Origin of the sequence: Paenibacillus apiarius (genome assembly GCF_017052585.1) — a bacterium.
Lineage (GTDB): Bacteria > Bacillota > Bacilli > Paenibacillales > Paenibacillaceae > Paenibacillus_B > Paenibacillus_B apiarius.
Map to the genome: position 1 here is coordinate 346028 of NZ_JAFFHZ010000001.1, position 115343 is coordinate 461370.

Below are 115343 nucleotides of genomic sequence, written 5' to 3' on the forward strand. Positions count from 1 at the left end.
ATCTTGAGCTTCTGCCGGCTCCCCCCAATAATTCGAGGTCGGATACACTTTCACCCCGGCACCGGCGGCGGCTTCCAGCAGCTCTGCTTCCGTCATGCCGTTCTGGACCTGTATAAGCAGATGGAGACCGGAATCATGACCGATGATGCGCACCCGGTCTCCCATTGCGCGCTTCAAGGCTGCCAATAACGCTGCATGCTTCTTCTGATACACTTTGCGTATTTTCCGCAAATGCTTTTCCCAATGCCCTTCCTCCATAAAACGTTCCAGCGTCAATTGATGAAGCTTGGATGCGGTCTGTTCGTAAACTGCGAAATCAGCCTTGTACCGTTCCAGCAGCGCCGGGGGGAGCACCATATAGCTTAAACGGATGGAGGGCAGCAGCGATTTGGAGAACGTGCCCATATATACGACCCGTCCCGTCGAATCAAGACCTTGCAGAGCGGGAATCGGCTTCGTATGATATCTGAATTCGCCGTCATAGTCGTCTTCGATAATGAGTCCGTCCAGCTCCTCCGCCCACTGCAGCAGCTGTATTCGCTTCGCGACAGGCATCACCATGCCGGAAGGAAATTGATGGGACGGCGTAATGTATACCGCATCCGCCCCGCTCTCCTTCAGCCGGCGCACATTCATGCCGTCTTGCTCCAGCGGGACGGAGACGACGTTCAACCGATGATTGCGAAAGATCATCCGCGCCCCGTTATAACCGGGATTCTCCATGGCAATGGACCGCCGCTCGCCTCCGATCATCTGGCTGAGCAGCATAAGCAGCTGTTGGATGCCCGCCCCGATGACGATCTGCTGCGCTTGGCAGGACACTCCCCGCGAATGGCGCAAATATTGCGCAATCTGCCGGCGCAGCCCAATTTCCCCTTGGCGTTCTCCATATTGAAGCGCTTCAACAGGCGTCAGGCGGAATACGTCGTTCGACAGCTTCCGCCACAGTGACAGCGGAAAGCCTCCGCAATCAATGTTGCCGTGCCGGAAATCGATATCGCAGACGGGTGCTGCCTCGGCCTCTGCATCTCGACTATTAGGGACATGCCAGATTCTGGCGCCTGCCATCTCGCCCATGTCGTTCTCAATCTCGCACACGAACAGGCCGATGCGGGAACGGCTGGCCACATAACCTTCCGCATGCAATTGTTGATATGCGGCATCCACCGTGTTGCGGCTGAGATGCAGGCTGTCCGCCAATTGGCGTATCGACGGCAGCCTCGTTCCAGCCGGGATGCCGCCGCTCATAATTTGCCGCTTCATATAGTGATAGATTTGCATATATTTCGGTTCGTCAGCCTGCTCGTCAATGTAAGGCGTAATCTCCAGCATCCTCCCTCCAATCTGTCCCCATACAAATCTACTAATCTGGCACTTATCAACAGGACAGAGTTTTACTATGATTATACCAGACTTTTCAACTCTGTACCGTAAAGAAAGGAACAACTATGGCAAGCATTTGGATTAGTTATGTTTTGCTCGGAATTTCGCTATCCGCACCAGTCGGTCCCGTTAACGTGGCGCAAATCAAGGCTGGCCTGAGCAATGGGTTCTGGAACGCATGGTTCGTCGGCATCGGCGCGATGTGCGCCGACCTCGTGTTCATGCTGCTCATCTACTTTGGCGCCGCCGCTTATTTGACGACGCCGCTGGCGAAGCTGCTTATTTGGATATTGGGCTTTGCCGTTCTCATGCTGCTCGGGTACGAAAGCATTCGCGACGCCCGCAAAGGGATAGATATTAGCGGCGGCGCATCGCGTAAAGAGCATGTCGGGAAATCATTCTTGACAGGCTTTCTCATTGCGATTTCCAATCCGCTCAACATCGTGTTCTGGATCGGGATCTACGGTTCTGTCATTACGAAGACACTGGAGACGATGGGGAGCGGTCAGGCTTTATTGTATAGCGGCGCGATTTTTGCCGGAGTGTGCGTGTGGGACCTCTTAGTATCCACCGTCGTGCATGTGAGCCGCAAGGCCGTCACCCCCCGCTTAATGAGGGGAATATCCATCATTGCCGGCGTGTCGCTCTTTGGATTCGGACTATATTTCGGTTACTGCGCCATCGAGCAATTGATCTCGCTGGTGCGGATGTAACGTGCAAGAAGAGGGGGAACGAACTGCAATTGTGTAGTTAAAATCGAAGGTTTTCCCATTATTTATGAGATTACCTGAATGAGAACTGCACTTTTGCAGTCCATAGCCTTGAATGACGAGGGATAGAGCCAAGCAAATGTATAATTGCAGTTGGCTCGTGTGTTATCCGGGTATTTTTTCCAGCTTAAAGTTCTAGGATTTTTACAAAAGAGAGGGAGTTATCCATGCATTTTATTTTCGATATTGACGGAACGATTTCATTCAAAGGGCAGCCCGTGTCGGAGACTATCCTCGACTGTCTTCATAAGCTCCAATGTTCCGGCCATGTTGTCGGCTTCGCATCCGCTAGACCGTGCCGGGACATGCTGCCGGTGCTCGATAACCGCTTCAACCGCAATCTGCTGATCGGAGCCAACGGCGCGATGACTCATTTTGGCGGAGAGCCTGTGGCTGTGAACCCGATTCCAGAACCGCTCGCCCGGGACATTATCGCAATTATGGATTCGTACCATGCATCCTACTTAATCGACGATGAGTGGAATTATGCTTATAACTGTGCAGACGATCATCCGTTTCTGATGAATGTCGATGCCTTGCGGCTCGCCCGCCGCGCGGAATTGGCCGAACTGAAGCACGTAGTGAAGCTGCTCGTCCTGTCCTGCGATCATTTTGATGAGTTGGCCAAGGCGATAGAGAGTTTGAACGTGACGATACACTATCATTCCTCGGAAGGGATTCTCGATATTACGAACCAGGGCGTCAATAAAATGGCCGCTCTCCGTTCATACGGCATCGCTCCCAAGGAGTTCACCTGCTTCGGCAACGATATGAACGATATCCCGATGTTTCAGGAAGCCGCTACCGCTGTCGCGATCGGGAGCTTCTCCGGCTTGACTCCTTTCGCAACGCATCGTATCGAGACGAACGAGCCGGATACCGAACGCCGGATTGTCGCGATGCTGAAGGAATTGGCCTCGGCAAGCAAAGAAGCGCCGTTGTCACGTTAAAAGGCAATAGTTCCGTCCTGCGGTTTCGACCGTGCGACGGAACTCTTTTCTATTCGGGCATCTTCCCGTGGCTGCAGTTATTGAGACATGCTGTCCGCAAGCCGCTCCAAGTCGAGCATCATATCGCCGATCCAAGCTTCCGAACCGGAAATGACATGCCGGCCGTACTCCAGTATCCACCTTATCGTATGAATGAACCAGCACACGCCGCCGACGCGAACGAGCCAATCCAATGTCAGCGCGGCATTTCCACAGAGGCCGCTCGCTTCCGCATATGCTTGCAGCATCCGCTCTCTTGATGCGCCGTATGCCGCGGCTTCTTCACTCAAACCGTACAGATCGCCCACATGAGGACTCAAATAAGAGTTCGTCCAGTCAATGACTCTTACCCCTTGCTGCTGTTCAACCACGATGATATTTTTCGGAAAATAGTCGTTATGCACGAGTGTGACCGGATACTCCGAATATAATCGTTCCAGATGCGCGGGGAACAGGGTGGCAAGCCGATTCAGCACCTGCCGCTGCGATTCGGTAAAAAACGGGTGGATCATCACAAAAGCAAGGTCGCCCAGAAACATGTCTTTCCCTTTGTAGTATCGCTGAAATACATCTTCCGCCAGCGCCCCATCCTTCAGAAATGAAGATGCGGTGCGGTGAATGACAGCCAACTGGCGGGCCGCTTGCAGAAAAGCGTCTGCCGAAGGCTTGGATTCCAACGTATCCGCGCCCGCGTCCTCCATCATCATGTAACAGCCAGTCTCGTCTTCGTACGACGCATAAATGCAAGGCCGCTCGATGTGAAGCGGAGCCAGCACGTCGTTATACAAATCAGGTTCTCCCTTCATTTTGCCGCCGGACCACTTCGCGATAACTGTCGCTCCGGACAATAACGTCACGCGGTACACGCCGGACAAAGACCATTGCCGCAACAGCTCCCAATGCTGTGCTTGTTCCACGAGCGGAAAGTGCCCGGCTCTTTCAAGCCATCTGTCGGGAATATGCAATGTCAATCCAATCACTCCTTCCTTTCGGTAGATTGATTATGAAACAAAGGAGCGAAAAAATATAGACTTATATTTTTATTATTGATAGACTGTTGGTAGAGTTCTAGATATGGAAATGAGCAGCAGCCGCTACCGGCTGCTCAGCCTGTTGAGTTATGGAATTCCGGTTGCTTGTATGGCTGACGCACCTTCCGGGATTCGGATGGACTGCGGGCAGAAGGCGACCCAGATTGCCATCGGCACTTTGCTTGGAACCGGCTTGAATATTCGCCGCAGTCCGCTTAATGGGCGCAACTTCGAGCACTTTTCGGAGGATCCGCTTATTTCTGGAGGGTTTGCCGCTGCATGTACATACCCGCGGTATTATGAGAGGTGGCTCTAATGATACGCTGAAGCATTTTGCTAGCAATAATCAGGAGAAATATCGCAGCAAAGTAAATGCCGTCGTGTCTGAACGCGCACTTCGGGAGATTTATTTGAAAGGCTTTGAAATCGCGGTGAAACAGGGCGGCGCGAATTCTATAATGACTTAGATTTGATTTAAAGATTTAAGTGCTGGCATATTTGCCGGCACTTTTTCATTCGTAACGCAGACCATTTGAAATATCGTCTAAACCGTCCCAGTCCAAAACGAAGAAGCTGTTGGAGGAACTGCAAAAACTTCCGGTCAAATCAGTATCGAAGCGGGGAGTATATTGTTTTTGGCAATGATGAAAATGATAAATCCATGTTCACATATGCTCATCGATCGGTTTGTGTCGGAGGCCATTCCGAGCTATCTCGGTTGGCGATAGATCGGGTGGTTAGTGATGATCAGCGGGGCGCACATAAAATATTAGAGTTGCTGAATGAATGAAGGTGATGATTCGGTCTAAAATGGCATTTTTTCACTCTCGGCGTGGGAACGCCAGGGGGTATTCTTTTCGAGGATTCATCATTGACCATGGAAAGTGATTATATGATGAATAATTTGGTGAAAGTGAAATCGAAACGCCTTTTAACCGATGAAACTATTATGAGAAATAATAGAAAAAAGAGAGGGAACCAGATTGAAAAACGATGACAGGCAATCGGCTTACCGTCGGGGATCCGGGAGGCAGAACAACGAGATTAACAAGGAAATTTTTGATGGAGGTCGACAATGAAACGATTGATTTCAGCGTTGCTATGCCTTATGTTAATCCTCACGGCTCATTCAGGTTCGGTGCAAGCCAAGGGGGATAACGTAAGTGCCGTTAGCGAACAGCACTACACACGAATCGGCGAGGATTACGACATTCTTGATCAGAATATACTTCTGTCAAAAAAAGATGGGACGGTATGGTTTTGGGACTTCTTCGGTGTTTCTCTTCATGCTTCCGATCCATTCTACAAAGCTAATCTGATGCAAATTCCACGCTTGCGGGATGTGAAACAGTTCTCGTTCAAGGGCAAGGTGGGGGAAAGTAGATTTATGACGAACTACGCTGCGCTAAAAAACGACGGAACCGTATGGTATTGGGATTCTAGGAGCGACAACGATCTTATACGTAGTTCTTCTACTCCGAAGCGTATCAAAGATTTGAAATACATAACTTCACTTGTCGCCGATTTTACCAGCAAGACTCAAAGGACCTTGTTTGTCGTAAAATCAGACGGTACGCTTTGGTGTTGGATGGGTCAAATGGGCAAATCTTCGTACACGAGACAAGTTTTGTTGCTTCATGATGTCGCGCTAATAAAATCTGCGAACGGTCGCTTATACGCGGTTAAGTATGACGGGACGGTATGGAAATGGGAGACAAACGTGTTCTTGCCGCAAACCAAATCTAAAAGCACAGCTCCAAAGCAGATCAAAGGGCTTGTAGATATCGTCAACATAGAGGTGGGCGGTGCTACAAACTATGCTTATAAGAAAGATGGCACGGTCTGGTCGTGGAAAACTTATGATCCTGAAAGTACTCCGATCCAATTACATAAAGCAACAGGCGCTCGAGGTATTGTTCAATTTAGCTCACAGCTGAAAGATTCGAATATCGATACTACTTATGCTTTGCGAACGGACGATAAGCTCTGGACAATAGACAACGATAAAGTGTTCCCCGGGCTTACGGATATCACTTCCGTACACCACAAGGACAAGGGCAGCTATATGGAAAACTATGTACTGAAAAAGGATCAGACCTTGTGGGCATGGAAAGATAATGTTTCTGCCTTGCCGAAGCTTGTTGTGTTCACGAAAGAAACGGATTTTGGCAATCGTTCAGGGATCGTAAACAAACCAACAGGCGATCATTCTGGGACCGTTAACAAACCAACAGGTGATCGTCCTGAGACCAAAACTAAACCTGAGTTGATACGGATGACTTCACCGGAAGTCAGCCTTTATCCGTTTATCACGATGCTGCAGCCTGGCGGACAACAGTCCATTGCCGCAAACAATGTGCTTCCCGGAACTAAAATAACGTATACCATTGACGATCCGAGCATAGGAACTGTAACGAATGTGAATGGCATACCGGTCATATCGGCGAATAAATCCGGACAAACCATTGTACGGGCCACGACAACCAGAACCGGTTTCCCAGATGAGACGACTTACTTATTGTTGTATGTCGTGGACGGCAGCATGGTGCCCGATACGTATTTCACTGCCGTCCGGTCTATTCCTGACGCTGACAAGCAGAATTCGGTTATCGTGGAAGGTCTGACGCAAGCAGGAGAGCTTGTGATCACAGCCGCAAGCAGCGAAAAGCCGACTCCTGTCAACGGTCAGATCGTCTTAACGCCCGAATTGATTGACCGCTTAGCAGGCAATGCGTCAAAGGCGAAGTCAGCGGTACAGCAGGCGCTGTCAGAAAATAAGATTGTTCCAGCGAGAGAGCTGATCGTGAATGCGGAAATATTGTCTTTGCCTGCACAGAATGAATATAGATACAAGCTGGATAAGAATGGCTTAGTCGGCCGGAAGGATATTGACTATATAACCGTTTATGCAGGGGATGCGAAACTCGTATTCAATGTTGCGACCGCAGAGCGCCTGTTCCATTCGCAACCGGTTATCGTCATTCATCTGGTGAAAGAGAATAACGGCGGATATCGCATACAATTTTTAGATGAACAAGGGCAGGAGCTTTCAGGTGTATCAAGCAACATCCAGCTCATTTTGCCTGCGAATTATGCAGACGCAGCACATAGCAGTATGTTCTATGTTAATGGGAAAACAAAGCAGCCGATCGGCGGGAAGTTCAATCCACAGCAAAACGGCATGGAAGCGGAAATCAACCGTTCCGGAACGTATTTCGTGGACAAAAATTCCAAATCGTTCCCTGATATTGACGATCGAGATCCGGAGTTAAAGCAAGCGGTACAATTTCTAGGCTCCAAAGGCATCGTTACCGGAAAAGACACAGGCAATTTTGAGCCCGATTCCCTGCTCACCCGTGCAGAGTTCACGGCCATGCTTGTCAGAGCGTTTAACGCTTTGGATGAAACGGCGAAGGAAAGCTTTTCGGACGTGCATCCGCCGCAATGGCATCATCCATTTATCGCTTCTTCCGAAAAAAATCATATCGTCGAAGGTTATCCTGACGGCACATTTAAGCCGGATCGTACGATATCCCGGGAAGAAATGACCGCCATCGGCGCAAGATTCCTGCATGAGAGGAAGCATTATTATTACCCTTCGAATCCGGAGGATTACCTAAACCAATTCGTAGACAAAGAAACGATATCCAAGTGGGCCAAGCCAACGATGTCCTTGGCGGTGAAGCAGCGCTTGATCGATGTTCCCGCTGATAAGCGGATTAAAGCCCGCGAGGCTGTTACGCGCGGGGAAGCTGCCCGAATGCTGTACCGGCTTTATTTACAGCTTTGACCCTACAGGCCCGAAAAACAGTTTGCAGCGATCGCTTCCCGGTAACCGCTGGAGGAGCGATCGCCAAGTTTCTCTTCAACCTAACCCTCAGTTAGATTACGAGTTGGTTTACCTTGAACATATGGTGCCTGAAGATCATCTACTTCGCCATATCGCTAAACATATGGACTTCTCTTTTATCTCGGAGAAAGTTCGCCCTTTTTACAGCGAAATGCATGGTCGTCCAACTGTTGACCCTGTCATGCTCTTCAAAGCTGAACGAAACGTGTACACGATTCAAGAATATACAAAAAGTGAATACACGGCATGTCTAGAGAGGATAGTAAGGAATGGGCTAGGCTGAATCGACTCAGCCCTACCGGCTGCTTTTTTTGTTGGATGTCACCTTGAGGAGCAATGAATGCGCGGCAGGGCCAGCACATCTCCCGGCACGTAAAAAGACACATTCCCCCAAAAGGACGAATGTGTCTCGTGGTGCCTCTCTAATTAAGCCGTTCTCTGCAGACTGGCTCGGAAGGGGTCTTATAAAGAATTCTCCGGTTGTTCCGGGGTACGGTTATTCACCAAATAATGGATGATTTCCGATTCGCGGGCTTCGTTCCACTGCTTCACCATCTTATTCACCAAGAATAGATCCACGATAACCCAGATGGTCAATGCAACAAAAGAAACAAGCGTTAACGCCAAAAATACATTCGACACCGGATCGTCCATTTCCCCGCCTGCCGTCATGACGCCAAACAAAGCATAAAATACGATCAGCGCAACAAAGAGCGCCAATTGAACGAAAGCGGAGCCGAAGCGGCGCAGATAGAATCGGTGCACCCCAAGATGCCCGCCAATGAGCATCAGGTAGGCGAGCGCCAACGATTTCTCCTGGTGACGCATCTCTGATTGGAGAATAGCGAGCTCCTTCAGACTTAATTGCCGCTTCGCGGAAGCAAAATCATGAAATGCCTCGTTCCTCATTAATAGTTGAACCCTTTGTTATTCAGAATTTGTTGCATCAGCATGCCTTCCGTGTACTGATTCTTCTCGCGCACCCATGTGTGAAGCAGAAAGGCGTCTACAATCCACCAGATGAAAGTCACAATCAATCCAATTGCCGTTAGCGACAGAATAAGCTGAGCCACAGCTGAGCCCGTCTTCTTCATATAGAAGCGATGTCCGCCGAATAATCCGAGAAAGTACCACAGGATATAAGCCACAAGCATGCTCTTGCCCTGATTTTTCATTTCCGATTCGAGCAGCATAAGCTCTCTCGCATCGAGCTGGTTCTTCATCCCTATCGTGTTGTACAATATGATGCACTCCTTTTACAATGTTGGTGAAGTCAGTATAGCAAGCTTCGAAGCACCAACACCATGATATATTTGGAAAAAGACGTATCTATTTCAAAAAAAGATGCGCCGTTAGCGACTCTTTTTCACTTATTTATAGTCAGGCCATTCAATAGTTCGATTTTACTTCCCGTACCATTCCAACGTCATCTCCCCACAGCCCGGGCTGCGTACAGCCAACTCTCTTCTTTTCTCGCTTTGACGAGCATGGACTCACCTTCAAAGCTAATGACACGATTCTCTTTGACTACGATATGAAAATGATTCCGGATGTTTTGATCTGCGGCAAGCATCGTTACTGCCTATCCCTGTAAAGAGGCGCTCGTTCAGTCGGTGACCAAGCAAGTCTAAGAGTCTGCTTCATTCGCCGCATTACGCCCGGTAAGCCGCCATTGAAGACTGGCAACGCAAAGAGAGCGCGCAACCTTCATCGGCCGCACGCTCTCTCTTTTATCCCCGTCATCCCTCTGCAGCCTGTCGCCCCGCCATGGACGAACAGCCGCCTTCTTCTTCGGCCCGCTCCGCCTTGCGCAAATATTTTTGCCCCTTCCAACGAAACAAGGCAAGCAATCCGCGCACATACTCATCTGCAATCATACAGATATAAATGCCGGCCAATCCCCATCCCCATCCGATGCCAATCACGTACGACAGCGCCGTGGCGATGAGCCACATCGAGAAGAGCGATGCGAGCATCGTGAACCGGGTGTCCCCGACCGCATTAAGCGAGTTGTTGATCGCCATGTTCAACATCTTGCCAGGCTGCAGCAGCAGATTGAACCCGAGCAGCGAGACGCCGAGCGCAATGATTTCCGTGTCGGTCGTAAACAAGCCGAGCAGCCATCTGCCAAAAGCAAAGATCATGAACGCATTCACCACGACCAGCGCGAGCCCAATGACGAGCGCCCGGTACGCCGCCTTGTACGCTTCGCGCGTGCGCCCTGCACCGTACAAATGGGCGATCTGTATCTGCACCGCGAGCGCGATGGAATTGCCGAGCAAAAAACAGTACGACTCCAACGTATTCATATAGGTCCGTGCAGCCAACTCCTTCGCTCCAAGCAGAGCGATAAACGCAAAGATGACGAGCTGGGAGAACACCCAGCAGGACATGTTCACGCCCAGCGGCCATCCGATGCGAAGAATCTCCTTGAACAGCTTGCCGTCGAACGTGAGCATATCACGCATGCGGATGTTTGGCTCGAACGAGCGCACAAACAGATACAATAGCAGCGCGGTAGCGAGCAGACGGCTCACGAGCGTCGAGATCGCCACCCCGGTCAAGCCCCATTGCGGAAATCCGAATTCGCCAAAAATGAACCCGTAGTTCATAAATACGTGCACGACATTCATGCCGATCGCCGTATACATTGGACCTTTTGTGTTGCCGGTGTTGCGGATAACCGTGCTGAGGGTGGACATGAGCGCCGTCAACACCATTCCCCCGCCTACAATCGAAATATATACTTCCGCAAGCGGCAGCAAGTTATCAGGCAGCTGCAGCACGGATGCAATAGCACGCGGCTGCGCATACAATAACAGACTGAGCAGAATGCCAATGAGCGCACTCGCCGTCACAGCCATAATGGCAATTGTGCGGGCATCATTCTCTTGACGGGATCCCAGCTTCTGCGCAATGAGAATGCCGGCCCCGCTGGCTACCGTCATGAACAGCGTCGTCAGCGCCATGAACAATTGGTTGGAAAATCCTACGACTGCCACCGCGTCGTCCGAAATGCGGCTGACCATTAGAGTATCCGCCGCTCCGAGTAAAAACTGCAAAAACAATTCCACAAAAATAGGCCACGCCAGCAGCCCCAATGTGAACTTATTCCGTTCGTTATTCACAAAACAAACCTCCTGCTTTCCCCTGGTGTCACATCGCTGAAATTACGTCTCTAAGCAGATAGAACGATATTATTTTAGATGGTATACTTTATGCGATATATCAGGAATCCAACCTAAACAGCCTGCACTTTTTGCAATCGAGCCGGAATTACTCTTCGTATCGATCCAGTTGATCTGTCAATTATGATTCCTGCTTCGTGCATCGCTCTGCGTAGCTTCAATTGCAGGCAATCGTGTATCCACTTGATTTTTCATATACGTTTACTTCGACAGAACCCTCACCGCTTCCTGCTCCAGATGCCGATAGAGGTGACTTCTTCAGGAGTTAACAGCAATTAAGGATAGACAGGATCGTGGTAGACTTTTTCATGCAGTCGCCACCTTTCGGTTAAGTCTGTATGGGTACAACATTTTGCCGGGTTAGAGATTCTTTTTCTACCATTTAGTGGTTATTCAACAAACGTGCTGTTGTAAAATAGGAAGGCTCTGTTCGATAAGTGTTGATTTTTCATCAAATTCAAAAAGACCAGCCAATATCTACTGACTGGTCTAATATGGTAAATAAAGATTTAACGGAATAACACTTCTGTAAATATAATAATCATCCAAGTTTATCGCTAACTTTTTTCTTTACTGGCATCCAAATTTCGCTATATACATTTTCCGATGTACCATTGTGCTTTGTAAAAGAAATTCCAGGTATATCTGCTACTTCATAATGTGAAGAAGGTAACCATTCAGAATAAATTTTTGCGGTAGTTTCTTGAAGCGTAGCAGGAAATGGTCCTTGATTAGGGAAAATTGCCCATAAACTTTCTTCAATAGAAATTTGCTCTAAATCATCGAATGGATTTTCTTTTGTAGTTGCAAAACCAATCATATGAGTTAAGTAGCCTTTTTCTTCCAAGAAACCATCATCAAAATCATAAGACACATTCAAGACTTGATGAGGATATAAATCAGCTAATTGATGCATTTCATTTCTTTGTTGTTCGGTAATTGACTGGGCTAGTTCTAAGATAGCATTATTTTCACCTTCGAATTGAATTGGCACTCTTTTCGATACACCTACTATATTAAACTTCTCTTTTTTTTCAATTTTGAATTCCATGGATATTCCTCCTCTTATATCTATAAAGAATGAAAATTTGGGAAATGATTTTTGAATTTTGTTTTTAGTTACTTCTGAAGGTAAAAAACCACTCCATCCACGAAAGGCTCTTGAAAATCCTTCTATAGATTGATAGCCATATTTATAGGCAATATCTGTCACTTTTGCTCCGTTTATTAATTCAACATTCGCAACTGATAATCTCCTATTTTTGATATACTCATTCAATGACATTCCAGCCATATACGAAAACATTCTTTTAAAATGATAATCAGATAGTCCTACAATTTTTGATATATCTTTTCCAGAGATTTCTTCCGTTAAATGTGTTTCGATGTAATCCATTAAATTATTGAATTCTTGTAACATTCATTTCCCTCCTTTACAAATACATATTATCGTTAAAATTTATTACTCACTCGATATTTTTTATACGGAATTTATCGGAACTGGGGTCTTCCATTATTATTATAGTCACTTAAACAATCATTTCATAACATTCTTTATTAGTCATCTATGACGTTCACGCAAGCTCATACCATCAATCAAGCATGATAAAAAGTCAATCCATTTTTCAGATTTTCGACAATGATAGAGAGGCGTATCAGCAGTTTCCGAAAATGTTTTATCACAGCATTTGCATTTATAAAGTTGACGATCCTGTGCAGTTTTACCAAAGCGAACAATTTCATCCATTCCACAGTAAATGCATTTATAGAACGTGAGTTCTCATTTTTCAAATATCAACACATATCACTAACAGAGTCAATAGGAATAGCAAAAAAGCAAAGTAGAAAACTGTGACCATGAATTATCATTCTGGCTGTAGCTTCTAGTTTGCTTGAATATATCTGTATAATTGGGTAGAGTTGAAAGCGTTTTTTATCGAAATCTCATTAGAGTGTCCACGAAGGAGATCATTTATTTATTAGCTCTTGTTTCAATTTTCTTTAGAGTGGTAACCAATATGGATTCATCTGTGATTTTTTCCTCTATCTGAGATATGATGCGAAGGTTTGGATCAATCCATATTTTCACTTTATTATCCATAGTAGTTAATGCGATCGAATTAATTTTTCCTAATATAGAGTTTTTTATGTCTTCATTCCCTTTATTAATGTAACTATTAATTTTTCCGTCCAATGTATTGCAAAAAATATACTTATCATTTAAGTTCATAATAAGAAATGGAATTTGAAAGTAAGATCCTGAACTTAACATATAATTATTAGGATAAGCAATTTGTACGTTGGAAGTATTATTTTTACCATCTAGAGTATGTTCAGTAGATTTTGTGTCAATAACAATTGAATTATCTGAAATTCTTGTACTAACTTCTCTTTCATACCGTTCTTTGTTATCTATATATTCTGTTTCAGATAAATCCACTAATGAATATTCAGAGTTTAACTTATATTTTTTTATGTTAAGCAAGTCTTTTCCCAACCCCACTAAAAATTCCTTTTTCAAAAATCTTTTCTCATCGAGTATATAGTAATCACCTTCCTGATGTATTGATATTTCTTGGGTCCCAATTAATTCAGAAGTTGGTTTATTCCTAATCTCGTAATACAAAATTGATGAATCAATTTTATCAGTTAAAATTATCTTTTCTGAGTTATCATTGGTTATGTCTGAATTATCCTTGGTTGAATTTTGACAAGCGCTGAGAAGAATGATAACTAATAAAAGAAACATATATTTTATCCATTTCATCATTAGGGTGCCTCACATTCAACAGATAGTTCAAAGAGGAGGGGGTGCTCCTCGTCTTAAGGGTTTAAATTACATTTCTCATTTTTTTGAGTAGAGCTTTAAATCAATGCCAGTAGCTGTATGACCAATTCCATTGCCACCAAAATTGTAAACCTGGTTCATCTCCATTTTTAACAAACCAAGCTGTTGCGCCTTCTTGTGCTACATTTGCAGGGTGAACTACAGGATCCCCAGTCCAAGTCTCACTGTAAATATTGGTACTTGGTTCCGCTACAAGCAGTCCTTCATCCAATTGAAATGATCCACCAATCGAACCTACACTCCCCCCTTCAATCGAGGGGTTGATGGCCCAATTGAAGGAACTTGTTGATTTTTGCTTTGTAGTCCCTTTTGGAGACCAGTCATTTAGGCTGATAGAACCACCTTCGGAGGAATAGTATGATGTCCACTTCAGCTGCGATATTCCTGAAGATCTACTATCTTTCGTAATTCCTGACGCCGTAGAAACTTGTTCTAGAACATACAACTTATGTTTTCCCGCATCCTTTGCTTTGTACAAACGCACGACACCATAAAAATTAGAGTAATCATCTCCTTCTTGTGTTGGGGAGGAATTCAGGAGAGTGTAGTCAGAACTTGCATAAGTAGATGAATTCAAAAAGTAGCTAATGTTATCATTTAAAGAAAGGTTCCCGTACGACTTAATTAACTCCTGATTTTTGACCGGGTCAGTAGTTAAGTAAAACCGTTGGGTCGAATATTTGCTTTCATTTACATTCGAAGAACTTTGATCAGAAGCGGCAGTACAAACAGAAGCGGCCATCGCTGATAAGAGCAACAACAAAACAAGGAATGCGGACCATTTTTTAAACACTTTTAACGCCTCCTTTAGTATATAATAGGATATGCATCTATTATAAGGTTAAGACAATTGGATACATTTGTAAAGTTTTATGATGTAAATTTACAATAGGATCTCTGAACTTGATTCTCGAAAGCAACTCCATCTAAAAAGCTCAAATCTTTGGTAAACGACTTCGCGATGAGCCTATCGCTAGGAAAGCGAAAGTTCCCAGCAGCCGGCGCAGCTACCGCCAGCGTTTTTTCCCCCTCTGATGATGGCAGGCTAAAGGAACTTCGCCGGGCGCGCCGAACTCCCGCCGCATGCAACAAAAACGTCATATATGATCTCTGCCTTGCGTTCCGTTATAATAGACAGTGCAGACAATAGAAACGGCAGTGCCATCCTTTGTATACATAAGGTTAGTGCGTTTCTGCAATCCGTTCTGCGCAAATTACTGCAATGGAGGCGAGAGCATGTTAGTCGTTACAAACACAATCCGAATCAAAGCCGGATTCGGGAAGCAGGTGGCTGAACGCTTCGCGAACGCGAAAGGCGTACAGCAAATGCCTGGCTTCGTCCGCATGGAGGCCTGGCTTGGCGAAGGCAAAGAAGGCGAAGAAGAGCTGAAAGTGTGCACGCTCTGGGAGAACGAAGAAGCATTTCACAATTGGACATCCAGCGAGACATTCCGCGCTTCGCACCGTGGAGCCGGAGACAGCAAAGAATACATGCTGGGCGCCTCGCTGAATAAATATGAACTGGTCGTCAGTCACAATACACCGCAAGGAGCTGTATCGGAATGAATTTGAACAGTAAAGTCGCCCTTATCACCGGAGCAGGCAAAGGAATCGGCAAAGCCCTGGCGATCGCCTTGGCAAAAGAAGGAACGCATCTCGGACTCATCGCCCGGACGATGTCCGATCTGGAAGCGCTCAAAGCTTCGTTATCGAAGGAATATGGCGTGAAGGTCAGCGTCGCGGCAGCGGATATTTCCGTGCAGGCGGAAGCGGACAAGGCGGTTGCCGCCATCCGGGACGAACTCGGCACAATCGACATTTTGGTGAATAACGCCGGCATCGCCAAGTTCGGCACCGTCCTTGAGATGGATCCTGCCGAATGGGAACGCATCATTCAGATCAATCTGATGGGCACCTACTACGTAACCCGCGCTGTGCTGCCGACCATGATCGGGCAGAATTCCGGCAGCATCATCAATGTCGCCTCTACCGCTGGCGAACGCGGGTTTGCAACGGGTTCCGCGTATAATGCATCCAAGTTCGCCGTCATGGGCCTGACCGAGGCATTGATGCAGGAAGTGCGCAAGCACAATATCCGTGTCACCGCGTTGACGCCGAGCACCGTCAATACGGATCTGGCCGTGAACGCCGGCCTGAAGATTGGCGATGAGGACCGTATGATGCAGCCAGAGGATGTGGCCGATCTGGCGCTTGCTACCTTGAAGCTGCCTGAGCGCATCTTCATTAAGACGGCGGGCATTTGGACCACGAATCCGCAATAGGCACTATCCACTCACATACCGCTTGAGTAACAGGGGAGCTTATCCCCTGTTTTTTCTTTTTTCTGGACTCATCTTGTCCGACCTCTTCTCAATTCATCCTGCTTCTGCAGTATCATCCCGCTTCTCCTGGGTTACCCCTTAATCTTCCATAAAAAAACGAAAAATGTGGAAAAATTTTCAGTATCACTTATTTACTAACTCGTAACACCGTGCTATAGTGTTACAGATCGTGAAGTTCGTGATACCACTAACAGCTTGGGAGAGGATGTAATGCTTCGATTTGTATTGTCACGAATGGGCGAAGCTGCAGTCGTCCTGCTGCTCGCCAGCGTAATCGTCTTCGTCTTTATCCGCCTCCTGCCCGGCGATCCGGCCATGGCTCTATACGGGGATAACATCCAGAAGATGACCCCTGCCGATCAGTTGCGAATCCGTGAAAATCTTGGATTGGACGAACCGCTTCACGTTCAGTACGCCAAATGGCTGGAAGGCGTGATGCATGGCGAACTCGGCCGCTCCTATCTGAATGGGGAGCCCGTCAGCGCCATCCTTTATCATGCAGCCGGCCCCACCGTGCAACTTATGCTGACAGGGACGCTCCTTACTCTGCTCGTCTCATTGCTGCTGGGAACATACACCGGACTTCGGCATGCTTCCAAAAGCGACGCTATTGTAACCGTCTTCAGTTACCTGCTGATGTCCATGCCCGCATTTTATCAAGCTTTGCTATTCATGCTGGTCTTTTCCTTGTGCCTGGGTTGGTTCCCCATCGCCGGAATGGGAAATCCGCATGGAGGAATCGGCGAGTGGCTGCGCCACATTACGCTTCCTGCACTCGTCCTGTCCTTCTCGCATATCGGGTATTACATACGGCTCCTGCGGAATCATGTTCTCGTGACAAAGGATAAAGACTTCGTGCACGCTCTGGAAGCCCGAGGCGTTCCTCGCCTGCGCATTGTAACCCGCCACATCGTGCCGAATTCGGCACTGCCTTTTCTGTCGTACATCGGAATGTCTTTATCGATGACGATGGCGGGTTCCGTCGTCATCGAAACGCTGTTTTCTTGGCCGGGCCTTGGCATGCTGTCCTTAAAATCTGCGCTGTCGCGCGATTATCCGGTGCTCATCGCCACGATTCTGCTCGGCACGTTCGTCGTCATTATCGGCAGCTTGCTCATCGATCTGCTCTGCGCCTGGTTCAATCCGCGGATCAAGCGGCAGCTCGTGAAGGAGGGAACCGCTTCATGAAGCTGACGAAATGGCTTGCTGCCGTCGCTTGCGTCTATCTGGCTCTCCTGCTTGTGTTCTCGTTCGCCGCACCGTTCATAACCGGACACGACCCGGTTGATGTCGATCTGGGCTCCATCCTGCAGCCGCCCCAGCCGGGGCATCTGATGGGAACGGACGAGATGGGACGCGACATTGTTAGCCGCTTGTTATACGGTGCAAGAGTATCCCTCTCGGTCGGATTCGCTTCCATGCTCGTATCGCTCGTCGCGGGCGTCGTCTATGGCACCGTAAGCGGGTACTGCGGCGGCTGGATCGACCGAATTATGATGCGGCTTCTGGATACGCTGCTCAGTACTCCGAGCCTGCTTATCATGATTGGAGCACAAGCTATCCTCTCCCCCGGTCTGCTGACAGTCGTTCTCGTCATCGGCCTGACCGGATGGATGCCGCTTGCCCGTCTCATCCGCACCGAGATGTTCGAACGCAAGGAGGAAGTGTTCATTCAAGCATCCATCGTCGCCGGCGCATCGCCTTACCGGTTGTTCGTCCGCCACTTGGCTCCGCATTCCTTGCCTACGATTCTGGTCATGTCGGCGAGCGGCATCGGCCATGCCATTTTGTCCGAATCGACGCTCAGCTTCCTTGGCCTCGGCATCCCTCCGCACGAAGCTTCGTGGGGGAATATGCTCGTCGGCGCGCAGAATCATCTGCTGACGGGCGCCTGGTGGGCAGTCGCCTTCCCTGGAGCGGGCATCGTGTTGACGGTGCTGGCCATCACCTTCCTCGGGGATTGGCTCCAGAGCCGCTATGGCAGCCCGCAATTCAGAAATAAACGGAAAGGGGAAAAGGAACATGTCTGCTGAGATCGACCTGTTGCGCGTGAATGAACTATCCCTTTCCTGTGGCGGCGTCTTAAGGAGGGACGTGTTGAAACAGTTGTCCTTCGCCCTTTCACGAGGAAAGGTGACGGCACTCATCGGCGAGAGCGGATCGGGTAAAAGCATGACTGCCCAAGCCCTGCTAGGATTGCTGCCCCCGGAGGCGCATGTAAGATCGGGCGCGATCCTGTTCGAAGGGGAAGACATACGGATGTGGCCGGAGCGCCGGCTGCAATTGTACCGTGGAGGCCAGGTCGGCATCGTCTTTCAAGATACGTTCGGAACCTTCGATCCGCTGTACCGGGTTGGCAGCCATTTTCAAGAGCTGTATGCGGTACATGCGAGGCTGTCGAAGTCCGAAGCGAAGGAGCGGGCGCTCCAGCTGCTCGGGGAAATGCAATTTCCGGACCCGGACCGCGTCTATCGGGCCTATCCGCACGAATTGTCCGGCGGTATGCGGCAGCGCGTCCAGCTCGCGCTGGCGATCGCCCCGAATCCGCAGCTGCTTATCGCGGACGAGCCCACGACCGCCTTGGATATGTCCGTGCAGGCTGACATCCTGCGGTTGATTACGCGCTGGAACCGCCGTACAGGGGCCAGTGTCCTCTTTATAACGCATGATCTGGGCGTTGTCGACGAAATAGCGGATGAAGTCCTTGTCATGCAGCAAGGCGAGATTGTCGAGTCAGGATCGAAGCAGGACATCATGACGAACCCCGCTCATCCGCATACGGCAAATCTGATCGCCGACTACGCTTCGTTATCGGCGCCGAATCAAGCAATTGTCGCCGATGGCGCCGTTAGCATCGTCGAAGTGCGGGATGTCAGCAAAGCGTTTCGTGTTCACCGCGGCTGGGGCAGAGCTGGCAGCAAGGTGCGCGCCGTGCGCAATGCTTCGTTCCGTATCGGCGATGCGGAATTGGTGGGACTCATCGGAGAGAGCGGCAGCGGCAAGAGCACCTTGTCGCGGCTGCTGCTTCGGCTCGACGACCCCGACAGCGGCTCCATCTGCTGGAGCGGCATAACGGACCCGCGGCGTTCCGTGCAATGGGTTCATCAAGACCCGCTTGCCTCCTTCGATCCGCGCTGGACCGTCGGTCGAATCGTCGGGGAAGCATTGGACTATGCATGCAAGCTCACCAAAGCCGAATCTAGCGCTCGCGTCAAGGCTGCTCTCGACAGCGTCGGGCTCAGCGGGGAACTCGCGGACATCTATCCGCGCCAATTGTCTGGAGGCATGAGGCAGAGGGTTGCCTTGGCCCGCGCATCGATCGTGCAGCCGCGCCTGCTTGTTCTGGACGAGCCGTTTGCCAGCTTGGACATGACCCAGCAGCGGCAGATGCTGTCGTTGCTCCGGCACATGAATGAAACGCAAGGCACGGCCATGCTCTTCATCACCCATGATGTGCGCGCCGCTATGACGCTCTGTCACCGCATCATGGTTATGCATCAAGGGGAGCTCGTCGAACAGCTTCCGGCGGCTTCGCTTCCGCATTCCGGCCATCCTTATACAAAGCGGCTGCTTGCGGCGATCCCCGGCTTCTCCCAGAAAGCGAATGAATGAAACAAACTTTAAAGGAGGAATTAACCTATGAAGAAATCATTCAAGTTGTCGCTTGCGATGCTGTGCATCGCGAGTCTGCTTGCCATGTTGGGCTGCTCTTCGTCCCAAGCAGACCATCAAACCGAATCCGTTCCGGCTGCCCAGTCGGCATCGCCAAAAGTGATCGTATTCGGCACAGAAAGCGAAGTGGAAAAAATCAATCCCGTGCTGAACGGGGATCAAGATGTCGACACCCTGTTGTTCCGCGGTTTAACGAAGCCGACGTCCGATAATGAGGTGGCTCCCGACATTGCGGAGGAGTGGACAATCTCTGCCGATCAGCGGGAGTATACATTTTTATTGCGGGATGATGTCGTGTGGGAGGATGGGGAACCGCTTACGGCCGAAGATGTCAAGTTTACACTTGACACGCTGCTCAATCCGGCAACCAATTCCCCAATTCTAAGCGATTTCAACGAAATTGACCGGGTCGAGGCACTCGATCCGCATAAGGTGAAAATCACGCTGAAGGATCCCTTTCCGCCGCTCCTGAACAAGCTGAAGCTCGGTCTGCTGCCGAAGCATCTATTGGAAGGGCAAGATATCAACACGGCCGCCTTCAATCGCAAGCCTGTCGGCAACGGTCCGTTCAGATTGAAGGAATGGAAGCCAGATCGAACGATCGTTCTCACCCGCAACGACAAGTTCCACGGAACAAAGCCGCAGATCGACGAGATGCTGATCCGGCCCGTAACAGACCCGAATACGAGGCTGATGCAGTTAAAGACAGGCGAGATCGATCTGGCCTACATGGAGCTCAACCAAGAAGGCAGCGTAAAAGACAGCGATCCGTTCACCGCTTTGCAGATGGCGACGGTTGATTATCGCGGCATGCTGTACAATTTCCGCAACCCGCTATTCCAGGAACCTGAGGTCCGATTGGTGATGAGCGCTGCCATCGATCGCGAGGCGCTGGTGCAAGGCATTCTGTTCGGCAAAGGCCAACCTGCTTACGGCCCGCTGCAGAAATCTTGGGCGAACGATCCGGCTCCTGAAGAGGCCGAACATCATCCCGAGGCAGCGAAAGCGCTGCTGGAGAAGGCTGGCTGGCGGCCTGGCGAAGACGGCGTGCTCATGAAGGACGGCGTACGGTTCGAGTTCGACTTGGTCGCACCGGCAACGGATACGGTCCGTGTAGCGCTGGCTAATGCCATTCGCACCCAGTTGAAACCGCTCGGCATCTCCGTCAACCCGAAACCGCTGGATTGGAGCGCGATTCAGTTCGACAAGGCCGACGCGTTCATGATCGCATGGGGCAGCGAATTCGATCCGGACGACCATACGTATCGCGTCTTCCACAGCAGTCAGATTGAGAACGGCTTGTACAATTACGGCGCATACCGCAATGACAAGGTCGATAAGTGGTTGACGGAAGCGCGGATCGAACCGGATCGCGACAAGCGCAAAGAACGGTACGCGGAATTTCAGCGCGAGCTGCGGAAGGATCCTGCCTTCAACTTTCTGGTCTACGTCGATGCCCTGTACGGCGTCAGTAAAAAAATAAACGGAGTCGGCCATCGTCCGTTAGGGCATCACGGCGCCGGCGTGTTATGGAATATTGAAGAGTGGACTGTGAATTAATCGGGATCATCATGTAATCTGCATCAAGCGTATCAGCTTATGGATACAGACGCCTCTATTGTTATAGCGAATTCCGCTTTTGCCGTATTTATGGTAGAGTTATTATAAAAAGTTGTTTTACGAGGTGCTTCATGAACGATTCCAATTTAAAACGGTTTGGCGTTTCCATGGATGGAAAGCTGCTTGACAAATTCGATGAGACGATTAAAGGAAAAGGGTATGAAAATCGATCCGAAGCGGTCCGTGATTTGGTCCGTGACGCTCTCGTCAAGGAATCCCTTGCAGATGACGACAAGGTGGTGGCCGGCAGCATCTTGCTGTTCTATAATCACCATCACCGGAATCTCCTTGATGAGCTAGCCCGCCTTCAGCATGAGATGCATGATCTCATCCTGGCGACGACCCATTTCCACTTGGATCCGAGTAATTGTCTCGAGCTCATCGTTGTCAAAGGGAAAGCCAAAGACCTAAAAGTTCTCAGCGATCAGATCATCAGTCTGAAAGGTGTCAAATACGGCAAATTCACAGTGGCTCCCATTGACGAACCTCATTCATGATAGATAGATATCTATATCCGGCAAGCCCCCTGATTCAGGGGTAAATAACTGGCAGTGATATACGACATAATAGTATAGGAACTGCCGAATAGTAATTCGTCAGTTCTTTTTTATTTATTGCATTGCTTCAAGCAATGCACGCTCCAACTGCAATTGCAGTCCGCACGCCTCTGCCTTCCCAGAAAAAAACCTCCCTTGCGCGAAACTGAACCCGTCAGGCGCGATAAGGGAGGTATTCATGAATATGCTTTCGATATTCCTTATTTGGATGAAAAAGAATAGGATGAAAACTTCATATGATTGCGCAAAGCGTCCCATATATCGATGGTTTCCGAGCCAATGGACCAATAAGCGTAGCCTGCTATGTTCCTCTGTTCAGCCAAGCCGTATTTCAAGGAAAGTGAACGGCTGTCCTCCGTCCAGATGCGATGATGCGCGCCTTGTTCCATATAATTTACAATATACTGCCCCGTCTTGGCATCCCACGCCGGCTTCGCCTTGTTCGCGCGCAGAATGTTTCCTTGCTCTGACAACGTCAAATCCTGCGATGCTGCGCCGCTCTGCTTCAAAGTCCAATCGCGTGAGTACAATGGCAAGCCCACGATTAGTTTGTGGGACGGAACGACGGTAATGATCTTGTCAATCGCACGCTGCAGCCAAGGCAGCGAAGAGACTGAGCCAGCCACCGGATCACCATTCCAATGCTCGTCATAACCCATCAGCACGATGCAATCGGCTGTGGCCCCCAAAGCTGCATAATCGAAGGCAGCCGTCCAGTCTGTTCCCAAATCCGGCGACACATCGATCGACAACACGGCTCGCACACGATGCAGCTCCGCCGCCAGCTTCGATACAAACGCCGTGAACGCTTCCCGATCCTGCGGATAGATATTCTCGAAGTCAAGGTTCAACCCGTCAAGTTCGTATTCGCTGACGTAGGCCGCCAGCTTCCCGATAACGGCATCCCGCTTCTTTGAATCGGTGAGCACGGAATGGGTCAGATCGGCGTTGAAGCGATTGCCAACCATGGCCCATATCTGCTTGCCATGTTTTTTCGCCCAAGCGATAAGCTCGCGATCGGTATGATCCGCTACCGTCTGTGTCTTATCGATATAATACCATCTTGGAGAAAGCGTGTTGACTGTGGACTTCTCTATATGTTCAATGTATTGCTGCCTTGTCAACTCATACTGCCAACCCATCTCGATACGCTGTGGCGGATTGGCCTGCAGCACTGCCGACCAGCCCGGACGCTCCAGCGCTTTTGCCAAGACAACCGCGGTCTCCTGTCGTGTTAGCGGATCGTTCGGCCGGAAATTCCCGGCATCTCCATTCATTAGGCCAAGCTGCTGCATCGAGCCTACATATGGAACAGCCCAAGCCGCAATGCGGTTCGCATCCTGGAAGGCGGGTTCCACCTGAGCTCCAGCCTGGGTTTGTTTGAACGCCCGCACGAGGACAGCGGCCGCTTCTTGGCGGGTAATCGGCTGCTGCGGATCGAACGTGCGCGCTCCCATTCCATCTATGGCCTGCAGCAGAAGGGCCGCCTGCACCGCTCCGTAATACCATGCGCTTCGAGGAACATCGTCGAATGCGGGAATGTCGCTCGCCACCGGCTTGATATTCAGCACGCGGTTCACCATGGCCGTAAATTCCGCGCGTGTCACCGGTTTACCCGGCTCGAAGGTGCGCGGCCCCGTGCCGTTTACGATATGTCTTTCATACAAATCTACAATTTGCTTCTGCCCATAGCTGTTGCCGATATCGTCGAACGGCAACGGCGTGCGGCCAGACTCCCCCCATACCAGGCTAGCGGTGAAGAAGAGCGCCGTTGATACAAGCAGAATAAGTATTTTACTGAAATATTTCAATGAATCGGCCTCGCTTTGCTAGAAATGATAGATATCATCCATCCTAGCAAATAAAAGGAAGGGCGTGGGCTATAAAATATTGGAAAACCTTCTGTCCAGCTTTATGAAGTTAGCAGTTGACGGCGAAGCAGCGACATTTGCTGGTCCATCTGGAAAGACGATTTGGCCAAGTCTATCAATTGCTTTCTCGCATCCTCGGGCACGTCCCCGCCTTCATATTTATAATTAAGCTTATGTTCCGTCGCCGCCCAGAAATCCATGGACGAGGTCCGTAATTGTATCTCGGCAGGCACCCACAAGTTGCCGCTCGACAGAATCACTTTGGTCTGCACGACCATATGCAAGCTCTTGTAGCCGCTTGCCTTCGGGTGTTCGATGTAGTCCTTCACTTTCAGCACCCGGATATCGTCCCGCCGCTCGATATGCTCCTTCATCATATAGACGTCATCAAGGAACGTCGTCACGATCCGCAGGCCCGCTATGTCTTGTATTTGCTCCTGGACCGCACCCTGGGTGAAGGGAATGTTTTTTCTTTCTATTTTTTTCAACAGCGATAACGGCTCTTTAATCCGCCCTTTTATATGCTCTATCGGTGAATATCCGTGTTTCGTTTTCCAATCCAAATCGATGATTTGAAAGTCGCTTCTCAATTCGTTCAGCGCCATCTGGTATTGGCGGAAGAAGCCGCCCCAGCTCTTCTGCAGCGTCTCCAGCACCTCTACCCTGTTAATTATGTTAATCATTTGATTCGCGTGGTCTATCATGTTGTAGCACCCTCCGTCATGTTCCAATGTAAACATTTGCGATAGTTCTAGATTAACCGGATCGAATAGCAATATCAAATAACAGGACAACACGCCTTGCCTTCATGTATCTGGCACCGGTACAGTCTGTGCGCGTGCGCGAATATCAGCGGTTGCATGCGGATACGACGTTTCCAACAGAATGACTTGCTCCACCAGTTCCGTCAAGTCGCGCACGGCCATCGCTTTTGTATATTCCTCGTCGTCATCGAGCTGACAAGCGATCTCCAGCAATCCGGTCTTCAGTTGGCTGTACCGTATGAGGTGATGTATGTCCATCTCGCCTTCCCTCCTTTGCATAATTTACGATTTTATGCTGCTTTGTGCTTCGAATTGTGGTATTCTGGAATAGCAATAAACATATTCGATGATGTACAAGGATTGTGTGTGATGTATTTCGCAATCCAGGAATAGCATTCGTTGCAATTAATATAGCGTAATGGCATCTGATTTGCAAGCCGAGAATTGCAATTCTGATATGTGTTTTCTTACTTTTTTCGAGGGGGTTCTGTTATGAGAATCGGAACACTGCTGCGGGAATTGCGCGGCAAGCGGTCGCTTAGAGAAATCGAGCGAGTCTCTGGCGTTAGCCACACTTATTTAAGCAGTCTTGAAAAAGGTTACGATCCGCGTACGGGAAAGGAGCGGAAGCCTACACCCGACACGTTGAAGAAGCTGGCGCAGGTATACGACATTTCGTATGAGCAGCTGATGCTTAGCGCCGGATATATGGACATGGAGAACAGCACTTCCCGAGCGTTGATGGATGCGCCGGACGACGCTTCCGCTGCAGACAACGAATCTGATATGAATTATAGCTCGCACGCCCGGAAAAACCCGCGCCAACGAACGGTCAAGGAGACGCGGCCTTGCTACGAGCTTGCCGACGTTCTGCAAGGAGAAATTCCCGTGCATTACCGCGGGCATCTGTTGAATGAAGAGGATTGCCGGCGCACGCTCGCCATGCTGGATGTGCTCTTTTCGGAAGCGAGGCCTACGAAGCCAGACGAGGGTAATCAAGATGACTAGCAGCGGCAGCCATAAAGCTGAACGTGCCCAGCCGGGTCACGGACAGACTCTTTTGCCGACGATGATGAGATCACGCTCTATCCCGTCAATCTCGGCGATATTCGGCAAATGAGCCCATCTGTCAAAGCCGAAGCGCTCAAACATGTACAGACTCGGTTCATTATGTCCAAATATAAATCCGAGCAAGGTTTTGATCTGCAGCGAGGGACAGGCCTCAATGCCTTTTTGGAGCATGTATTTGCCAAGTCCTTTCCCTCTATGTTGTTCGTGAATGTAGATGCTTACTTCCGCTGTCGCATCATATGCGGGCCTTCCATAAAACGACTGAAAGCTCAGCCAACCGCATAGGTCCCCTTCATGCTCCACGCACCAGAGCGGCCTTGTATCAGGCGAATGCTCATGGAACCATGCTTCTTTGCTCGCCACGGTAACCGGGCTGGTATCCGCGGTTACGTTGCGGCTTGGCACGGTAGAATTGTATATATCGACAATGGCCGGCAAATCGCCGATTGTTGCATTTCTTATCGTAATGTTGTCTATCATTTCGAGGTTCACGTCCTTCTGGCAACAAGATTGGGAAAGCGGTGAATCGCCGCCGATTTTAAAATTGTATACCAATCTGTGTCCAAAAGGAAATCATTTTATGTGCCTTCCCTATTGGAGAATGCATGCTTATTAAACAAAGGCGGTGAGCAAAGGGATTAGCTCATCGCCTTAATGTCTTGCCGCTTGCGATGCTTGGTGCAAATGCGAATGATAATATCGCCGGAATCATTCTCTCAGCGAATGACATGGGGCCTTATATTGCTTGGAGGACAGCCATACATGGTATATTATTGCAAAGTATTCCTTTTAGGCGCCGAGAAGAAAAAAATAATGATCCAAGAGAGTGTTCATCAACCCATGCAGAATACGCCGAAACGAGAGCGAAGATACCTGTAAATCCCCCCCCCGATTTATAATCTCTTCTACGATCGGGGCAACGACTGATCCCATCAACATGGTCAGAAAAAAGCCAACGGATTCTGCTGATCCTGCTTTGGAAGATGGTCCAGTCCATAAAAATGAAAACGTAATCCATAAAACGATAAACGATAATAAATTTGAAAATAACATCCATGGAATGAATTGTATCCAATCCTTGCGCGTTGGTCTGCGAAATCCAAACGAATTCCAAGAAAGGTTGTGCCTGCGAATAATAGCCAGCCAAACAACCAAGATTGGAATGGCATGGACAATTACTCCTGCAGTACAAGTTGCGAATGCAGGACTAAATCCTAGATGTTCGAAATGATCCTCAACAGCCCCCGTTATTGTATCCGTCAGCATTATTTTCCATATAATCAAAATAAGCAGCAAATCGATTATACTCCAGGGCACCTTGTCCTGTTTAATGGAGTGATGATGATTCGCAGGATTGTCGCTCAACAAAATTCTCCTTTCATTTCTCCGCATTCGCGTCACCGATAATTTTCCTCCTGCCAATATGAAAAACCCGGGATGAACATTTACAATTGTATAAGATGACGTAACGTCACTATCAACGAACAAATTGTAATCAAAGGGACGGAGCGAAACGGGGCAGATAAGAGTTTTCTGCGGGTGCCTGATTGTAGAGAGGGGGAGTTCTGCGGCAGCACCAAAATACAAAAGCGTGCAGACCCGATGTCGGCTGCACGCTTTGTTCATTTATATTTCTTCCAGTCCATTTTACTGTTGTTCAGCAAGTATTCGAAATTGTTGTCAAGCTGCTTCTGTTCGGCACGGCGGACTGCCTCCGCCTGCTTCCGCTCGTCTTCCTTGCGCTTTGCTTCTTCCGCCTTCAATTCAGTCGCCTGCGCCTTCAGCTTGTCTAAGATGTCGGAGCTGAGCAAATCCTTCAACGTGGCCGGTTTACCCGTCGAAGCCGGTGCAGGAGCAGCGGGTTGTCTCTTTTTCTTCCCCATTGAACTCACCTCGATTTTCCCTTCATTATAGCATACTGTTCATCCATGCGATTCATTTCGGCTTGTTTTTCATGCGACTGTAGATGGTAGCGACAATCGGCCCCGATATATTATGCCATACGCTGAAAATAGCGCTTGGAACGGCAGATAATGGCGAAAAATGAGCGCTGGCTATGGCTGCGCCCAAGCCGGAGTTCTGCATGCCCACTTCAATGGAGACCGCTTTGCGGCTGGCCATATCGAGCCCCAACATCTTGCCGAACAGGTATCCGAGCAACAGGCCAAGGCCGTTGTGCAAAATGACGACGGCAAAGATGATTAATCCCGTCTCCGCAATCTTTTGCTGGCTGCCCGCCACAACCGCCGCTACAATCGCGACGATGGCTATGGTTGATATCAAGGGGAGCGCCTTGACTCCCACCTCCGCCGGCTTGCGTAAAAATGTTTTGAATATGAAGCCCAATAGGATTGGGATAATGACAATTTGCAAAATCGACCATAGCAGTGACGTTGCATTAATCGGCACCCACTGGCTGGCGAATAAAAGAATGAGGCCAGGGGTAACAATAGGCGCCAACAATGTCGTAATGGAGGTGACCGTTACAGAGAGCGGCACGTCCCCCTTTGCCAAATATGTCATGACGTTGGACGAGGTTCCTCCCGGGCAGCAGCCAACCAAGATAACCCCTACTGCGATTTCAGGCGGCAGTTGCAGGCCTTTCGCCAGAACAAATGCGAGCAGCGGCATAATGATGAACTGCCCGATGACGCCGATGGCAACATCTTTCGGCCTGCGAAATACTTCTTTGAAATCAGCGGGAGACACGGTTAAGCCCATGCCGAACATAATGATGCCCAGCAACGGGGTTATGTACGCGCCCAACCATTTGAATGAATCCGGTAAATAGAATGCGAGACATGCAAATAATATAACCCAAATAGCAAACGTTTTCCCTACAAATTGACTGACTCTCTCCAATCGTTCCATCTCCTGAATTTTGTTTTAAATTTTATTATAAGAGATGAAAAAAAATATTTCCAGAAAGAATTGATTTTCTGCCCGGTCATTATGCTTAGCCGTGCATCTCCTCGTCTGCACGGCTTATTTTTGATTTGCATGAAAGCTCCCTTATTGAGGTACATAGTCGAAGGAATAGAATATGTATATGTAAGACGTGATGAAGATATGGGACGGAGTGATTCAATGGCAACCATAAGCTTATGCATGATAGTCCGAAATGAAGAGGATACGCTTGAACGCTGCCTCCCCTCTGTTGCCAATTTGGCAGATGAAATCATCATTGTTGACACCGGTTCGACCGATTTACAACTCGAATTTACGATTTTGAATGGATCGAAGATTTTGCAGCGGCCCGCAATTACACCTTCAGTCTAGCGACGATGGATTACATTCTATGGCTGGATGCAGACGATATTTTTAGGGAACGGGACCGCCAGAAGCTGTCTGCTTTCAAACGCACGCTTGAGCCGACGGTCGACTCCGTCACGATGGAATATCATCTGGATTTTGACGAGTACGGAAACGTGACTGCCCGCAACCGGCGCAATCGGCTCGTCAAGCGGACCAACGGGTTTCGATGGGTAGGCAAAGTTCATGAATACCTTGAAGTCTGGGGCAGCATCATAAACAGCGATATCGCCGTTACCCATGTCAGCGTCCGGAACGACAGTGATCGGAACATACGAATATATGAAACCGCATTGGCACGCGGGGAAGCGCTATCGCCACGGGACTTGTACTATTACGCCAATGAGTTGAAGGACAATGGGAGATACCTAGAGGCCATCGATTATTATGAAAAGTTTATGTCAACGGGGCAAGGCTGGATCGAAGATGTCCTCTCCTCTTGCGGAAAAATGGCGGACTGCTACCATGCGCTGGAGGACACCGAACGGGAACTTGAATGCGCCCTTCGTTCTTTTCGATACGCTGCGCCGCTCGCTGAATTTTGCTGTCGTCTCGGATATTATTTTTTGCAGAGAAATGATATAGACGCCTCGATTTTTTGGTACAATGTCGCCGCAAATTTGGAACAGCCTAAGGAAAACCTGGGCTTTGCGAATGTTGCCTGCTCGACATGGTTCCCCCATTTGCAGCTGTGCGTCATCTCATCATGAATGCCGCCAGTGTTCTTGCCAGAACAAAAAAAATCCTAATGCTACGGAAGCAGGCAGGATGCCCATTTCCAATAACAGAAGGATTCATTAGACAGGATGCTTTTTTAATCGAATATATCTCCAAGCCGGTCTAGGACGCTTTTCTTTTTTTGTGCTTATAGTGCGGCGGATATCCGGCATTCGGGTTATGATGGGGATAATCTGACTTCTGCGGACGCCGGTCGTCTTCATCATACCACTCCTTGTACACTTTACGCTCTTCCCTTACGTCGGACATGAGCTTCTCCAGCTCGCCTCTATCCAGCCATACTCCCTTGCAATCCGGGCATACATCAATCACTACGCCCTCTTTTTCAACTTCACGCATACGGACATTGTTGCAAATCGGACAATTCATCGAACATCCCTCCATTTATCGTTAAGAATGAAAAAAGACCTCTGCCAAGCAATCGGCAAAGGTCTGTTATCATCCATATAGAATCCTTCACCTAAGGCTGGCAAAGGTCTTGCTTACAACGGAATACGTTGCCAATAAAGCCGGGGCATGCACCCGAATTGACGACTTTACTGTAGTAGCTACTCCCCTTCTACACAGAAGCGCTATTCAATTAATCACATTATAGAGTTGCTTAGTCTGAATGTCAATCACAGATATGTAAACTACTTCCGTATTCTCTTAATATAAGCGATGCTGTTTCCATTATTTATTCAAAATTTGTTCTTATTTCATAGCCCTATATAGTCATGCTTTGAGGTAAATAGTCAGATAAAATGACTCCATGCAACCGATCAATTACATAATAAGGAGGAAATGCATTGAAACAACTCTTTCGTTCCATTCTTATCATTGCCGTACTTATTTTCACATTAGGGGGAAGCGGATGGAGTAAGACGGCACTTGCCTCCGCTCATGCCATTGGAGGGGAAAGCTCTGTGCAACATGTAGGAATTTTATTGTTTAACGACGTGGAAGTTCTCGATTTCGCAGGACCCTTTGAAGTATTTGCCGTTACGGGCCAGACGCTCACTACTGCATCCAGTCCTTTTCTAGTAAAAACGGTGTCGGAAGACGGCAAGCTCGTTACCGCACGCAACGGGTTGAAGTTACAGCCCGATTACAGTTATGCTGACGCGCCTCAATTTGATATCTTGATCATTCCGGGAGGACCGGGCAGCCGAACTGAAATGTATAACAAAGCTACGATTAAGTGGGTGCAGGAACGCATGGATAAGGTGGACATCATGGCCTCCGTATGCACCGGCGCGTTAATATTGGCGGAAGCCGGCCTGCTGGACGGCAAGACGGTTACAACCCATTGGAACTCCTATGATCGCTTGGAAAGCGACTATCTGAGCCTCACAGTGAAGCGAAACGTAAAATTCGTCGATGAAGGCAAAATTGTCACATCAGGAGGAATTTCCGCCGGCATCAATATGTCATTCCATCTCGTAAAACGGCTGCTTGGGAAAGAGGTTGCTGCAAATACGGCTAAAATGATGGAATATGATATCGATCTTGATCAAATCTGATCAATGAAAAATAACGCCCCTGACAAATACTCTGTTCAGGGGCGTTATAACGCTTTTAAGCGAGTGGTAATTGGCGCTGCGCAACCGTCAAATAACGCGGAACGTTGCCGTGGCAAGCGAACCGAGTTGTCCATCCGGGCCGAACACCTGCCCGGTGCACGTAATCGTTCGGCGCGTTTCGTGCGCAATGTCAGCCGTGACGCGAAGCTCGCCTGCATGCAGCGGCGCGACAAAATGGACGTTCAAGTTCGATGTCACCGTATTCTGGCCGGGACGCGCCAGCATCGTGACCAGTCCCATCGCGTTGTCCAATAGAGAAGACACTACGCCGCCGTGCACGATGCCGATCGAGTTCAAATGGTGAAGCCCGGCGTCAAGCTTCAGGACAACCCGCTCGGACGACGCCGACACCATCTCACAGCCTAGATATTCCCAGAATGTACCCCGTGCCTGTTCAAAGAGCTTATCAAATTGCGAGCTCCCGACGGATAAAGGTACCGCCGCTTGCTTATTCATACAGGTCTCACCTCCGCTCCACTCCTTCGTTCGTTTTCATTGCATTGGCCGCAGCTTCTATCGCTTCAACAGCATTTCTTCTTCTTCGAGAAGCTTCCGGCGCAGCACCTTGCCTGCAATCGTCTTCGGCAGTTCGGTGCGGAATTCATACTGACGGGGCACTTTATAGGAAGCGAGACGCTCCCGGCACCAAAGATTGAGCTCCTCCTCGGATGGCGAGCAGTCCGGTCGCGAAATGATATATGCCTTAACTGTCTCGCCGCGATACGGATCGGGCACGCCAACCACAACAGCTTCCTGCACCTGCGGATGCTCGAACAGCACTTCCTCCACTTCACGCGGATAGATGTTGAAGCCGCCTGCGATAATCAAGTCTTTTTTCCGATCCATGATGGCGAAAAAACCATCCTCGTCCATCCGGGCCATATCGCCGGTATACAGCCAGCCGTCTTTGAGCGCCTTCATCGTCACCTCCGGCTTGCCCCAATACCCCTTCATCACTTGCGGACCGCGGACGGCAAGTTCGCCGACCTCACCCAGAGGCAGATCCTCTCCGGTAGAAGGATCGACTATTTTCGCTTCCGTATCCGGAAAAGGAATCCCGATCGATCCGTTTTTACGCGCCCCCCATAACAGGTTCGCATGCGTAATCGGCGAAGCCTCCGTCAATCCATATCCTTCGATAAGCACGCAGCCCGTCAACGCCTCGAACCTCTCCTGCACCTCAAGCGGCAGCGATGCCGCGCCGCTAAGGCACATGCGGATGGAGGACAGATCGTATTCATGAATGTCGGGATGATTGATAAGCGCGATGTACATGGTCGGCGCTCCCGGGAACACGGTTGGCCGCAGCCGGTGAATCAAGCGCAGCACCTCGCCCGGTTCGAACTTCGGAACAAGCACGTTCATCCCCCGGCATAACGTGCACAGGTTCATCAATATCGTCATGCCGAACACGTGGAAAAAGGGAAGCGCTCCCAAAAATATTTCTTCGCCCCGCTTCATCTTGTAGAACCATGTCCCGGCTTGCATCGTATTGGCGACCAGATTCCCGTGGGTCAACATAACCCCTTTGGAGGTGCTCGTCGTGCCGCCTGTATACTGAAGCAGGGCCAAATCGTTCTCCGCGTCGACCTCGACGCAGGAGAAACGAGGCGGGACACTCTTCAGCAGCGCGTTGAAGGCATGGACATCGTCTCCGTACGCCACTTCGGCTGTATGCCCGCTCCGCCTCGCCTTAATCGGATACAGCACATTTTTAGGAAACGGCAAGTAGTCCTTGATGGAAGTTACGATGATGTGGCGCAGCTTCGTGCGTGCCTGTACGGCACGCACGCGCGGGAATAAAGCGTCAAGAGTGACAATGGCCATGGCGCCGGAGTCGGCCAGTTGAAGCTCTAGCTCACGCTCCTTGTACAGCGGATTCGTGAGCACGGCGACACAACCGGCCATCAGCGTGCCGTAATAGGCAATGACGGTCTGGGGACAGTTGGGCAGCATAATCGCCACCCGTTCCTTCCGGGTGATTCCAAGGCGCGCAAGCGCATTGGCGAAGCGGCAGCTCTCCTCATGCAGCCGCTCGTAGCGCAGCTGCTTCCCCATGAATTCGAGCGCGGGACGCTGCGGACAATCCCGCGCCGCATTGATAAGAAATTGGGCGACATTATGTCGCGGGTAGTCATACGTCGGGTCGATTTCCTGCGGGTAATGACGGAGCCATGGCTTCTCCAATGGCATACCAAACCATCCCTTTCTCGCGGAATTCCCGCGTATTACGAGACCGCGTATTTTTCCGACTGGATGACACGTGCCGCGATTTCACGCTTCATGCTGACAGAGTCTATCGGTGAGTTTTTAGCCAGCTTTTTCAGAATGGACAACTGCGTGCGCAGCATGTCGCCCGACTCCATAGCCGCCAGCGATTCCTTGGCGATTCGTTCGATGTCGGCAAACGCTTCATGCACATAGACGGTCGTCATCTGCACGGCCAGCTTCGCCTTCGCCTCGCCGCCCTTGGCTATCAGCTTGCGCGTGCGCAGCAGGACGCTCTCCATCGCATATACCGCAATCATCAGATCGGCGAGGTTGCTGAGTATTTCCTGCTGTTTTTCCAATGCAGGGCCGTACTTCTGCGCCGCCAAGCCGCCGATCATGAGAAATACTTTTTTCGCCATGGATACCAGGTGTCCCTCTTGCTCCAACACGCCGCCCGAATCCGGAACGGATACGATCGACATCAGATCGGATTGCAGCGCCTGCGCCTTTTGCATGAGCGGAAGCTCGCCTTTGGCCGCTTTCTTGAGCAGCGTGCCCGGTATGAGCAGGCGGTTGATTTCGTTCGTGCCCTCGAAGATGCGATTGATCCGGGAATCACGGTAGATGCGCTCGATTTTGTATTCTTGGGTAAAGCCGTAGCCGCCGTGAATTTGCACGCCTTCGTCGGCAACGAAGTCGAGCGCCTCGGAAGCAAACACTTTGTTGATGGAGCACTCGAGCGCATATTCGGCAATGCCCTTGGCCGACAGCTGGCCTGAGTCCGGCTGCTGATGATCGATGTCCTTGAGCGCGGCGTCAACCAAGCCGGACGTGCGGTACACCATGCACTCCGTCACATACGTGCGGATGTTCATCTCCGCAAGCTTCTTGCCGATGAGCGGGAAGGATGTGAGCGCCTTGCCGAACTGTGTGCGCTCATTCGCGTATTTCGCGCTCAGCTCGATCGCTTCCTTCGCTGCGCCAAGGCAGCCCGCACCCAACTTGAAGCGCCCTATGTTCAAGATGTTGAACGCAATGACGTGGCCGCGGCCAATCTCGCCAAGCAGGTTCTCCACCGGCACTTTGACGTCTTCGAAAAAGAGCGGACAGGTAGAAGATCCTTTAATGCCCATCTTCTTCTCTTCCGGACCGATCGTGAACCCTTCCATCCCTCTTTCCACGATAAAGGCGGTGAAATCTTTGCCGTCAACCTTCGCGTACACGATGAAAATATCGGCGAAGCCCGCATTCGTAATGAAAATTTTAGAGCCGTTCAACACATAATGGCTGCCATCCTCCGATAGCTTTGCCGTCGTCTTCGCGCCCAGAGCGTCCGATCCCGATGACGGTTCCGTAAGGCAATAAGCGGCGATTTTCGCACCTGTCGCCAAGTCTGGCAAGTATTTGCTCTTCTGCTCTGGCGTGCCGAAGAACACGATCGGCAGCGTCCCGATACCGACATGCGCGCCAATCGACAGTGCGAAGCCGGACGCCTTCGTAAGTGTCTCGCCGATAAGCGTCGAGCTCACCTTGTCGAGCCCGAGGCCGCCGTACTCCTCCGGAATGTCGGCGCCGAGCAAGCCGAGCTCCCCGGCTTTGCGCATCAGCTTTACCGTCAGCTCATAGTCCAATTTCTCCAATGCTTCGTCGTTAGGCAGCACTTCTCCTTCTACATAATCGCGGGTCGTTTCCACCATCATGCGCTGCTCTTCGCTGAAATCCTCCGGCGTAACAATCGCTTCCGGTTCCACATCCTCAATCACAAAGCTGCCGCCTTTGATCTTCGTTTCCAACATGGCCATCTTCCTTTCCAAAATGATTGATTAGGCAAACACTTCAAACACGCCGGCGGCTCCCATTCCCCCGCCGATGCACATCGAGACGACGCCGTAGCCGCCGCCACGGCGGCGCAGTTCATGCACGAGCGTCGCCGTCAGCTTCGAACCCGTGCAGCCGAGCGGGTGGCCGAGCGCAATCGCGCCCCCGTTCACATTCACTTTGCTCTCATCCAGCTCCAACTGGCGGATGATGTGAATGCATTGCGAGGCGAACGCTTCATTCACCTCGAACAGGTCCACTTGCTCCTGCGTAATGCCGGCCATGCGCAGCGCCTTCGGGATCGCTTCAACAGGGCCTACGCCCATGATCTCTGGCTCGACGCCGGCGAGCGCGAAGCTGCGGAATGCGGCCAGCGGCTGCAGGCCGAGCGCTTGCGCCCGTTCGGCGCTCATCAGCACGCAAGCCGCCGCGCCATCGCTCATCTGCGAGCTGTTCCCCGCCGTTACGCTGCCTCTCGCGGCGAACGCCGGCTTCAGCCGGGCAAGAGCTTCCGGCGTCGTATCCGGCCGGACGCCTTCGTCCATGTCGAACATGATGTCCTTCTCCCATGGACGGCCGTCGGCGCCTACGCCTTTTTGGGACGTATTCACAGGCACGATCTCGTCGCGGAACTTCCCATCCGCGATGGCAGCCGCCGCCTTGCGGTGGCTGTCCGCCGCGAAGCGGTCCTGATCCTCGCGGCTGATGCCGAACCGTGTCGCTACATTCTCCGCGGTATATCCCATGCCCATATACACCTCCGGCATCTCGGACACAAGCTTCGGATGCGGCGACAACTTGAATCCGGTCATTGGAACCGCGCTCATGCTCTCTATGCCCCCGGCCACGATCGTCTCGGCGGAGCCGGCCCTGATTCGTTCCGCAGCGAACGCTATCGACTGCAGGCCTGACGAACAGAAACGGTTAATCGTCACCGCAGGCACAGCCTCCGGATAGCCGGCATACAGCGATACGATGCGCGCCATATTCAACCCCTGTTCGCCTTCCGGCATCGCACAGCCGATAATGACATCCTCGATCTCCGACTTGCTCAAGCCCGGCGCGCGCCGAACCGCCTCATCCAGCACGATGCGGCCCAGATCCTCGGCGCGCGTGTGCGCGAGGCTTCCCTTCTTTGCCTTGCCAACTGGCGTACGCGCCATAGATACAATGACTGCCTCTTTCATTGCAATCTCACCTCATTCATAGTTTGGAAGGTCGTTAGTTACGCAGCGGCTTGCCTTTGGCCAGCATATGCTGCATGCGCGCCTGCGTCTTCGGCTCGCCGCACAGGCTCAAAAATGCTTCCCGCTCCAAATCGAGCATGTACTGCTCGGTCACAAGGCTGTTCGCCGGCACATTGCCGCCCGCGAGCACATGCGCGAGCTTGTTCGCGATAAGCCGGTCATGATCCGAAATGTACCCGCCGAGATGCATCGTATAGGCTCCCAGCTCCAGCACGGCCTTGCCCGGCTCTCCGATGACGCGGATGCGCTCCTCTTCCTGCGGCTCGTATCCCGCGCGGTCCATTGCCAGCACGGCCATCTTCGCTTCATGTATACGGCGGTCCTGATTAATGACGACGGAATCGCCCGGTCCCATGTACCCTAGCCGCTTCGTATCATAGCCGCTCGTCGACACCTTCGCCAATGCGACCGTCTCGAAATACCCGCTCACGAACGGCTGCAAATCAGCGTCCGTATGGCCCGCCATCCGGCTTGAGCGCAAGGCCAATTCCTTGCAGCCTCCGCCTCCCGGAATTAGGCCGACACCCGTCTCCACCAATCCGAAATACGTTTCCGCCGAGAAAATGATCTTGTCGGCAGGCAAGCACGCTTCCACCCCGCCGCCGAGCGTCATTTGATGCGGCGCCGCCACGACCGGTTTTTCCAGCCTCTTGAGCGTCAGCATGGTGCTCTGGAACTGGCGGATAATGAGGTCTATCTCATCCCATTCCTCTTCCTGCGCCTCCATCAACAGCAGCATCACGTTCGCGCCGACGCAGAAGTGGCGTCCTTCGTTCGCCACGACGAGTCCGCGGTAATTGCGGCGCACCTCGTCGACGCTCTTCTGTATCATCGTCAGTATGTCGGCACCGATGGCGTTGTTCGGCGAATGGAATTCAAGACATGCGACACCGTCGCCGATATCAATTAAGCTGGCGCCCGGATTGGACAGCACGACTTGATTCTGTTGCTTGAGCCCTCGCAGCGAAATATGCTCGGCCGGTATCTCAAGCTCGCTCCAGTCCCCATTGCGGACATAGAAGCTTCTATTGTCCCGCTGCTCATAAAATCCGGTATGGCCGGCGTCTATCCAGGCACGCACCCACTCCGGCAGCGTATCGCCCTCGGCCTCCATGCGTGTGGCGGTCGATGCCAAGCCAATCGCATCCCATATCTCGAACGGACCGAGATCCCAGTTGAAGCCCCACTTCATGGCGTTGTCGATATCGGCTATCGTGTCCGCGATCTCGCCCAGCTTGTGCGCCGCATAGAGCAGCACTGGCTTGAGCGTGTTCCAAGCCAGCTCGGAATACCGGTCCTTCGTCCCGAGAAGCGCCCTGATTTTATTGGCTGCGCCCTTCGCGGTCTTGGCCGCTTCGAGCGAAGCCGAAGAGACTTTGCGCGACGGCGCGTACTCCATCGTGTCGAAGCGGAGCGCATGTATTTCCTTGCCCGCCTCCGTCTTCACCTTCTTATAGAAGCCTTGACCCTGCTTCTCGCCGATCCAGCCAAGCTCCACCATCCGGTTCAGGACATCGGGAGCGCTAAACACGTCCTTCTCTGCCGTGGCAGCCGTCTGGCCATGCACGTTGGCCGCAACGTGGACGAACGTGTCGAGTCCGACGAGGTCAAGCGTGCGGAACGTGGCGCTCTTCGGCCGTCCCAAGGCCGGTCCGGTCACCGCATCGACTTCTTCGATCGTGTATCCCATTTCAAGCATGTTGCGCAGCGTAACGAGCAATCCGTAGGTGCCAATGCGGTTGGCTATGAAATTGGGCGTATCCTTGGCCACAACAACGCCTTTACCGAGGCGGCGCTCGCAGAATTCGTGCATGTACGACACAATTTCCGGATCGGTCGTTGCTCCCGGTATGATTTCAAGCAGCTTCATGTAACGCGGCGGATTGAAAAAATGAGTGCCCAAAAAATGACGCTTGAACTCTTCTCCGCATGAAGCAACCATGTCATTGATGGAAATGCCGGACGTGTTCGACGATACGATGGTGCCCGGCTTCCATACCCCCTCGATGCGCCCGAACAGCTCCTGCTTGACGTCAAGCCTTTCGACGACGACTTCAATAATCCAATCCACGTCGGCCAGCTTCGGAAGATCGTCCTCCAGATTGCCCGGCGTAATTCGTTCGGCAAATGCTTCGCTGTATAAAGGTGCCGGTTTTGTCTTTTTCAAACGTGTGATTGCATTAACGGCAAGACGGTTGCGCACGGCCGGGTGTTCAAGCGTAAGCCCCTTCTGCGCTTCTGCTTCCGTAAGCTGAGCCGGCACGAGGTCAAGCAAGAGACACCGAATGCCGGCGCCTGCCAAGTGGGCGGCGATCGCCGCTCCCATTACGCCGGAGCCGATAACGGCGGCGCGTTGAATCGGTTGGATCATATGCAGATTCCCTCCCAGATTGAAATGTTCTGTTTCAACATGATGAGATAAATGAATCTTTGTTGTTGACTTCTACTTGATGTCGTTGCTCTGGAATCGAGCGCTGTTGTTTGTGTGACGGGTCATTGATGATTGATTATATGGGTAGGTCGTTGATGGATTGTTGAGCTTAACCATTGCGGTTAATGATTCGTCGTGGTTGTTCATTCGATGTAGTCAATGATGTCAATGTGTTTTTTGCCTGCAAGACGGGTTGCGATTATACCGTGACGGGCTGCTTGTCGTCCGACCTTACCGGGCCAAAGACAGCCAATTCCAAAATTTCGGCGATATCTCGCGTCTGTACCGTTTCTTCCGCTTCCAGCAGCTTGGTGCCGTCTTCCATCATGGTGAGACAATACGGACAGGCCGATGAGATGACTGTCGGCTTCACAGCGAGCGCCTGTTCGGTGCGGGCCAGATTGACGCGCTTGCCGGCCGTTTCCTCCATCCACATCATGCCGCCGCCCGCTCCGCAGCACATGCCGTTCTCGCGGGTGCGCTCCATCTCCAGCAGGGTCACGCCCCGGATCGCCCGCAAAATGTTGCGCGGCTGATCGTAGACGCCGTTATATCGCCCCAGGTAGCACGAGTCGTGATACGTAATGCGCTCCTCCACTTCATGGCGCGGCATGAGACGCCCCGTGCCCAGCAACTCGTCGAGTAGCTCGCTGTGATGAAGCACCTCGGCTTCAAGGCCGAATTCCGGGTATTCATTTTTCAGCGTATTATAGGTGTGCGGGCAGGCGGTTACAATCTTGCGCACGTTGTACTTCTGGAACATGGCGATGTTCTCCTCGCACAGCTGCTGGAACAAAAACTCGTTGCCCAAGCGCCGCGGGGTGTCACCCGAGTTTTTTTCCTCGTTGCCAAGAATAGCGAAGTTCACGCCGGCTTCGTTCATGAGACGCACGAGCGAACGCGTCACCTTGCGGCTGCGATTGTCGTAAGAGCCCATTGAACCGACGAACAGCAAGATGTCGAATTCCGGGTTCTCCTTCACCGTCGGCACGTGCAGCACGCCTTCAGGATCGACTTCGCGCACCCACTTGGCGCGGTCGCTGCGGCTGATGCCCCACGGATTGCCTTGGCGTTCGATGTTCTGCAGCGCCCTCTGCCCGTCATGCGGCATGCTGCCTTGCGTCAGCACGAGATACCGGCGCATGTCGACGATCTTATCGACATGCTCATTGCCGACAGGGCACTGATCCTCGCAATTGCGGCAAGTCGTGCAAGCCCATATTTCGGCCTCGGACATGACGTCTCCGATAAGCTCCAGCTCGCCCGGCGCGCGGTCCGCCGCCGTCTGCCATGATGCGGCTTGCGCCCGCATCGTCGGTCCGATGTCGGTCATCCCATCCCCTTGCCATGCGCCGAGCTCCTGACCGTCGGTCTGCATGCCGTGCGTGTTGACAGCCGAGAAGGCGAATGACGGCATCCAAGGCGAACGCGAGGTGACAGCCGCTCCTTTTTCCGTCAAGTGATCCCGCAGTTTGACGATCATGTGCATCGGCGACAGCCATTTACCCGTTCCGGCAGCCGGGCAGACGTTCGTGCAGCGCCCGCATTCGACGCAGGCGTACAGATCAAGCAGCTGCTTCTGGGTGAAGTCCTCCACCTTGCCGGCGCCGAACGATTCCGCTTCTTCGTTTTCGAGATCGAGCTTGCGGAGACGTCCGGTCGGTTCGGTGCGCCGGAGCAGCAGATTGACCGGTGCCGACAGCAGATGAAAATGCTTGCTCTGCGGCACATAGACGAGAAACGCGAGCAGGATAAGCAGATGCGCCCACCAGAATGTGATATACAGCGCCTCCGCCGCATTCTGGGACATGCCGGAAAATAGCATTGCTATCAGGGACGCTATGGGCGCGTATAGAGACTGTCCCGCCCCTTCGACCAGGCGATGGAACGCCATAGTCAGCAAGACGGAGAGCATAAGCGAGAAGATGAAGAACACAACGATGGAAGGTTTCCATCCGCGCTTCAACCGCTCCAGCTTCTCGCCGTACCGGCGGTAAGCGGCATAGCCCATGGCGATAAGCACGAGCGCCACCGTTATTTCCTGCAGCAGCTCGAACGCCGCATAGCCCGGAATCGGAAGCGGCCGGCCGGCCAGTCCTTTATAGATAATATCCAGCGCACCCAATTGCAAAATGATAAAGCCGTAAAAAATGACAACGTGCATCAGACCGCTCTTCTTGTCCTTCAGCAGCTTCGTCTGGCCGAACACTTGAACGGCGAACTCGCGCAAGTGATGCTTCGCGCGCCCGTTCCAATCCACCGGCTGTCCCAGCTTGATGTACATGTACCGGTGGATGACCGCTTTGGCGAACCAATAGACGCCTAGTCCCGTGACGGCCAAAAACAGAACGAGCTGCACAATCGCTCCCGGCATCGGAACCATCTCCTTTCCCCTTTTGCAAATGAATGAACATATCGCAAGAAACGCTTCCAATCCGCTGATACCGCATGTCCCCGGCTGGATGAACACCCGCTTTTTCATCCAATCATTGACAAGGTTCGGGTTCTATTTTATGATATCAGCAGAAAATGAATGAGCGTTCATTCATTTGTATTCCACATTTTAGCACTGAGGTGATTCCATGGCAAGTCAGAAAAAAGAAAAATATACCCAAATCCTCGATGCAGCTGTCAAAGTTTTTGCAGAAAACGGTTTTCACCGTTCGCAAGTGTCCAGGATTGCCAAAACGGCCGGGGTCGCTGACGGTACTATTTATTTATATTTCAAACGAAAGGAGGATATCCTCATTTCTTTGTTCCGCGAGAAGCTGGGCGAGCTTGTCGCCAAGTTTCACGCGAGCCTCGAAGAAACGACAGGAGCCAAAGAAGCGCTGCGCAAGGTATGCGAAATCCATTTTAACGAGCTTGAAAAAAATCCAGATTTGGCTTTCGTGACGCAGATTGAGCTTAGACAAAGCTCGCTGGAGCTGCGCAAGGAAATCGGAAAGACAATCAAGCCATACATTGTGCTCATTGAACAAATTTTGCTGCGCGGCATCGAAGAGAAAGTGTTTCGTCCCGATTTGGACGTAAAGCTTACCCGTCTTCTCATATTCGGTTCCATGGATGAGGTAGTGACCTCATGGCTCATTTCCGGGCAGAAGTACTCCCTCGTCGGACAGTTGGACGGAACGATTGGCTTTTTTCTAAGAGGGCTGGAGGCTTAGCAACGAGCGTTAGCACGTCAATTCATGTGTTATCTCCATAAGGAAAGTATGACCAACCGGCAAATCCCTTCATAGAGTTTGCACTTTCCACTTTCCTTCATGGTAAAAAAGCGAAAGGGGCAATGAACGATGAATATTATCGTATTAGTCAAGCAGACGTTCGATACGGAGGAAAAGATCTTCATCGAAGAAGGAGGCGTCGTCGAAGACGGTGTCAAATTCGTGCTTAATCCCTATGATGAGTATGCAGTGGAAGAAGCGATCCGCATCCGCGAGGACAAAGGCGGCAAAGTGACCGTCGTATCCGCCGGTCCCGAGCGGACGGCTGAAGCGCTGCGCACGGCGCTCGCCATGGGCGCCGACGAGGCCGTGCTGCTGAACGACGAGCGCATCGGCGCAGATGAGCACGCGGTTGCGCAGGCGCTGGCCGCTTTCGTCGGCACGGAGCCGTACGACCTTGTCTTAGGCGGCAATTTTTCCGTGGATAACGGCGCGGGGCAAGTGGCCGTAAGACTGGCGAAGCTGCTCGGCATCCCGCATGCGTCGGCCATTACGAAGCTGGACATCGCAGACGGACGCGCCGTGTGCTCCCGCGACGCCGAGGGAGACACGGAGGTCGTCGAGCTGCCGCTTCCGGCGCTATTTACGGCCCAGCAAGGGCTGAACGAGCCGCGTTATCCTTCGCTGCAAGGCATTATGAAGGCGAAGAAGAAGCCGTTCCGCGAGCTGACGCTGGACGACTTCGGCGTGACGGCCGAAGCGCGCACCGAGCGCGCCGAGCTGTCCCTGCCTCCGCAGCGCCAAGCAGGCAAGCTGATTTCCGGGGAACCGGCGGAGCAGGCGCAGGAGCTGTTCCGGCTGCTGCGCACGGAAGCTAAGGTTGTATGAAGCTGATTCCTATACCGGCAAGGCCCATATTCGAAGGAGGCGATTGACCATGTCAAGAACAATTCTTGTCGTAGCCGAACCGAAAGACGGAGCTCTTCGGCAGGTATCTTATGAAGCGATTGGCGCGGCCCGCACTGCTGCCGGCAACGGTGGAACCGTGGCCGCAGTAAGCATGGGTTCGGATGTGACCCGTTATGCAGGCGAATTAGCCGTTTACGGCGCGGATCATATTTACACCGTTGAGCATTCCGCTCTTATTCACTATCATCCTGAAGCTTATTTTGCCGCGCTGCAGGCAGTCGTGCAGGAAGTCCGCCCGGACGGCGTGTTCTTCGGCCATACCGCATGGGGCAAGGATCTTGCGCCCCAATTAGCTGCCGCGCTAAGCGCCGGCCAGATCTCTGACGTCATCTCCATGGAAACGGACGAGAACGGCGAAGTGCTGTTTAATCGTCCGATTTATGCAGGCAAGGCAATGGAAAAGAAAAAGTTTCTGTCGGCGCCGTGGATTGTCACCATCCGCCCGAATAACATTCCGCCTCTGGCAGCCGAAGCAGGCCGGACGGCGCCGGTGACAGCAGTCGCCTATCCGGAGCCGCCGCTTGCCGCAGTCATCCGCGAGGTTGTGCAAAATACCGCCGGCAAGATGGACCTGAGCGAAGCGAAGGTCATCGTCTCCGGCGGCCGGGGCGTCCGCAGCGCCGAAGGCTTCCAGCCTCTGGAGGAACTCGCGGCCGTGCTGGGCGGCGCCGTCGGCGCTTCCCGCGGCGCTTGCGATGCGAATTATTGCGATTATGCCCTGCAGATCGGCCAGACCGGCAAGGTCGTGACGCCGGAGCTGTATATCGCCTGCGGGATCAGCGGCGCGATTCAGCATTTGGCCGGCATGAGCCAGTCGCGCGTCATCATCGCGATTAACAAGGACCCGGAAGCGCCGATATTCCAAGTTGCCGATTACGGTATTGTAGGCGACTTGTTCGAAGTCGTGCCGCTCTTGACCGAGCAGTTCAAGCAGGCGCTGCAGACATAAGGTTGTAACTTCTCCGTCTCCATCCATTCGATCTATTATTTCATACAAAAAGGGGCGTCCGCCAGCTTAGTTAGTTGGCTTAGGACGCCCCTTTTATCCTAGTACTTTTTTACCATTAACTATGGTAACGCATCGTTCTCCTGAAATACTCCTGTTCCAAAAATAGTTGTGACTCAGGCGGTGGAGGCTGCGAATAACTCCCGCACTGCAGTCACTTTTTTTCTGGTTTGTTCCCCACCCCTGCTTCATTCCCCATTTCTGAATGCTCTCACTCATGTGATGAATGTTGTTCTTCAACACGGTCGAAGCTTGTTTTCATTGGAAAACGTACAGCAGAAAGAACAGGTTAAGCTGCTCAACGGCATCCAGAATTTTATACAGTAGATTCGGCTGTTTCTCGGCGATTGAGCCCGATAAGTGTCAAACCATTGGATGAACTCCAATGGAACCTGCCATAAGCGATTTACACGGCTGATTCCATTGGACAGAATCCAAGGGCGTCTAAGGAAAACGTCTAACCTGCGTCCTCGAACCATCTCATCAACAGACCGTCGGTAGCATAATAGCATGTTTGATGGGCGCCCCCTATGTTAGTATATAACAGCCGTTTTTGACGTCCCTTCAGCGATCTGATCCCCTCTTCAATTCGGATAATATTAACAATTGAGGGGATATTAAGATATCGCGGATTCTATACTCATCTTATTCCAACACAAGGGAGGCCAATTGCTATGACCATTACCATTCCACAGCCAAAAACGTTCGGACCGCTGGGCAACTTGCCCCAAATCAACCTGGAGGCGCCTGTTCAGTCACTCGTAAAGCTGGCTGAGGAGTATGGGACGATATTTCGCATGGATTTGCCGGGCAGAAGTGAGATCTTCATCTCGGGTCACGAGTTGGTGGAAGATGCTTGTGACGAGTCCCGATTCGACAAAAAAGTGTGGGCGCCTCTGCAGAAGGTGCGTGCATTCACCAAGGATGGCTTGTTCACGGCCGAGACGGAGGAGCCCAATTGGCAGAAGGCGCACCACATTTTGCTTCCGAGCTTCAGCCAGACGGCCATGCGCGGATATCACGAGATGATGGTGGATTTGGCGGTACAGCTGATTCAAAAATGGGGGCGGCTGAATCCGGATGAAAGCGTGAATGTGCCGGAAGACATGACCCGCCTGACTTTGGACACCATCGGGCTGTGCGGCTTCAACTACCGTTTCAACAGCTTTTACAGAGAACAACAGCATCCTTTCATTACAAGCATGGTTCGGGCGCTGGATGAAGCGATGAGCCAGCTGCAACGCCTGGGCATTCAAGATAAGCTGATGGTTATTACGAAACGCCAGTTCATGCACGACATGCAGGCCATGTTTTCATTGGTGGATAGAATCATTGCGGAGCGCAAGGCCCATGGCGATCAGGGCGGGAATGATTTGTTAGCCCATATGCTGAACGGAAAAGATCCGGAGACCGGAGAAGCGCTGGATGATGAAAACATCCGCTATCAGATCATTACGTTTCTGATTGCCGGGCACGAAACGACAAGCGGATTGTTGTCCTTCGCATTGTATTTCCTGTTGAAGAACCCCGATAAGCTTCACAAGGCATATGAGGAGGTCGATCGCGTTCTCACGGAACCGGTTCCGTCTTATACCGAGGTAAGGAATTTGAAATACATCCGCATGATTTTGAGTGAATCGCTGCGCCTGTGGCCCACGGCCCCTGCCTTCGCCTTATATGCCAAGGAAGACACGTTGCTGGCCGGCAAATACCCATTGAAGCAAGGGGAAAGCGTCAACGTGCTGATTCCCAAGCTGCACCGGGATACCGAAGTATGGGGAGAGGATGTCGAAGAGTTCCGTCCGGAGCGGTTCGAGGATCCGAGCCGGATTCCTCATCATGCCTATAAACCGTTCGGCAACGGACAACGGGCGTGCATCGGGCAGCAGTTTGCCCTTCAAGAGGCGACCCTTGTCCTCGGGATGGTTCTGAAGCATTTTGAGATTATCGATCATTCCCAGTACCAATTGAAGGTCAAGGAAACATTGACGCTGAAGCCCGATGGGTTCACGATGCGGGTGCGTCCCCGTGGCGGACAAGTCGGCTATGCGATCGCAGGCGCAGCAGAGACACATGCGCCGGAACAGAAAGCGGCTGAACAAGCTTCCCCCAATCCGGTGGAGGCTCACAATACCCCTCTGCTGGTGCTGTACGGCTCCAATCTCGGCACGGCTGAAGGAATTGCCCGGGAAATGGCGGATTCGGCGCGGTATCAAGGATTTCGAAGCGAGGTCGCGCCGTTGAACGAATATGTGGGAAAATTGCCGAAGCAGGGCGCCGTTTATATTGTATCGGCATCTTATAACGGCAAACCGCCAAGCAATGCGCACAAATTTGTCCAATGGCTGCAGGAAGTGGAGCCTGGGGAGCTGGAGGGGGTGCGTTATGCCGTCTTTGGCTGCGGGGACCACAACTGGGCCAGCACCTATCAGGAAGTTCCCCGCTTCATAGATGATCAGCTTGCGTCCAAGGGAGCAACGAGGCTTGCTTCGCGTGGCGAAGGAGACGCCAGCGGCGATTTCGAGATGCAGGTGGAGAGCTGGCGCGAGCATCTATGGCCGGATGTGATGACCGCGCTGGGTCTGAAGATAAATGAGAAGACGGAGAGGGAAAGCGGCACGCTCACCGTGCAGTACGTCAGCGGGTTCATTGGAACCCCGCTTGCCGAAACGTACGATGCGACGTATGCCAAGGTGGCGGAGAATCGCGAGCTGCAAGCGGAAGGCAGCGAGCGCAGCACTCGCCATATCGAAATCGCGCTTCCGGAGGGAATCTCCTACAAAGAGGGAGATCATGTGGGCGTGTTGCCTCGGAATCGGAAGGAGCTCATTGAACGTGTCTTGCGCCGATTCGGCATGGATGGCAACGACCATGTCGTGCTGAATGCGACCGGACGGAGTGCGGCTCACCTGCCGCTGGAGCGCCCGGTAAGCTTGCACGACCTGCTGAGTCATAGCGTGGAATTGCAGGAAGCGGCGACCCGGGCGCAGCTGCGGGAGCTGGCGGCGTTCACCGTGTGTCCGCCTCATAAGCGGGAACTTGATTCTTTGCTGGAGGAAGATGCGTACAAGGCCAATGTTCTTCAGAAACGGTTGACGATGCTTGATTTGCTGGAAAAATACGAAGCCTGTGAATTGCCGTTCGAACGCTTCTTGGAGCTGCTGCCGCCTCTGAAGGCGCGATACTATTCGATATCCAGTTCGCCGCGTGCGCAGCCTGGACAAGCCAGCATCACCGTCGCCGTCGTGCGCGGACCGGCATGGAGCGGCCAAGGCGAATACCGCGGGGTGGCTTCGAACTATCTTGCCGGGCAGCACCCGGGGGATGCAATCGTCATGTTCGTCCGAACGCCAGAGTCGGGCTTTGAGCTTCCCGAGAATCCAGAAGTCCCGATCATTATGGTCGGGCCAGGGACGGGGGTCGCGCCGTTTCGGGGATTCCTGCAGGCTCGCCGCGCGCTGAAAGAGGAAGGAAAAGCGCTTGGCGAAGCGCACCTCTATTTCGGATGCCGCAACGAAGCGGATGAGATCTACCGCGTGGAGCTGGAACGGTTCGAACACGAAGGACTGGTAAGGGTCCACACCGCATTTTCCCGGAAAGAAGGGCAGCCGAAGACGTATGTTCAGCATTTGATGCAGCAGCATGCGCAGGAAATCATCGGCATCTTGGATCGGGACGGGCGGCTCTATGTATGTGGAGATGGCAGCAAAATGGCTCCCGATGTCGAGGCCACCTTGCAACAAGCCTATCAAGACATACATCAAGCCAGCGAAGCGGAAGCGAAGCAATGGATGGAGCGCCTCCAGACCGAAGGGCTATACGCCAAGGATGTGTGGGCCGGCATTTAAAGACATGCAGTGGCAGAGCAGCCCAGGATGGTTAACCCTCGGCTGCTCTCGTTGATCCGGCGGGAGTACGGCTAGTCATGCATATAGAAGCAGTGGCGTATCTATTTTTCACGGTCACAAATGGGGCCAAATGTCCCTATTCTTACGGTATGGAAACGCGCAACCTGCTTTTCGATGGGGCAAAGCAGGAAAGGAGCCGACGAACTGCAAAAGTCAGACTGTTGAAAAATCGGTTTAAGCGGCAGAATTTAGAGCTAAAGGTTTCGATAAGTTCCTTAATTTGGTTAAAACAACAGGTGGAGTCTTTTGCTTCTGCCCACCTCCGACCTTTTGGGCCAGGTACCTGGCAATCTTTTTTACATTCTGGGCTATTGCGGTCATGAAAGCTTGTTCCTGCGTTTTAGCTCTCCCGCGGAACTTGCAGCGACGATATCCATGAAGCTCTTTTGCATCTGCAAAGCTTCGTTCTATCGTTTGAGGACGCAACTTATAGGCCGCCTCTCCGGAATGGGTTTTCCGGTACTGAGCGACCTTCTCTTTACTCTCTTCCCATATATGTCGTTCGATCTTACGTTGGTGGTTGGCCGATTTCGTACACTGATTGAGCAGGGGGCAGTTTGCACACTCCTGGGCATTTGACGTGTATTCCCGATACCCTTGTCGATTGGTAGTCGTATACATTAGCATTTTTCCTGCAGGACACAGGTAGCCATTTTCTTCCGCATGGTAGATAAACTGTTTCTTCGGAAAAATGTCAGGGGGCGTTGGAGCATTGCGTTCCGCGATAGCCGCAGCGATCTCTAGCTTTAGCGTCTGATCGCATATGTAAGGCGTCATGTACCCCGAATCCAGCGCGACGGCTTCCAGCGTCGATTGAAATGCAAAGGTTTGGATTTGTCGCTTGAGGCGTTCCACGTAGACGGCAGCGTCATTAACATGGCCAGGTGTCACATGGACATCGGTGATAATGTTATATTTATGGTCGACGGTGCGATGGTCGAGATAACAGAATGCCTCCGGTTTACCGCTTCGTTTCATCAGTCCGCACTCGGGATCGGTTTGACTTACTTTACGTGGTTTTTCCTCCCCGGAAGGCTTCCGGGGAGGAAGGGGCTTTTTTCCGTGGCTCTCTCGATCCTCGTTGATGGCCTTCTCTAATTCTTTTAGATAGTCATGAGGGGTCTCTTCGAGAACCTGCATCGTGTAGCGATTATTGTTAGCGTTGGCTCGAATATGAGTCGAATCGGTCACCAAGAGACGACCATCCACCATCTTATGGTTGATCGCCAGATGTACCATTTCATCAAAAATCTCTTGAAAGAGATTCGTATCTTTAAACCGATTATTCCGGTTCCAACTGATCGTCGAGTGATCGGGGACGCGATCGGAGAAACGCAGGCCAAGGAACCAGCGATAAGCAGCATTCGGAATGATTTCTTGCTCCAATTGACGTTCAGAGCGTATGCCGTACAAATATCCGATGAGCATCATTTTAAATAATACAACGGGGTCTAAGGCCGGTCGTCCCTTGGTTTCGCTATAGTAAGGCCGAACTTTTTCCCTGATAAAAGAGAAATCCACATATTTATCGATAAGGCGTAGCAGATGATCTTGAGGTACCAATAAATCCATGCAAATAAGTTCCATTTCATTATGAGCTTTGTTTTCGGACTGCTTGCTATTCAACAAGATCACCACACGCCTCTCATCCAAATTAATTACTGATATTGTATCATACTAATACGTTAGTGCACCGAAAAACACGGCTTTTTTCAACAGTCTGAAAAGTGCAGTTACTGTTGCGAAATACCGCCCTTTTTGGTGTTTAAACTGCAAATGTGCAGCTCAAAATGATAATTTTGCCATTTTTTATGATATTAAAGAAAAATAAACTGCACGATTGCAGTCCAGCGTGACGAAAGATGCAAAAAGGGAACTCACAAATGTATATTTGCAGTTGAAGCTGCTCCCTCCCGGTGTGTCATCACCCGTTCGACCACATCATAGAGTGTGCTTGGGGGATGCGGGAATCGGTGATACGTTTTACCATCGCTTTTGGCCTGTAAGTATTGAACATTTATTGCGTTCGAGCTGAACATGGTATGATGGAAGCATCATGTCAACGAGGTGCAAGGTATGGATATCACAATCAAAGAAATCATAGCTGCCACACGGCACAAATTTGGCTTAGACAATTACTATCTGCATTCTCACGAGCTATATCGGGACGTAAATGTGTTCAATGAGACGATCTACAGCTTGAGTATGGAATGGTATCCTTCACACATCATGGAGCAGGAAGAGGAAGGGCTGAATCCAGCGGGTACGGCAGTCATTCAGTATGACTTGGGTGCTCGCCAATATAAGAGTGTTATCTTTGTCCAAGGAAAGTCTTATGCCAATGGGCCAACTTATCAGGACATCAGCTTGGGTGAAATTATCAAATGGGTTGAGGCGGAAGCAGGGATTGTCTACGGCGAGCAGTTTCAACTATCGAAGGAAGAAGAAGGCGCATTCCATTTCAACGAGTGTGTGGACGGTATTCCCATCGCCCCCTCCGGACAGATCGAGATTCGATTCGATGAAGCTGGGAAGCTCGTACAATATTCGGTGTACGGACATTTTCCTCCCGCATCAATCATACAAGAAGAGACCTATTCGCTGTCCCTAGAAAATGTGGAGCCACTAGCCAAGAAGCAATTGCAGTTGATCGAGTATCCCGTAGACGAAGAACAGTGTCTCCTTCCGCTCTATGGAATCGAGGAAATCTATGTTACGAACGATGAAACGGGAACGCTACCATTTGAGTTCATTGTGCAAGCAAGATCACGTTTGAACATAGATAAGGTTATCGAGTGGGAGCTGCCGAGTACACAGCCGTTCGAGAGAAAAGACATGGATCGGCGCGAGGAAGTCACCATTGAACAAGCACTCGCATGTGAACCTCATCCGGACAGCTTCCCGATCACTGAGGCTGAGCAAGAGAAGTGTATTGCTGCGGTGAAAGAAGGATTGCGTCAACTCTATCCGAACGATTCCGGGCAATGGTTGCTCAAGACTTTGCATCGCGAAAAAGGCTATATTCAAGCGGTATTGCGAGAGAATACACCGACCAAGCGCGTGTTCCAGCGCAAGCTACTGTTGTTCATCGATGCCAACCGATATGAGGTCATTACTTATATGGATAACAAGCCATTGCTCAGCATGTTTGACGAGTTTCAGGCGCCAGAAGATGTTGACGTCAGTAAAGACGATGCCTATGCCAAGCTTAAGGAATTCATCGAATTAACGCCCGTCTATGTGTATGATCCAGGACAGAAGAAGTATGTGTTATGCGGGAAATTAGACTGTCAGTACGCTGTGAACGCATCCAGCGGAGAGGTCGTGGCGTTGGGGAGTTTGTAGAACTCAATCGGGGCTGCTGGTCCATAATTAAAGCTGTCAATTTCATCGCTTGTGTGAAAGAAGTCGAATACTACGACGGCTCCAAGTGGGAGAAAGTTTCTCCTAAAAAAATATTCGCGTAACCAAAAAGGTGGTAATTGATTTCCCAATTCCCACCTCAAATATTTGTTCTCTTTTTAGGCATGATCAAAATGCAATCTATACTGGCCACATTTTGGACATTGGAATAAATACAATCCGATATCATCTCCTATTTTGTTTACAGATAAGCCGTAATTCTCCTCTAAACCGTCTAATTTCATCTTGTAAATCCTCTTTCATGCCATGCAGTTCATTTTTATTCAAATATCCGATAAACATACAATATTCATCGCAATGACTTAACCACTGTGGCTCTTGCCTCGCTACGTAACCAGGCGTACGGAAGATTAATTCTTCTAAACTTTCATCATCAATACGCTCAACTTCTTCATAATCAATAAAATACATATACTCATTTGTATCATCATTGAACGTAACCGACAGCAGCTTATTTTTATATTCTACCGTTCCCTGTAAAACCCCATTGAAATCCTTAGTTGCTTTGCCATCATGAATACACCATGGACAAATATGATTTACGTCATCCATTGAATAAAAGGGTCCTGAATAAATGTAAGCGTGTCGTTGTTGCAAACCGCACAATTTTGTTTAGGTACTTTCTCAAATATACCGATACTAAATGCATTAGGATTATATTTAAAATTCGGCAAATTACTTCTCATAAGATATCCTTAAGCCCCCCGGATCCATTAGCAATAGGTTTTTTTTAGATTGATTTGATAGTATATAATTATCTATTAAGCTGTGTGTTAAAAGGCGGTGCACAATGAAATTAAATATAAGAAAAATAATTTTATTTACTGGAATAACCTTTGGTTTCACTTTGGTATTTCATATTGTAATTGCTTTTACAAATAATCCAAAAACGGACAATTCGGGTGGTATTTCATCGCAATGATTATACCCGTCCTTTTATCATTTCATTGGAATTGGACAATAGAACAATTTTTTACAATGATGATGACCGGACTAACCATTTCCACACTTTCCGCTTTCGTAGAAGAAGTTGCTTGGCGTGGTTTCCTGCGAAACGAATTGAATGGAATAAGCAGGTCTAAAGCTTATCTTGTTACTGCTCTTATATGGTCGATTTGGCACATTCCAGTGGCTGTTTTATATCGATATTCGGATGCTATTTTGGTTAACACCCTAGTATATTGTGGACAATTATTTCTTTTTTCCTTTATGATGAATTGGCTTCGAGATAAATCAAATAGTGTAATTCCAGCAAGCTTGTTTCACGGCATGCTTAATGTGTTTTATTTTTAAATGAAAAACCTTGAATGGCGCGAAGCCAATCAAGGTCAAGGAAGTCTGCGAGAAAATAGGCACGGTTCATAATCGTTAAATAATCCCCGTTATGATAGCGATAGTGACGAGAATCATGCTAATTCCCCACATCCAGACAAGCGAGTAGCGGATATGACGTCCCATTTCCAGTCCGGCTAAACCTAACGCAAGCCAGAGAGCTGGTGAAAGCGGACTCACAAACGTGCCGACGATATTTCCGATAACCATGGCGTACGCAGTGGATAAAGAAGCGACCCCGAAGCTGGCGGCAATCTGATCGACCACGGGCAGCAGCGCAAAGTAGTACGCATCCGTGCTTAATATTAAATCAAACGGCACGCCCAACAAACCGACGATGATATGCAGGTAAGGCGCAATGCTTCCCGGAAGCACCTTAACGGCGTCATTGGCAATGGCATGGAGCATTCCGGTCCCGTTTAGTATTCCTAAAAATAAGCCGGCCGCAAGAATGATTGACGCCATGGTGAGAGCATTGGGCGCATGCGCGCGCAATCTCTCCATCTGATCATTTACTTTGAAGAAGTTAAGCGGCAACGCAATACTTACCCCAATCATGAAAGCCAAGCCTGCCGGGATGATCCCGGCGACAAGCACGCCAACTACCGTTAATGCCAAGCAAGCATTGATCCAAAGCAATTTAGGACGGGCCAGCGCGTTTTCCTGCTCCGGCTTGACGTAAGCAGTCTGTCTTTCGACCGCCGCTTCAAGAGATGCCGCAACCTCTAACGAACCATAATTTCTGGTGATTCTTCTCTTTTCCCTTATGCCTAGAAGAACGGCTAAAGCAATCATGAGAATCATGCCTATGATTTGGATGGGGATAAGCGGCTTCCATAATTCCGTGACATCCGTTTCCAAGACGGTTGCCGTTCGCCCCAGAGGACCGGCCCACGGAATCATATTCATGATACTTGCGCTTCCCCCAACTAATAGGAGCAACAAATACGGATTCATTTGTAAGCGCTTGTAAACGGGTAAAAGCGCAGGAATGGTAATTAAAAAGGTCGAAGCGCCCGATCCGTCTAAATGGGCAATCGCTGCCACCACAACGGTTCCGACACTAACGGTGATTACGCTTCCGCGTGAAACAGCGACCATTTTATTAATTAGCGGATCAAACAGTCCAACGTCCTGCATAATGCCAAAAAAGATAATCGCAAAAATAAACATAATCGCGACATGGATAACCGAGCTTACGCCGTTTCCAAAGAAGCTGCCGATTTCCGAGAAACGATAACCCGCTATTAATGCGCCAAGTATCGGTGGTATCACCATGGCGACGATCGGAGTCACTTTTCCGCTAATCAGCAATGCGACAATAATTAAAATCGTAATCAGACCAATCAAACTAAGGCTCAATATGATATCCCCTTTCCGTGATAGCCGCGTTTCACACGTAACCTCATTCCGCATCGTATGAATGCGTTTACAATTCGGTGTACAGCATAATCCTTTTTAGATTAGTATGAAATTTATCACAGATGAAGGGGAGGATAAATATTGTGAACATAAAAACAATATTACTCATTTTAATGATTTTGTTCATAAGTTTCACAGATGATATATCTTCGTTCCGGCCTTCCTACCGTGCCATAGATGAGCTTCGTTTTTACCATTTTTAGAGAAACTAAATATTCTAAATAACGCCGCGCAGTTGAACGGCTGATACCTAGATCGGAGCTTAATTCAACAGCCGTAATTCCGTCCATTTCTGTTGTTGTGAATACGCGATGAATCTTGTCCAACGTAATCGAGTCAATTCCTTTCGGGAGAGCGGCCTCGCCCCTTGCAGAAGAATCAGGACGATGCAAGCCGAATAAAGCGTCGATGTCGCCTTGCTCCATTTCCTTTTTGGAATACAGGATACTCCGGTGTTCTTTATATTTTAACAGGGTTTGACTGAAGCGCTCCTCGTCTACAGGCTTAACGATATAATCAAACACCCCGCCGCGGAGAGCTTCCTGAATCGACCTTGCTTCCTTGTCCGCCGTGACGATGATGATGTCGGCTTCCTGGCAGGACTGGCGAATCTCCCACAATAAGTTCATCCCTTCCACATCGGGGATGTATACATCCAATAAAATAATATCCGGAATCGCTGCGCTGCTTTCCATATACTCCAGCGCTTCTTTTCTGCTCTTGGCTATGTATTGAACGGCAAAGCCGGCTGTTTTCTCAACATATTGCCGATGAATATCAGCTACTCTAAAATCATCCTCGATAATCAGCACCGAAAATAGGTCCTTCACGACGATCCCCTTCCGTCCTTTGGTATAACGATCATAAAGCAAGCTCCTCCGAGCTCCCCTTCCCCCTCTTCTAGTAAAATCTCGCCGCCAACGCCATTCAGCATCAGCTTCGTAAGAGCCAGGCCTGTTCCTCTATGCCTGCCCTGCTTCCTTGAAAATCCTTGCTCAAAGATGCGAGCGATATCCTTCTCGGCTACCCCCGAACCCGAATCTTCAATCTCAAAAATGCAATCGTCTCCCATATCCGTAAAAAAGATGGAAACCTTGCGCAGACCGTCTTCCTTTTGGTTTACCGACTCCAATGCATTTTCGATCACATTGCCCAGCGCGGTTAACAGCGCATCCTGCTTCCCCTCTGAAAATGGCTCATCCAACCTGCTGTCGGGATGAATAACCATAGAAATGCCAAGCTCATTGGCCTGGTTGAACTTCCCTTGCAATAAGGCCTGAATTAGAGGATCGGCTACCTTTTCCGATAAAAACGTTAATCTGGCTTGCTGGATATTGCTTTCTTTCTTAATAAAATCGATTACCTCCATAGTTCGATTATTTTGTACCAGCCCAAGTATGATATGCAGTTTATTGGAGTACTCATGCGTCTGCGCCCGCTGCGTATTCGCATATTGTTTTATTCTAGAAAGCTCCTCAGTCACGGTTTCCAGCTCTGTTTTTTTGCGGAACGTATAGACAATCCCCGTGAATGCGTCTTCCCTTACAATGGGGGTCTGATTGACGAGCACGACATCTTCGCCCAGCACCATTTCCCGGTTAACCAATCGGCTTCTGTGCTTTGCATTCGTATCCGTATTTAGCGAAGGAACAATCTCATTAAGGGATGCGCCCGCATAATTCATTTGTTTCTGCGCCATTTGCGTGAACAGAATATCTTTGGCCGCTTTATTAATCGCCGTAATGGCCCCATGATTATCCACGGCAATAATTCCTTCATGCGTAGACTGCAAAATCGCCTCTTTCTGAAGATACAAATGAGAAATCTCCTCGGGCTCCATATTATGCAATAATCTTTTGATATAAGAAGCAATAAAGATAGCTCCAGAAATGCCGAATAGAATAATCATGCTTAAGGTTATCCAGAGTGATTTGCTTTGGTCCGCAACGATTCGATGCACATCATTATTGAGAAAACCGACCGACACGACCCCCACGATCTTCCCTTCATCGGAAATGGGCACCTTTCCCCGAATCGATAACCCCAGCGTTCCTTCTTTCTTCGATACATAGGACTCGCCGTGAAGCAAGGCCCTGTCATTATCGCTCCCTACCATTTTCTCTCCGATAATGTTCGGATTGGGATGGGATTGTCTAATTTCTTCCGTGTTCCCAACAACAATAAATTCGGCTCCTGAATTCTGCTGTATCGGCTGAACAATAGCTTGAATCACCAAATAGGGCTCTTCCAATTGAAACGCTTCTTTAATTTCCGGTATATTCGCGACACTATGCGCAAGACTTAAGGCTCTTTTTCCTGTTTGATCCTCCGTCATATTCCATATAAAACGTTCCAGAAATACAGCAAAAATAGTGCATATTCCAATAATCAATAAACTGATAAGCAAGATCATCTTCAGGCGCAAATTGCATTTAATATTGGAAAACCGCTTCATGACTTCCTACTCCTAAAAGTTGAAATAATAATATTTTAGTTATGGTTAAATAATCCCATTATATCATTATCCTATTTTAGTAAAAACCGGATGCAGATGTTCTCACGCAAAAAAGGCTTACTCCTATTCAAGTGGAATAAGCCTTTGAGCTTTGTTTATTATATAAATTAATGACGCAGAGCGGTTGCCATTACAGCCTACGATTTAGGCAATTAGGTAGGAATGGGCCCTGATTGAGCCTTTCCAACAACATTCATGACCATCTCCGCGGCTCGCTCATATCCGCCAGCTTGACGCAGAGATTCGCCGATGGCGCGGGCATGCTGCTTGTAGGACGATTGATTCAATACTTCCAAGAGCGCATTTCTCAACACGGCTGGCGTAAGCTCGTCCTTATCCACAATAACCCCAGCACCAAGCTTCTGCACTTGCTGTGCCACCATAGGCTGATCAGACGTTAAAGGAATCATGACTAGCGGAACATCGTAATATAGGGCTTCGCTTGTGCTGTTCATGCCGGCATGTGTAATAAAGGCATCGACCTGCTGCAGCACTTCCAACTGCGGCAAATACGGCTTCACGATGAAGTTGTCGGGAATATGGCCTGCGAGCGGCTCCATATCCGTATCTTTGCCCGAGGATAAAATAAACTGAATCGGTTCATTGCGAAAAGCCTCGAAGCAAAGCTTATAGAAGTCAATGTTATTGTTCAAAATGCTTCCCAGCGAAATATAGACGGCATGGGCATAGGGAAGCTGATCCCGCTCCAACGAAAAATCGGGTGCATCGGTGCGAGGTGCGATGGAGGAACCGGTGAACACATAGCTGTCGTCCAGTTTCTCCACCTGTGGTTGAAAATAACGGCTTGTATGCACGATCTTTAACCGTCCATAGGCCTTGAAAATATCATCGATGTCAGGTGCGGACAGTTGGTAACGATCAGCTAATTGCCGCGCTGTGTTCATCGTTGTCTCATAGATGGATTGTATCTCTTCATCATCCAGCCCATCCACGTCATGTTCAGATCCGAGCGGCTTCACGAAAGCAAATGAGGTGATGGAGCATACTGCGGGGATGCCGAGCCTCTCCGCGATCATTTGACCGCCCCAACCTATTAAGTAATCATAAATCAAATAGTCGTAAGAATCCTGTTCGGTCAATGCGAAAACTTCCGGTATGACGGGCTCGATAAAGCCGCGCAGCACGAACTGGATAAATTGATAGGGATGCTTATATATAATTGGCTTTAATACCGGATCATCCGCGAATGATCCTCTGGCGTAAATGTAAGTCAAGACTTTCGCTCCAGTTGCTTCTATCCGTTTGCGATATTCTTCCGTGCACACATAAGTGACTTCTTCGCCGCATTTCACCAACTGTTGAACCAATCCCAACGATGGATTGACATGTCCTTCAGCAGGAGTGATGACAACCAATACACGTGCCAAATTCTCCACCTCCGATAATGGATATCTACATGACATCATTTTGTATAAGGAAGCTTGTGCATTTGTACTTCCTGTTTGATTAAGAGATGACTGTGGAACGTTGCGAGCCTCCGTTGCAATGCGGAGAGAAGCGAGCAAGCTCAGAATGACGAAGCATAGCTGGAGAGACAATGCCAGCATGACTCCGGTGAAGATCCCTCGTTAACGCGAGTGCTGTTCCTGCCCAATCGGATATTCTGCCTAACCCGGTTAGCAGGATGCTTGTTCCAACAGCGAGCTGTATGGCGTATATTTCTTTGTTACTATCTTGTATAGCGGATGTCTTAGGTGCGGGTATGTTGTGAAAGGAAGGAGTCCCATACTTAGCGCAAACGCAATGAACGGAAGCAAAATGCGACTGATAATCAGCCAAAATGGTCGTTCGAAGTAAGTCTGGGTATCGTGCAACACTGCAGTATACACAGGTGATGAGGACGACAGCACCAAAGCCTTGCAAGGCTCTTTCCGCAATCAGCATATACATATGAAGGGAAAGCGCGCTGAAATGGATGCCTTACAAACGTTGCGCAATCGCAGGGGCAATCGTTGTAATGACTAGACCCTCGGATGCTGCGGGAGTCACAATCAACATGATGCCGATGTTCAACGCTCGATACTGGGGATGGAAAAATCCCTGTCTTTTCCGCGCTTATTTCTTTTATACCTCCTTAGTTTAGTAGTTGTTTCAACAATACTCGTCATAGCAACTATTTGTTAAAAAAAGAGACATAACCAAAGTATCACGGTACTACTCAATGGTATGTCCCTTTCCCTGTCCAATACAGTTGCTATGACTATTATATTCATGACCACTATTTATGTCAATACCTGTAAAACAAGCTTCACCAATTTTCTTGCCGCTTGATCCAGAGGTTGCCTTTCCATATTGCAATGTTCGACATTGCAATGTTCGACCAGCGCTGTCCCCCGTCGTCTACTTGGGCGGTTAACTTAATTGTAACAATATATAACAACCCTTATGCAATGAGGTAACAGCAGCTATGCTACGATGACCTTAACCCGAAGAAAAGGAGGCTAACGAATGCTACAAACGCTATTGCGAAAACCAAGCCTAGCGTCGTCGTGATGGAAGAACGCTCATTTGTCAAAAGCGATAGCTCAACAAAACCTGCATGAGTTCAAACCCCAACTACAGTACAAGTGCGAAAAGTATGGTATTCGCTTTGCAAAAGCTGACAAATGGTATCTTTCCTCTAAAACCTGTTCCTGTTGCGGATACGTAAAAAAAGACTTGAGACGATCAGACAGGATTCGGAGCATCCATAGGACACCGTTTACGGTTGTCATCCCCCGATTTAGCAAGTAGAAGAATGGAGTGGAACATATGATAAAAAAGAAAAAAAGGTCACAAATATTTTTTAAAAGTATAACAGCGGTTGCTATTTTACTAGGTTCTCTAACATTAAATGGAACATCTATCTCTGCACAAGTAGCGAAAAATTCTCCAATCGATATTGGACAAGGCGCAAAGGTATATAATAACTTATCTACAAAGTTTGGCAATGAAAAAATAAAAACCTCTCTTTCTGTTTCCTTTATTGACGATCCCCATAGTAATAAACAAATTGCAGTCATTACTACAGAAGGAAGCAACATTGATGCGGACAGAAAGATCTCTTTTCCTGATCAGGATACGTATAAAGGGTATTATAGAGCGACATTACATTGGGCATCTTCTTATCGGATAGCAATGGAATTAAACGGAAATGGGGATTTTTTCAAGGTATCTCCTACGAATACAATTGATAAAAAAACGGTATCATCTACCATTGGATATACCATTGGCGGTGCAATAGGCAGTATCCCGAATAGCAGTAATAATTGGTCAACCTCCGTTTCTTATGAACAAACAGACTACAAAACGAATTTAAGAACCGATACCAATAAAAAAGTTGAATGGACGGTTCCTTTTGTTTCTGCTATGAATCAAGGATGGGGACCGTATAATAGGGATTCATTTACTGTTACTTATGGTAATGAGCTTTTTAGTAAATCTCGTAACGGCCAAGTTTGGGCAAAAGATAATTTTCTTTCTAGCGATCAGATGCCTGCTTTAGCGGCTTATAGCTTTTCTCCTGCAGTTGTCGCCGTTGTCATTGCAGATAAATTTGATTCCTCTTCTGAATTAACTGTACATTTAGGAAGAACGCAAGATAGTTATAAGCTACAATGGCATAATGAACTATTTGGTCTTGGTTATTGGGCAGGAAGCAATGAAAAAGACACCTCCCATTCAACCTTTACTACAAAATATATACTTGATTGGAAAAATCATAAATTAGTAGAGAAAAACTAAGTAAACTATGGAAAGGTCGGAGTTCATCTCCACCATCTGCGACATAAATACTGTCGAGAATTAGTCGGATCTGAAAACGGGGATCGCAAATGAGGCGAATCTCCCGTTTTCTTTGGTTTACTTCAAATTCCTATTGAATCGATCCATCACATCTCGCTCTGATTTATCCCCTACGAGGTGACTGAAGCACCCCTTAGAATAGACATTGGCCCCCCCTAGGTTACTCCGTGAACTGTGACCCGAGAGATGATGACTTTTCTGGAACTCGTTTATAACCTAATATTTCAGCAGCAACATCTGCCTCTTTATCAGTCCGATGCGGTCCATTAGGAGGTCAACTCTTTTTCGCTGGGGTCCATTTCCCTGTTTTATTATTGTAATCACTAGTTCTTTGTTGCTTACGTATATAATATCCACCATAAGCATCATTACCCGTCTCCTCATAAGGCCCTTCCTTCTTGCCGCCACCACCACATCCAACAGACTGGCTGCTGTACCCGCTCGGGTCCACGTAATTAATTGGGTTGTTCCCGACATAGGCGTACAAATTCAGACCGTCGCCGCGGTACTCGTCCTCTTGCGTAAAACGGGCAATTACAGGGTTATAGAACCGTGCGCGCAGGTAATACTGCTCCATCGTGTGGTCATACCGCTCGCCCGCATAGCGGAAGCGGTTCGGGATGCCTTCTGTGAGGGATAGGGTGCGACCGAACGCGTCGTACTCATAGCTGTTTACAATACCGCCGAGGCGGTTCGGGATGTGCGCGACATCGCCGTGCTGGTTGTTCAGGTAGTAGTAGGAATCTCCTCTGCCATCTACCTGCGCGAGCCATTCATGGCCACGGACATAGGATGCCTTGACGTTATGATCCCCGTCCAACTCATTGACCATGTTCCAGCCGTCGTACACGAAGCGGCTGGTAACGCCGTTCTCGCGAAGGCCGCTGCGCAGACCCTCGGGGTCGTAGAAGTGGCGGATATCACTGCCATCCGGCTTCTCCACCTTGGCGCCGATTGAACGCGTCGTACGAAAAGGTGGCAGTGCTGCTTTCGGTCTGTTTTGTCAAGTAGGACTTAGACCTATGCCCCTCTACCTTTTTGCCTTTCAGACAATTCTCAATGCAGACAACTTTAGCGATCTATGTCGTATTTGATGCAGTAGTCGTTTACATTCCGTATAAGGGAAATGCGTACACCTTATAAATAATATTCGTTGTTCTCCTTTTAAATTAGGCGATGTTTTAAAACAATGTTGAAATTAAATAACTTTTAAGGGAAGCCATTTTGACTTCCCTTAATTCGCTTTTAAAGAAATTTATACATCAATCATTTTTTATTATCATTTAACGTACGTAAATATGTTTTTTCAGCCATTGTCTGAAATACTGCAACTGTTCCTCAGAATGGAAATAGTGTTCTCCATTCTCCATTACTTGCAAATTACAGTTAAAACGTTTTTGAAATTCAGATACAACGTCAAACTCACATAAGTTATCTTCTGAACCATAGAGAATTGAAGTTGGATTATTCCAAGCAACAATGGGATGTTCTTTCACATAACAGTAGTAATCCCAATAGAGAGTTTGTCCAATAGGTGTAGAAATTTCTTTCTCTATTTTTAGTCTACTCTCACTTACGTTAAACCATGTCATCATATTATTTATGATACGTTCCATATTTACCACAGGAGAGAGAAACAAACACTGCTTCAACGGCTCATGGCTATATTCTAATAGGCTAAAATATGCTCCCATGCTACAAGCAAAAATGCTTATATTATTTGATAACGATTTTGCATAGGTCATAATTGTATTAAGGTCTTGAACACAGTTTTGAACTTTGCAAAGATAAGTATCATCCTTACGGTCACCATGTTGAGGTAAATCAAAACTAAGCACTTGATAACCTACTGCTGTTGCTTCTTCTGCAAATACAATAATCGAGTCATCTGCCTTATTTGACATGTTACCATGCACCACCACAAATAACTTATCTGATTTGTCACCCCACAAAATTGCTGGAATGTTTTCTATTTTAAAATTATTTTTTATCATTACAATTTATCCTCCATGAAATATAAATAATTCGTCATTCCAAATATTACAAATGTATATACCTAAATAAATATTGGCTCTCTTTCTTTAAAATCTGTTATTCATGTATAAGCATGGGCTACATTGCATTGAACCATAAAGTTCTTGATTTTAACAACTTCTTTGTCAGTTTCAAATAATTGTAGCCATTTAAACCAATACAAATAATTGCTGATATATTTAGTTGCAACACCATTAAACTTATTCATCCACTTTTTTAATTTGCTGTGTACAGCATTAATGTGTTGAATATGGTAAATTCCTTCTTTATGTTTTCCTCTTTGTAGGGTCTGTCAAGAAATATGTGTAAACTCATTTATAAGAAACTCCCCTTCGGAGGGGGGATTAACTCCTTAGCGTAAATGTTGACCGACCCGATCTGGAAAGAATACAGAGAACTGGAGCAGCATTTGCCCCCAATTCTGTACACGCCCCGTCCATTTGCGAACAACATCCATCGTCGAGAGATAGAGCATTTTGAGCAAGGCTTCGTCCGACGGAAAAATACTCTTGCCCTTTGTTACTTTGCGCAGCTGACGATGATAGCTTTCGATCATATTCGTGGTATAGATAAGCTTTCGAATTTCCGGAGGATACTTGAAGAAGGTTGCTAACTCCGCCCAATTGTTACGCCAGGAACGAACGATGAGTGGATACTTTGTTCCCCAGATTTCTTCGAAGCGATCGAGCTCAACAAGAGCAGCTTCTTCCGTTGTGGCCTTGTAGATCGGTTTAAGATCCGCCGTTACCTTCTTGAGGTCTTTATAGGAAACGTAGCGCGTGGAATTACGGATTTGGTGGATGATGCACTTCTGAATTTCGGTCTGTGGATAGCAAGCCGTGATGGCCTGAGAGAAGCCGGTCAGGTTGTCCACACAGGTGATCAGAATGTCTTGTACACCACGATTCTTCAACTCATTGAGTACGCTGAGCCAAAACTTGGCGGACTCATTCTCGCCGATCCACATGCCCAGCACGTCCTTGTTACCGTCAAGATCGATGCCGATGACCATGTACGCAGCCTTGTTGACAATAGCGCCTTCTTGCTTCACCTTAAAGTGAATGGCATCAAGAAAGACAACGGCATACACGCTCTGAATCGGCCGATTCTGCCACTCCTTAATGAGTGGCATGATTTTGTTAGTCACGTTGGAAATGAGCGTCGGTGAGACGTCGATTCCGTACAGGTTGTTTAGGTGGTCTTGGATATCTCGCGTACTTACTCCTTTGGCGTAGAGCTCAATAATCTGTTCTTCAATCCCCGTCACGTTGGATTGGTGCTTCTTGACAACGAGCGGATCGAAATCGCTATGACGATCGCGTGGAACGGTGATTTCCTGCTCACCGTATTCGCTCGTGATGGTTTTACGGCTTTTGCCATTCCGGCTATTTGTCGTTGCCTTATTCTTGGTCTGATGCTTTTCGTATCCCAGATGCGTGTCCATCTCAGCCTCCAGCATTTCCTGGATCGTTTCGGCAAAGAGGTCTTTCAGGGCATTTTGCGCATCCTGAGCGGTGACCAGATTATTCTCTTTGATAAATGCTCGCAGTTGCTCTTTCGTCCACAGTCCCATGTGTTCTCCACAACCTTTCTTCTACTTCCATTTTAGTAGGTTTTGGAGTTTACACAATCTATTTTACAGATTCAGATATTCTGTAACCCAATCACCATCTACTTGATCTAACTCAGGACAAATCTCCTTTATATTAATAGCTAAATCACCTACAGCAATTTCTGCAGCATTAAACACCGCACGTCTATTGTTGTCTTTAGAGTGAAAGTCTAAAAAATCATTTCCTCTTCTAATAAATTCAGATACCAGCACATAGCTTGATGGCTTGTCTGAGTTTTCATAGTTCCAATTAATATTTCGGATACGTGCTCTAGATTTTTCAATTATATCACCCATTTTTCACCTCATATTTTTGGTTTAAATCCTGGAAACCCACCAGGTTGTTTAGGTGCTCTTTCATGTGCAGCTTTAGTTTCATCAGTAGTTTTACCATTTTTAAAATAATTAATATCACGATAGGCCATGCCTTCTTGCATTAACTTACTTTCTGCTAATTCATGATCTGCTAATTGTCTGAACCATGATTTTTCATTAGGTGCTAACTCCCCATTTAATGCTTTTTCTCACCCGAACGCTATATCTATATCTGATCAAAGTATCCTTTATAATAATATTGACCATTTTTGTGATCTACCAAGTTTATATGTTCTGTTAATATTACATGTGACTTTAGTTTGATGGCTTCTTCCACGCTCGTCCCGTATTTCGGGCAAAAGCTTCAATCTCCTGCATATCCAAACCTGTCCTTCTCAATTTTTCATACGTCTTTAAAGCAATTTCTTCCTGTTTGAAAGAAGGCTCAAACTTAATCGGTTTAGGAGATGAAAGTTTACCACTGCCCTCAAAAGGCCCTTCCTTCTTGCCGCCGCCACCGCACGATTGGCTGCTATACCCGCTCGGGTCCACGTAATTAATCGGGTTATTCCCGACATAGGCGTACAAATTCAGACCATCGCCGCGGTACTCGTCCTCCTGCGTGAACCGGGCAATTACAGGGTTATAGAACCGCGCGCGCAGGTAATACTGCTCCGTCGTGTGATCGAATTGCTCGCCCGCATAGCGGAAGCGGTTCGGGATGCCTTCTGTGGCGGATAAGGTTCGACCGAACGCGTCGTACTCATAGCTGTTTACAATACCGCCGAGGCGGTTCGTGATGTGCGCGACATCGCCATGCTGGTTGTTCAGGTAGTAGTAGGAATCTCCTCTGCCATCCACCTGCGCCAGCCATTCATGTCCCCGGACATAGGATGCCTTGATGTTATGGTCCCCGTCCAACTCATTGACCATGTTCCATCCGTCGTACACGAAGCGGCTGGTGACGCCGTTCTCGCGCAGGCCGCTGCGCAGACCCTCCGGGTCGTAGAAGTGGCGGATATGGCTGCCATCCGGCTTCTCCACCTTGGCGGTCCGGTTGAACGCATCGTACGAATAGGTCGTGGTGCCGCTGCCAGATCGTTCAGAGACCATATTGCCTTGGCGATCGTATTCGAACTCGGTTTGGCGACTATCCTCTTCCAAGAGCGTCAACAACCGATTGCGGTTGTCGTAGGTATAGCTCGTTGTCTGGCCGTCCAACACGCGGCGAATGCGGTTCCCCGCCCGGTCGTAGCTGAACGACTCTTGCGCTCCGCTGCCGTAATCCACCTCCAGCAGGCGGTTCAGACGGTCGTAGCCGTACAGGGTGAGCTGATGCTGCTCCATCTTGGCAATCTGGTTGCCGTTGTTGTCGTAGCTATAGGTGTGCCGCATCAGGTCCCGGCCTTCTCGGCTCGTCGCCCGCAGGCTCGTCATATGGCCGTCCCCGTCATAGCCACATTGGACGTTGACGCCGCTGCCATACAGGATCGAGGCAATACGGTTGCCTTCGCCATACTTATATCTCGCTACGCTATCCCGGCCCTGCAGCACATTGCCCGCCCGATCAGATTTGAAGTAGACGATTATTGCCTTGGCGTGCTTGCTCTCGCCGCGGCATATCTGAATAATTCGAATCAATCAGGTTCATTGTTTTTCCATTGTCTATTTCCTCCTTCATTTTTTTACACGCAAAGAAGGCTTACTCCTACTCAATTTCAAGTGGAGTAAGCCTTCTAAGTTTATCAAGCGTTGTTAAGTTCGATTATATCGTTCACTCCTACTTCTAAAATCCAAACCCGGTTATATTTAGTGACTGCCTACCAATCGGAGTGATAGACCCCTCACTCGCATTGTGGCAACTGAACTTTAACTATTATTTATTATCAAATTTAATATATGCTTCTTTAATCAGGACCCGGCTCAATTCATGCAGGTCATCCATCACATAGTGAGTGGTTTTTCCCTTCTAGATCATCCCGCTCCGGTTCTCCCGGGTATCGTAAGCGTTGCGAGTTTTCCGAGTCTGGATTAGGCGGTTACGCGCATCATACTCGTAGGCAGCCATCCGCTCGCCGTCACTAACATACAGCAGGTTACCGTAAGCCCGTCAAGGGTCTTAAAGTGCTTATACTTTTATTGCTCCGTATTCTAACGGGTTAAACAACGGTGGCCAAGTAGTATCTTTATCAAATAAAGCCCCTTCAAGTAAAATATCATTTATCCTAGTACATGTCATATTGGCTCCCAATAATCTTGTCCCTTTAAAATTTGCATTCCAAACATCAGCCCCAGATAAATTAGCATTTGTTAAGTTTGCATTACTCAGGTCAGCTCCGGTTAATTTTGTGTTTGTAAGATTTGAAGATTCTAAATTCGAGTTTTGGAGTAATGCAACCATTAGTAACGCATTTGATAAATTCGTATTACTTAGGTTTGCTTCATTAATTTCCGCTCCACGTAGATTAGCTCCAATTAAACTAGACCCAGATAAATTTTCTCCATTTAAAATCGCTCGATGTAGGTCTAAATTATCTAATTTGGCTTTTTCAAGTGAATCCACTTGAACTTGAATTGGTTCATTTGCATGGCTTTTTATAATAATTATAGTATTCACCTCTTCTACTATTTATTTCCCCAATCAAATGGGTCAATCTTCACATTTTCCCATTGAACGACATTATCTGGTTTACCACCAGAGTAAGGAGTCACTGGTATATCGACTCCGGCAACTCTACCAGAGATATAACGATGATTCCCATCCACAATAATCCCATTATCAACTTTAATTGGTGGTGGAACCTCACCATTAGATAAACGTTGGGTATATCTATTAATAGCGGGCAAAGATACAGCTCCCTGTTGGTTTGTAAAGGTGCATTTTTCATTGCTTCTCTAATATGCCCTTCAGTCACTTCCATTCCTGGTTTCCAAGAACCATTACCCGTCTCCTCAAAAGGCCCTTCCTTCTTGCCGCCGCCACCACATCCAACAGACTGGCTGCTGTACCCGCTCGGGTCCACGTAATTAATCGGGTTGTTCCCGACATACGCGTACAAATTCAGACCATCGCCGCGGTACTCGTCCTCCTGCGTGAACCGGGCAATTACAGGGTTATAGAACCGCGCGCGCAGGTAATACTGCTCCGTCGTGTGATCGAATTGCTCGCCCGCATAGCGGAAGCGGTTCGGGATGCCTTCTGTGGCGGATAGGGTGCGACCAAACGCGTCGTACTCATAGCTGTTTACAATTCCGCCGAGGCGGTTCGTGATATGCGCTACATCGCCGTGCTGGTTGTTCAGATAGTAGTAGGAATCTCCTCTGCCATCCACCTGCGCCAGCCATTCATGTCCCCGGACATAGGATGCCTTGATGTTATGGTCCCCGTCCAACTCATTGACCATGTTCCATCCGTCGTACACGAAGCGGCTGGTAATGCCATTCTCGCGCAGGCCGCTGCGCAGCCCCTCCGGGTCGTAGAGGTGGCGGATAGGGCTGCCATCCGGCTTCTCCACCTTGGCGGTCCGGTTGAACGCATCGTACGAATAGGTCGTGGTGCCGCTGCCGGATCGTTCCGAGACCATATTGCCCTGGCGATCGTATTCGAACTCGGTTTGGCGACTATCCTCTTCCAAGAACGTCAACAACCGATTGCGGCTGTCGTAGGTATAGCTCGTTGTCTGCCCGTCGTATCGCCCCGCTTGCCGGTGATGCGAATTGCCGGTTCATCGCATAATAGTCGTAGGTGACGCGGTTGACGTTTGTGTCCGTCTCCTCCAGCACATTGCCCGATTTCCTCCTTCATTTTTTTACACGCAAAGAAAGCTTACTCCTACTCAATTTCAAGTGGAGTAAGCCTTCTAAGTTTATCAAGCGTGTTTGTTAAGTTCGATTGTATCGTTCACTCCTACTTCTAAAATCCAAACCCGGTTATATTTAGTGACTGCCTACCAATCGAAGTGAGAGCCCCCTCACTCGCATTGTGGCAACTGAACTTTAACTATTATTTATTATCAAATTTAATATATGTTTCTTTTGGGTAACCTCCAACCCTTGGTAAAACTCTCTCCACAAAATTCTCTTCCCAAAAATGCTTTTGTTCTATACCACCTATATTAATCCCCATAAATTGAGGATCTATAAATAGATCTTGCCCGTTTATTAATCTAATATGCAAAACATCACATATTAATGCATTTTCTCGAATCTCCAAGTTAAAAAACACCATACTGTTCACTTCATTTGTTGCTATAGGGTTTGTAAATATAACATCACCAATCTTAGCTCTACTAGGAGTCACATCTTCGATATTATTTTCATGTTTGAAGAAATCAACTATTGTAATATGAAGTCTACCATAACCATCTATTGCTTCAAGTTCGATAAACTGATCCCCAAACTCAAAATATAAAAAATTCGTATTAGCAACAAATTCAGCAACCCCGTTTTCCTCTATATGGACAACACCAGTTAAATAGATATCATCCATTGAATTGTTCTTTATTAATTCTTTAATCTTCTCGAACATTTATTATATTACCTCCGATTTTTATGGAATAAACATTATATTCAAGTCCATTGCCTTACCTTGTTCAAGAAGTGTGACCCATTCACCATTAGGTTTTGTAACCACTGTCAGACCCTTGCCCCTATATATATTAAGTATTCCCGAGTCCCTATTTATTGTGCCCTGACCAACAAATTCAATTGTTCCATCATTGATGTTTTTTGCAATATCCTGCAAGAATCTCGGTCCATCTGCTTCAAGTTTAGAATATTTTGTACCAAGTGTCTTTTCTAAAAGAGTTTTATGTTTAAGAAAATGTTTTTTGAAGTTTTTACCTGCTGTAACTACGACATCCCCAACTTCACCCGTCCCCTATGTTGTAAAGCTAAACTATTGAAAAGGAACGGTGGTTGCTAGAATACTAGCGATACCACCTGTCAGCTTGCTTGTTTTTCAGTTTGTTCGGGAAGACGGAACGCTGTTTTGTTCTTCATCATGCCATAGATGATATTCGCCGCTTGTTAACCATGATCACGGTAAGGCATTTTTACATTCATTTTTGGCTGCCACGCCTTCTGCGGTAGTAAAAAGGAGCGAAACAAAGCGAATGCTCTGTCTGCTCCTGTCTTCATCTTTGCACCCTGTCTTTTCGGGCTTGTTGCAGAATCTCGACCAACTGGTCTAACGATCCGTTACTTTTCTGCTTCTGCATATCCCTGAGCTTGCCGTTCTCCGGAATCAGTGCCGCGACATTCTCTGAACTTTGGTGATGGCATCTTCAATCGCTCTGATTTCAGCAGGGTCAGGCTTGTCCTTTTGTTCTTCTTTCCTAATACGATCCATCATACGCCGTATCCGTAACTCTGAAAGTCGATATTCGGCGTCCACTTGTACGTTCGGGTCGGTTGAAACCTGATGGTATAGCTCCTGTTCTTCCTCGGTTAGCGTATCCATCCAGATCGTTTCGTACAATCCGTGCTTCAAGGCGTTTTTGTTGCCCTTTAAGCTCTCTCTATGTTTCGCCTTATCCTTCGGCCCCGTGGATTTTCCACCATGAAACCTGCACCTCCCATTCCCTAAGGCTGCTTTCTTACAAGGCTCTCCGTTTTTCGTCTTCGCTCCGCACAGCCGTTTTCCCATCCTTTCACCGCCTAACCTCATATCATGGGGTATCGTTTCCCTGACCGGGGGGAGGGCATCTTGCCTCCAAGTTGTTTGTCTACCGTTTTCACTACATTGTTCAACATTTTTGGTCATCTTGTTCATCCATAGAGCAGGATTCTTCTAATGTTTTCCTCCTACTATCTTCCCTCTGTTTCTTATGCAACTGAAATGCCTCAAGCTGTTCTGTTTTAGCAATGAACGTCAGGCAGTCAAAGTACAGACGTGTTAGCTCTGATTTCATTTCGCTCTCGTGAAGCACCAGTTCCCATAAGAATTCTTCATGTTTCGTCATTGTGCTATTTCCTCCTGTGACTTTCGTATTTGGTTGCTCTCGTGGTTCATGCCTGCTGCGGTAAAATGTCCTTAGTTGTACGTTTGAATCGGTGCGCTGCCTAAGAGCGTTGGGCTGCATGGGTTACACTCGGGATTGCTGTGCCTTGCGCTCCCAGTATCTGCGCTCGTACTCTTTCGCTTTCAAACGGTTCTCCGGCTTCTGCCGCCATTTTCGCCGATATTCTCGTTCGTATTGTCTTCTATATTCCCGACGTGCTTCCAATGCTTCCGGGCTTAGGTTCAACATCTCTCTATTCCTCCCTCTGGTTACGTTCTGCCTGTAGCGCTATTCATCGTTTCACGTACTGCCTCCTGAACCGTCACTCTCAATTCTTCTGTTGAGCCTATATCATCAACTTCAATGATTTCACTATCGTCTACGATCTCAATTACAAAGCTATCGCTGCTCTTGTTGGCCTGCATCGTATAGGCTCCCTTCTCCGTAATCAGTTCAATTCGTTTGCCTGTGCCCTTGTACCGCTGCAACAGAGCATTCATCGTGTCATGATCGGGTTGTGGTATACGGTTACTCATCTGCCTAACCCTCCAGTTCTACAAGCTGAGCTACTTTTTCAGCCAGTATCTGCCTTGTTTGTTCCAGCCTTTCCTCTGCATCCTGAATCATTTTCGCCGCTGCTGCCTTTGCATCTTCAAGTTCTTGCTTCTGCCGTGCTAGAACTGTCTGGTTATACTGCACAAGCTGCTTGCAATCGGATGCTTCTTTTTTTAGTCTGTCTATGAGTTCTAGTGCTTGCCGGCGCGGCAGTCCATCCTTCTGCTCTGCCACCGTATCCAAATGCTCCGCTCGGTTCAACAACTGCTGAATCTCTTCGCTAACCTGAAAATCTGTACGCCCTGATTGCTGTAACACTGCCGCCTGTTCTCGTAATTCCCTTGCTTGCTGACAGTAACTACGAATTTCATCCATAAGCTGCTCGTATACTGCTTGTGCCTGTGCAATTAGTCTGCCTGCTTTACTTCCTGTTCTCGTTTTGCCACGTCATTCAGCTCCTTGTTTTATTTTCTGCACACAAAAAAGCTCATTCCTACTCATAAAACAAGTTGGAAAGAGCTTTTGAAAGTTTATCGTTTATCAAGTGTTTAAATCATTAGTGTTTGGTTTGTTGTTTGGTTTGTTGGTTGTATTGTACGACCTTGTTGTTGGAGTTGTAAACCCAGTAAATTAATTCCCCCTAACAACTCTAGTCTTGACCATCTAATTTGGCGACATATGCAATCTCTCTCATGAAAGATGTTACAGCATGACAATTTTCCAGATCATCCTCATCCAACATCGACCAATAATAAATAGTATTCTTATGAATACTAATATCTTGAAGAAGATGATATCTGATCAGGCTAGCCGAACTCTCTTCAGCCTTTCTTTCTACTATAGCATCATTGAATGATGAAATAATAATAATCATTAAAGCGAATTTTTCGTCTATGTTTAATTCGATATTTTCATAGGCGTATAAGAATTCGGTTATTCTTGAAGAATCCGACACTTCATATTCCCAGTCTTGTGAAAATTCATCAGGAGCCGGCAAGTTGATTTTCTTTACAAGACCTTCAATAGCACTCTTAGTAACATACTCCGGGTATACATTCTCCATGGTTATTTCTCCTTTTTATTATTTTCCTATTCCTGAAGAATGAGCACTGCTATATGGAAAAGCAGACCTAATTCCACCATCCTCTTTCACTATCACTCTAGCCATATCAGGTTTTATTTCAGTACCATCTGGCAAGTATCCTCTTGATTTAATAGATGATGGTAACGGAACTTCATGAACACCAGGGCCCTTCTTCGCGACCTCTGCAAGAAAATCTGCTGCACTCTTCTCATCAAGCCATTGGCTGATTTGATGTCCCTTTCCTCTGGCTCTATCTATAAGCTGATTTGGCTTTTTCTTAGCACCGTGCTCTGAAAAAGTATGACCATACGTGGGAGTACTTTTAGGATTTCCCCATTTAAAATTATTGGCAGCTTGTCCCGTCCCCTCATAAGGCCCTTCCTTCTTGCCTCCACCACCACATCCAACAGACTGGCTGCTGTACCCGCTCGGGTCCACGTAATTAATCGGGTTGTTCCCGACATACGCATACAAATCAGACCATCGCCGCGGTACTCGTCCTCCTGCGTAAACCGGGCAATTACAGGGTTATAGAACCGCGCGCGCAGATAATACTGTTCCGTCGTGTGGTCATACTGCTCGCCCGCATAGCGGAAGCGGTTCGGGATGCCTTCTGTGGCGGATAGGGTACGACCGAACGCGTCGTACTCATAGCTGTTTACAATACCGCCGAGGCGGTTCGTGATGTGCGCGACATCGCCGTGCTGGTTGTTCAGATAGTAGTAGGAATCTCCCCTGCCATCAACCTGCGCGAGCCATTCATGTCCCCGGACATAGGATGCCTTGATGTTATGGTCCCCGTCCAACTCATTGACCATGTTCCATCCGTCGTACACGAAGCGGCTGGTGACGCCGTTCTCGCGCAGGCCGCTGCGCAGACCCTCCGGGTCGTAGAAGTGGCGGATATGGCTGCCATCCGGCTTCTCCACCTTGGCGGTCCGGTTGAACGCATCGTACGAATAGGTCGTGGTGCCGCTGCCAGATCGTTCAGAGACCATATTGCCTTGGCGATCGTATTCGAACTCGGTTTGGCGACTATCCTCTTCCAAGAGCGTCAACAACCGATTGCGGTTGTCGTAGGTATAGCTCGTTGTCTGCCCGTCCAACACGCGACGAATGCGGTTCCCAGCACGTTCCGACCTTAAAGGTATGAAAAAATCCCCCTACAATCTTCATCGGAATTTAATTAAGCTACGATGTCCACTATAGAGGGCGCTATTTTGCTTTATTATTTAAATGAATATGAAGTATGGCTTCATTCATGATCGACTTAGTTTTGCAACTTAAGTCAATTAAAGATTTAAGTTTATATTTTATCTCGCTACTTGCATTTCTTTAATAAGAGTTTCCAGAGGAGTTTCTATAGATTCAGCAATCACAGCAGTACCTCCTGTTTCATACTCTTCTTGTAGTATTTCTCCAGTTTCATTATTAACCATTAAGACCAAATTTTCTAGTGAAATGAAACTAATATGAATATTCTTTAGTGGATTACCCTGACTTTCTTCGTATTTTTTTGATTAATAAAAAATGTTAATATCCTTATCTGGTTCAACAGGTCCTAGAGAAATTAACTTTGAATTATAAAAACCTTGAAGATTTAAAAACCAAAAGGAATTAAAATATTCTTTTATAGAAGAATGCACACGTAAATCAATATCCGCCTCAATTGCTTCGAAATCCTCTTGCTTTTCTTTTACTTTTGGCTCCCAATAAACATATTCGTCTTCATCTAGTTCACTTTGATAACAAGGGATTAATCTCTTATCCAAAGGAATCTTTGGTAAATTTCCGAAAACAATTATTACAGTAACTCAGTAATTCTTTGAAATAATTATCTAATGCTTCTTTTACACTCACTCTATTCACCTCTTAATTGTCAATGAATACTTGAAGTCTCTCTGCAAAAATATTTCATTTTCCCCCATACACCTATCTGTTTCTCTTTATTGAGTATTTCTCCACTCCCAGGACGAAGTGGAGTAGGATGGCTATTGATTGTCCTCCACCGCCACCATGATGATGAAGTAGCGATTCCCCATGTTAACCTACTATATTCTTATATGGAAAATAGTTATGAAATGAAGCGTCATTGACGATGCCCATCCGCTCTTCAAGTTGTGCCTTCTGGCAATATCCGCTCATTTCCTCCATTAACGCCTCGCATCAAAAAAGGCTTACTCCTACTCATATTACAAGCGGAGTAAGCCTTCTAAGTTTATCAAGCTCGTTAAGATTGGGAGGGTACTGTGTACAAAGTACAGTGTACGATTCTATTGTTTAAGATGTAAACTTAATTATCATTATTCCAAGCAGTATTACATAGTTGAAGCATAAAATCATTCGGCACAGGGTAGCCCCCAACTAGTAATAAGATAATTATGCTCTTCCACCTCTATACAGAATCCATATTCTAAATCTTTATCTATAACCAATAAATCTGCGGGTAATACTGTGTCAATCCCTAAAATGTTATGAAATATTAATTCCAAACTCAATAATATTCCTCCACTGATATTGTCCATATGGAAAAGCACAACTTGTTCATCAACGAGTAGCTTTAATTGAGAATAATTTATACCAACCCAGTTTAAAACTTCTCTGTACTCAGTACAAACTATACTATCTTTTTTAAATACCTGCTCGTACCCTTTTCTTTTCAATTCATTTGACTCATTAAAATCCATAAATTGTTCATCACATATATTTAAACGATAATAATTTAAATATAGCTCCTTCAATTTGCTTCTCTCTGCTCTTATTTCTCTCTGAAGTAACAACTCCTGTAACTTTCCCTTTCGATCCTTCAATTACTTTCTTCCCTCCTTAAATCCTTTTTTATGTTCTGGATAATGTCCTTGAATATTTGGGAAATTTGGATCTTTCCCTAAATTCTTATACCTTTGACCGTTTTCAAACAAATCCTGACCTGTATATTTGGTATCTGCAACATGAAAATGTAATCCTCGGCCATTCGGATCATTTCTGTGTTCAATAATGTACTTTTCTGCGAAGCCCGTTTTCTCTTTCACTATAAATTTATATACTTTCATGGGCTCACCAGTTTTACCAGCATTATTAGCATTAACCCATGCCTGTTTCACAGGACTTGCTGAGGTAGGTATACCAGCATCTATTTTTGCTTGATTAAACACTCGTTTTCTTGGTGGATTTTCGCCTAGCTTGTCAGTAACTTCTACCGTCTCCTCAAAAGGACCTTCCTTCTTGCCGCCACCACCGCATTTTTTACTATACCCACTCGGGTCCACGTAATTTATCGGGTTGTTCCCGACATACGCGTACAAATTCAGACCGTCGCCGCGGTACTTGTTTATTGCATACTAAAAATGCCGAAAATTGCAGCGTAAAAATGCTCAAGTGAAATGCAAAAAAGAGGCACTTGCCAGCACCCCAATATCCTCCTATCGTTAGGTTTGCTGAGAACATGACGAAGGAGACTGGAAGGATGCTGAAAATGCCCCAACAAGAGTATATCAAATTTTTACGCGAAGCAGAAGGCTGCTCAGTGAGCGAAATCGCAAGGCAGGTGGGCATTCACTGGCGAACGGCCAAACGTTATGCCGACCAGGACGACTGGAACGCCGCACTTCGCAAGCGCAAAAGCCACAGCCCAGTAATGGGCCCGTTTATGGAGGTGGTCGACACCTGGCTGGAGGAAGACCGGCTGCTCCCCCGCAAACAGCGGCATACCGGCGTTCGGATCTTCCAGCGACTGCAGACGGAATATGCATTTGCAGGCGGACAACGAACGGTGCTCGCCTACGTCAAGCGACGCAAAAGCGAAATGGAATTGGAGCGCGCTAAATCTTACGAGCGGCTGGAGCACCCGCCCGGAGAAGCACAGGTGGACTTCACGACCATTCAGGTCAGCCAGCACCAGCAATTGCTGACCTACAAGCTACTGGTAGTGTCGTTCCCTTACAGCAACGCGGCTTTTGTGTATCCCACACCGGCGGAAAACCAGGAATGCTTTCTGGAAGGCATGAAGCAATGCTTTCAGCAAATAGGCGGCGTTCCCCGGCGCATCTGGTTTGACAATCTGTCAGCTGCGGTGGTGCATGTAGAGAAGCACGGCGAGCGGCAACTGACGGAAGGCTTTCAGCGCTTCTGCGCTCATTACCGGATGGAGGCGGTGTTTTGCAATCCCTACAGCGGCCATGAAAAAGGACATGTAGAAAGCAAATGCGGCTATGCTAAGCGCAACTGGGCAGTGCCGATTCCGGCCTATGAGAGTCAGGAGCAACTGGCGGCCACCCTTGCCGAGCAAGCTCGGCAGGACCGGGAACGCGCTCATTATGCCAAGGGAGAGCGAATCGCCGACCTCTGGGAGGCCGACCGCCGAGAGCTGCTCACCTTACCGGAGACGGGCTATGAAGCCTTCCGCATGAGCGCGGCGATGGTGAACAAGTATGGAGAAATTCAAGCCGAAGGCACGACGATTCCATTGGCGGGACTGGTTCCGCCAGGCCGTGAGGTGCTGATCCAGACGTTTTGGGATCGCTTGGTCATCCTGACCGAACAGCAGCAGGTGGTACGGGAGGTGCCGCGGCCGTATACGGGGCGCACCGCCGAGATTCCGTGGGTGCAGGTGTTTTCCAATCTGCTGCGCAAACCGCGCAGCGTCACCCATTCGCAGTTCATTCGCATGCTGCCGGAGTCGATTCAGCGATACGTCGGGATGACCGACCTGACCGTGCGCAAGGAACGGCTGCAGGCGCTGGCTCACTGGTGTGGCGTGTGCAGTAGAGCAGATTCAGCAGGTGCTGGAGGCGTCGGGCAGCGAGGCAACCGTAGCCCAGTTGACGGCGGCTTTGAGCCTGAAGCAAGCGAGTCGGGATATTCCGGCGACGTGGACGGAGACGCTTTCGCCGCCTGGCACGCAAGGCGGCCCATCCCTGCAGTGCTATGACCGCCTGATGGGGGTGAGCTGATATGCGGACCGATCTGGCAGAATTGTGCCGACAGCTTCGACTGGCCCATGTGGTGGAGTATGTGGCGCAGCACCGGGACGAGCAGATGAACGAACTGGTGGAACGGTTGCTTCTGGCGGAGCGAGAAGGACGGCGACGGGCCAAGCTGGGGAAGCTTGTGCAGCAAGCCGGATTCCCGCACCTGAAGACCTTTGACGGATACGTGGACAAGCACATTACGTTTCCCGGGGAGAGCACGTTGGAGCTTTTGCGGGAGATGGCATGGTTGAAGCGCAAAGAAAATCTGCTACTCATGGGTGCGGTGGGGACGGGCAAGACGCATATGGCGACGGCGCTGGGGATTGAGGCTTGCCGGCAAGGGCATGCGGTGCAATTTTACCGTGCCTCCGATCTGGTCGCGGTGCTGCAGGAGAAGTTCGCAGCCGGTACGCTTAGCCGCTTTCGGGAAAAACTAAAAAAGATGGAGCTGCTTATTCTGGATGAGGTCGGTTATGTCCCTTTTAGCCAGACCGGCTCGGAGCTCCTGTTCAACGTTATTGCCGATTGCTATGAGCAGCAGAGCGTGATTGTAACCTCAAACCTGGAGTTTGGCCAATGGACCTCCATATTTGGGGATACTAAGCTCACGTCAGCCTTGGTCGACCGTCTCGTGCACCACGCGCATATTCTCTCGTTCACAGGCGAGAGTTTCCGCCTCAAGCAGGCAATGGAACGCATTCCGCAGTAATGCTTTGGCTGGCAAGGGAGCCTGGCACTTTTCGCAGCAAAACTCAGCATTTTTCACTTGCAAAAAACAGGTACTCGTCCTCCTGGGTGAACCGGGCGATTACAGGGTTATAGAACCGCGCGCGCAGGTAATACTGCTCCGTCGTGTGATCGAATTGCTCGCCCGCATAGCGGAAGCGGTTCGGGATGCCTTCTGTGGCGGATAGGGTACGACCGAACGCGTCGTACTCATAGCTGTTTACGATTCCGCCGAGGCGGTTCGTGATGTGCGCGACATCGCCATGCTGGTTGTTCAGGTAGTAGTAGGAATCTCCTCTGCCATCCACCTGCGCCAGCCATTCATGTCCCCGGACATAGGATGCCTTGACGTTATGGTCCCCGTCCAACTCATTGACCATGTTCCAGCCGTTGTACACGAAGCGGCTGGTGACGCCGTTCTCGCGCAGGCCGCTGCGCAAACCACCGGGATCTTATTCAAACTCGGTTGAGAACTTTCCGTTATCGAAAAGGCTTATTCCCCCTTGATTTACAAGTTGGAATAAGCCTTCCATTTTATCTAGTGTGTTTGTCAGGTTAGAAGTGTATGGTTTATTGGTTTAAATTTTCACTCATCTTAATTTGAAAGAAGGAAGTCCTAATGAAAGTATTCGATAGACGGCTCCTTTATTATAGGCTTCTTTTAAAAATCTCCTCCTCCAACCCTCCACAACCACATCTCTATTGTGTGCACTACCTCATCCTTATTTTTTGTACTTAAGGATCCAATAGGTCGTTCCCAGTCTTTTTCTTTTATAAGTTTTAATCCATACTCTCCCTCAGGCTCAGCTTCAGGATACCAACCTAGGTCTACGATAATATTATATCTATTATGCTCAAGTTGTAATAAATCCTGAGTAAAGCTTAACCATGTATCGTCTTCTGGCGATACTTCCTTCGGATCTATTTCAAGAAAACCATTGTAAGTAACTAACCAAGTAGAAGGTATTCTCAACGGCTGTAATTGTGGTGGATCATCAAAAATAGACATTTTATCACTCCCTAAGTATTTTTTCAAAAAATTCATCTCTTGTTAAAGCTTTATCAATATACTTACTTAACCTTTTTGAAGAAATCGGATGACCATGGTAAACCCCTCCAGAAGTTAACTCTGCACGTATCCAAGTAGTCTCGTCTCCTAGGTCGTACCCTACTTTCTTTCCAACATTATAGAAGAAGTAAATAGCTCCTTTTTTCCTATCCTGAAAAATTAATCCTTTTTGCAGTGCCTCTCTTTCAAGTACTTTATTCTTAATAGTTGGTAAATACTGAGCGTGTTTATCCCCTGTTTCACTAAAACGTAACGCTTCATCTTCAGTCTTTGCTTTTATATGTTTAAAACCATGTTCACTAGACTCAGCTTTTGCTATATTTGAACGAAATTCTTTACGATTGTAATATCCATCATGAGCAACATAATCATGGTGTTTAGAAAAATCAGGTTTACCAGTTTTTCCAAAAGGCCCTTCCTTCTTGCCGCCACCACCACATCCAACAGACTGGCTGCTGTACCCGCTCGGGTCCACGTAATTAATCGGGTTGTTCCCGACATAGGCGTACAAATTCAGACCATCGCCGCGGTACTCGTCCTCCTGCGTGAACCGGGCAATTACAGGGTTATAGAACCGCGCGCGCAGGTAATACTGCTCCGTCGTGTGATCGAATTGCTCGCCCGCATAGCGGAAGCGGTTCGGGATGCCTTCTGTGGCGGATAGGATGCGACCGAACGCGTTGTACGAATAGTCGTGACGCCGCTGCCAGATCGTTCAAAGACCATCTTGCCTTGGCCATCGTATTCGAACTCGGTTGAGGTTTCCCCTATCTGCTAAAATCTCTGTAAGTGTAGATTTATCAAAAAGAAACCTCGAAAGGCAGAAGCCAATCAAGGTTTTTAATGTAATTTACAAACGGATCAGGTGTCCTCAGTTTTTTCCCACACGTTATCATGATATGTCCATTGCCATAAATCTATAAACAAACCTAATTTTCTTATTTCATTTATTGCTTCCTGACAAATTGTAGAACTACCAATATCCATGTAATAATCATAGGTGAAATTTACAAAAAACTTTTCTTTATATCTTAATTGGCAAACTATATCTTCTCGCATACCTAATCTAACGATATACTCAATTTGTTTTCCAGCTAAGATATCAGCATCATTAAGTGAGTAATAAAACTCGATGATACCTTGAGGATAACAATCTGGATATAATCGAATGTTGTCTAAAAATAAGGTTTCTTTTAGTTTATTTATTAGATAAACCTCTAATTCATGAACTTGAATAAAATTCATGAACGTCAAGACAGCCTTAACATATTTGTCTTCTACACTCAAATACTCTGACATAGTAAGTGGAGTGTCTTCATAAACTTTGCCAATATCTATTATTGAAGTCCAAGTTGGTGTCTTAGGTTTGTCTTTTTCCTCCTCTTTCTGGGGGGGGTATTTCCTAACTTGCCAGTAATACATAAAGATTAGTCTCCTATCCGATTCAAGTTTTTGTCATATGTCCCCATCCTAGTTTTCCTGCTCATTAAGTCCTCAATTGATTGCCCCATTTTCCACACCCCACCATTATCTGTACTACCTGTACTTCCTCTCGGAATATCTCTAGTAATGAAAACTCTTCGTTCTTTTGAATAGAATACTGCTGCTTTTGCTCTCCCTGCGTTAACTTTTTCAAACCCTAACATTATAGCTGCCTGTTCAGCCTGTTTATCGGTTCGGTATGGACCTTCTGGCAGTGTCGTTTTCTTGGAAGGTGTCCATTTACCTGTCTTGTTGTGATAGTCATCGATTCTTTGTTGTTTCCTGCTATAATACCCACTATGTGCAATTTCATCATGATTTTGTGAGATATTGGGTTTGCCTTCACCCGTCCCCTCATAAGGCCCTTCCTTCTTGCCGCCACCACCACATCCAACAGACTGGCTGCTGTACCCGCTCGGATCCACGTAATTAATCGGGTTGTTCCCGACATACGCATACAAATTCAGACCATCGCCGCGGTACTCGTCCTCCTGCGTAAACCGGGCAATTACAGGGTTATAGAACCGCGCGCGCAGGTAATACTGCTCCGTCGTGTGATCGAATTGCTCGCCCGCATAGCGGAAGCGGTTCGGGATGCCTTCTGTGGCGGATAGGGTGCGACCGAACGCGTCGTACTCATAGCTGTTTACAATTCCGCCGAGGCGGTTCGTGATATGCGCTACATCGCCGTGCTGGTTGTTCAGATAGTAGTAGGAATCTCCTCTGCCATCCACCTGCGCCAGCCATTCATGTCCCCGGACATAGGATGCCTTGACGTTATGATCCCCGTCCAACTCATTGACCATGTTCCAGCCATCATACACGAAGCGGCTGGTCACACCGTTCTCACGGAGGCCGCTGCGCAGCCCCTCGGGGTCGTAGAAGTGGCGGATATGGCTGCCATCCGGCTTCTCCACCTTGGCGGTCCGGTTGAACGCATCGTACGAATAGGTCGTGGTGCCGCTGCCAGATCGTTCAGAGACCATATTGCCTTGGCGATCGTATTCGAACTCGGTTTGGCGACTATCCTCTTCCAAGAACGTCAACAACCGATTGCGGTTGTCGTAGGTATAGCTCGTTGTCTGCCCGTCCAACACGCGGCGAATGCGGTTCCCCGCCCGGTCGTAGCTGAACGACTCTTGGGCTCCGCTGCCGTAATCCACCTCCAGCAGGCGGTTCAGACGGTCGTAGCCGTACAGGGTGAGCTGATGCTGCTCCATCTTGGCAATCTGGTTGCCGTTGTTGTCGTAGCTATAGGTGTGCCGCATCAGGTCCCGGCCTTCTTGACTCGTCGCCCGCAGGCTCGTCATGTGGCCGTCCCCGTCATAGCCATATTGGACGTTGACGCCGCTGCCATACAGGATCGAGGCAATACGGTTTCCTTCGCCATACTTATATCTCGCTACGCTATCCCGGCCCTGCAGCACTTCCTCGATACGGCCTATTTTATCATAGCGGTATTCCGTATGTCTGCCCGCAGCATCGGTTAATCCGGCAATGTTTCCATCTGCGTCATACTGATATTCCAGCACTTTACGCGCGCCGAGTCCGGCCAGACCGTGCACACCGCTTGGCCATGGCTGTCCGCCTCGGCCGCCCGCTCCGTCTGCGCCTTGCCCGGACTGCGTGCCCTGGAACCATTTCGGCCGGCTCCCTTCGCGAAGGCTCCCGTTCTGAGGCTCGCACATATACTTCGCCGTCAGCTTGCCATCTGGCGTGTAGGTATAGTCATACCGCACATGCGCGTTGACCGCCGTCTTCAAGGTGCCGTCCTCGTTGTACATATAGGCTTCTTCCGCGCCGCTGGATGCTTCTCTGCGCTTGACCAATTGGTCGTCGAAGTTGTATGCGTACTCGATGACGCGCTCGTTGCGGTCGATGTGCCGCGCCAAGCGGCCCTGCTTGTCGTATTGGTACACCTGCGCCTGCTGCGACGGGTCCTCAATGGCGGCCAGCTTGCCCAGACTGTTGTAACGGTACAAGGTCGTATGCCCGTTGCCGTCCGTCGAGCTTGTTATATTTCCGGCACGGTCATAGCTGTACCGCTCTTCGCTTCCGTCCGCGCGGGTGAGCACCTTAATGTTGCCCCACGCATCCAAGGTATGCCGGGTCGCGTTCCCCTCGCCGTCCACGATGCCCGTTATGTTGCCAGCCGCGTCGTAGGTGTATTCCTGGCTCACCTTGCCCCGGGCGCTGGCCTCGGCGGTGCGAATCTGCTTCACTCGGCCGCCAATCGTATACGTATATTCGACGCCGAGCCCTTCGCTCTGCTTGCGAATTAACTCTCCGGCTGGATTGTACCGGTTCTGCTCTACGATGTGCCCATACGCATCGAGCACTTCCGTCAGCCGGTTCGACGCATCGTAGCGGTAGACCGTTCCCTGGCCGTCATCGGTAAGCGGATGATATTGATTCGGCGATACATGCTTGATGACTTGGCCCGTCTTGTCGTAAAACAGCCGCGTCGTCTCGCCCCGCTTGCCGGTGATGCGGATCTGCCGGTTCATCGCGTCATAGTCATAGGTGACGCGGTTGCCGTTCGTATCCGTCTCCTCCAGCACATTGCCAGCCCGGTCGTATTTGAAGTAAACGCTTCTCGCCTTGGCGCGCTTGCTCTCGCGGCGGCTTATCTGAATCAACCGCCCGGCCATATCGTAGCTGGCCTCGGTCTCGTAGCCCTCAGGCGTGACTAGCCTGATCATATTGCCGTTCCGGTCATAGCTATAAGAAGTCACTGCGGCAATCTTCTCCCCGCCGCTGGCCGGCGCGCCTTCCGCCAGGTCTTCGGCATCAATCAGATCCAGCTTGCGCTCAAGCAGTCCCACCGCATTGTACTCATAGCGGGTAATCTGTTCTTTGTGCGCGCTCAGCTTGCGCCGCTCGGATGTTTTCTGATTCAGGCAGTCATACGTGTAGCGGACCTCGGCGCCGGTATCGTCATAGATCAGGATTACCCGGCCCAGCTTGTCATACCGATAGCGGATGCTGTTGTACCTGCTTGCGTATCCGGCTGCGCCCACATGCTCCGGCGTCCGTCTCTCTTCGAGCAGGTTGCCCGCTTTGTCATAGCGGTACAGAGTCAGCTTGTACAAAATCGCGCCGTCCGAAGCTTCCACCGGCTCCCGCTTCTCGGTCAGCCAGCCTATCCGGTTATACGCATACAACGTCCCGAAGCGCTCTTCATCCGTTTTCCCGCTCATCCAGCCTTTGGCGTCGATGGACTTGATCATCCGTCCGGCGCTGTCGTACAGGAACCGCTTGCTGACGGTGCCCTCCGGGTCCGTAATCTGAACCAGACGGTTCATCGCGTCATAGGCGTATTCCGTGCCCGGACCGTCGTCGATCTCGGGATTATACCGCTCGGGATCGATCGTCTTGATTACATTCCCCGCAGCGTCGTATTTCGTGCGGGCAATCCCGCCGTCCGGGTACAAGGTTTTAATCCGGCGGTTCCTATGGTCGTATACGTATTCGATACCCGCTCCGTCATCGGCCGTGCGGGTGTAGTCATTCGGGTTGACTTCCTTCACCAGATTGTCATGGATGTCGTACATGACGCGGCGCTCATTATGCATCGGATCGGTCGTCCGGATGAGCCGATCCATGAAGTCATAGCGGTACTCCGTCCCTTCACCGTTGCCCAGCCGTTCAACATATTCGTTCGGCAGCACCTTCTTGATCAGGTTCCCGATCGGATCGTAGAACATGAGGGTGGTGTTGCCTGCGGCATCGGTGATGCGCGTCCGTTGATTCACCGCGTTGTAGGCAAATTCCACCTTGCCATACGAGGTTGCAATGCTCGTCATGCGAGCCGCATCGTCATAGCCGTACCGGAATTGCTGGCCTTCCGCATCCTGAACCAGAGTCGGCGCATCCGTATGCTTCGCGTCATACTGGAAGCTTGTCGTATGGCCCGCCGGATCCGTCTGGCTCAGCAGCAGCCCTTGCGCGTCATACGTATACGTGGTGACGGCATAATCCGCATCATCGATGCGCGTCCGTTCCTCCAGCAGATTGCCCCGTTCGTCATAGGTATAGACGGCTTCGCTGCCGCTGCCCGCCGTCGTTCCAACCCGGTTCTGATCGCCATCGTACCGGTGCAGCACCTGCGAGCCGTCAGGATGCGTCTCCTTAAGCAGATTGCCGTATTCGTCGTACACCCAGCGCGTGACCGCCCCGTTTGCATCGGTGTGGCTGTCTTTGTTCTGGAATTGGTCATACGTATAGGCTTCATGGGTCCCGTCATCATAATGAATTTCAGTGACCAAATAATCGCGGTTGTATTTGTATTTCTCCACGACTCCGGTCGCATGGAACGTGAAGGTCGTCAGTCTTGCCCGTTCGTCATACGCGATTTCCGTCATATTGTCCTCGTAATCATACTGCCTGATGACCCGGTCTGCGTTATCGTAGACGTTGCGGACATAGGTGTGGCCATTTTGATCGGTGATGGAAAGAAGACGCCCCTCCTCATCATAAGCGTACGCGACTGCGCCCCCATTCGGGTATGTTACGCCGATGAGCAGATCGCCTGCATACCGGTATTCGACTTTGCGGCCGATGTTGTCCGTAATTTTAATAACTTTACCGTATTCGCATGTAAAGGCAAGCACCTTGCCGCCCGGCGTGGTCAACGAGCGCAAGCCTTGATCGTCATAGGCAAGCGCCGTCTGGTTGCCGTTGCGGTCGCTGATCGATTCCAATCGTCCGGTTGCCCCGTCATAGACGCAGGTCAACCGCTGATGCTTGACGATATACCGGCCTCTTGCCGGTTCCTCGATCAGGCGGTAATCGAGCGCTCCCGCCCGTTCGTTCATCCAGGCGTTCCCCTGCTTGACAAAGCTCTCATAGTGCCCGTCCGTGCAGATGAGAAAGATGCGGTCCTCCAGCCGGGTCAGCGAGCTCTCAAAGGCAAACAGCCAGCCTCTGCCCATGACGCCGACGAATGGATTGCGCGAGTTGAAGCTTCGGGTCAGCTCCAGCGTCTCTCCGATATCATGGACGACCAGGTCGGTCGCTTGCAGGTAGAACCTTCCTTTGGCGACATCGATCGGATCTCCCTTGGTAACCAAATTGCCCACATTACTGATCAAAGACATCTTTAATTGGCTCAAAAAGGTTGCTGTATCGATATTTCCGTTTTTCCACAGCTGCATCGCCGTTTCCCCGGTCATATCTCCGGTTACCGCCGCTCCGTATTTGCCGAACGGATTTTTGCCTCCCGCAAAAGAGAACGCCGCGCCAAAGACGCTTCGCACCGCGTTGCCGAATAGATCCACGCCGCCGGTATTGCTGATCTCCAGCACGTTCGCTGAGACGAAGCTCGCCGTATATCTGCCTCCGAACTGGGTCAGCATCCCCGATCCGCACGGTATCCCTTTCAATATGCCGCCAGAGATCGTTCCCGCCAGTGCGCCGTTGTAAAAGCTCTTCAAATAATGACCAAAGAAGCCTTCCCCTGTCTGACTGCCATTCAAGGGATCGTATGGATCGAATATCGCCGTAATCGCCGTATTGATGCCCCCGCCGGTTAATCCGCCGGTCAGGACGGTCGTTCCGCCGAGCATGAAGCCCCCGCCCAGAACGGAGATGGTCACCGAGCCGTATTTGACGATATTGTACAGCTCCTCATTACCGCCGAGCACGGTATCCCGCATGAAGTTGTGGGATTGGGACAGGTCGCCCACCTGAGCCTTGGCGAAATCCTCCCGCCCCTCCGCAATCTCGCTGACCCCCACGGCGGCGGAGACGGTTCCGGCAACGCCGACTATGAGGGGAAGGGCGACGCCCCCCGTTGCCACGGTGGCGACCGCTACGGCAACGACGCCGACCACCAAGGCGATCGCGCCGAACCCGAATTTGCTCTTCGCCTGTTCCGCCTTGGCGATGCAGGCTTCCCGATAGGCCAGCGCCTGATCGTTAACCTCCTTCATCAATTCGGCGTCCTCGGCAAGCTGCGCGCTGTCATCGAACGATTCTGCCGGCGCTTTGCCCGGCTCGCCCAAATAGATGATTTTCGCAGCCATCACATAGGTCATATCCTGAATGGCAATGGCATGCGCAGGATCGACGAACTCCCCTGGACTGCGGCTGATGAATACATCTTCGCCCGCTGTCAGGGCGATCCGCTTCGGCACGGCCGGAGGCGCGTCCGTATCCGCAGCGGCGCTTGCGCTCTCTCCAATCGCCACGTTGGCCAAGGCCTTCACATACAAGTCGGTATCGGAGGCAATCTCCACGATGCCGTCCCCCGACAGGCGCACCTTGATGCTGCCCGTGTCATTGGCGCTGAACACGATGTCTTGGGCGGTCAGCCGCATTTCTTTGCCCGTGTCGTTGTTCAGGGAGCGGGACTGCGGGTCGGACATTTTATGCCCGTACTTGCTCTGCTCCGCTCCCTTCCTGACCGATCCGATCGCGATTGCCTCTCCTTCATTCGCCGTCGGAAAATGCAGCTTGACCTGAGACCCCGGCTTCGGCATTAAGTACGAAATCTGGTTGTCTATGCCGGTAGAGTAAGGAAACCAGCACGTGTTGCCGCCCGCATGCACAGGATCGATATCAAGATGCAGCCTGATTTTATTTCGTGAAATTTCGGTAATTTTACCTTCAAGCGACACTCCTTGAATCCGGGCATTGGCCATAGAGCCTTGCCTTACGCCATCGGCCGTGCAGAAGGTATACGTATGCCGAAACAGACTGTCCCTCACGACCGCCTCTGCTTTACGGATAACGAACATTCTCCGCCCAAAGCTCACTTGTCCCCCCAGCGGAAGCATCGCTTGCGCATCCGCCTCGAAGCTGATGAAATCCGTATCCTGCAGTCCCGGGTTCTCGTTCTTCCGGGCAAGGAGGCTGCGGCGCAAGTCGTTCCGGATGACATAATGATCGTCCGCTACTTCGACAGGCTCATGATCTTTTGACACGCCCAGCGAGAACCGGGCCGCTCCCGCGGCGGCATCCGGCACGACCACGGCCTCGAAATGCGACGCCAGCCGCTTAATAAATTGCCAGTCGGTTTCATCATATTGCACGATAACCCCGCCGATCTCCGCATCTTCAGAAGCATGATCCTGAAAATAAGCGCTCGGCTCAGCCTGCAGAACCTGCTCAATCACCTCGCGGTAGGTCATATCCACCCGTTGAAAGGAGCGTCTCCTTCGCTCGATATCCAATGCGTATGTATGGGATACGGCATCAATTTCCAACATATATACGCTGCGCACGCACCGGATTTCCACATTGCGAATCATGCCATGAAAGAGAATTCCCCCCTGCTTGCTCTGCTCTTTCATCGCTCCGCTATCTTCCAGCTCTTGATACAGGACGACCGGAGCGCCATATTCAAGCTCGTGGATGCAGCTGTCCTTCTTCTCTTCCGGTATGATCGCGCTGAGTTGAAGCTGCACATGCTCATTAACCTCTCTGGTCAGGGTAAGTCCGGTCAGGCTGTGCAGATCAACCTGAATATCGAGAATCAACCCCGCGTATCTAATCCTCATTCTCTTCCTTCCCTCCTCCCGCAGACTGATCTATTCTCTCTGCCCGTCATGGATGATAGTGATGACTCCTCCATAGACGCATGTATTCGTGCAGGTGCTCAGCAGCGCGTCTTTCCCCCCGATCGTCACGTTCTCTTTCCCTGATTGCCAAGGCATCGTCACGTTCGGAACGCACATCGCGACGCACACGGGCGCCGGAACCTCCTCTGGAGGCGGCGCTTCCTTCTTAATGAACAGACTGGCGAACCATCCTGCTTCCTCCTGCTTGGGCATAGGGGGAAGCGCATCGATTACGGCCTGCACATCCGGATTCTGCGTGCTCTGGCATAAGCCGAACGGCCTGATGTTCGTCATCGGCACGCGATCCTCGACATTCAATTGCGGTTGATCATGGATGTAGTCTCCGTGGCTGGCGGGGACGATGAGCCGGGCCGGACGCGTTCCTTGGGAACATGCGCAATATGCGCCATGCACGACATATGTGGGCTCTTTCTGTTCGCCGCCTCCACCATCCATCATTTCTTCCATTGCAATCCCCTCCTGTCTTCCTTTTCCGTAAACCGCCTTACTCGGACTGCTCCGCTCCAGCCTCGGACACCGCCTGCTCTGGCGCGCGGCAGCAGCCCACCTGTTCCAGCCGAAAGCCCAGCAAGTCTCTTCGTAACAGGCTTTCAGCGACATCGAGATTGATGATGACGCATTTCTCAAGCAGTCCCTGCACCCGGAAGATCGCATGCCCGGCAGCCTTCGCATGATCGATTACGATGCTTTTGACTGCGCCTGTTTTATAAAATTCCGTGCGCTCCGACAAGCAGTCCACTCGGGGAAGGAGCAGCAGCCAATATATCTTTTGCATGCTGTGCTGCGGATTCGACAGGACGGCGCACTTGAATGCCAGCCCCGGATCATGCAGCTCCAGCACCTTTTTCAGTCCATCCGCCACAAGCACGACGGGTTTGCCGATATAATCGGGATAGACGCTATCCGCGCTGCCTTCCACAAACACCACGGTCATGTCATTAAGGTCGTCCGCCTGCTCCGGCATTACCTCGATTGTTTTGTTGGTCGATTTCAAACCGGCAAACCGGATGATGTTGTCCACATTCTCATCCTGTGAAATGATGAAATATTCCATAGCTCCTCCCATTTGCGTGCGCGGCTTCCGTCTAATCAAGCCTCGGCGATCAAGATACGCTGCAATTGCGCCTCGCTTAGGCTGAGATGCTGCACATCCCCCGCCAAAAACATCGCCCCTTCCAGATCCGCATCCGCAAAGCTCGTATTCTTCAACACCGCCCCCCGAAAATCCGCACCTCGGACATCGGCTCCCCTGAAGCTCGCATCTTCCAGATTGGCGCCCGCAAAGCATGTCTCCATGAATGGCGGGATATGGAGCTGTTCCTGCGTCGGAAAGGTCAAACCCGCCTGTATCTCCTCCAGCTTGCAATTACGCAGATTGGCTCCTCTGAAGCTCGCGCCATGAACGATGCTGTTGTTCAAATCGGCTCCTTCCAGATTGGCGCCGCCGAAATCGGCGCCGATGAACGCGCAGCCCCATAATAAGTTGCCGGCTAGCGTGCTTTCGGAGAAATCCGCAAAGCTGAAGTTCAACAATTTAAAATACATGCCGCTGAAATCCAACCCGCTAAACACTTCATAGACGTATTCGGTTCTTGTGCCGGCGGAGAACATCTCCTGCAGCTCCCGGCTCTCCTTCACCCTTGCATCGTGCCTGTATACCAGTTCGCTCCGATCCTTGTATTCTCCGACGTGGACATACAGCTCGTCTTCTTTGTCGATGGCGGCGAACTCGGCGGTGCGAACCGCTTGCTTCATCGCATATCTGGCCAGCTTAATCATATAAGCCATATACCACACGGTCTCCGTCCGAATGATGGACGCCACGTCGGCGGGCGAAATCTTTCCGACATACATTCTGCTCTTTTGTGAAATACAGCTTGCGAATTCCTCCAAGTAAGTCAAAATCCATCCTGCGTCATATTCGGCGGCGCATTCCTCCGCATCTCCGTACCACTGCCCGTCATACGCATCAATCCGGCAGCGGTGATCCCCGCTCAATATCCGGTTGCGCAGAACGGCAAATTGGATGTACTTGATTTTTCCTTTCCGCTTCTGATCCTGCAAGCGGCGGATTTCCACGCATATTCGCTTGAACGACTCGATAAATTCATCAGCCAGCCTCTCCCTCTCCGTCATCACGACCTGATGGAGAGCCAACATTTGCTCCATGCGCTTATCGGCTACCACAGTCTGCTGCCAATGCCGCAGCGCCTCGTCTCTTGTCACAACGGATCTCCCTTTCTGCGCGGAGCGCCCTATTGCCCGTCTAGTTCGTAAATACTTCCGTGCCTTTCAATTCCGTGTTTCCCCCGCTATTCAACACGATTTTTCCGCCTTTTTGGCTTTCTATCGAGATTTCCTCGCTTGCCGTCATCATCAGCGTCTTATCCGCCCGGATGGTCACGTTCTCTTTGGATGTCAACGAGACCTCGTTCTGCCCGACAATCGTGACCGAGCCGCTCTGATCCAGCATAATCGTCGCTTGTCCGTTGCTCGCGGAGATGAGCACATGATTGGGAGCAAGCGTCACCTCCATGCCCGATGAATTGCGAAAATACCGGACGTTCGGATCAGCCATCCGATCCTGGGAACCCCCGCCTTGGGAGCCGCTGACCGCGCCGCCTCCGCCAGCGCCTTGCAGCGTTGAACCGGGCGGCTCTCCCGCATATGAATTGACGGAGCTGATCGCAAACGCCTCTTCTTCCCGCTCGCTCGGAAATGTCACCCGGACGCTGTCGCCCGCTTCGGGCATGCAATACCAGCCGCTGCCGTCTGCGGACGCATATACGGTAGAGTAGGGAAACCAGTATGCCTTGCCGGCATCCTGCTCTTTATCGATATCCAGCCGCACCTTTACCTTGTCTCTGTTAATCGCCAGCACTGTTCCGCCCACCGAAGCTCCCCTGATGGCATCGTTATAGGGCTGTTCCCGGTTCAAGCCCTTGCGGGTCGTAATGGTATAAGTGTGCGTGACCGCGCCTTTCTCCATCGTGGAAACGGCCTTCCCGACATACAGCCGCGCCTTCTGAAAGTCGACGGCATCGCCCAACTGCAGCAATTGGCTGGTTGTAACCTCGTAAAATATGAAATCGCTCTCATGAGCATCCGGCCGGATGTTTGTGTGATAGGTCATATAATCGGCGAGCTTCTTTTTGACGATATAATTGAACTCTTCCAGCTTCTTTACCGCGCCGGTATCGGGCAACCCGAAAAAGAACTTGATATCCTGGAACTTCTCGGCGGGCACCACCACTGTGTCAAGGCGGGACGCCATCCTTTTCAGAAATGCCCAATCCGTTTCCTTGTACTGCATGACCAAATTTCCGATGCCGGGATTTTTATCCGCCGTGTAATTCACATCATAGTTCGAATAATCTTTGCCTATCTTTTGGACAAGCTGGCCGTAATTCATCGACGCATCCTGGAACGATCTGCTCTTCACGCGGACATCCAGCATGACGGAGCTTGTCCATGCTTCCGCCTGGATGGTATAGACATCACGCGATTTTTCGATGCGCATTTCGGTAATAATTCCGGAAAACAATACCCGCTCTCCGCCCTGCTCCATCATCTGCTTCACTTGAACCGGCGTCTGTTCATTGAGCGTGTACAGATCGTTATCTTTATGCTCCTCTGAAATGACGCCCGAAAAGGTTAATTTGCCGTGTTCATTCACCTGCTGAATCATTCTCAATTCCAGCAGCTGCATATGATCAAAGGGAGCGACTCTCACATTTTGATAGGACAACAGAGTGGCACTCATCCGTTCGCCACCTCCATCGAATCGATCATTTCCTGTGCGATGCATGTCCACAGCTTGCCGTGCTTCCCGTTGCAGTTGATGTTGCCAATCAGGCGCTTCCGGCCTGCGTCCACAAAAAATAAAAAGTTAAAAACCTTCCCTTGCGCCACCGGATTCATGAAAGAGCAATAGTGGATTCGTTGCCCGTTCACTTCCTTCGCCCCATCGTCCACCCACTCTGTGTTCAGCTCCATGTTCTTCATGTTCCGGATCATCTCGGGCTTCATTGCCTGCATATCGATCGCTTGCCCGGGATGATCGGTATATTGCAGGATGACGTTCACTGCGTGCGCTTCGTTCTGGAACACCTTCTGCTGCTCGGTATCGAGCGTGCAGATGAGAAAGTCTTTCGGGAACAAAAAGCGCAGCGCCGGCTGAAAGAAGCCGCGCTTCTCGAATTCCACCAGGGAGCCGTTGATATCGACACGGCCATTGCGCATCCCTTCTCTAATCTCCTGCTGCCAGATTGCTTCCTGCTCGGCGTATGATGCTTGCTGTCCGGCTTCCGCGGATCGCTCCGCAGCTGCTTCCTGCCTGGCGGCTTGTTTTTCATGGCTATCCCGCTGCTCCGCATTTCTCTTCCTTTTTTCCAGCTCGATAATCTTCTCGTCCAGATGCTTCATTGGAATTTCCCCCTCTTCGGATGTTGCTGATTCCTAACGCCGGTGTCCAATTCTCCTTCTTAAATTGAATAAATATCCAATCAAGTATTAATTATGATATCGGCATACTTTGGAACATTTTTCAGGTTTGATGATCACTATTTTGAAAGGAACGTTATGGAGTATGGAACAAGGCAAAAAAAGTGAAAGCTAGTACGGTGATTGGCGCAAACAAAATGCGTTGCCCAAGCTTGCATCACGAAGCTGCCGGGTCCGGCCTTGGAACGCGGAATTCTTGTTTGCGTACACTTTCATGTATAATGAAACTACTCAAATGAAGCTCTTCGAAAAATTGGAGGTTATAACTCATGAGTCGCCAGAAATTGCAAGAGAGACTCAAAATGAAGGATGTTGAAACGAAACACGGAGAGCAGTTCAACAATTTGCTGCGCTATGTGTTTCAAGTAACCAATCATGATTTGCAAGCCTTGGGCTGGGAGAACAGAGAGATTGCGCAGGCCAAGCTGCCCGTGCTGAAGCAAGCCGACGTATTGGGCTGGTTCGATGGCGACAATCTGATATCGCAGCTTGCCGTCTACCCTTTTCAGGTTAATATTTTCGGGCAAATTTACGAAATGGGCGGACTGACCGGAGTCGGCACCTACCCTGAATACGCCAATCTTGGCTTGATGAACAAGCTAATGCGCCAAGCGCTGACGAATATGCGGGAGCGCAAACAGTCTATTTCTTATCTGTATCCGTACTCCATCCCCTATTACCGCCGCAAAGGCTGGGAAATTATATCCGATAAAATATCGTTCGAAGTGAAGGACACTCAACTGCCGAAATTGAAGACCGTGCCCGGCAATGTCGAGCGCGTGACGATCGAGCATCCTGACATCAAACAGGTCTATCACCGCTTTGCCCTGCAAACGCACGGGGCCATGCTCCGCAACGAGCTGGCGTGGGAAGAGTATTTGCGCTGGGACCTGGACGATATGACGGTGGCTATCTATTATGACAGCGACCATGAGCCAATGGGCTATCTGCTGTACTGGATCGCCGAGGAAATCTTTTATATGAAGGAAATGGTGTTCGTCAATCAAGAAGCGCGGACAGGCCTATGGAATTTCATCAGTGCCCACTTCTCCATGGTAACCCGCGTCAAAGGGCACATCTATACGGATGAACCGCTCGCGTTCTTGCTGGATGATGGCGACATCAAGGAGACGATTGCTCCTTACTACATGGCGCGCATTGTCGATATCAGCCTGTTCCTGGAGCAGTACCCGTTCCAGCCGCAAGCGGCGGAGTGCCGGTTCACCTTCGTGCTGCATGATCCGATGCTGGAATGGAACCAAGGGATCTTTACATTGACCGTGGATAAGGATGGCAGAGGACATCTGACAAAAGGCGGAAGCACCCGCGACGCCGAATTCGATATCCAAACGTTGACGACGCTGCTTATGGGGTACAAACGGGCATCTTACTTGGCACGGATCGGCCGCTTTCAGGCGAATGAAGCCACCGTCAATTTGCTTGAGAGGCTGATCATACGCCAGCAGCCGTATTTCTCCGATTACTTCTGATTGATGAGGGAGGGAGGCACAAGGAAATGGAACCCTATTTTCGAATCGGGGAAATATCCTCTATTTTTAACATTCCTCTGCAAACGCTGAGATACTACGATAAAATAGGTCTATTTTCTCCGGTCCATACCAATCAAGAAACAGGGTATCGTTATTACAACCTGCATCAGCTTCCGCTGCTGCATCAGATCAAAACGTTCAAAAGCATGGAGATACCCTTCTCTGAAATTAAAGAGTTGACTTCGACAGATTGGAACGTTGATAAAATGGATCAAGTCTATGCCCTCCAGCTGGAACGGCTCGAACAGAAAATGAGGGAACTGCAAACGTTAAAAACAGAGCTTGAAGCCAAGCGCCATCATTTCTTGGCGCTGCAGGCCCAGCCTAAAAATCAGATTTCCATTCGGCAATGCGGGGCAAGAGAAATATTTTGCAAACCGATTGACGTGTCGACCTATAAGGAGCAGGAAACGGAGTATTACCGCTCGTTCCTGCCCTTTTCCAACCAGATCGATTATATCAATGTGGAACCGGGCTTTATTGTGACGCGGCCCGCTTTTTTTAATGAACGAACGAAGGCTTCCTATTTATTTCTGGTCAACCCGACGGTCGTTCCGGAAGGATTTCAGTCTCATCACATGACAGAAGGCACTTATTTGACACTTCTTATCGAGGATAGCTATGCAAAATCTCCTTCCTATTACAGCTTGCTGCGGCAACACATTTTGAATCAAGGAATCGAGATAGTGAGCGACATCTACGAATTTTGTTACACCGTCCTGCCCAACGATAATAACGACATCAGCGTGTGGGAGCTGCAGGTTCAAATAAACCCCTTGACCCTACCATCGTTGTAGGGTTTAGACTAAGGCTATTCTCAGATGAAATTGGAGGAAGCCTTATGAAAATACTTGTTGTCGTTGCCCACCCCAGAACGGATTCGCTCACGTCAAGCATGGCGAAGCGGTTCACTGAAGGATTGACCGAAGCAGGACATGAATACGAAATCGCCGATTTGTATGCCGAAGGATTCAATCCGCTACTGCAACCGCAAGATGAGCCTGACTGGAATAATCCGAACAAGGCATATTCGGACGAGGTGCTGCGCGAAATGGACCGGATCCGGGCAAGCGACGCGATAGCCTTTATTTTCCCTATATGGTGGTACAGCGTTCCGGCCATATTGAAAGGGTACTTTGATCGGGTGTGGAACTATGGCTTTGCATATGGTCCAGCCAAATTGCCCGTTCAAAAAATAAGATGGATCGCCTTGGTCGGCGAAACTCAGGCCAAATTCGAAAAGCGCGAGTATCATTTGCTGGTGCAGCAGCACCTGAACGTCGGCTTGGCGGGATATACCGGTGTTCAAGATTCCAACGTTCACTTTATGTATAATACGATCGGGGAATTCGCCGAGGGCCAGCAAGAGACGAATGAAGCTCATTTTGCCGCTCTATTGAACGAGGCTTATCGAATCGGGCACACTTTTTAAGCACAACTGAAACAAATACGACAGGGGGTATTCACCGGGGTTCAGCGACGCAACCGGATACCCCCCCGTCTTTGTTTCACTCTCTTAATAGGTTTCCATTAGTGCTCTGTTTTGAACCAAATTGCCGTTCTTATCATATTCTTTGAAGGTTGCTCTATAATAAGGAGTGGCGCCATTAAAGGTGAACTGTGCCGGAGTATCTATATATAAAGTAGTCCCATTCTTTAAATAATTGTTGTATCCCATTAATTGAAACAAATCAATATCCTTCCATCCATTCCATTTGCTTATCGCATTGATTGTATTGCGAGCGTCGTTTAGAGTAATTTCTTTATAGTTAGGATAGTAGAACTTTTGAACCAAAGTTTTGTCATTGAAGGTTACTTTTAAATCCCCCTTCAGGTCATGTGTTCCCGAGTACACCATCTTTCTCAAATCATGTGTTACGATGGCTTTATGCCCTGCCGGGAGCGTAACCTCTTGGGAAGGAACCGTATATTTATCCGATTCTGTGAAGGTTTCCGTATTGGTAGTCGATAAGTTATAAGTGACGCTTGTTTCAAAATCGGCGCCTGCCAAAGCGACAACACCTTTAGCGGCCACTTTGAACCCTAGCTGCATTCCGTTTGTTACGGAAGTAGCTTGAGACTTTGTATAGTCTTTTTGAAAACTGTCCGTTTTCATTTTTTGGGTTGTTGACGTGAAGTTCGTCAATTCAGAAGTGCCGCGATAGATCGTATCGCCCGTTTTTGATGTGTAATTTACATTGGATACATCCATGTCATGAACCGCTTCGATTGTTAATCCCATTTGCTCCGCGATGCTGTCATACCCTTTGGGACTGGCAAGATTGGCTTTGTACCAGGATATAAAACGATTGGCTTGATGAGAGCTTTGGTCTTTCAGTATCCAGAACCTGGCTAGAAACCAACTGTCCAATATTTGTTGCTGCATATTAATCGGTTTGTGGGTCAATTTGGATTGGGTATCCCTGTCTTTAATTCTCAAATAGACAGTATCGATATAAGATTCTGCCGCATAAGGGCTTGCGCTGGAATATGAACTGGCATTGTTTCGATTCGTATCGAGATCGGCAGCAATGGCCGGTAAAGCACCTACTGGCATCAAACTTAATGCCAAAGCGCAAGCAATCACTTTTTTCTTGTTTTTTTCAAGCATTTGTATGTCCTCCTTATTTCTAATCCATCCGTGTGATTTCCGCTGCTTATTTTAAGCTCCTAATGTCCGCCAATCAGATGATGATCACTCCGTCCCATTTTTACTGCTATTGGTGACGAGTCGGTGTTGGGCGAATCAACTTGCTGATAGCCAAAATATAAGGCGAAAATCAAAAAGATACTCGCTATTTTCTTCATTTCTCCCCCCCCTTTTTTTATTTGTCATATCAACTACAACTTAACGATAACATGATTGGAGCTCAATCTATCAATAAGGATAGTTATATTGTGTTCCAAAAATGTGAAAACCGTCAGGAATGCCGCGCCAATCGATACGGATATGCAAAAAACCTTACCGAAGCCATTAAAATGAAGCTGGCTAATTCCGAAAATAATACAAAAGGAGGAATCCAAATACCGCACCAGGACAAGCATATTTTCTCCAACATCTGATAAATGAGTGTAAAATTGTATAAATATGAAGGGGGAACTATATGGTTTATACATTAAACGCCCTTGAAATTGGGAAAATCATAAAGGATTTGCGCTTGAAGCAAGGACTAAGCCAGCAGGCTCTCGCAAAGGGGATCTGCACGCAACCTCATATCAGCAACATTGAAAATGGCCGGGAGGTTCCATCTGGCTTCATCTTATACTTATTGTCAAAAAAATTAAGAGTGAATGTAAAGTGTTTATTTGATATCCATGACGACTCCAATTTAAACTACAAAAATAATATTAAATTTATTGTCCAATCCTTCATGCAAGAAAATGATTACGGACAAGTATTGAAGATACTGGAAGATGAGAGCCATCTTTTCGAAGCTCCCGAAGATCAGCAATACCTCCTATGGGCGAAAGCCATCTCTCTTTACTATTTCAAAAAAGATTTGAATGCGGCTTTTATATTGTTAAAAACAGCATTGAAAAAAACGTGTAAATGTTTAAAATTTTGCTCCGAACAGGAATTGACTATTATTAACAGCATTGGCATTTTAATGTCTGAATCCAATCAAAACCGCAAGGCGTTGCGGATTTTAAAATGGACGTACCGCCATATTCATAAACATTATTATATAGAAGACAGGACGTTGCCCATCAAAAATATATACGCATTTGCGCGTTCATTATCAAGAAATAAGGACTATCACAACTGTATACGCTGCTGCAATGAGGGAATCGAGCAGTGTTTAAAATATAATTCTCTTTATCTTTTTGGAGAACTGTATTATGAAAAAGGCTTGAATCACTATTTTTTAAACCATTTCGAATCCGCATTAGAAGATTTCGAACAAGCCATTATGCTGTTCAAGCTCAAAAAACAGTTTAACTTCAAACATTTTGTGGAAAATAAAATAAAAGAATTAGAATTGAAAAAATATTGACTTTTTACAGTTGAAAAGAGTCCATAATAATAGCCGTTTCTTCCTAGACAGAAAGAAACGGCTGTAGAGCTGTGTTGAAATGATCAGTCCATATCAATTGGAACCGTGCGTTTATTTACAAGCTGAGCATTGTTCTCATCCGTCACATCATAGGTTGTTACGATTAACTCGGCGCCATATACACCCGAAAAAGAACCTTTCCCGCTTACTTCAACAGTAGAATACGCATTAGCCGCAGCTCCGTATCCGCTCGTTGTAATATGAACTCCGGCATTTTTGATTTCTTGCTGCTGAGCGGATGTCAGGCCGGCATAGTGCCTCCCCAGAAAATTATTGTATTCAAATTTCTTTGACTCTTGCATGCCCATCCAGCCAGTATATACTCCTGTTGCTTTTATTATGCTGCGATTAGCCATCGTGCTTCCCGTTTGACCTGTAAATACAACATCTCCCCGATAAGTTCTTTGACTGAACTCCACTACTGTTTTATACGTTTTATGCGGGGGAACTTTCACGGGTTGCGCAGGCACTTCCAATGTATAGGATTCACTTGTCGTATTCGTTTCCGTATTGGCTGTGTTGTATTCCAGATTTATTTTGCCTGCACCCTCTAAAATTAACGGAAGGATGAATTTATTGCCGAGATCCCCGCCTCCACCAACTTTGAATCCGCTGGAAACACTGGTTGAATTGGATTCCGTATACGTTTTGCTGAATTTCACAGTGTTGAAGCTTTGATCTTCATTCGTTTTATTTGGAAATGTGTTTTCTCCTATAAAAACAGGCAGCGTTGAATCATAGTGTATATTTTCAGTTTTCGCATCAATAGACAGATCGATGACGGGTGTAACACTATCTGGATTAGCTCGAAGCCAGTATCTAAAACCATTACTTTCAGGATTGGCAATCGTATTTGCCAAATGATTTTTGTAATAATACGTGCCCACCTTTTTAAGCACTTCATTCACATCCACGATCCCGATGCTTTTTTCTTGGGCAATAAATGATTCGGCGGCATAAGCCTGGGGCGGAATGGAAACGGTTCCAAGCGTGAGCAGAGAAAGCCCGATAACAAGACCATTTTTCAAAAAATGTTTTCTCATTGTGTATCCCTCCGATTGATTATGCTGATGATGTCGCTTCATAAGCCTCCTTTCATTCGGGTTAAGGTTATGGTAGCACGGCTTGCATTTCCTCATTGCATAAGGATTGTTATATTCTGTTGCAATCGTGTTAAATGCCTGGGATAAGCAGAACGAGCGCCCCCTGCATAGTTCAGGGAGCGCTCGCCGCCACAACACATTTATTTTATGATTCTATCCTCAATATAGGCTTCGTCCGTTCGCCGGACTATTTTACTTCGACAATGCGATTCTCTACTGCAGGGTGAATGACCTTGTTGTTAACCAAGTATTCCTCTACCACTTCATAGAAGGTGATGCCGGTATCCAGCACACGCTCCTTCTTCAGCATCGAGTAGCCGTCACCGCCTGATGTAATGAAGTCGTTGGTTGCAATCTTGTAGGTTTTCGCCTGATCAAGCGGCTGTCCGCCAACCTTCACTTCAGTCACCCGCTCGCCAACCGGCTTCTTCACATCGTAGACGAAGGACAATCCGCCTACTTGCAGGAAAGAGCCTGGCAAATCATCGGCTTTCTCCGCCCCTTTGACGGATACTTCCAGCGCAGCCTTCACATCCGCACCGGTCGCTTCCACAATCGTCAATGTATTCGGGAATGGCAGAATGGAATAGAGATCCTTCTTCGTAACATCTCCCGCCTGCTTGCTGGCCCGGATTCCCCCGCCATTGACTAGCGCCACATCAGCTTCATATCCCGCGATACTCTTCGACTTGGCGATGAGCGCATCCGCAATGAAGTTGCCCAGATTGGTCTCCATCGCGCGAACCTGCGTCCGCTCTCCGTCTAGATTGACTTCCGTTTTGCCGATTACATCCTTCATCGATTCCTCTACCTTGGTCACGACCTCTTGGACGAGCTTCTCGATCTCCGAATCAGCCTTTACCTTCTCGTCGTACTCGACCAGCCCGCCGCTGAAGCCGACAAGCTCCTTGTTGTAATAGTAGAGATCAACGCGTCCCAGCGACTTGCCGTACTCCCAGTCCTGTACAATATAAGTGCCGTTGACGACTTCTGGCGTGCGAAGCGGAGTATGGGAATGCCCGCCGATAATGAGGTCGATTCCCGCTACGTTTTCCGCAATCTCCCGGTCTTTTTCAACCCCGATATGCGATACGACGATAACATGATCGGCTTCCTTCTTCATCTCCGGCACCAATTGCTTGGCAATGTCTACCGGATCTTTGAACGTCAGGCCCTTCACGTTGTTCGGATGCGTAACGATCGGCGTCTCTTCCGCGACAAAGCCAATAAACGCAAAGGTCTCGCCGCCAACTTCGGTCGTGAACGTCGGCACCAGCAGATTGGAGCCATCCGCCTTGAAGACGTTGGCGCTAATCATCGGATATTTCAACTGATCGCGCAGCTTCAACAGCTGATCGTAGCCGTAATCGAATTCGTGGTTCCCGGCTGCCATCGCGTCATATCCAAGCGAATTCAAAATGGGAAGAATCGATTCCCCTTTGAACTGATTCGTATAGATCGTTCCTTGGAATGTGTCTCCCGCGTCCATCAAAAGGAAGTTCTTGTTTTCCTGCTCCCATTCTTTGACGAGCGTAGCGATTTTGGCGTATCCGAATTCTTTCCCGCGCTGATCTTCCTTAATGTGCCCGTGCACATCATTCGTATGGGCAATCGTAATATGCTCCGTGAGAGCAACTCCCAGCGCCTCAACCAATTGCTCGCGGGTCACATGGGGACCGTCCGGCAGCTCGAGTTCGACGCCTAGTGACCGGGCAATTTCGGAAATACGCTTGGCGGAGGGAGCCTCTCTGTCATTAGCGCCCTCTTGTGCCGTAATCGCTCCTTTGCCGGAAGCCCAGTCCAGATAACCCTGCGCCCAATATCCATTCTGCTGCGGAATGGCCTCGCCGGTGCCTCTGGCAATCAGCGCGACGGTTTCTCCCAATGATACCGGGCGTTCCAGCCGCAAGTCACCTTGCTCGTAGCCCGTAATAATATGTTTCTGCTGCATCCATTCATTGTGCTGCACCGGATGGAGCGGATCGGCAAAAGCGGGTGCCGAGAACAGTATCCCCAACGCGCCTGCCGCCAATAATGAATACGCTTTCATGCGAAACTTCACAATAATCATCCTCCCTTTAGACTGATAGAATGATAACCCTGAACAAATATAAATAGATTCATTCCTTTTGTCAATCAAAAGTTATACATAGATAGTTTTATATGGGTCAAATTATTGATCAAACTAACCCATAGGGAGACGATATGCTTATTTAAATAAATTCTTATTAGCATTAATAATATTTTCAATCAATCCTTTTCCCGGGAAATCAGCTGCAACAATGCCGGTATACTCCAAATTGTGATTGGCTATATAATCCGTTGTCAAAACATTAGTTCCTTCAAATGCAATTGTGCATATCCCGATGAAACAATCGGTTCTGGGGAAATCCGGGTATGAATCTGACCACCCAGGAGTAGTCAATCCCGTAGCAAGCCGGGGCGCGGATGTTCCAGGGCTGCTATGTCCGCTTGCAACAAAGTATGGATACGCAATATTGCCGCCGCTTAAATAATTGATGAATTTGGTCTTAGAACCTTGTTGATGACTATCGTTTGCCTTCTGCAATTGTTTTTTTACATCCAGCCATTTTTGGTATAAATCCCAGTTCGTCGACACTGTATAATTATCTTGGATATCGAATTGACGAGCATAATCGATTCCGATATTCGAACCGGCAACATTACGGAGAATGACTATTTTCCCTCTCATTTCTCCTAGTGCAGGGTTTGTTATCGCACCGTTTCTGCTGTCCCAAAAATAGCCAGGATATCTATCCATATATCCCTGAAGGGTGTCATTGAACACCTGATTAGAAACAGAACTGTGTTCTTGTTTGATGCGCATCAAAACCGTTTCGCTCGGATTGCGCTTTAAAAAATCAGTAACCTCATTGAGAACGTCCCCAAACATGGCATCTAAATAGTAGGGGCCATGATGAAGCGCAAAAGAACCGTCAACATAACGGCAGCGAATATCCAAAAAGCGAATTCCGGAATTTAACTGCGTATTTAGCGTCATTGACTGTGTATAAACATGGTCGGTTGCAGGCTGGGAGGTTTTGTAAGCCATACTGTCATGTGTGCCTGGAATGGATAAATCACTTAATCTGGCATCCTCTTTAATTAAACCCATCCAGTTTGGATTTTGATAATCTGCTGTTGCATCATGAGAATATCCAGGATGCCAATGTGCCCACGCAGGTTGTGCATGAAATCCCAGAATTGAAGCTAGAATAATTGCAAACATAATGATTTTCTTCATTATCATCTGTCCCCTTTCCAATGTCCCTTCATTCATAAAGAGTTTCCATAAGCGCTCTGTTTTGAATCAGAAGCAATTTAACGATATCACGGATTTAGCGCCAGAATTGAATAAGCATTGTTATATTGTGTTTCGAAAATGTGAAAGTCCCGTTCCCCATGTGGACACCAATGTATAAAAACCTATAATGAAGGTATAAAAATTCCACAGTTGATTGAAAGATTGAGGGATGAATGGGAAAGGGGCACCATATGGTTTATACGGAAAGTGCTGCTGAAAACGGAAAGATTATAAAGGGGTTGCGCTTGAGACTAGGATTAAATCAGAATGCTTTGGCAAATGGGATCTGTTCACAATCCTATTTAAGCAAAATTGAAAGTGGCAAGGAAGTTCCATCTAGCGCCATTTTAAATAGGTTATCGACAAAATTGAGGGTGGATTTGGAGCACTTATTTGATGAGAGCGAAAAGGCAAATTTGAACTATAGAAATAATATCAAAAGTATTATCCAATCCTTTATACAAGATCATAATTATGAACAAGTGTTAAAGATTGTAAAGTACGAAAGCCATCTTTTTAATTCGCCTGAAGAGCAACAGTTCCTCTTGTGGGCGAATGCGATATCTCTTTACTACTCGAAGAAAGATTTGAATGCGACTATGATGTCATTAAAAACAGCATTAAGAAAAACTTGTACATGTTTAAAATCTTGTTCCGTACAGGAATTGACCATCATGAATAGTATTGGCATTATATTGTCTGAATCGAAGCGGAACCGCCAGGCTTTGAAAATTTTAAAATGGGCTTGCCAACATATAAATAAGCATGATTACATCGAAGATATAACGTTGCCCATCAAAAATATTTATGCGCTCGCACGTTCATTGTCACGGAATCATGAATATGATCATTGCATTCGCCTTTGCAATGCCGGAATTGAACAATGCTTGCATCATCATTCCATTTATCTTATGGGAGAGTTATATTATGAAAGAGGTTTGAATCACTATTTTTTGAACCAACCGCAGTTGACATTACAAGATTTCGAACAAGCAATCATGTTCTTCACACTAACAAAGAGATATGACTTCAAAGATTTTGTGGAAAATAAAATAAAAGAATTTCAATTAAGATAATTGATTTTTTTATCAGGCTGAAACAACCTTAAAATTATAGCCGTTTCTTCTTATCCGGGAAGAAACGGCTCGTCCATCATATTCAGACTTTCAGTAGCCTCCCCCCACTAGCTGTACCTGGTAAGAAAACTCCTTGTATTGCTGGCGTCTTTCGCACTTTCTTCACCTTCATGCTACGAAAGTTAAGTCACTTATTGTAAATAACATCACTGTTCAGTACAATATGATACACAGCAAGAGCATTATAACAGTAAGCTAGGCGAGGAAGGGAGGCACTATTCGGGGAACTATGCGGCTCCCGCATTCGCTGCTGTTCATCATTTCTCACAGAGCAATCCCCCCTCTCCTCCCGGTAAGCGCCATTACAGGGAGAGAACACACATCCCCATGCAGCAGGCGTATACTCCATGACACTGGCAATTTCCTTGTTCTCGACTCCTATATTTGCGGAGCCGGCAGTTGCGCCATCATCCGAGAAATCCGAGCCGTCGCCCAACCCCAAAATTGTAACCGCTTCCTTCACGCAGCACGGCCTGGATCTGTTGAGCCGGAGGACGCAAATAGGGAAGCAGAGTAGTAATAATGGAGGATTAGACATGAAAAAAAAAACAATTGTAGAAAAAGATTTTTTACATTCCCAAGAAGATAATTTAGAAACGTTATTAAACAAGACAGCCCTCCTTCAAAAACAGCTTAAAGCCAATAATCATCTTAACCCTAAATTCCCTTCAGAGACATTTCTTTATAAAAAAGAGTTGGAAAAGAGTTATATGCCTGAAACTGGAATAAATACAGAGGAGGTCTTTACAAGTCTTTCTGAAATGTTTGAAGGAAGTATTCGACCACAATCACCATATTCGCTCTTTAATATGGTACCATCACCATTACTGGATACAGTGGCTGCAACAACAATGACGCAATTATACAATTCAAATAGTCTAATGGATGCTTTTGGTGGAAAAACCATATTATTTGAACAACGCATAACAAGGGCCATTGGTCGTTTAGTAGGCTGGGATCAATCGTATGGAATTTCTTGTAATGGCGGAAAATTAACACTTTTTTATGCCATAAAATCAGCAATTTCAAAAGTCGCTCCTGAGTCAAGACGTGAAGGCATTCCAAAGGATCTCGTTGTTTTAACAAATGAGGGAGCACACTATTGTGTTGAACATGTATGTTCAATACTTGGATTAGGAGCGAATCAATGTATTCGTATTGGAACAAAAGAAGATTGGCGAATGGATATAGATAAATTAAAACAGGTTATTTACGAGCAACTAGCTAAAGGTAAGCGTATTGCAGCCATCGTTTGTTGCGGTGGAACCACAATTAACTTTGCTTGTGATGATACAAATGAAGTTTATCAATGTGTAGTGCAGGTTTTTAAAGAAACGAACCAAACATATTTCCCATATTTTCATCTAGATAGTGTTATCGGTTGGCTGTGGTTTAATTTTATGGGCTTAAGTGAAAAAGAATGGGAACAACGAGTTGAAAATCCTGAAATCCGTTTCAAAATTAAGCGAGCAGCACAAAAAATGGAAGGTGTTTCTCATTTTGACTCGTTCGGTGTAGATATGCATAAAAATGGTTTATGCCCGTATTCAACAAGTTTTTTTATTTCAAAAACAGATGAATGTTTTAATCGCTTGAATGAAGGTACATATACGTACGGAGAAAATGACTATGAATTTGGTAATTTTCGTGCCTATCGATATACCGTTGAAAATTCTCGACCAGCTACCGGCATCGCTGCTGCCTGGGTAGCAATGAATCGTTTAGGGAAAACAGGCTACCAAGAATATTTAGTCCGACTGCATACATTAAGTTCATTGTTTAAAAAAGAAATAGAAAATCTAAGTGGTGTGTCTGTTATTAATACTGCTTCACTCGGCTGGGAAATTGTTTTTACGATTTCATTTAACCGAGTTCGATTACATTATTCCGATTTTGAACCGAGTGAAATTGCCAAAACGTTCATTCAATATTGTTGGAACGAAACTAATAAAGGACGAGAAATCCCATTAATCAGTATTGTTCCAGAATTTAAAGTGAATCCAGAGGATAGAATGAAAATAGCTTTTTTACTATACCCCATGCATTTATTTTCCGAGGATAAAACCGGTGAGATTATAAGTAACTTAGCATCGTGTATTTACGAATTTGAAATGAAAGTAATATCAGGAGAAATTGTAATTGAGAATCGTCTTTTAGAAAAACCAATCCGCTGAGGCGCACTTGGTAAGGGTTTATGGAAATAAAAAGCCGATTTTTCCTACGCTAAGGATTATCGGCTTTGTTTTTTTGTGCCTGCGCACTTCTTTGCGGGTCCCAAATGACATTTTCAAAAGTTGTCGGACTTGCTGTTTGCAGGCAGGACGCGCTGTTCCGCTTTTTCATACAGAGCAAGCAACCGCTTGATGACAGCAAGCTTTGGCGCTGACCAGTATACGAACAAGGCTGATATTATGCCTAACAACGCCCCTGCAGCGACATCTACAGGATAATGGACCCCTACCCAAATCCGGGAGACGGCTACGCAGCATGCAAGCGCAAGCCAGAGCCACCCTTCCTTTTTGCGAACGAGCCAGAAGGAGACACAGATTGAAAAAAACAGGATCGTATGGTCGCTCGGAAATGAATTATCGATGGCATGTTCGATAAGCTTGTTGACGTGCGGCAGCTCCGCAAATGGCTGATGATGGGAGTAGAGCCGGCCCGCCAATTTCCCGATGATTTCAGCAAGAACGAAGGCAAGCCCCGCCTGAATAACCATCATTCTGTTTTTGCCGGTGCGGGTGAACCAATATACAACCAAACTCAGGCCTAAAATATACAGCATATATTCCGCCACAAAGACGGCTAGCGGGTTAAGAAAAGCGAACTGCTTGCCTAAATCATTAATCGCTCGAAAGACATCTATATTAACTTGAGAAAAAGACAATTTGACTTCCTCCTATTTGCAAATTCATGTCTGGACTGCCTTTACGCAACGGCGTCAATGAATATCCTCTTTTTTAAAGTAAACAATGGTTGCGATAAGTCCTATGATAGCGGTAGCGATAATAGCCGCATACGAATAGATTGGTGGATATTCGGGAACAAAACCATTGTCCGTGATAACATGTACGGCTGACCAAGGATATATAGCCTTATATTCTCGATTGGCAAGCGCTACGTTCCCCATCGTAATGACAGCCGTAAATATAATGGTCGGAACATAATTTTTGAACAGAAAGGTGACAAACATTGTTGGGGTCGACAACATAAACAGCAGGCTGCCTCCGATGAAAAATTGTTTCAGTGATTGCAGCAATACGGCAGCATTCAAGCCTTCATACTGCGCCAGCAATCCCAAAATGAACGTCAATCCCCAAGCCGTTAAGGTTAATATCATGATCCAAATGAACAGCAGCACCAGCTTGCTTACAATAAGGCTGGTTCTTGATATGGGAATGGTCAACAGATTTTTCAATGTATCTTCCACGTGCTCGCGGTTAAACAGATAAGCGGTAATGACGCCATATAGCAGGGTTCCGATTAGAAGAAGCACATACAGATTGGTCTGGGAAAATGCCTCGCTGAATAAAACAGGCATGCCGGGCTTCTTCGATCTGTAATCTAAATATCCGATAAAGACCATCAACGGGGCTGCTGCCGCTCCGATTAGGCTGACCATGAACATCTTGGCCCGCTTCAGCTTGAGAAGCTCTGTATACACCAAATTAATCACTCGTCCCGCCCCCCTATTAATTTGATGAAATAATCTTCCAATCCATCTTCGCTCATTGCAATCCTCGATACCTCGATGTCATGCTCCACGAGCATTTTGTTAATCATGCCTTGCTGGCCGATGTGCGAGTACACGCGGATGATCCCCTCGTCATGAACCTCATAGTCAAAAATATCGAAATGCTGCTCCAGAAGCATGGCCGCTTTATTATCGCTGGATACTTGGAACTCCAGAAACTTGCGATTTCTTCTGCGAAGCTCTGCAAAAGAGATCTCTTCAAGCAGCTTCCCTTGATGGACAATCCCGATATGATCGGCAAGCTGCTCGACTTCGGTTAAGATATGGCTCGAAATCAGAATCGTTATCTTTCTTTCTTCGGCCAATGATTTAATAAGCTTTCTAATTTCCTTAATGCCGATCGGATCCAAGCCATTGGTAGGCTCATCTAATATCAACAGCTCCGGATGATGAAGAATGGCGCGGGCGATTCCCAGCCGCTGCTTCATCCCCAAGGAATATTTGCCGACCAGCTTAGCCGGTTCATTCTGCAGCCCGGCGATATCCAGCGCTTCCTCGATTGCATTTTTTTTATGGACGCCCATGAGCTTGGCATTGATGAGCAGATTTTCCCGGGCCGTCAGGTTTTCATAAAAGCCTGAAAACTCGACAATGGAGCCTACCCTCCTTAAAATCTCCTTTTGCTTGGCGAGCAAATTTTCTCCGAATATTTCGATCTGCCCTTGGGTTGGCCTGATTAAGCCCAGCAGCATGCGAATGGTCGTCGTTTTTCCTGCTCCGTTCTGGCCGAGAAAACCGTAAATCTGCCCTTGCTCCACGGTCATGTTGAGGTTGTCCACCGCTTTTTGCATGCCATATGCTTTCGTTAACTGGGTCGTTTTTATGATTGCGCTCATGATGCACCTCCTGCTTTTCACGATTTCTTCATCAGCTCATAACTCCATGATAAGCAGGTGATTTTAAATGCCTCTTAACCAGTTCTTAATTATCTCTTAACATGAGCCAAGCGCGTTCATAAAGCCGGATTTTTGAACGTGCTCTAAAAGTGTCTGGGGACGGAGAAGCTGAACGATGTTTTACGTCCCGGCTCGCTTTCCGCCCATATTTCCCCGCCGTTTTTCTCGACAAGCGCTTTGGCGATGGCAAGGCCCAGGCCGCTTCCCCCGTGCAATGGATTTCGCGAGCGCTCGGTGCGGTACATTCGTTCGAACACCTTCGTCAATTCGTCCTTCGGAATTCCCGGCCCTTTGTCCCATATGCTCAATTGGTACTCTGTCGCATGCTCTGACAGCTCAACGCCCAATATTTTTCCATGTTGTCCGTACTGCACCGCATTTTTTATCATATTGTTCATGATTCGGCGCAGGCTGAGCCGATCTGCCGTAACCAAGCATTTTTCTTCCGGGATGGACACGTTCAGCTCCATGTCCGCTTTTTTCAACTCGGGCAAAAAATCGATTACCGCTTCCCGCGCGAGCTCGGCCAAGTCAAGCGTCTCCGGCTGCAATGGAACTTCATCTGCATCCAGCTTCGCCAGATGGAATATTTCATCAATCAAATTCTTCAAGTCGGTTGCCTTAGTTGAGATAATGGCAACATATTGTTGCTTTTCTTCACTCGACGCGGCGATATCGTCGCTCAGCGCATCCACGTATCCAATAATCGAGGTAAGCGGTGTCCGGATATCATGGGAAATATTAGACAGCAGACTCTTTCGCGCCGCCTCGGATTTGAGCGTTTGGACTCGGACTTTGTCTAATTGCTCGATTAGCTCATTGACAGAGAAAATAACTTCATTATATAAAGGCTCGTCATTCGCCAACAATCTAGTATTCACATTCCCGCCGATGGCTCGCTTCAATGCCGCAATCATGCCCCTCAGCCTGGTCATGAATTGAAATCTCATAAATAAAAGAATGCCCGTTATTGCAAAAAGCGCAGTACATAAAACCCCGCGAAAGATTCCTTGGGGCTGGTTCATCAAATCCATCGCAATAAGACCCGTCATCATTAATAATTGCGCAACGAGGAGAAGGATGCTTTTGTCAGGCTTCATCTTTCTCACCTGCAAACTTATACCCGATTCCCCACACCGTCTGGATCCATTTCGGATCGGAAGGGTCATCTTCGATTTTCTTTCTGAGCTTGCGGATATGCACCATCACCGTATTGTCATCTTCCAAATATGCGCTGTCCCACACTTGGCGAAATATTTGGGTCTTGGTAAAGACTTGGTCCGGATGAGAGGCAAAAAACTTCAGCAGCTCAAATTCTTTCGCCGTCAATCCAATCTCTTCCCCGGCTTTCGTCGCGGTATATTTTTTAAGATCGATCGTCAAGCCTTTATACCGGATTATCGACTCCTCATCAACACTGCCTATACTGCCTTCGCTGCCCAATACTAAAAACCGCCTTAGATGAGCCTTGATTCTGGCAATCAATTCATTGATGCTGAAAGGCTTCGTCATATAATCATCCGCCCCGATGCCAAGCCCCAAAATCTTGTCAATCTCTTGGTCCTTGGCCGTGAGCATGAGGATCGGAATATTCGTTTTATGGCGCAGCCTTCTGCATACCTCTATGCCATCGATCTTCGGCATCATCAGATCCAATAGGATTAAGTTATATTTGTTGTTGTCGAACAGACGAAGAGCTTCCTCTCCATTGACCGCCACATCGACCTGATACAATTCTCTTTCCAAATACTTTTTCAATAAATCCCGAATTTCTTTTTCATCATCGGCTATAAGCACACGAATATCTTCCATTCTCTCACCAGCTTTATCTTTTCATAGGCAAACTTGTAGATTTAGTTTAACCAATCCCGAACGAAATTGCACATGGAAGAGCCGCTTGAAATAAAAGAACCCCCGCAATTTGGACACAACCTCTAACCGCCCCCTTTACAATACATTATATTCCGCTTGATGTTGGTTTAACTTTGTTCGTCTATGATTAGTCACGTAAACGGATGAAAAACAAAGTGAAAACTAAATGAAAAAGGAGTCATGAACATGCGAACTCATCGTTTCATGAAATGGACGGCAACTGTGCTTGCTTCCGCATTTTTGCTCGCAGGCTGCTCTTCCGGACACACGGCTGTCCAAGCAGTCGATGCTTCCAGCCTGACCTTGGATCAAATAGTAGAAAAGGCAAAGCAAGAGGGTGAAGTGAATTCGGTCGGCATGCCGGACACTTGGGCCAACTGGGTGCAAACGTGGAACGATTTAGGAGCGAAATATGGCTTGAAGCATACAGATACAGACATGTCGAGCGCTGAAGAGCTTGCGAAGTTCGAGTCGGAACAACATGACGCAACCGCGGATATCGGTGATGTCGGCATTGCGTTCGGTCCGCTGGCGAAGCAGAAAGGACTGACACTCCCCTACAAAACTTCATACTGGAACGACATTCCGGATTGGGCCAAAGACGATGAAGGCCACTGGCTGCTTGGCTACACAGGCACGCTCGCCATCATCACGGACAAGAACAAAGTGCAGACCCCCCCGAAAACGTGGGATGACATTAAAAACGGCGCCTTTAAAGTCGCAGTCGGCGACGTCATGAAGGCGAACCAAGCGCAATTCGCCGTCTTGGCCGCCGCTTACGCCTTCGGCGGAGACGAAACGAACATTCAACCGGGCATCGATTTCTTCGCAGAACTGGCGAAGAACAAGCGCCTTGCTTCCAATGATGCCGGACTGGCGAATCTGGAGAAGGGCGAAGTGGAAGTCGGCTTCCTGTGGGATTTCAACGCCCTCGGTTACCGCGACAAGATCGACAAGAACCGCTTCGACGTCGTGATTCCGCAAGAAGCTTCCGTCATTAGCGGCTACGCTACCGTCATCAACAAATATGCGAAGCATCCACACGCCGCCATGCTGGCGCGAGAGCATATTTTATCCGATGAGGGCCAATCGAATCTGGCACGCGGCTATGCGCGTCCAATCCGCGCGAACGCGAAGCTGGCCGGCGATGCCAAGGCAATGCTGCTTCCGGACGATATGTACCAAAATGCGAGGCCGGTCAAAGATGTAAAGGCATGGGAAGAAACGGCGAAGAAGCTGCCGCAGCTCTGGCAAGAGCAGGTGCTCATCCATGTCCAATAACAAGCTCGTCTTCATCATGTTGGAGCACACATCGGCGTCTCCATAAGGGGACGCTTTTTGTTCCCCGGACAGACATCAGCCGAAAGGAGCATGTATATGAAACGATTCAACAGCATGCTGTGCATCACGGTGATCCCGTTGTTCATTTTTGTGGCGCTGTTCATGTTCGTTCCGCTCTTCACGATGATCTCGGGAAGCTTCCAGCCGGACGGCGGCGGCGCGTTCACGTTGTCGCAATATACAGAAATATTCACGAATCCGTATTACTTGAAAGCATTCGAGAACAGCATTCTCATTTCCTTATCGTCAAGCTTCATCGGCATTGCAGCCGCGGTGTTCGCGGCATACGCGATTACCCGTTTCCCTAAGCGCATTCAGGAACGCGTGCTCGTCATAACGAACTTGACCTCGAACTTTGCAGGCATTCCGCTGGCGTTCGCCTTTATCGTGCTGCTCGGCAACAGCGGCTTGTTCACCTTGCTGTTCCGTCAATTCGGCATTGACCTGTCGGCATCGTTCGATTTGTATTCGTGGTCGGGGCTGACCGTCATTTACGTGTACTTCCAGCTTCCGCTCGCGATTATGCTGCTGTATCCGATGTACCACGCGATCCAGGACAATTGGAAGGAAGCCGCATCGCTGCTCGGCGCATCCCCTGTCCAATTCTGGAGACGCATCGGACTGCCGATATTGCTGCCGGGGATCGCAGGCACATTCAGCATCCTGTTCGCCAATGCGATGGGCGCCTATGCTTCGGCTTACGCGCTTACGGGCAGCAACTACAATCTCGTGCCGGTGCGTATCGGCGCGCTTGTATCTGGAGATATATTCGCCCGGCCGGAGCTTGGGAGCGCCTTGGGCGTGCTGCTTGGCTTAACGCTGCTGGCCGCCATGCTCGTCAATGAATGGCTGACGCGCAAAGTTCGGAGGGATCTGCCATGAACCGATTGACCCGTTCGCTGCCGATGGTTGCTTTTGCGGCAGTGCTCACCTACTTGTTCCTTCCCGTTGTCGCCACCTTGCTCTACTCGCTGGCCACGTCGTGGAACAAGACGATATTGCCGGAGGGCCTGACGCTGCAATGGTTCGGCGAGCTGTTCCAAGATACTCGGTTCATTCAGGCATTTGGACGCTCGCTGCTGCTAAGCAGCACAGCTACAATTGCCGCCGTTGCCGTCATCGTTCCGGCCACATTCGCCATTTCGCTGTATGCTCCCAGGCTGGAGCGCTGGGTGCAAACGCTCGTCATGCTCACTTATGCCGTGCCGGGCGTCATTATGGCGGTCGGATTGATTCGGGCCTACTCGGGCAAAGGCATATCGATGATTATCATCGTCTGCGGCGCATATGTTATCGGCATGCTCCCGTTCATGTATCAAGGCACTCGCAACAGCCTGCGCGCCGTACAGGCAGGCTCGCTGATGGAAGCGGCCGAACTGCTTGGGGCAAGCCGCATGAAAGCTTTCATGCGTGTTATCGTTCCGAATATGATGCCTGGAATTCTCGTATCGGCGCTGCTCTCCTTCTCTATCTTGTTCGGTGAGTTCGTGCTCATCAATATTGTTGTCGGCGGACGCTTCGAAACGATGCAGCTGTACTTATTCGCCAAATTAAATACAAGCGGACACATCGCAAGCGCCATTACCGTCACGTACTTTGTCCTCATGGCCCTTCTCAGCGCATGGATTGTGAAGCTGACAGGACGCGCATCCAAGCCTGGCAAGGAACATGGCGCTACGGCGGCTGAAGCTGCTGTCCCTGCAACAAAAGCGATAATAAGCAAGGAGGCTTCGTAATGGGCTACGTACAGATGAATCAAGTCAACAAGACGTTTCATAAACAAAAGGTGCTCGACAGCATCGAGATGCAAATGAAAAAAGGGGAATTGGCCACTCTCCTCGGCCCGAGCGGCTGCGGCAAAAGCACGCTGCTCCGCATCTTGGCCGGCTTGACGCCGCTCGACAGCGGCACCATTCATATCGACGGCAAGGACGTCACCCCGATTGAGCCGAAGGATCGGAACATCGGCATGGTATTTCAATCGTACGCGCTGTTCCCGAACTTGACGGTAACCGGCAATATCGCTTTTGGGTTGGAAATGAAAAAAATGCCGCGTGACGCCATCCGCCGCGCCGTTGGCGAGATGATTGAGCTCACCGGCCTCCAAGGCAAGGAACATTCATTCCCGCGCGAGCTGTCAGGCGGCCAACAGCAGCGTGTCGCGCTCGCCCGTTCGCTCGTAACGAAGCCGAAGGTGCTGCTGCTTGACGAACCGCTCAGCGCCTTGGACGCGCAAATTCGCAAAAACCTGCAGCGGCAGCTGCGCTCCATTCAGCGGGAATTGAATATGACGACCGTGCTCGTGACGCATGATCAAGAGGAAGCGATGGCGGTAAGCGATCATATTTACATCATGAATGCAGGACATATTACTCAGCATGGAGCGCCGTATGATATATACACGCGGCCCCGCAACGAGTTCGTTGCGCGCTTCATCGGGAGCTATAACGTGTGGAGCGCCGAAGCTCTCAGCCGCATCGCGCCGCAGGTCGGGCATTCAGACAGCAAGCTATATGCGGTTCGTCCGGAAACGTTCTGCATGCAGCCGCTTGAAGGCGGAATAGCCGTCACAGGCACGGTCGGCAGCGTGACGATGCTCGGCAGCATTACGCGCATGGAATTGAACGTGCAAGGCCAACAAGTCGTCGTCGACCAAATTCAGCGGACATTGGATTGGGTCAACGCCGGCGCTGCCGTCACCGTATATTTACATCCGAAGGACGTGATTCCGCTTCATGATGCTACTGCCTGATGAACGTAGACAGTATATATTGGAACAACTCCAACGGTATGGGAAAATTAAGGTGGCGTCCCTCGCCTCTGCGTTAACCGTCACCCAGGAAACGATCCGCCGCGATCTGGACGAGCTGGAAGCGAAGCAAATGCTGAAGCGGGTGTACGGCGGCGCCGTTGCTTATTCGCATGTGAAGCAGGAGCCCCGCTTCGAGAAAAAAAGCGGCATCGAACACGCGGCCAAACAAGCGATCGGGGAAGCGGCCGCCGCGCTCATTCAAGATGGCGATACCATCGTCATCGACGTCGGCACGACGGCTGTCGAGCTCGCCCGGGCCATCCGCGGCGTCGTTCGCGTAACGATTGTCACGAATTCAATTCCTGCCGCGGAGCTGCTCAATGAACGGCTGGAAGCCAAATGGTTCGACGGGAAAGTGATTATGCTCGGAGGCGTGACGCATCCGGAACAGAAATCGATAGCGGGCGCCTTGACGTGCGAATTGCTTGCGCGCTTCCGCTTCGATAAAGCGTTCATCTCCTGCGGCGGGATAACGCCTGCCGGTATTAGCGATTACGACATGGAAGAATCGCTATGCTCGGCCTTGATGATTCAACAAGCGAAGCAAGTGTACGTGCTGGGAGACCGCTCGAAGCTTGGGGGTACGCCATTTTTCCGCATCTGCGATCTGGACAAAGTCACCGCCGTTATCTGCAATGCGCCGCTGCCGGGGGATTGGGCGCGGTCTGGCGTCAATGTCGGGTGGATTACCACATAGGGTATGCCGCAGTCCTGAATGGAAGCTGCTCCCCCCGCGTCGCAGA

102 protein-coding genes and 7 pseudogenes (1 of these 109 cut by a window edge) are annotated in these 115343 nt (G+C 48.9%); 38 read left to right on the forward strand and 71 right to left on the reverse strand.

The window, feature by feature from the left end; genetic code table 11:
* Nucleotides 1–1332, reverse strand: partial view of a MocR-like pyridoxine biosynthesis transcription factor PdxR gene (gene pdxR, locus JSQ80_RS01695; RefSeq protein ID WP_206094105.1) — the 5' portion only. The gene continues 93 nt to the left of window position 1, outside the view; 1332 of the gene's 1425 nt are visible here — the first part of the coding sequence; it begins with the start codon at nucleotides 1330–1332; its stop codon lies beyond the left edge, outside the window.
* A gap of 116 nt (nucleotides 1333–1448) precedes the next feature.
* Here pdxR and JSQ80_RS01700 point away from each other — a divergent pair, with 116 nt between their 5' ends.
* Nucleotides 1449–2096 carry a LysE family translocator gene (locus JSQ80_RS01700; protein WP_206094106.1) on the forward strand — a complete coding sequence of 216 codons (648 nt, stop codon included), beginning with the start codon at nucleotides 1449–1451 and terminating at the stop codon, nucleotides 2094–2096.
* Between the two features lie 224 nt (nucleotides 2097–2320).
* A complete protein-coding gene (locus JSQ80_RS01705) occupies nucleotides 2321–3103 on the forward strand; it encodes an HAD-IIB family hydrolase (protein WP_206094107.1) in 783 nt (260 codons plus the stop codon).
* A 77-nt stretch (nucleotides 3104–3180) separates the two neighbouring features.
* Here the strand turns inward: JSQ80_RS01705 and JSQ80_RS01710 are convergent, their stop codons facing one another.
* On the reverse strand, nucleotides 3181–4113 hold the full coding sequence (locus tag JSQ80_RS01710; RefSeq protein WP_206094108.1) for a phosphotransferase: 933 nt from the start codon (nucleotides 4111–4113) through the stop codon (nucleotides 3181–3183).
* Nucleotides 4114–4252: 139 nt separating this feature from the next.
* Between JSQ80_RS01710 and JSQ80_RS01715 the strand changes: the two are divergent.
* The 4 genes and pseudogenes from JSQ80_RS01715 to JSQ80_RS30175 form a co-directional block, all read left to right on the forward strand.
* Nucleotides 4253–4637, forward strand: a pseudogene (locus JSQ80_RS01715) (glycoside hydrolase family 3 N-terminal domain-containing protein); the annotation flags it as partial.
* Nucleotides 4638–4705: 68 nt separating this feature from the next.
* Entirely contained in the window at nucleotides 4706–4963 is a 258-nt protein-coding gene (locus JSQ80_RS29375; protein WP_272491060.1) for an HAD hydrolase family protein, read from the forward strand.
* A gap of 285 nt (nucleotides 4964–5248) precedes the next feature.
* Entirely contained in the window at nucleotides 5249–7963 is a 2715-nt protein-coding gene (locus tag JSQ80_RS01725) for an S-layer homology domain-containing protein (RefSeq protein ID WP_206094109.1), read from the forward strand.
* A gap of 121 nt (nucleotides 7964–8084) precedes the next feature.
* Nucleotides 8085–8216: pseudogene (locus JSQ80_RS30175) on the forward strand (transposase); the annotation flags it as partial.
* A 269-nt stretch (nucleotides 8217–8485) separates the two neighbouring features.
* Here the strand turns inward: JSQ80_RS30175 and JSQ80_RS01730 are convergent.
* The 7 genes from JSQ80_RS01730 to JSQ80_RS01755 all read right to left on the reverse strand — a co-directional run bounded on the left by JSQ80_RS01730 (nucleotide 8486) and on the right by JSQ80_RS01755 (nucleotide 14852).
* Nucleotides 8486–8932 (reverse strand): NINE protein, encoded by a 447-nt coding sequence (locus JSQ80_RS01730; protein WP_206094110.1) that lies wholly within the window; start codon nucleotides 8930–8932, stop codon nucleotides 8486–8488.
* Nucleotides 8932–9264 carry a TM2 domain-containing protein gene (locus tag JSQ80_RS01735; protein WP_418888860.1) on the reverse strand — a complete coding sequence of 111 codons (333 nt, stop codon included), beginning with the start codon at nucleotides 9262–9264 and terminating at the stop codon, nucleotides 8932–8934. The genes JSQ80_RS01730 and JSQ80_RS01735 overlap by 1 nt, the downstream gene beginning before the upstream one ends.
* 498 nt (nucleotides 9265–9762) lie before the next feature.
* Nucleotides 9763–11151: an MATE family efflux transporter gene (locus JSQ80_RS01740; RefSeq protein ID WP_206094111.1), complete on the reverse strand. Its 1389-nt coding sequence runs from the start codon at nucleotides 11149–11151 to the stop codon at nucleotides 9763–9765.
* 601 nt (nucleotides 11152–11752) lie between these two features.
* A complete protein-coding gene (locus JSQ80_RS01745; protein WP_206094112.1) occupies nucleotides 11753–12631 on the reverse strand; it encodes an AraC family transcriptional regulator in 879 nt (292 codons plus the stop codon).
* A gap of 141 nt (nucleotides 12632–12772) precedes the next feature.
* On the reverse strand, nucleotides 12773–12970 hold the full coding sequence (locus JSQ80_RS29910) for a transposase (protein WP_418888887.1): 198 nt from the start codon (nucleotides 12968–12970) through the stop codon (nucleotides 12773–12775).
* Nucleotides 12971–13183: 213 nt separating this feature from the next.
* Nucleotides 13184–13981: a hypothetical protein gene (locus tag JSQ80_RS01750; RefSeq protein ID WP_206094113.1), complete on the reverse strand. Its 798-nt coding sequence runs from the start codon at nucleotides 13979–13981 to the stop codon at nucleotides 13184–13186.
* A 100-nt stretch (nucleotides 13982–14081) separates the two neighbouring features.
* Complete coding sequence (locus JSQ80_RS01755) at nucleotides 14082–14852, reverse strand: hypothetical protein (protein ID WP_206094114.1); 771 nt, start codon at nucleotides 14850–14852, stop codon at nucleotides 14082–14084.
* 443 nt (nucleotides 14853–15295) lie between these two features.
* Between JSQ80_RS01755 and JSQ80_RS01760 the strand changes: the two genes are divergently transcribed.
* The 7 genes from JSQ80_RS01760 to nikR all read left to right on the forward strand — a co-directional run bounded on the left by JSQ80_RS01760 (nucleotide 15296) and on the right by nikR (nucleotide 22190).
* A complete protein-coding gene (locus JSQ80_RS01760; RefSeq protein ID WP_087433512.1) occupies nucleotides 15296–15625 on the forward strand; it encodes an antibiotic biosynthesis monooxygenase in 330 nt (109 codons plus the stop codon).
* A complete protein-coding gene (locus JSQ80_RS01765) occupies nucleotides 15622–16341 on the forward strand; it encodes a 3-ketoacyl-ACP reductase (protein ID WP_206094115.1) in 720 nt (239 codons plus the stop codon). Before JSQ80_RS01760 ends, JSQ80_RS01765 begins: the two co-directional genes overlap by 4 nt.
* A 270-nt stretch (nucleotides 16342–16611) precedes the next feature.
* Nucleotides 16612–17589, forward strand: coding sequence for an ABC transporter permease (locus JSQ80_RS01770; RefSeq protein WP_206094116.1), 978 nt, complete (start codon nucleotides 16612–16614; stop codon nucleotides 17587–17589).
* The gene (locus JSQ80_RS01775; RefSeq protein WP_206094117.1) at nucleotides 17586–18434 is read left to right on the forward strand and encodes an ABC transporter permease; all 849 of its coding nucleotides are present in this window, start codon (nucleotides 17586–17588) and stop codon (nucleotides 18432–18434) included. The genes JSQ80_RS01770 and JSQ80_RS01775 overlap by 4 nt, the downstream gene beginning before the upstream one ends.
* Nucleotides 18424–20013: a nickel ABC transporter ATP-binding protein NikE gene (gene nikE, locus JSQ80_RS01780; protein ID WP_206094118.1), complete on the forward strand. Its 1590-nt coding sequence runs from the start codon at nucleotides 18424–18426 to the stop codon at nucleotides 20011–20013. The genes JSQ80_RS01775 and nikE overlap by 11 nt, the downstream gene beginning before the upstream one ends.
* 27 nt (nucleotides 20014–20040) lie before the next feature.
* Nucleotides 20041–21633, forward strand: coding sequence for an ABC transporter substrate-binding protein (locus JSQ80_RS01785; RefSeq protein ID WP_206094119.1), 1593 nt, complete (start codon nucleotides 20041–20043; stop codon nucleotides 21631–21633).
* 131 nt (nucleotides 21634–21764) lie between these two features.
* Nucleotides 21765–22190: a nickel-responsive transcriptional regulator NikR gene (gene nikR, locus JSQ80_RS01790; protein ID WP_087433506.1), complete on the forward strand. Its 426-nt coding sequence runs from the start codon at nucleotides 21765–21767 to the stop codon at nucleotides 22188–22190.
* A 260-nt stretch (nucleotides 22191–22450) separates the two neighbouring features.
* On the opposite strand, the gene JSQ80_RS01795 is transcribed toward nikR, so the two are convergent.
* The 3 genes from JSQ80_RS01795 to JSQ80_RS01805 all read right to left on the reverse strand — a co-directional run bounded on the left by JSQ80_RS01795 (nucleotide 22451) and on the right by JSQ80_RS01805 (nucleotide 25143).
* Complete coding sequence (locus JSQ80_RS01795; protein WP_206094120.1) at nucleotides 22451–24061, reverse strand: S-layer homology domain-containing protein; 1611 nt, start codon at nucleotides 24059–24061, stop codon at nucleotides 22451–22453.
* A gap of 101 nt (nucleotides 24062–24162) precedes the next feature.
* Nucleotides 24163–24825, reverse strand: a complete 663-nt coding sequence (locus JSQ80_RS01800) for a GTP pyrophosphokinase (RefSeq protein ID WP_087433504.1) — start codon at nucleotides 24823–24825, stop codon at nucleotides 24163–24165.
* A gap of 102 nt (nucleotides 24826–24927) precedes the next feature.
* Nucleotides 24928–25143, reverse strand: coding sequence for an exonuclease (locus tag JSQ80_RS01805; RefSeq protein WP_087433503.1), 216 nt, complete (start codon nucleotides 25141–25143; stop codon nucleotides 24928–24930).
* A gap of 234 nt (nucleotides 25144–25377) precedes the next feature.
* Here JSQ80_RS01805 and JSQ80_RS01810 point away from each other — a divergent pair, with 234 nt between their 5' ends.
* Nucleotides 25378–25893, forward strand: coding sequence for a helix-turn-helix domain-containing protein (locus tag JSQ80_RS01810; RefSeq protein WP_206094121.1), 516 nt, complete (start codon nucleotides 25378–25380; stop codon nucleotides 25891–25893).
* A gap of 36 nt (nucleotides 25894–25929) precedes the next feature.
* Here JSQ80_RS01810 and JSQ80_RS01815 read toward each other — a convergent pair whose 3' ends face one another.
* From JSQ80_RS01815 to JSQ80_RS01830, 4 genes are all read right to left on the reverse strand, one after another.
* A complete protein-coding gene (locus JSQ80_RS01815) occupies nucleotides 25930–26436 on the reverse strand; it encodes a GNAT family N-acetyltransferase (protein ID WP_206094122.1) in 507 nt (168 codons plus the stop codon).
* Between the two features lie 309 nt (nucleotides 26437–26745).
* Complete coding sequence (locus tag JSQ80_RS01820; RefSeq protein ID WP_206094123.1) at nucleotides 26746–27582, reverse strand: hypothetical protein; 837 nt, start codon at nucleotides 27580–27582, stop codon at nucleotides 26746–26748.
* The gene (locus JSQ80_RS01825) at nucleotides 27579–27839 is read right to left on the reverse strand and encodes a YqkE family protein (RefSeq protein WP_206094124.1); all 261 of its coding nucleotides are present in this window, start codon (nucleotides 27837–27839) and stop codon (nucleotides 27579–27581) included. Before JSQ80_RS01825 ends, JSQ80_RS01820 begins: the two co-directional genes overlap by 4 nt.
* Nucleotides 27840–27891: 52 nt before the next feature.
* A complete protein-coding gene (locus JSQ80_RS01830) occupies nucleotides 27892–28827 on the reverse strand; it encodes a bile acid:sodium symporter family protein (protein ID WP_206094125.1) in 936 nt (311 codons plus the stop codon).
* A 216-nt stretch (nucleotides 28828–29043) separates the two neighbouring features.
* On the opposite strand from JSQ80_RS01830, the gene JSQ80_RS29665 reads away from it, so the two are divergent.
* Together JSQ80_RS29665 and JSQ80_RS01835 are read left to right on the forward strand one after the other, a co-directional pair.
* Nucleotides 29044–29235: a glycosyltransferase gene (locus JSQ80_RS29665; RefSeq protein WP_336245697.1), complete on the forward strand. Its 192-nt coding sequence runs from the start codon at nucleotides 29044–29046 to the stop codon at nucleotides 29233–29235.
* Complete coding sequence (locus JSQ80_RS01835) at nucleotides 29193–29978, forward strand: tetratricopeptide repeat-containing glycosyltransferase (protein ID WP_336245830.1); 786 nt, start codon at nucleotides 29193–29195, stop codon at nucleotides 29976–29978. The genes JSQ80_RS29665 and JSQ80_RS01835 overlap by 43 nt, the downstream gene beginning before the upstream one ends.
* Nucleotides 29979–30108: 130 nt before the next feature.
* Here the strand turns inward: JSQ80_RS01835 and JSQ80_RS01840 are convergent, their stop codons facing one another.
* Nucleotides 30109–30375, reverse strand: coding sequence for a zf-TFIIB domain-containing protein (locus tag JSQ80_RS01840; RefSeq protein WP_206094126.1), 267 nt, complete (start codon nucleotides 30373–30375; stop codon nucleotides 30109–30111).
* Between the two features lie 536 nt (nucleotides 30376–30911).
* Between JSQ80_RS01840 and JSQ80_RS01845 the strand changes: the two genes are divergently transcribed.
* Nucleotides 30912–31508, forward strand: a complete 597-nt coding sequence (locus JSQ80_RS01845; RefSeq protein ID WP_336245831.1) for a DJ-1/PfpI family protein — start codon at nucleotides 30912–30914, stop codon at nucleotides 31506–31508.
* An 87-nt stretch (nucleotides 31509–31595) separates the two neighbouring features.
* Here JSQ80_RS01845 and JSQ80_RS01850 read toward each other — a convergent pair whose 3' ends face one another.
* From JSQ80_RS01850 to JSQ80_RS01875, 6 genes are all read right to left on the reverse strand, one after another.
* The gene (locus JSQ80_RS01850; RefSeq protein WP_206094128.1) at nucleotides 31596–32024 is read right to left on the reverse strand and encodes a PaaI family thioesterase; all 429 of its coding nucleotides are present in this window, start codon (nucleotides 32022–32024) and stop codon (nucleotides 31596–31598) included.
* 57 nt (nucleotides 32025–32081) lie between these two features.
* Nucleotides 32082–33761, reverse strand: a complete 1680-nt coding sequence (locus JSQ80_RS01855; protein WP_206094129.1) for an AMP-binding protein — start codon at nucleotides 33759–33761, stop codon at nucleotides 32082–32084.
* Between the two features lie 35 nt (nucleotides 33762–33796).
* The gene (locus JSQ80_RS01860; protein WP_272491061.1) at nucleotides 33797–35575 is read right to left on the reverse strand and encodes an acyl-CoA dehydrogenase family protein; all 1779 of its coding nucleotides are present in this window, start codon (nucleotides 35573–35575) and stop codon (nucleotides 33797–33799) included.
* Nucleotides 35576–35602: 27 nt separating this feature from the next.
* Nucleotides 35603–36784, reverse strand: a complete 1182-nt coding sequence (locus tag JSQ80_RS01865) for an acetyl-CoA C-acyltransferase (protein WP_087433492.1) — start codon at nucleotides 36782–36784, stop codon at nucleotides 35603–35605.
* A gap of 34 nt (nucleotides 36785–36818) precedes the next feature.
* Nucleotides 36819–39215 (reverse strand): 3-hydroxyacyl-CoA dehydrogenase/enoyl-CoA hydratase family protein, encoded by a 2397-nt coding sequence (locus JSQ80_RS01870; RefSeq protein WP_206094131.1) that lies wholly within the window; start codon nucleotides 39213–39215, stop codon nucleotides 36819–36821.
* A gap of 259 nt (nucleotides 39216–39474) precedes the next feature.
* The gene (locus JSQ80_RS01875; RefSeq protein WP_206094132.1) at nucleotides 39475–41649 is read right to left on the reverse strand and encodes a (Fe-S)-binding protein; all 2175 of its coding nucleotides are present in this window, start codon (nucleotides 41647–41649) and stop codon (nucleotides 39475–39477) included.
* A gap of 208 nt (nucleotides 41650–41857) precedes the next feature.
* On the opposite strand from JSQ80_RS01875, the gene JSQ80_RS01880 reads away from it, so the two are divergent.
* From JSQ80_RS01880 to JSQ80_RS01895, 4 genes are all read left to right on the forward strand, one after another.
* Nucleotides 41858–42442, forward strand: a complete 585-nt coding sequence (locus JSQ80_RS01880; RefSeq protein WP_087433489.1) for a TetR/AcrR family transcriptional regulator — start codon at nucleotides 41858–41860, stop codon at nucleotides 42440–42442.
* A 129-nt stretch (nucleotides 42443–42571) separates the two neighbouring features.
* Entirely contained in the window at nucleotides 42572–43330 is a 759-nt protein-coding gene (locus JSQ80_RS01885; protein ID WP_206094133.1) for an electron transfer flavoprotein subunit beta/FixA family protein, read from the forward strand.
* A gap of 49 nt (nucleotides 43331–43379) precedes the next feature.
* A complete protein-coding gene (locus JSQ80_RS01890) occupies nucleotides 43380–44360 on the forward strand; it encodes an electron transfer flavoprotein subunit alpha/FixB family protein (RefSeq protein WP_206094134.1) in 981 nt (326 codons plus the stop codon).
* A gap of 731 nt (nucleotides 44361–45091) precedes the next feature.
* On the forward strand, nucleotides 45092–48265 hold the full coding sequence (locus JSQ80_RS01895) for a bifunctional cytochrome P450/NADPH--P450 reductase (protein WP_206094135.1): 3174 nt from the start codon (nucleotides 45092–45094) through the stop codon (nucleotides 48263–48265).
* A gap of 327 nt (nucleotides 48266–48592) precedes the next feature.
* On the opposite strand, the pseudogene JSQ80_RS01900 reads toward JSQ80_RS01895, so the two are convergent.
* A pseudogene (locus JSQ80_RS01900) lies at nucleotides 48593–49954 on the reverse strand (IS1182 family transposase); the annotation flags it as partial.
* Between the two features lie 447 nt (nucleotides 49955–50401).
* Here JSQ80_RS01900 and JSQ80_RS01905 point away from each other — a divergent pair.
* A complete protein-coding gene (locus tag JSQ80_RS01905; RefSeq protein WP_206094136.1) occupies nucleotides 50402–51670 on the forward strand; it encodes a hypothetical protein in 1269 nt (422 codons plus the stop codon).
* A 243-nt stretch (nucleotides 51671–51913) separates the two neighbouring features.
* Here JSQ80_RS01905 and JSQ80_RS01910 read toward each other — a convergent pair.
* A pseudogene (locus tag JSQ80_RS01910) lies at nucleotides 51914–52434 on the reverse strand (CbrC family protein).
* A 298-nt stretch (nucleotides 52435–52732) separates the two neighbouring features.
* Here JSQ80_RS01910 and JSQ80_RS29915 point away from each other — a divergent pair.
* On the forward strand, nucleotides 52733–53041 hold the full coding sequence (locus tag JSQ80_RS29915) for a CPBP family intramembrane glutamic endopeptidase (protein ID WP_418888889.1): 309 nt from the start codon (nucleotides 52733–52735) through the stop codon (nucleotides 53039–53041).
* A 75-nt stretch (nucleotides 53042–53116) separates the two neighbouring features.
* Here the strand turns inward: JSQ80_RS29915 and JSQ80_RS01920 are convergent, their stop codons facing one another.
* The 4 genes from JSQ80_RS01920 to JSQ80_RS01935 form a co-directional block, all read right to left on the reverse strand.
* Nucleotides 53117–54442 (reverse strand): CitMHS family transporter, encoded by a 1326-nt coding sequence (locus JSQ80_RS01920; protein ID WP_206094138.1) that lies wholly within the window; start codon nucleotides 54440–54442, stop codon nucleotides 53117–53119.
* Nucleotides 54443–54612: 170 nt separating this feature from the next.
* Entirely contained in the window at nucleotides 54613–55332 is a 720-nt protein-coding gene (locus JSQ80_RS01925) for a response regulator (RefSeq protein WP_206094139.1), read from the reverse strand.
* Nucleotides 55329–56957, reverse strand: a complete 1629-nt coding sequence (locus JSQ80_RS01930) for an ATP-binding protein (RefSeq protein WP_206094140.1) — start codon at nucleotides 56955–56957, stop codon at nucleotides 55329–55331. Before JSQ80_RS01930 ends, JSQ80_RS01925 begins: the two co-directional genes overlap by 4 nt.
* Before the next feature lie 212 nt (nucleotides 56958–57169).
* Entirely contained in the window at nucleotides 57170–58405 is a 1236-nt protein-coding gene (locus JSQ80_RS01935) for a macrolide family glycosyltransferase (protein WP_206094141.1), read from the reverse strand.
* A gap of 1129 nt (nucleotides 58406–59534) precedes the next feature.
* On the opposite strand from JSQ80_RS01935, the pseudogene JSQ80_RS01940 reads away from it, so the two are divergent.
* Both JSQ80_RS01940 and JSQ80_RS01945 read left to right on the forward strand, forming a co-directional pair.
* Nucleotides 59535–59717, forward strand: a pseudogene (locus JSQ80_RS01940) (zinc ribbon domain-containing protein); the annotation flags it as partial.
* Between the two features lie 72 nt (nucleotides 59718–59789).
* Nucleotides 59790–60761, forward strand: a complete 972-nt coding sequence (locus JSQ80_RS01945; protein ID WP_206094142.1) for a beta-channel forming cytolysin — start codon at nucleotides 59790–59792, stop codon at nucleotides 60759–60761.
* 334 nt (nucleotides 60762–61095) lie between these two features.
* Here JSQ80_RS01945 and JSQ80_RS01950 read toward each other — a convergent pair whose 3' ends face one another.
* From JSQ80_RS01950 to JSQ80_RS02040, 22 genes and pseudogenes are all read right to left on the reverse strand, one after another.
* A complete protein-coding gene (locus JSQ80_RS01950; protein WP_206094143.1) occupies nucleotides 61096–61764 on the reverse strand; it encodes an RHS repeat-associated core domain-containing protein in 669 nt (222 codons plus the stop codon).
* A 340-nt stretch (nucleotides 61765–62104) separates the two neighbouring features.
* Complete coding sequence (locus JSQ80_RS01955; RefSeq protein ID WP_206094144.1) at nucleotides 62105–62815, reverse strand: alpha/beta hydrolase; 711 nt, start codon at nucleotides 62813–62815, stop codon at nucleotides 62105–62107.
* A gap of 101 nt (nucleotides 62816–62916) precedes the next feature.
* Nucleotides 62917–63141: pseudogene (locus tag JSQ80_RS01960) on the reverse strand (IS1595 family transposase); the annotation flags it as partial.
* A 66-nt stretch (nucleotides 63142–63207) separates the two neighbouring features.
* Nucleotides 63208–64428 carry an IS256 family transposase gene (locus JSQ80_RS01965; protein ID WP_206094145.1) on the reverse strand — a complete coding sequence of 407 codons (1221 nt, stop codon included), beginning with the start codon at nucleotides 64426–64428 and terminating at the stop codon, nucleotides 63208–63210.
* Between the two features lie 63 nt (nucleotides 64429–64491).
* Complete coding sequence (locus JSQ80_RS01970; RefSeq protein WP_206094146.1) at nucleotides 64492–64764, reverse strand: hypothetical protein; 273 nt, start codon at nucleotides 64762–64764, stop codon at nucleotides 64492–64494.
* 8 nt (nucleotides 64765–64772) lie between these two features.
* On the reverse strand, nucleotides 64773–64904 hold the full coding sequence (locus JSQ80_RS29380) for a hypothetical protein (RefSeq protein WP_272491064.1): 132 nt from the start codon (nucleotides 64902–64904) through the stop codon (nucleotides 64773–64775).
* Nucleotides 64905–65097: 193 nt separating this feature from the next.
* On the reverse strand, nucleotides 65098–66423 hold the full coding sequence (locus tag JSQ80_RS01975) for an RHS repeat domain-containing protein (RefSeq protein WP_206094147.1): 1326 nt from the start codon (nucleotides 66421–66423) through the stop codon (nucleotides 65098–65100).
* 487 nt (nucleotides 66424–66910) lie between these two features.
* Nucleotides 66911–67399, reverse strand: coding sequence for a pentapeptide repeat-containing protein (locus JSQ80_RS29670; RefSeq protein WP_206094148.1), 489 nt, complete (start codon nucleotides 67397–67399; stop codon nucleotides 66911–66913).
* A gap of 91 nt (nucleotides 67400–67490) precedes the next feature.
* Entirely contained in the window at nucleotides 67491–68186 is a 696-nt protein-coding gene (locus tag JSQ80_RS01985; RefSeq protein WP_272491160.1) for an RHS repeat-associated core domain-containing protein, read from the reverse strand.
* Nucleotides 68187–68258: 72 nt separating this feature from the next.
* A pseudogene (locus tag JSQ80_RS30180) lies at nucleotides 68259–68453 on the reverse strand (hypothetical protein); the annotation flags it as partial.
* Nucleotides 68454–68785: 332 nt separating this feature from the next.
* A complete protein-coding gene (locus JSQ80_RS01990) occupies nucleotides 68786–69310 on the reverse strand; it encodes a hypothetical protein (RefSeq protein ID WP_206094150.1) in 525 nt (174 codons plus the stop codon).
* A 717-nt stretch (nucleotides 69311–70027) separates the two neighbouring features.
* Nucleotides 70028–70429 carry an HGGxSTG domain-containing protein gene (locus JSQ80_RS01995; protein ID WP_206094151.1) on the reverse strand — a complete coding sequence of 134 codons (402 nt, stop codon included), beginning with the start codon at nucleotides 70427–70429 and terminating at the stop codon, nucleotides 70028–70030.
* 100 nt (nucleotides 70430–70529) lie between these two features.
* Nucleotides 70530–70745 (reverse strand): hypothetical protein, encoded by a 216-nt coding sequence (locus JSQ80_RS02000; protein ID WP_206094152.1) that lies wholly within the window; start codon nucleotides 70743–70745, stop codon nucleotides 70530–70532.
* Between the two features lie 123 nt (nucleotides 70746–70868).
* The gene (locus JSQ80_RS02005) at nucleotides 70869–71033 is read right to left on the reverse strand and encodes a hypothetical protein (protein ID WP_162833904.1); all 165 of its coding nucleotides are present in this window, start codon (nucleotides 71031–71033) and stop codon (nucleotides 70869–70871) included.
* Between the two features lie 20 nt (nucleotides 71034–71053).
* Nucleotides 71054–71320: a hypothetical protein gene (locus JSQ80_RS02010; RefSeq protein ID WP_206094153.1), complete on the reverse strand. Its 267-nt coding sequence runs from the start codon at nucleotides 71318–71320 to the stop codon at nucleotides 71054–71056.
* 4 nt (nucleotides 71321–71324) lie between these two features.
* Entirely contained in the window at nucleotides 71325–71714 is a 390-nt protein-coding gene (locus tag JSQ80_RS02015; RefSeq protein WP_240463469.1) for a hypothetical protein, read from the reverse strand.
* A 274-nt stretch (nucleotides 71715–71988) separates the two neighbouring features.
* Nucleotides 71989–72402: a hypothetical protein gene (locus JSQ80_RS02020; protein ID WP_206094154.1), complete on the reverse strand. Its 414-nt coding sequence runs from the start codon at nucleotides 72400–72402 to the stop codon at nucleotides 71989–71991.
* A 275-nt stretch (nucleotides 72403–72677) separates the two neighbouring features.
* Nucleotides 72678–73532 carry an RHS repeat-associated core domain-containing protein gene (locus JSQ80_RS02025; RefSeq protein ID WP_206094155.1) on the reverse strand — a complete coding sequence of 285 codons (855 nt, stop codon included), beginning with the start codon at nucleotides 73530–73532 and terminating at the stop codon, nucleotides 72678–72680.
* Nucleotides 73533–73736: 204 nt separating this feature from the next.
* Nucleotides 73737–73862 (reverse strand): hypothetical protein, encoded by a 126-nt coding sequence (locus tag JSQ80_RS29400; protein WP_272491065.1) that lies wholly within the window; start codon nucleotides 73860–73862, stop codon nucleotides 73737–73739.
* Between the two features lie 81 nt (nucleotides 73863–73943).
* Nucleotides 73944–74195, reverse strand: a complete 252-nt coding sequence (locus JSQ80_RS02030; RefSeq protein ID WP_206094156.1) for a SecY-interacting protein Syd — start codon at nucleotides 74193–74195, stop codon at nucleotides 73944–73946.
* A 567-nt stretch (nucleotides 74196–74762) separates the two neighbouring features.
* A complete protein-coding gene (locus JSQ80_RS02035; RefSeq protein ID WP_206094157.1) occupies nucleotides 74763–75233 on the reverse strand; it encodes a YxiF family protein in 471 nt (156 codons plus the stop codon).
* Nucleotides 75234–75692, reverse strand: a complete 459-nt coding sequence (locus JSQ80_RS02040) for a hypothetical protein (protein WP_206094158.1) — start codon at nucleotides 75690–75692, stop codon at nucleotides 75234–75236.
* A 197-nt stretch (nucleotides 75693–75889) separates the two neighbouring features.
* Here JSQ80_RS02040 and istA point away from each other — a divergent pair, with 197 nt between their 5' ends.
* Nucleotides 75890–77353 (forward strand): IS21 family transposase, encoded by a 1464-nt coding sequence (istA, locus tag JSQ80_RS02045; RefSeq protein ID WP_206094159.1) that lies wholly within the window; start codon nucleotides 75890–75892, stop codon nucleotides 77351–77353.
* Between the two features lie 23 nt (nucleotides 77354–77376).
* Entirely contained in the window at nucleotides 77377–78102 is a 726-nt protein-coding gene (gene istB / locus JSQ80_RS02050) for an IS21-like element helper ATPase IstB (RefSeq protein ID WP_206094160.1), read from the forward strand.
* Between the two features lie 43 nt (nucleotides 78103–78145).
* Here the strand turns inward: istB and JSQ80_RS02055 are convergent, their stop codons facing one another.
* The 10 genes from JSQ80_RS02055 to JSQ80_RS02100 all read right to left on the reverse strand — a co-directional run bounded on the left by JSQ80_RS02055 (nucleotide 78146) and on the right by JSQ80_RS02100 (nucleotide 92678).
* Complete coding sequence (locus tag JSQ80_RS02055) at nucleotides 78146–78499, reverse strand: RHS repeat-associated core domain-containing protein (RefSeq protein ID WP_206094161.1); 354 nt, start codon at nucleotides 78497–78499, stop codon at nucleotides 78146–78148.
* 281 nt (nucleotides 78500–78780) lie between these two features.
* Nucleotides 78781–79155: a hypothetical protein gene (locus JSQ80_RS02060; RefSeq protein WP_206094162.1), complete on the reverse strand. Its 375-nt coding sequence runs from the start codon at nucleotides 79153–79155 to the stop codon at nucleotides 78781–78783.
* Entirely contained in the window at nucleotides 79133–79900 is a 768-nt protein-coding gene (locus tag JSQ80_RS28875; RefSeq protein ID WP_336245832.1) for an RHS repeat-associated core domain-containing protein, read from the reverse strand. The genes JSQ80_RS02060 and JSQ80_RS28875 overlap by 23 nt, the downstream gene beginning before the upstream one ends.
* 149 nt (nucleotides 79901–80049) lie before the next feature.
* Nucleotides 80050–80610 (reverse strand): hypothetical protein, encoded by a 561-nt coding sequence (locus JSQ80_RS02070; RefSeq protein ID WP_206094163.1) that lies wholly within the window; start codon nucleotides 80608–80610, stop codon nucleotides 80050–80052.
* Nucleotides 80611–80615: 5 nt separating this feature from the next.
* Nucleotides 80616–88172, reverse strand: a complete 7557-nt coding sequence (locus tag JSQ80_RS02075; RefSeq protein WP_206094164.1) for an RHS repeat-associated core domain-containing protein — start codon at nucleotides 88170–88172, stop codon at nucleotides 80616–80618.
* A 30-nt stretch (nucleotides 88173–88202) separates the two neighbouring features.
* On the reverse strand, nucleotides 88203–88700 hold the full coding sequence (locus tag JSQ80_RS02080) for a DUF4280 domain-containing protein (protein ID WP_206094165.1): 498 nt from the start codon (nucleotides 88698–88700) through the stop codon (nucleotides 88203–88205).
* Nucleotides 88701–88737: 37 nt separating this feature from the next.
* Complete coding sequence (locus JSQ80_RS02085) at nucleotides 88738–89307, reverse strand: imm11 family protein (protein WP_206094166.1); 570 nt, start codon at nucleotides 89305–89307, stop codon at nucleotides 88738–88740.
* Between the two features lie 35 nt (nucleotides 89308–89342).
* Nucleotides 89343–90479 carry a pentapeptide repeat-containing protein gene (locus tag JSQ80_RS02090; protein ID WP_206094167.1) on the reverse strand — a complete coding sequence of 379 codons (1137 nt, stop codon included), beginning with the start codon at nucleotides 90477–90479 and terminating at the stop codon, nucleotides 89343–89345.
* 40 nt (nucleotides 90480–90519) lie between these two features.
* Nucleotides 90520–92016, reverse strand: a complete 1497-nt coding sequence (locus JSQ80_RS02095) for a contractile injection system protein, VgrG/Pvc8 family (protein ID WP_206094168.1) — start codon at nucleotides 92014–92016, stop codon at nucleotides 90520–90522.
* Nucleotides 92013–92678, reverse strand: coding sequence for a hypothetical protein (locus tag JSQ80_RS02100; RefSeq protein WP_206094169.1), 666 nt, complete (start codon nucleotides 92676–92678; stop codon nucleotides 92013–92015). The genes JSQ80_RS02095 and JSQ80_RS02100 overlap by 4 nt, the downstream gene beginning before the upstream one ends.
* 347 nt (nucleotides 92679–93025) lie before the next feature.
* On the opposite strand from JSQ80_RS02100, the gene JSQ80_RS02105 reads away from it, so the two are divergent.
* Genes JSQ80_RS02105 through JSQ80_RS02115 form a run of 3 tightly spaced genes read left to right on the forward strand, consistent with a single transcriptional unit; the run spans nucleotide 93026 to nucleotide 95738 of the window.
* On the forward strand, nucleotides 93026–94246 hold the full coding sequence (locus tag JSQ80_RS02105; RefSeq protein ID WP_206094170.1) for a GNAT family N-acetyltransferase: 1221 nt from the start codon (nucleotides 93026–93028) through the stop codon (nucleotides 94244–94246).
* Between the two features lie 26 nt (nucleotides 94247–94272).
* The gene (locus JSQ80_RS02110; protein ID WP_206094171.1) at nucleotides 94273–95103 is read left to right on the forward strand and encodes a MerR family transcriptional regulator; all 831 of its coding nucleotides are present in this window, start codon (nucleotides 94273–94275) and stop codon (nucleotides 95101–95103) included.
* Nucleotides 95104–95147: 44 nt separating this feature from the next.
* Nucleotides 95148–95738, forward strand: a complete 591-nt coding sequence (locus tag JSQ80_RS02115; RefSeq protein WP_206094172.1) for an NAD(P)H oxidoreductase — start codon at nucleotides 95148–95150, stop codon at nucleotides 95736–95738.
* Between the two features lie 84 nt (nucleotides 95739–95822).
* On the opposite strand, the gene JSQ80_RS02120 is transcribed toward JSQ80_RS02115, so the two are convergent.
* On the reverse strand, nucleotides 95823–96917 hold the full coding sequence (locus JSQ80_RS02120) for an ETX/MTX2 family pore-forming toxin (protein ID WP_206094173.1): 1095 nt from the start codon (nucleotides 96915–96917) through the stop codon (nucleotides 95823–95825).
* Nucleotides 96918–96976: 59 nt separating this feature from the next.
* Entirely contained in the window at nucleotides 96977–97114 is a 138-nt protein-coding gene (locus JSQ80_RS02125; RefSeq protein ID WP_176392861.1) for a hypothetical protein, read from the reverse strand.
* A 296-nt stretch (nucleotides 97115–97410) separates the two neighbouring features.
* On the opposite strand from JSQ80_RS02125, the gene JSQ80_RS02130 reads away from it, so the two are divergent.
* On the forward strand, nucleotides 97411–98301 hold the full coding sequence (locus tag JSQ80_RS02130; RefSeq protein WP_087434207.1) for a helix-turn-helix domain-containing protein: 891 nt from the start codon (nucleotides 97411–97413) through the stop codon (nucleotides 98299–98301).
* Nucleotides 98302–98384: 83 nt separating this feature from the next.
* Here JSQ80_RS02130 and JSQ80_RS02135 read toward each other — a convergent pair whose 3' ends face one another.
* The 3 genes from JSQ80_RS02135 to JSQ80_RS02145 all read right to left on the reverse strand — a co-directional run bounded on the left by JSQ80_RS02135 (nucleotide 98385) and on the right by JSQ80_RS02145 (nucleotide 102729).
* Nucleotides 98385–99404, reverse strand: a complete 1020-nt coding sequence (locus JSQ80_RS02135; RefSeq protein WP_206094174.1) for an ETX/MTX2 family pore-forming toxin — start codon at nucleotides 99402–99404, stop codon at nucleotides 98385–98387.
* A 247-nt stretch (nucleotides 99405–99651) separates the two neighbouring features.
* Nucleotides 99652–101514 (reverse strand): bifunctional metallophosphatase/5'-nucleotidase, encoded by a 1863-nt coding sequence (locus tag JSQ80_RS02140; RefSeq protein ID WP_206097442.1) that lies wholly within the window; start codon nucleotides 101512–101514, stop codon nucleotides 99652–99654.
* Between the two features lie 159 nt (nucleotides 101515–101673).
* Nucleotides 101674–102729, reverse strand: coding sequence for a phosphatidylinositol-specific phospholipase C (locus tag JSQ80_RS02145; protein WP_240463472.1), 1056 nt, complete (start codon nucleotides 102727–102729; stop codon nucleotides 101674–101676).
* Between the two features lie 251 nt (nucleotides 102730–102980).
* Here JSQ80_RS02145 and JSQ80_RS02150 point away from each other — a divergent pair, with 251 nt between their 5' ends.
* Together JSQ80_RS02150 and JSQ80_RS02155 are read left to right on the forward strand one after the other, a co-directional pair.
* Nucleotides 102981–103865 carry a helix-turn-helix domain-containing protein gene (locus JSQ80_RS02150; protein ID WP_087434209.1) on the forward strand — a complete coding sequence of 295 codons (885 nt, stop codon included), beginning with the start codon at nucleotides 102981–102983 and terminating at the stop codon, nucleotides 103863–103865.
* A gap of 596 nt (nucleotides 103866–104461) precedes the next feature.
* Nucleotides 104462–106099: a pyridoxal phosphate-dependent decarboxylase family protein gene (locus JSQ80_RS02155; RefSeq protein WP_206094175.1), complete on the forward strand. Its 1638-nt coding sequence runs from the start codon at nucleotides 104462–104464 to the stop codon at nucleotides 106097–106099.
* A gap of 113 nt (nucleotides 106100–106212) precedes the next feature.
* On the opposite strand, the gene JSQ80_RS02160 is transcribed toward JSQ80_RS02155, so the two are convergent.
* The 5 genes from JSQ80_RS02160 to JSQ80_RS02180 form a co-directional block, all read right to left on the reverse strand.
* Nucleotides 106213–106812, reverse strand: a complete 600-nt coding sequence (locus JSQ80_RS02160; protein WP_206094176.1) for an undecaprenyl-diphosphatase — start codon at nucleotides 106810–106812, stop codon at nucleotides 106213–106215.
* Nucleotides 106813–106866: 54 nt separating this feature from the next.
* Entirely contained in the window at nucleotides 106867–107601 is a 735-nt protein-coding gene (locus JSQ80_RS02165; RefSeq protein ID WP_206094177.1) for an ABC transporter permease, read from the reverse strand.
* On the reverse strand, nucleotides 107598–108515 hold the full coding sequence (locus JSQ80_RS02170) for an ABC transporter ATP-binding protein (RefSeq protein ID WP_087434214.1): 918 nt from the start codon (nucleotides 108513–108515) through the stop codon (nucleotides 107598–107600). Before JSQ80_RS02170 ends, JSQ80_RS02165 begins: the two co-directional genes overlap by 4 nt.
* A gap of 143 nt (nucleotides 108516–108658) precedes the next feature.
* Complete coding sequence (locus JSQ80_RS02175; RefSeq protein WP_206094178.1) at nucleotides 108659–109675, reverse strand: sensor histidine kinase; 1017 nt, start codon at nucleotides 109673–109675, stop codon at nucleotides 108659–108661.
* Complete coding sequence (locus JSQ80_RS02180; RefSeq protein WP_206094179.1) at nucleotides 109665–110387, reverse strand: response regulator transcription factor; 723 nt, start codon at nucleotides 110385–110387, stop codon at nucleotides 109665–109667. Before JSQ80_RS02180 ends, JSQ80_RS02175 begins: the two co-directional genes overlap by 11 nt.
* A gap of 246 nt (nucleotides 110388–110633) precedes the next feature.
* Here JSQ80_RS02180 and JSQ80_RS02185 point away from each other — a divergent pair, with 246 nt between their 5' ends.
* The 5 genes from JSQ80_RS02185 (at nucleotide 110634) to JSQ80_RS02205 (ending at nucleotide 115297) form a co-directional block, all read left to right on the forward strand.
* A complete protein-coding gene (locus JSQ80_RS02185) occupies nucleotides 110634–111728 on the forward strand; it encodes an ABC transporter substrate-binding protein (protein ID WP_206094180.1) in 1095 nt (364 codons plus the stop codon).
* Between the two features lie 96 nt (nucleotides 111729–111824).
* Complete coding sequence (locus tag JSQ80_RS02190; protein ID WP_206094181.1) at nucleotides 111825–112670, forward strand: ABC transporter permease; 846 nt, start codon at nucleotides 111825–111827, stop codon at nucleotides 112668–112670.
* Nucleotides 112667–113524, forward strand: a complete 858-nt coding sequence (locus JSQ80_RS02195) for an ABC transporter permease (RefSeq protein ID WP_206094182.1) — start codon at nucleotides 112667–112669, stop codon at nucleotides 113522–113524. Before JSQ80_RS02190 ends, JSQ80_RS02195 begins: the two co-directional genes overlap by 4 nt.
* Nucleotides 113524–114540 carry an ABC transporter ATP-binding protein gene (locus JSQ80_RS02200; RefSeq protein WP_206094183.1) on the forward strand — a complete coding sequence of 339 codons (1017 nt, stop codon included), beginning with the start codon at nucleotides 113524–113526 and terminating at the stop codon, nucleotides 114538–114540. The genes JSQ80_RS02195 and JSQ80_RS02200 overlap by 1 nt, the downstream gene beginning before the upstream one ends.
* A complete protein-coding gene (locus JSQ80_RS02205) occupies nucleotides 114524–115297 on the forward strand; it encodes a DeoR/GlpR family DNA-binding transcription regulator (RefSeq protein WP_206094184.1) in 774 nt (257 codons plus the stop codon). The genes JSQ80_RS02200 and JSQ80_RS02205 overlap by 17 nt, the downstream gene beginning before the upstream one ends.
* The last annotated feature ends 46 nt before the right edge of the window (nucleotides 115298–115343 follow it).

What these genes read in the sequence shown, in the direction of transcription:
- JSQ80_RS01700 (WP_206094106.1), top strand. Translation starts at nt 1,449, where the DNA reads ATGGCAAGCATTTGGATTAGTTATGTTTTGCTCGGAATTTCGCTATCC.
- JSQ80_RS02140 (WP_206097442.1), bottom strand. Translation starts at nt 101,514, where the DNA reads ATGAAAGCGTATTCATTATTGGCGGCAGGCGCGTTGGGGATACTGTTC.
- JSQ80_RS01995 (WP_206094151.1), bottom strand. Translation starts at nt 70,429, where the DNA reads ATGGGAAAACGGCTGTGCGGAGCGAAGACGAAAAACGGAGAGCCTTGT.
- JSQ80_RS02195 (WP_206094182.1), top strand. Translation starts at nt 112,667, where the DNA reads ATGAACCGATTGACCCGTTCGCTGCCGATGGTTGCTTTTGCGGCAGTG.
- JSQ80_RS02110 (WP_206094171.1), top strand. Translation starts at nt 94,273, where the DNA reads ATGGAACCCTATTTTCGAATCGGGGAAATATCCTCTATTTTTAACATT.
- JSQ80_RS02075 (WP_206094164.1), bottom strand. Translation starts at nt 88,172, where the DNA reads ATGAGGATTAGATACGCGGGGTTGATTCTCGATATTCAGGTTGATCTG.
- JSQ80_RS01865 (WP_087433492.1), bottom strand. Translation starts at nt 36,784, where the DNA reads ATGAAAGAGGCAGTCATTGTATCTATGGCGCGTACGCCAGTTGGCAAG.
- JSQ80_RS01850 (WP_206094128.1), bottom strand. Translation starts at nt 32,024, where the DNA reads ATGAATAAGCAAGCGGCGGTACCTTTATCCGTCGGGAGCTCGCAATTT.
- JSQ80_RS01830 (WP_206094125.1), bottom strand. Translation starts at nt 28,827, where the DNA reads ATGGAACGATTGGAGAGAGTCAGTCAATTTGTAGGGAAAACGTTTGCT.
- JSQ80_RS02130 (WP_087434207.1), top strand. Translation starts at nt 97,411, where the DNA reads ATGGTTTATACATTAAACGCCCTTGAAATTGGGAAAATCATAAAGGAT.
- JSQ80_RS02200 (WP_206094183.1), top strand. Translation starts at nt 113,524, where the DNA reads ATGGGCTACGTACAGATGAATCAAGTCAACAAGACGTTTCATAAACAA.
- JSQ80_RS01930 (WP_206094140.1), bottom strand. Translation starts at nt 56,957, where the DNA reads ATGAAGCGGTTTTCCAATATTAAATGCAATTTGCGCCTGAAGATGATC.
- JSQ80_RS02055 (WP_206094161.1), bottom strand. Translation starts at nt 78,499, where the DNA reads ATGGTCAATGAGTTGGACGGGGACCATAACGTCAAGGCATCCTATGTC.
- JSQ80_RS02135 (WP_206094174.1), bottom strand. Translation starts at nt 99,404, where the DNA reads ATGAGAAAACATTTTTTGAAAAATGGTCTTGTTATCGGGCTTTCTCTG.
- JSQ80_RS29915 (WP_418888889.1), top strand. Translation starts at nt 52,733, where the DNA reads ATGACCGGACTAACCATTTCCACACTTTCCGCTTTCGTAGAAGAAGTT.
- JSQ80_RS29380 (WP_272491064.1), bottom strand. Translation starts at nt 64,904, where the DNA reads ATGCAAGAAGGCATGGCCTATCGTGATATTAATTATTTTAAAAATGGT.
- JSQ80_RS01855 (WP_206094129.1), bottom strand. Translation starts at nt 33,761, where the DNA reads ATGCCATTGGAGAAGCCATGGCTCCGTCATTACCCGCAGGAAATCGAC.
- JSQ80_RS02125 (WP_176392861.1), bottom strand. Translation starts at nt 97,114, where the DNA reads ATGAAGAAAATAGCGAGTATCTTTTTGATTTTCGCCTTATATTTTGGC.
- JSQ80_RS01905 (WP_206094136.1), top strand. Translation starts at nt 50,402, where the DNA reads ATGGATATCACAATCAAAGAAATCATAGCTGCCACACGGCACAAATTT.
- JSQ80_RS01885 (WP_206094133.1), top strand. Translation starts at nt 42,572, where the DNA reads ATGAATATTATCGTATTAGTCAAGCAGACGTTCGATACGGAGGAAAAG.
- JSQ80_RS01745 (WP_206094112.1), bottom strand. Translation starts at nt 12,631, where the DNA reads ATGTTACAAGAATTCAATAATTTAATGGATTACATCGAAACACATTTA.
- JSQ80_RS02145 (WP_240463472.1), bottom strand. Translation starts at nt 102,729, where the DNA reads ATGAAGAAAATCATTATGTTTGCAATTATTCTAGCTTCAATTCTGGGA.
- JSQ80_RS02180 (WP_206094179.1), bottom strand. Translation starts at nt 110,387, where the DNA reads ATGGAAGATATTCGTGTGCTTATAGCCGATGATGAAAAAGAAATTCGG.
- JSQ80_RS02105 (WP_206094170.1), top strand. Translation starts at nt 93,026, where the DNA reads ATGAGTCGCCAGAAATTGCAAGAGAGACTCAAAATGAAGGATGTTGAA.
- JSQ80_RS01870 (WP_206094131.1), bottom strand. Translation starts at nt 39,215, where the DNA reads ATGATCCAACCGATTCAACGCGCCGCCGTTATCGGCTCCGGCGTAATG.
- JSQ80_RS02175 (WP_206094178.1), bottom strand. Translation starts at nt 109,675, where the DNA reads ATGAAGCCTGACAAAAGCATCCTTCTCCTCGTTGCGCAATTATTAATG.
- JSQ80_RS02080 (WP_206094165.1), bottom strand. Translation starts at nt 88,700, where the DNA reads ATGGAAGAAATGATGGATGGTGGAGGCGGCGAACAGAAAGAGCCCACA.
- JSQ80_RS01800 (WP_087433504.1), bottom strand. Translation starts at nt 24,825, where the DNA reads ATGATAGACCACGCGAATCAAATGATTAACATAATTAACAGGGTAGAG.
- JSQ80_RS02155 (WP_206094175.1), top strand. Translation starts at nt 104,462, where the DNA reads ATGAAAAAAAAAACAATTGTAGAAAAAGATTTTTTACATTCCCAAGAA.
- JSQ80_RS02120 (WP_206094173.1), bottom strand. Translation starts at nt 96,917, where the DNA reads ATGCTTGAAAAAAACAAGAAAAAAGTGATTGCTTGCGCTTTGGCATTA.
- JSQ80_RS01955 (WP_206094144.1), bottom strand. Translation starts at nt 62,815, where the DNA reads ATGATAAAAAATAATTTTAAAATAGAAAACATTCCAGCAATTTTGTGG.
- JSQ80_RS01895 (WP_206094135.1), top strand. Translation starts at nt 45,092, where the DNA reads ATGACCATTACCATTCCACAGCCAAAAACGTTCGGACCGCTGGGCAAC.
- nikR (WP_087433506.1), top strand. Translation starts at nt 21,765, where the DNA reads ATGAACGATTCCAATTTAAAACGGTTTGGCGTTTCCATGGATGGAAAG.
- JSQ80_RS02070 (WP_206094163.1), bottom strand. Translation starts at nt 80,610, where the DNA reads ATGTATTACTGGCAAGTTAGGAAATACCCCCCCCAGAAAGAGGAGGAA.
- JSQ80_RS02010 (WP_206094153.1), bottom strand. Translation starts at nt 71,320, where the DNA reads ATGAGTAACCGTATACCACAACCCGATCATGACACGATGAATGCTCTG.
- JSQ80_RS01880 (WP_087433489.1), top strand. Translation starts at nt 41,858, where the DNA reads ATGGCAAGTCAGAAAAAAGAAAAATATACCCAAATCCTCGATGCAGCT.
- JSQ80_RS01775 (WP_206094117.1), top strand. Translation starts at nt 17,586, where the DNA reads ATGAAGCTGACGAAATGGCTTGCTGCCGTCGCTTGCGTCTATCTGGCT.
- JSQ80_RS01785 (WP_206094119.1), top strand. Translation starts at nt 20,041, where the DNA reads ATGAAGAAATCATTCAAGTTGTCGCTTGCGATGCTGTGCATCGCGAGT.
- JSQ80_RS02190 (WP_206094181.1), top strand. Translation starts at nt 111,825, where the DNA reads ATGAAACGATTCAACAGCATGCTGTGCATCACGGTGATCCCGTTGTTC.
- JSQ80_RS01805 (WP_087433503.1), bottom strand. Translation starts at nt 25,143, where the DNA reads ATGGACATACATCACCTCATACGGTACAGCCAACTGAAGACCGGATTG.
- JSQ80_RS02100 (WP_206094169.1), bottom strand. Translation starts at nt 92,678, where the DNA reads ATGAAGCATCTGGACGAGAAGATTATCGAGCTGGAAAAAAGGAAGAGA.
- JSQ80_RS01760 (WP_087433512.1), top strand. Translation starts at nt 15,296, where the DNA reads ATGTTAGTCGTTACAAACACAATCCGAATCAAAGCCGGATTCGGGAAG.
- JSQ80_RS01945 (WP_206094142.1), top strand. Translation starts at nt 59,790, where the DNA reads ATGATAAAAAAGAAAAAAAGGTCACAAATATTTTTTAAAAGTATAACA.
- JSQ80_RS01730 (WP_206094110.1), bottom strand. Translation starts at nt 8,932, where the DNA reads ATGAGGAACGAGGCATTTCATGATTTTGCTTCCGCGAAGCGGCAATTA.
- JSQ80_RS02020 (WP_206094154.1), bottom strand. Translation starts at nt 72,402, where the DNA reads ATGGAGAATGTATACCCGGAGTATGTTACTAAGAGTGCTATTGAAGGT.
- istB (WP_206094160.1), top strand. Translation starts at nt 77,377, where the DNA reads ATGCGGACCGATCTGGCAGAATTGTGCCGACAGCTTCGACTGGCCCAT.
- JSQ80_RS01875 (WP_206094132.1), bottom strand. Translation starts at nt 41,649, where the DNA reads ATGCCGGGAGCGATTGTGCAGCTCGTTCTGTTTTTGGCCGTCACGGGA.
- JSQ80_RS02150 (WP_087434209.1), top strand. Translation starts at nt 102,981, where the DNA reads ATGGTTTATACGGAAAGTGCTGCTGAAAACGGAAAGATTATAAAGGGG.
- JSQ80_RS02000 (WP_206094152.1), bottom strand. Translation starts at nt 70,745, where the DNA reads ATGACGAAACATGAAGAATTCTTATGGGAACTGGTGCTTCACGAGAGC.
- JSQ80_RS01820 (WP_206094123.1), bottom strand. Translation starts at nt 27,582, where the DNA reads ATGAACAAAGCGTGCAGCCGACATCGGGTCTGCACGCTTTTGTATTTT.
- JSQ80_RS29400 (WP_272491065.1), bottom strand. Translation starts at nt 73,862, where the DNA reads ATGGTTAATAATGAAACTGGAGAAATACTACAAGAAGAGTATGAAACA.
- JSQ80_RS01815 (WP_206094122.1), bottom strand. Translation starts at nt 26,436, where the DNA reads ATGATAGACAACATTACGATAAGAAATGCAACAATCGGCGATTTGCCG.
- JSQ80_RS02115 (WP_206094172.1), top strand. Translation starts at nt 95,148, where the DNA reads ATGAAAATACTTGTTGTCGTTGCCCACCCCAGAACGGATTCGCTCACG.
- JSQ80_RS02085 (WP_206094166.1), bottom strand. Translation starts at nt 89,307, where the DNA reads ATGGAATATTTCATCATTTCACAGGATGAGAATGTGGACAACATCATC.
- JSQ80_RS02005 (WP_162833904.1), bottom strand. Translation starts at nt 71,033, where the DNA reads ATGTTGAACCTAAGCCCGGAAGCATTGGAAGCACGTCGGGAATATAGA.
- nikE (WP_206094118.1), top strand. Translation starts at nt 18,424, where the DNA reads ATGTCTGCTGAGATCGACCTGTTGCGCGTGAATGAACTATCCCTTTCC.
- JSQ80_RS01840 (WP_206094126.1), bottom strand. Translation starts at nt 30,375, where the DNA reads ATGAATTGTCCGATTTGCAACAATGTCCGTATGCGTGAAGTTGAAAAA.
- JSQ80_RS01705 (WP_206094107.1), top strand. Translation starts at nt 2,321, where the DNA reads ATGCATTTTATTTTCGATATTGACGGAACGATTTCATTCAAAGGGCAG.
- JSQ80_RS01985 (WP_272491160.1), bottom strand. Translation starts at nt 68,186, where the DNA reads ATGGTCAATGAGTTGGACGGGGACCATAACATCAAGGCATCCTATGTC.
- JSQ80_RS02205 (WP_206094184.1), top strand. Translation starts at nt 114,524, where the DNA reads ATGATGCTACTGCCTGATGAACGTAGACAGTATATATTGGAACAACTC.
- JSQ80_RS01860 (WP_272491061.1), bottom strand. Translation starts at nt 35,575, where the DNA reads ATGTTGGAAACGAAGATCAAAGGCGGCAGCTTTGTGATTGAGGATGTG.
- JSQ80_RS01970 (WP_206094146.1), bottom strand. Translation starts at nt 64,764, where the DNA reads ATGGGTGATATAATTGAAAAATCTAGAGCACGTATCCGAAATATTAAT.
- JSQ80_RS02170 (WP_087434214.1), bottom strand. Translation starts at nt 108,515, where the DNA reads ATGAGCGCAATCATAAAAACGACCCAGTTAACGAAAGCATATGGCATG.
- JSQ80_RS02185 (WP_206094180.1), top strand. Translation starts at nt 110,634, where the DNA reads ATGCGAACTCATCGTTTCATGAAATGGACGGCAACTGTGCTTGCTTCC.
- JSQ80_RS01965 (WP_206094145.1), bottom strand. Translation starts at nt 64,428, where the DNA reads ATGGGACTGTGGACGAAAGAGCAACTGCGAGCATTTATCAAAGAGAAT.
- JSQ80_RS01770 (WP_206094116.1), top strand. Translation starts at nt 16,612, where the DNA reads ATGCTTCGATTTGTATTGTCACGAATGGGCGAAGCTGCAGTCGTCCTG.
- JSQ80_RS29665 (WP_336245697.1), top strand. Translation starts at nt 29,044, where the DNA reads ATGGCAACCATAAGCTTATGCATGATAGTCCGAAATGAAGAGGATACG.
- JSQ80_RS01890 (WP_206094134.1), top strand. Translation starts at nt 43,380, where the DNA reads ATGTCAAGAACAATTCTTGTCGTAGCCGAACCGAAAGACGGAGCTCTT.
- JSQ80_RS01765 (WP_206094115.1), top strand. Translation starts at nt 15,622, where the DNA reads ATGAATTTGAACAGTAAAGTCGCCCTTATCACCGGAGCAGGCAAAGGA.
- JSQ80_RS01810 (WP_206094121.1), top strand. Translation starts at nt 25,378, where the DNA reads ATGAGAATCGGAACACTGCTGCGGGAATTGCGCGGCAAGCGGTCGCTT.
- JSQ80_RS01825 (WP_206094124.1), bottom strand. Translation starts at nt 27,839, where the DNA reads ATGGGGAAGAAAAAGAGACAACCCGCTGCTCCTGCACCGGCTTCGACG.
- JSQ80_RS02095 (WP_206094168.1), bottom strand. Translation starts at nt 92,016, where the DNA reads ATGAGTGCCACTCTGTTGTCCTATCAAAATGTGAGAGTCGCTCCCTTT.
- JSQ80_RS01990 (WP_206094150.1), bottom strand. Translation starts at nt 69,310, where the DNA reads ATGTTCGAGAAGATTAAAGAATTAATAAAGAACAATTCAATGGATGAT.
- JSQ80_RS01750 (WP_206094113.1), bottom strand. Translation starts at nt 13,981, where the DNA reads ATGATGAAATGGATAAAATATATGTTTCTTTTATTAGTTATCATTCTT.
- istA (WP_206094159.1), top strand. Translation starts at nt 75,890, where the DNA reads ATGCTGAAAATGCCCCAACAAGAGTATATCAAATTTTTACGCGAAGCA.
- JSQ80_RS01725 (WP_206094109.1), top strand. Translation starts at nt 5,249, where the DNA reads ATGAAACGATTGATTTCAGCGTTGCTATGCCTTATGTTAATCCTCACG.
- JSQ80_RS02015 (WP_240463469.1), bottom strand. Translation starts at nt 71,714, where the DNA reads ATGGATGAAATTCGTAGTTACTGTCAGCAAGCAAGGGAATTACGAGAA.